Source organism: Pseudoalteromonas rhizosphaerae, from assembly GCF_902498845.1.
Classification (GTDB): Bacteria; Pseudomonadota; Gammaproteobacteria; order Enterobacterales; family Alteromonadaceae; genus Pseudoalteromonas; species Pseudoalteromonas rhizosphaerae.
The window spans coordinates 115344-205115 of sequence record NZ_CABVLM010000011.1 but is presented as its reverse complement, the minus strand read 5'-3'; the positions used below and the strand labels follow the sequence as shown (position 1 = coordinate 205115).

General features: G+C 40.5%; 73 protein-coding genes, 2 tRNA genes and 2 pseudogenes (1 of these 77 cut by a window edge). 53 read left to right on the top strand and 24 right to left on the bottom strand.

The features are described from left to right. Positions 1–47: 47 nt before the first annotated feature. The 4 genes from PSR9079_RS17165 to gntR all read left to right on the top strand — a co-directional run bounded on the left by PSR9079_RS17165 (position 48) and on the right by gntR (position 2847). A tRNA-Lys gene (locus PSR9079_RS17165) sits at positions 48–123 on the top strand. Between the two features lie 207 nt (positions 124–330). Continuing rightward, the gene (gene nadA / locus PSR9079_RS17160) at positions 331–1371 is read left to right on the top strand and encodes a quinolinate synthase NadA (RefSeq protein ID WP_149982565.1); all 1041 of its coding nucleotides are present in this window, start codon (positions 331–333) and stop codon (positions 1369–1371) included. A 149-nt stretch (positions 1372–1520) separates the two neighbouring features. Continuing rightward, a tRNA-Ser gene (locus tag PSR9079_RS17155) sits at positions 1521–1610 on the top strand. Positions 1611–1839: 229 nt separating this feature from the next. Next, complete coding sequence (gene gntR / locus PSR9079_RS17150) at positions 1840–2847, top strand: gluconate operon transcriptional repressor GntR (RefSeq protein WP_149982564.1); 1008 nt, start codon at positions 1840–1842, stop codon at positions 2845–2847. A 43-nt stretch (positions 2848–2890) separates the two neighbouring features. Here the strand turns inward: gntR and gntU are convergent, their stop codons facing one another. Then, positions 2891–4234 carry a gluconate transporter gene (gene gntU / locus PSR9079_RS17145; protein WP_149982563.1) on the bottom strand — a complete coding sequence of 448 codons (1344 nt, stop codon included), beginning with the start codon at positions 4232–4234 and terminating at the stop codon, positions 2891–2893. A 186-nt stretch (positions 4235–4420) separates the two neighbouring features. Between gntU and PSR9079_RS17140 the strand changes: the two genes are divergently transcribed. After that, positions 4421–4897, top strand: a complete 477-nt coding sequence (locus PSR9079_RS17140; RefSeq protein WP_149982572.1) for a gluconokinase — start codon at positions 4421–4423, stop codon at positions 4895–4897. Between the two features lie 82 nt (positions 4898–4979). On the opposite strand, the gene PSR9079_RS17135 is transcribed toward PSR9079_RS17140, so the two are convergent. Then, positions 4980–5375 carry a DUF2750 domain-containing protein gene (locus tag PSR9079_RS17135; protein ID WP_149982562.1) on the bottom strand — a complete coding sequence of 132 codons (396 nt, stop codon included), beginning with the start codon at positions 5373–5375 and terminating at the stop codon, positions 4980–4982. Positions 5376–5447: 72 nt separating this feature from the next. Continuing rightward, a complete protein-coding gene (locus tag PSR9079_RS17130; protein WP_149982561.1) occupies positions 5448–6029 on the bottom strand; it encodes a TetR/AcrR family transcriptional regulator in 582 nt (193 codons plus the stop codon). A gap of 145 nt (positions 6030–6174) precedes the next feature. Between PSR9079_RS17130 and PSR9079_RS17125 the strand changes: the two genes are divergently transcribed. From PSR9079_RS17125 to PSR9079_RS17080, 10 genes are all read left to right on the top strand, one after another. Beyond that, positions 6175–7218 (top strand): alkene reductase, encoded by a 1044-nt coding sequence (locus tag PSR9079_RS17125; protein ID WP_149982560.1) that lies wholly within the window; start codon positions 6175–6177, stop codon positions 7216–7218. A gap of 367 nt (positions 7219–7585) precedes the next feature. Next, positions 7586–9955: a TonB-dependent receptor domain-containing protein gene (locus PSR9079_RS17120; RefSeq protein ID WP_149982559.1), complete on the top strand. Its 2370-nt coding sequence runs from the start codon at positions 7586–7588 to the stop codon at positions 9953–9955. Between the two features lie 66 nt (positions 9956–10021). After that, positions 10022–11149 carry an alkaline phosphatase family protein gene (locus PSR9079_RS17115; protein WP_149982558.1) on the top strand — a complete coding sequence of 376 codons (1128 nt, stop codon included), beginning with the start codon at positions 10022–10024 and terminating at the stop codon, positions 11147–11149. Continuing rightward, positions 11146–12210, top strand: a complete 1065-nt coding sequence (locus PSR9079_RS17110) for an alkaline phosphatase D family protein (protein ID WP_149982557.1) — start codon at positions 11146–11148, stop codon at positions 12208–12210. Before PSR9079_RS17115 ends, PSR9079_RS17110 begins: the two co-directional genes overlap by 4 nt. A 167-nt stretch (positions 12211–12377) precedes the next feature. Then, entirely contained in the window at positions 12378–15686 is a 3309-nt protein-coding gene (gene recC / locus PSR9079_RS17105; RefSeq protein ID WP_149982556.1) for an exodeoxyribonuclease V subunit gamma, read from the top strand. After that, positions 15673–19293 carry an exodeoxyribonuclease V subunit beta gene (gene recB, locus PSR9079_RS17100; RefSeq protein WP_149982555.1) on the top strand — a complete coding sequence of 1207 codons (3621 nt, stop codon included), beginning with the start codon at positions 15673–15675 and terminating at the stop codon, positions 19291–19293. Before recC ends, recB begins: the two co-directional genes overlap by 14 nt. Further along, a complete protein-coding gene (gene recD, locus PSR9079_RS17095) occupies positions 19290–21263 on the top strand; it encodes an exodeoxyribonuclease V subunit alpha (RefSeq protein ID WP_149982554.1) in 1974 nt (657 codons plus the stop codon). Before recB ends, recD begins: the two co-directional genes overlap by 4 nt. A 135-nt stretch (positions 21264–21398) precedes the next feature. Then, positions 21399–22265, top strand: a complete 867-nt coding sequence (gene blaCARB, locus PSR9079_RS17090; RefSeq protein ID WP_149982553.1) for a CARB/PSE/RTG family carbenicillin-hydrolyzing class A beta-lactamase — start codon at positions 21399–21401, stop codon at positions 22263–22265. 164 nt (positions 22266–22429) lie between these two features. Continuing rightward, positions 22430–23293 carry a PhzF family phenazine biosynthesis protein gene (locus tag PSR9079_RS17085; protein WP_149982552.1) on the top strand — a complete coding sequence of 288 codons (864 nt, stop codon included), beginning with the start codon at positions 22430–22432 and terminating at the stop codon, positions 23291–23293. A 115-nt stretch (positions 23294–23408) separates the two neighbouring features. Continuing rightward, positions 23409–23813 (top strand): MAPEG family protein, encoded by a 405-nt coding sequence (locus PSR9079_RS17080; protein ID WP_149982551.1) that lies wholly within the window; start codon positions 23409–23411, stop codon positions 23811–23813. 25 nt (positions 23814–23838) lie between these two features. On the opposite strand, the gene PSR9079_RS17075 is transcribed toward PSR9079_RS17080, so the two are convergent. Both PSR9079_RS17075 and PSR9079_RS17070 read right to left on the bottom strand, forming a co-directional pair. Further along, positions 23839–25038 (bottom strand): Nramp family divalent metal transporter, encoded by a 1200-nt coding sequence (locus PSR9079_RS17075; protein ID WP_149982550.1) that lies wholly within the window; start codon positions 25036–25038, stop codon positions 23839–23841. Between the two features lie 401 nt (positions 25039–25439). Further along, complete coding sequence (locus PSR9079_RS17070; RefSeq protein WP_149982549.1) at positions 25440–26702, bottom strand: valine--pyruvate transaminase; 1263 nt, start codon at positions 26700–26702, stop codon at positions 25440–25442. Between the two features lie 234 nt (positions 26703–26936). Here PSR9079_RS17070 and PSR9079_RS17065 point away from each other — a divergent pair, with 234 nt between their 5' ends. The 4 genes from PSR9079_RS17065 to PSR9079_RS17050 all read left to right on the top strand — a co-directional run bounded on the left by PSR9079_RS17065 (position 26937) and on the right by PSR9079_RS17050 (position 33235). After that, a complete protein-coding gene (locus PSR9079_RS17065) occupies positions 26937–27950 on the top strand; it encodes an endonuclease/exonuclease/phosphatase family protein (RefSeq protein ID WP_149982548.1) in 1014 nt (337 codons plus the stop codon). Between the two features lie 355 nt (positions 27951–28305). Continuing rightward, on the top strand, positions 28306–29310 hold the full coding sequence (locus PSR9079_RS17060; RefSeq protein ID WP_149982547.1) for an HlyD family secretion protein: 1005 nt from the start codon (positions 28306–28308) through the stop codon (positions 29308–29310). Then, a complete protein-coding gene (rbbA, locus tag PSR9079_RS17055; RefSeq protein WP_149982546.1) occupies positions 29310–32111 on the top strand; it encodes a ribosome-associated ATPase/putative transporter RbbA in 2802 nt (933 codons plus the stop codon). The genes PSR9079_RS17060 and rbbA overlap by 1 nt, the downstream gene beginning before the upstream one ends. Before the next feature lie 2 nt (positions 32112–32113). Then, a complete protein-coding gene (locus PSR9079_RS17050; protein WP_149982545.1) occupies positions 32114–33235 on the top strand; it encodes an ABC transporter permease in 1122 nt (373 codons plus the stop codon). Between the two features lie 133 nt (positions 33236–33368). Here PSR9079_RS17050 and PSR9079_RS17045 read toward each other — a convergent pair whose 3' ends face one another. Beyond that, the gene (locus PSR9079_RS17045; protein ID WP_149982544.1) at positions 33369–34535 is read right to left on the bottom strand and encodes a DUF3103 family protein; all 1167 of its coding nucleotides are present in this window, start codon (positions 34533–34535) and stop codon (positions 33369–33371) included. 279 nt (positions 34536–34814) lie between these two features. Here PSR9079_RS17045 and PSR9079_RS17040 point away from each other — a divergent pair, with 279 nt between their 5' ends. Further along, a complete protein-coding gene (locus PSR9079_RS17040; RefSeq protein WP_149982543.1) occupies positions 34815–35234 on the top strand; it encodes an MAPEG family protein in 420 nt (139 codons plus the stop codon). A 47-nt stretch (positions 35235–35281) separates the two neighbouring features. On the opposite strand, the pseudogene PSR9079_RS24045 reads toward PSR9079_RS17040, so the two are convergent. After that, positions 35282–35512: pseudogene (locus PSR9079_RS24045) on the bottom strand (EamA family transporter); the annotation flags it as partial. Here PSR9079_RS24045 and PSR9079_RS24205 point away from each other — a divergent pair. Then, positions 35509–35726: pseudogene (locus tag PSR9079_RS24205) on the top strand (ClbS/DfsB family four-helix bundle protein); the annotation flags it as partial. The pseudogenes PSR9079_RS24045 and PSR9079_RS24205 sit on opposite strands and share 4 nt — an antisense overlap. 4 nt (positions 35727–35730) lie before the next feature. Here the strand turns inward: PSR9079_RS24205 and PSR9079_RS17030 are convergent. Then, positions 35731–36360 (bottom strand): trimeric intracellular cation channel family protein, encoded by a 630-nt coding sequence (locus PSR9079_RS17030; protein ID WP_149982542.1) that lies wholly within the window; start codon positions 36358–36360, stop codon positions 35731–35733. A gap of 387 nt (positions 36361–36747) precedes the next feature. On the opposite strand from PSR9079_RS17030, the gene PSR9079_RS17025 reads away from it, so the two are divergent. Beyond that, complete coding sequence (locus PSR9079_RS17025) at positions 36748–38634, top strand: M61 family metallopeptidase (RefSeq protein WP_218939786.1); 1887 nt, start codon at positions 36748–36750, stop codon at positions 38632–38634. 107 nt (positions 38635–38741) lie between these two features. Here PSR9079_RS17025 and PSR9079_RS17020 read toward each other — a convergent pair whose 3' ends face one another. Continuing rightward, positions 38742–40052, bottom strand: coding sequence for an amidohydrolase (locus tag PSR9079_RS17020; protein WP_149982541.1), 1311 nt, complete (start codon positions 40050–40052; stop codon positions 38742–38744). A 51-nt stretch (positions 40053–40103) separates the two neighbouring features. On the opposite strand from PSR9079_RS17020, the gene PSR9079_RS17015 reads away from it, so the two are divergent. From PSR9079_RS17015 to PSR9079_RS16995, 5 genes are all read left to right on the top strand, one after another. After that, positions 40104–40778, top strand: coding sequence for a Crp/Fnr family transcriptional regulator (locus PSR9079_RS17015; protein ID WP_149982540.1), 675 nt, complete (start codon positions 40104–40106; stop codon positions 40776–40778). A gap of 82 nt (positions 40779–40860) precedes the next feature. Beyond that, positions 40861–41280 carry a hypothetical protein gene (locus PSR9079_RS17010; RefSeq protein ID WP_149982539.1) on the top strand — a complete coding sequence of 140 codons (420 nt, stop codon included), beginning with the start codon at positions 40861–40863 and terminating at the stop codon, positions 41278–41280. An 89-nt stretch (positions 41281–41369) separates the two neighbouring features. Further along, positions 41370–41873, top strand: a complete 504-nt coding sequence (locus PSR9079_RS17005) for an Mpo1 family 2-hydroxy fatty acid dioxygenase (RefSeq protein ID WP_149982538.1) — start codon at positions 41370–41372, stop codon at positions 41871–41873. A gap of 19 nt (positions 41874–41892) precedes the next feature. Further along, positions 41893–42684, top strand: coding sequence for an SDR family oxidoreductase (locus PSR9079_RS17000; RefSeq protein WP_149982537.1), 792 nt, complete (start codon positions 41893–41895; stop codon positions 42682–42684). A 227-nt stretch (positions 42685–42911) separates the two neighbouring features. Further along, the gene (locus PSR9079_RS16995) at positions 42912–43367 is read left to right on the top strand and encodes a DUF4826 family protein (RefSeq protein ID WP_425468867.1); all 456 of its coding nucleotides are present in this window, start codon (positions 42912–42914) and stop codon (positions 43365–43367) included. Between the two features lie 192 nt (positions 43368–43559). Here PSR9079_RS16995 and PSR9079_RS16990 read toward each other — a convergent pair whose 3' ends face one another. The 8 genes from PSR9079_RS16990 to PSR9079_RS16955 all read right to left on the bottom strand — a co-directional run bounded on the left by PSR9079_RS16990 (position 43560) and on the right by PSR9079_RS16955 (position 52267). After that, on the bottom strand, positions 43560–44018 hold the full coding sequence (locus PSR9079_RS16990; protein ID WP_145233126.1) for a GNAT family N-acetyltransferase: 459 nt from the start codon (positions 44016–44018) through the stop codon (positions 43560–43562). 12 nt (positions 44019–44030) lie between these two features. Next, positions 44031–45176, bottom strand: a complete 1146-nt coding sequence (locus tag PSR9079_RS16985) for a ribosomal protein uL16 3-hydroxylase (RefSeq protein WP_149982536.1) — start codon at positions 45174–45176, stop codon at positions 44031–44033. 82 nt (positions 45177–45258) lie between these two features. Next, a complete protein-coding gene (purB, locus tag PSR9079_RS16980) occupies positions 45259–46629 on the bottom strand; it encodes an adenylosuccinate lyase (protein ID WP_145233128.1) in 1371 nt (456 codons plus the stop codon). 32 nt (positions 46630–46661) lie between these two features. Then, the gene (gene hflD / locus PSR9079_RS16975) at positions 46662–47264 is read right to left on the bottom strand and encodes a high frequency lysogenization protein HflD (protein ID WP_149982535.1); all 603 of its coding nucleotides are present in this window, start codon (positions 47262–47264) and stop codon (positions 46662–46664) included. Further along, entirely contained in the window at positions 47264–48364 is a 1101-nt protein-coding gene (gene mnmA / locus PSR9079_RS16970; RefSeq protein ID WP_149982534.1) for a tRNA 2-thiouridine(34) synthase MnmA, read from the bottom strand. Before mnmA ends, hflD begins: the two co-directional genes overlap by 1 nt. Positions 48365–48685: 321 nt before the next feature. Next, complete coding sequence (locus tag PSR9079_RS16965) at positions 48686–50533, bottom strand: ABC transporter ATP-binding protein (RefSeq protein ID WP_145233131.1); 1848 nt, start codon at positions 50531–50533, stop codon at positions 48686–48688. A 113-nt stretch (positions 50534–50646) separates the two neighbouring features. Further along, positions 50647–50958: an Mpo1-like protein gene (locus PSR9079_RS16960; protein WP_149982533.1), complete on the bottom strand. Its 312-nt coding sequence runs from the start codon at positions 50956–50958 to the stop codon at positions 50647–50649. Between the two features lie 19 nt (positions 50959–50977). Then, complete coding sequence (locus PSR9079_RS16955) at positions 50978–52267, bottom strand: anti-phage deoxyguanosine triphosphatase (RefSeq protein ID WP_149982532.1); 1290 nt, start codon at positions 52265–52267, stop codon at positions 50978–50980. A gap of 176 nt (positions 52268–52443) precedes the next feature. Between PSR9079_RS16955 and PSR9079_RS16950 the strand changes: the two genes are divergently transcribed. The 6 genes from PSR9079_RS16950 (at position 52444) to PSR9079_RS16925 (ending at position 57830) form a co-directional block, all read left to right on the top strand. Next, positions 52444–53250: a glucosaminidase domain-containing protein gene (locus PSR9079_RS16950; RefSeq protein ID WP_149982531.1), complete on the top strand. Its 807-nt coding sequence runs from the start codon at positions 52444–52446 to the stop codon at positions 53248–53250. After that, complete coding sequence (locus tag PSR9079_RS16945; protein WP_149982530.1) at positions 53243–53911, top strand: DUF2987 domain-containing protein; 669 nt, start codon at positions 53243–53245, stop codon at positions 53909–53911. Before PSR9079_RS16950 ends, PSR9079_RS16945 begins: the two co-directional genes overlap by 8 nt. A 157-nt stretch (positions 53912–54068) precedes the next feature. Further along, positions 54069–54545 carry a GreA/GreB family elongation factor gene (locus tag PSR9079_RS16940; protein WP_149982529.1) on the top strand — a complete coding sequence of 159 codons (477 nt, stop codon included), beginning with the start codon at positions 54069–54071 and terminating at the stop codon, positions 54543–54545. 257 nt (positions 54546–54802) lie between these two features. Beyond that, positions 54803–56197: a RimK family protein gene (locus PSR9079_RS16935; RefSeq protein WP_149982528.1), complete on the top strand. Its 1395-nt coding sequence runs from the start codon at positions 54803–54805 to the stop codon at positions 56195–56197. Further along, positions 56197–57303 carry a ribosomal protein S18-alanine N-acetyltransferase gene (rimI, locus tag PSR9079_RS16930; protein ID WP_149982527.1) on the top strand — a complete coding sequence of 369 codons (1107 nt, stop codon included), beginning with the start codon at positions 56197–56199 and terminating at the stop codon, positions 57301–57303. Before PSR9079_RS16935 ends, rimI begins: the two co-directional genes overlap by 1 nt. Positions 57304–57317: 14 nt before the next feature. Further along, a complete protein-coding gene (locus PSR9079_RS16925; protein WP_145233140.1) occupies positions 57318–57830 on the top strand; it encodes an MgtC/SapB family protein in 513 nt (170 codons plus the stop codon). A gap of 11 nt (positions 57831–57841) precedes the next feature. Here the strand turns inward: PSR9079_RS16925 and PSR9079_RS16920 are convergent, their stop codons facing one another. Continuing rightward, a complete protein-coding gene (locus PSR9079_RS16920; RefSeq protein WP_149982526.1) occupies positions 57842–59074 on the bottom strand; it encodes a sensor domain-containing phosphodiesterase in 1233 nt (410 codons plus the stop codon). Between the two features lie 357 nt (positions 59075–59431). On the opposite strand from PSR9079_RS16920, the gene PSR9079_RS16915 reads away from it, so the two are divergent. Next, positions 59432–60250 (top strand): substrate-binding periplasmic protein, encoded by an 819-nt coding sequence (locus PSR9079_RS16915; protein ID WP_149982525.1) that lies wholly within the window; start codon positions 59432–59434, stop codon positions 60248–60250. Between the two features lie 93 nt (positions 60251–60343). On the opposite strand, the gene PSR9079_RS16910 is transcribed toward PSR9079_RS16915, so the two are convergent. Then, positions 60344–61354 (bottom strand): GlxA family transcriptional regulator, encoded by a 1011-nt coding sequence (locus tag PSR9079_RS16910; protein ID WP_149982524.1) that lies wholly within the window; start codon positions 61352–61354, stop codon positions 60344–60346. Positions 61355–61480: 126 nt separating this feature from the next. Here PSR9079_RS16910 and PSR9079_RS16905 point away from each other — a divergent pair, with 126 nt between their 5' ends. From PSR9079_RS16905 to PSR9079_RS16870, 8 genes are all read left to right on the top strand, one after another. Beyond that, positions 61481–63388 carry a beta-ketoacyl synthase gene (locus PSR9079_RS16905; RefSeq protein WP_149982523.1) on the top strand — a complete coding sequence of 636 codons (1908 nt, stop codon included), beginning with the start codon at positions 61481–61483 and terminating at the stop codon, positions 63386–63388. Positions 63389–63573: 185 nt separating this feature from the next. Then, positions 63574–65376, top strand: coding sequence for a M14 family metallopeptidase (locus PSR9079_RS16900; protein WP_149982522.1), 1803 nt, complete (start codon positions 63574–63576; stop codon positions 65374–65376). A gap of 3 nt (positions 65377–65379) precedes the next feature. Continuing rightward, a complete protein-coding gene (locus PSR9079_RS16895) occupies positions 65380–66021 on the top strand; it encodes an MBL fold metallo-hydrolase (protein ID WP_145233146.1) in 642 nt (213 codons plus the stop codon). An 89-nt stretch (positions 66022–66110) separates the two neighbouring features. After that, the gene (locus PSR9079_RS16890; protein WP_016707271.1) at positions 66111–66569 is read left to right on the top strand and encodes an Lrp/AsnC family transcriptional regulator; all 459 of its coding nucleotides are present in this window, start codon (positions 66111–66113) and stop codon (positions 66567–66569) included. A 123-nt stretch (positions 66570–66692) separates the two neighbouring features. After that, entirely contained in the window at positions 66693–68249 is a 1557-nt protein-coding gene (locus PSR9079_RS16885) for a SulP family inorganic anion transporter (RefSeq protein ID WP_149982521.1), read from the top strand. 268 nt (positions 68250–68517) lie between these two features. Beyond that, entirely contained in the window at positions 68518–70131 is a 1614-nt protein-coding gene (locus PSR9079_RS16880; RefSeq protein WP_145233148.1) for an ABC-F family ATPase, read from the top strand. 222 nt (positions 70132–70353) lie between these two features. Beyond that, positions 70354–71865, top strand: coding sequence for a BCCT family transporter (locus PSR9079_RS16875; protein WP_246175591.1), 1512 nt, complete (start codon positions 70354–70356; stop codon positions 71863–71865). A 234-nt stretch (positions 71866–72099) separates the two neighbouring features. Continuing rightward, positions 72100–72483 (top strand): hypothetical protein, encoded by a 384-nt coding sequence (locus PSR9079_RS16870; RefSeq protein WP_149982520.1) that lies wholly within the window; start codon positions 72100–72102, stop codon positions 72481–72483. Here PSR9079_RS16870 and fghA read toward each other — a convergent pair. Together fghA and PSR9079_RS16860 are read right to left on the bottom strand one after the other, a co-directional pair. Continuing rightward, positions 72437–73279 (bottom strand): S-formylglutathione hydrolase, encoded by an 843-nt coding sequence (gene fghA / locus PSR9079_RS16865; protein ID WP_149982519.1) that lies wholly within the window; start codon positions 73277–73279, stop codon positions 72437–72439. The two genes, PSR9079_RS16870 and fghA, sit on opposite strands and share 47 nt — an antisense overlap. 59 nt (positions 73280–73338) lie before the next feature. Beyond that, positions 73339–74460, bottom strand: a complete 1122-nt coding sequence (locus PSR9079_RS16860) for an S-(hydroxymethyl)glutathione dehydrogenase/class III alcohol dehydrogenase (protein ID WP_145233151.1) — start codon at positions 74458–74460, stop codon at positions 73339–73341. A 117-nt stretch (positions 74461–74577) separates the two neighbouring features. Between PSR9079_RS16860 and PSR9079_RS16855 the strand changes: the two genes are divergently transcribed. The 5 genes from PSR9079_RS16855 to PSR9079_RS16835 all read left to right on the top strand — a co-directional run bounded on the left by PSR9079_RS16855 (position 74578) and on the right by PSR9079_RS16835 (position 79270). After that, positions 74578–75447, top strand: a complete 870-nt coding sequence (locus PSR9079_RS16855; RefSeq protein ID WP_179959209.1) for a LysR family transcriptional regulator — start codon at positions 74578–74580, stop codon at positions 75445–75447. Positions 75448–75584: 137 nt separating this feature from the next. Continuing rightward, positions 75585–76802, top strand: a complete 1218-nt coding sequence (locus PSR9079_RS16850; protein ID WP_145233153.1) for a lipoprotein-releasing ABC transporter permease subunit — start codon at positions 75585–75587, stop codon at positions 76800–76802. After that, a complete protein-coding gene (gene lolD / locus PSR9079_RS16845) occupies positions 76795–77493 on the top strand; it encodes a lipoprotein-releasing ABC transporter ATP-binding protein LolD (RefSeq protein WP_149982517.1) in 699 nt (232 codons plus the stop codon). Before PSR9079_RS16850 ends, lolD begins: the two co-directional genes overlap by 8 nt. Beyond that, on the top strand, positions 77483–78727 hold the full coding sequence (locus PSR9079_RS16840; RefSeq protein WP_149982516.1) for a lipoprotein-releasing ABC transporter permease subunit: 1245 nt from the start codon (positions 77483–77485) through the stop codon (positions 78725–78727). Before lolD ends, PSR9079_RS16840 begins: the two co-directional genes overlap by 11 nt. Before the next feature lie 9 nt (positions 78728–78736). Then, positions 78737–79270 (top strand): DUF924 family protein, encoded by a 534-nt coding sequence (locus tag PSR9079_RS16835; protein WP_149982515.1) that lies wholly within the window; start codon positions 78737–78739, stop codon positions 79268–79270. Here PSR9079_RS16835 and PSR9079_RS16830 read toward each other — a convergent pair. Next, the gene (locus PSR9079_RS16830) at positions 79267–80031 is read right to left on the bottom strand and encodes a spermidine synthase (RefSeq protein ID WP_149982514.1); all 765 of its coding nucleotides are present in this window, start codon (positions 80029–80031) and stop codon (positions 79267–79269) included. The two genes, PSR9079_RS16835 and PSR9079_RS16830, sit on opposite strands and share 4 nt — an antisense overlap. A gap of 135 nt (positions 80032–80166) precedes the next feature. Here PSR9079_RS16830 and PSR9079_RS16825 point away from each other — a divergent pair, with 135 nt between their 5' ends. From PSR9079_RS16825 to PSR9079_RS16805, 5 genes are all read left to right on the top strand, one after another. Next, positions 80167–80640: a YehS family protein gene (locus PSR9079_RS16825; RefSeq protein WP_145233406.1), complete on the top strand. Its 474-nt coding sequence runs from the start codon at positions 80167–80169 to the stop codon at positions 80638–80640. A gap of 334 nt (positions 80641–80974) precedes the next feature. Beyond that, complete coding sequence (gene gdhA / locus PSR9079_RS16820; RefSeq protein WP_149982513.1) at positions 80975–82327, top strand: NADP-specific glutamate dehydrogenase; 1353 nt, start codon at positions 80975–80977, stop codon at positions 82325–82327. Between the two features lie 206 nt (positions 82328–82533). After that, the gene (locus PSR9079_RS16815) at positions 82534–83931 is read left to right on the top strand and encodes a M28 family peptidase (RefSeq protein ID WP_149982512.1); all 1398 of its coding nucleotides are present in this window, start codon (positions 82534–82536) and stop codon (positions 83929–83931) included. 215 nt (positions 83932–84146) lie between these two features. Further along, positions 84147–84578: a hypothetical protein gene (locus PSR9079_RS16810; RefSeq protein WP_149982511.1), complete on the top strand. Its 432-nt coding sequence runs from the start codon at positions 84147–84149 to the stop codon at positions 84576–84578. Between the two features lie 14 nt (positions 84579–84592). Beyond that, entirely contained in the window at positions 84593–85063 is a 471-nt protein-coding gene (locus tag PSR9079_RS16805) for a hypothetical protein (protein WP_149982510.1), read from the top strand. A 147-nt stretch (positions 85064–85210) separates the two neighbouring features. On the opposite strand, the gene PSR9079_RS16800 is transcribed toward PSR9079_RS16805, so the two are convergent. Beyond that, positions 85211–86386, bottom strand: a complete 1176-nt coding sequence (locus PSR9079_RS16800) for a zinc-binding metallopeptidase family protein (protein ID WP_149982509.1) — start codon at positions 86384–86386, stop codon at positions 85211–85213. 128 nt (positions 86387–86514) lie between these two features. Then, the gene (locus tag PSR9079_RS16795) at positions 86515–87315 is read right to left on the bottom strand and encodes an SHOCT domain-containing protein (protein ID WP_149982508.1); all 801 of its coding nucleotides are present in this window, start codon (positions 87313–87315) and stop codon (positions 86515–86517) included. A 575-nt stretch (positions 87316–87890) separates the two neighbouring features. Between PSR9079_RS16795 and PSR9079_RS16790 the strand changes: the two genes are divergently transcribed. Beyond that, positions 87891–89772, top strand: the 5' portion of a protein-coding gene (locus tag PSR9079_RS16790; RefSeq protein ID WP_145233164.1) for a transglutaminase family protein. Its footprint extends 1430 nt past the window's final position; 1882 of the gene's 3312 nt are visible here — the first part of the coding sequence; the start codon lies at positions 87891–87893; the stop codon falls past the right edge of the window.

Genomic DNA, 89772 nt, shown 5'->3' with positions numbered 1-89772 from the left:
TGGTTATAATCGGCGGATTTACGCAGCGTGCTTAGGCACATCAGAGCGGGTCATTAGCTCAGTTGGTAGAGCAGTGGACTTTTAATCCATTGGTCGATGGTTCAAGTCCATCATGACCCACCATTCTGGTTTATTCAATTTCAGTTTACCTGACTCCCAGTTAGTAAATTCATATCGCTTCATATAAAAAGCAAAAAACACTTACATAATCATCGTCAAGCTAAATATAATTGCGTTAATCAAATTGCTTTGCTCACCATTACTGTTATTTAGTTTTATATTCTCGTATAATCCGCCCCATAATTGCACTGTAGATTAAGTGGTCGAGAAATGAATTTAGCTCAAACTATTATGCCTGAAGGTTATATCTTTCCTCCTAAACCAGCTCCATTGAATAATGATGAGCAGGCGCAATACAAAGCACGTATCAAACAATTATTGATTGATAAAAATGCCGTATTGGTTGCCCATTATTATACTGATCCTGAAATTCAAGCGCTTGCAGAAGAAACCGGTGGTTGTGTTGCTGATTCGCTAGAAATGGCTCGCTTTGGTGCTAAGCACGATGCCGACATGATTATCGTTGCTGGTGTACGTTTTATGGGTGAAACAGCAAAAATACTGACACCGAATAAAACCGTGGTTATGCCAACACTAGAAGCAACCTGTTCGCTTGATATTGGTTGCCCAATTGATGAGTTCTCTGCGTTTTGTGATCAGCACCCTGATCGTAAAGTAGTTGTATACGCAAATACATCAACTGCCGTTAAAGCTCGCGCTGATTGGATTGTTACCTCATCGTGTGCCCTTGAGATTGTTGAGCACCTAGATGAAATGGGTGAAAAAATCATTTGGGGCCCAGATAAACATTTAGGTGCATATATTCAAAAGAATACTGGCGCTGATATGATCATGTGGAATGGCGCATGTATCGTGCATGACGAATTTAAAACCAAAGCGTTAAAAGACATGAAAGCGCTGTACCCTGATGCTGGCGTTTTGGTTCATCCAGAATCACCAGCAGAGATTGTAGCGTTAGCTGATGCAGTAGGTTCAACCAGTCAATTGATCAAAGCGGCACAAACGATGAACAATCAAAAGTTTATTGTAGCTACAGATCGCGGTATTTTTTATAAAATGCAGCAGTTATGCCCAGATAAAGAATTTGTTGCCGCACCAACTGCTGGTGAAGGCGCAACATGCAAGAGTTGTGCGCACTGCCCGTGGATGGCAATGAACGGCCTCAAAGCGATTGAGGAAGCGTTATTAGATGCAACTGGCAAAGAAGTGTTTGTAGATATGGACCTTCGTGAAGGCGCACTCAAGTCGCTTAATCGTATGCTCGATTTCTCAGCGTCACTCCAACGCTAAACTAGGCTATAAAGATAAGGCCGCTGGTATTGCTATCAGCGGCCTTTTTTGTTTGTTTACTAGGCAGTTAACAGGCAAAAGGGAAAAACACCTTGCACCGCCGCGCGCTATTTCATACTATTACGCCGCGTTACCAAATGGTAACCTGCGGAGGGATGGCTGAGTGGCTGAAGGCGCACGCCTGGAAAGTGTGTTTAGGTTAATCCCTAACGAGGGTTCGAATCCCTCTTCCTCCGCCATTATTCAATATTAGGACGCCTCATGGCGTCCTTTTTTGTTTGTGGTATTCAGGCAATAAGTGGTCTTATACTTTATTAGTTTTTACTTTCCTTAATCCCTTTCAATACTACTTATTAATCTTATACGCATTTCTGGCATAGACTGGTGAATATTGGATAGATTGTTGAAGTGGCTAATTGCAACCGAAATTGTTATGTTACATGTAACATTAAAAATAAATTATCTGTAATGAAAAAAAGTAAACGTTCCTCTTTGCAGGATATAGCCGATGCTGTAGGTATGACTAAAATGACGGTAAGTCGTTATTTAAAAAGTCCTACGAAAGTATCTGAGGCTACGCGCAGTAAAATCAGTGCAGCGATTGATTTACTTGGTTATATACCTAATAAAGCCCCCGATTTATTGTCAAATGCGAAAAGCTTTTCTATTGGTGTGCTGGTTCCATCATTGACTAACCAAGTGTTTGCGCAAGTGATCCGAGGAATTGAAGAAATAACTGAACCGGCAGGTTATCAAACCATGCTCGCGCATTATGGTTATAGCCCAGAGATTGAAGAGAAAAGGGTGGAGTATTTATTGTCTTATCATGTCGATGGATTGATATTATCTGAGACAATTCACACCGAACGAACACGGCAAATGATAAAAATGGCAGGTATTCCAGTTGTTGAAATAATGGATATTAACCATCCACCCATTCAGTATTCAATTGGCTTTGATAATATTAAAGCGGCCTTTGATATGACCTGCGCTCTTATAGATAAAGGCTATAAACATATTGTTTATTTAGGTGCCAGGCTCGATATGAGAACCAAACTGAAACTGCAAGGTTATACCGCTGCGATGACTAAAAGGGGATTGACGCCACAAAGTATCATGACAGATAAACCATCGTCGTATAGTTTAGGTGCCAAGCTTATAGTGAAAACACTCAAGGATTACCCTGATACAGACTGTGTTTTTTGTACCAATGATGACTTGGCGATTGGTGCGATTTTCGAGTGTCAAAAAAGTAATATAGCAGTACCAGAGCAAATGGCTATTGTTGGCTTTCATGGTCACGATGTCGGTCAATCTATGGTGCCGCAACTTGCCAGTGTAATAACGCCACGTCAACGGATTGGTAATCTTGCTGGTGAAACGTTACTAAGTGCGATTGATAACAAGCTTGATATTATAGCTAAAGACCGGGTTTTTGATGTGGGTTATAAAATTAATTTAGGCGAAAGTGCTTAGTATTAAAAAATGCTCAAGCGAATATAGCTTGAGCATTTAGTCGCTATAGAAACAGCGAGATCAATATTGCGACTATCGCGCCACATGTACCAATAATTGTTTCCATCACGGTCCACGTTTTAAGAGTTTGCATTTCAGTTAGACCAAGATAGCGACTTGCCAGCCAAAACCCCGAGTCATTAACATGAGAAAGCACGATAGAGCCACCACCTATCGCAATCGTAATTGCAGCAAGTTGCGCGCCACTGAGCCCAAGAGGCGCTAACATTGGGGTAATTAAGCCACATGCTGTTAGCATAGCAACGGTTGCAGAACCTTGAATTACTCTAACTGCCGCGGATAAAATAAACGCTAAAATAACAATGGGTAAACCTGAACCTGCAAGATAATTACCCAATGCATCACCGACACCAGAATCAATTAATACTTGTTTGAACACACCACCAGCACCGGTTACAAGAATAATGACTCCCGCGGGTTGCAGCGCACTACCGCAGATCTCCATTATTCGGCTATTAGGCACACCTCGTCTGGCACCCAGAAGATAAAAAGCCATTAAGCAAGCGGTTAAAATGGCAGTAAAAGGATGACCAATAAATGCAAGCCAATGTGCGATGTTCGAGTCGTTTTGCACAAACCGACCACCTAGTGTGTTTAAGCTGATCATAAACAAAGGTAGGGCAATTAAACCAAGGGCAAGAGCGAAGCTAGGAGTGCCTTTACCTTCTCTTATTTCGTTCTCTGTTTGAGCATGAGCGGGCAGTTCAACATGAATAGATTTTGAGATAAACGCTCCCCAGATAGGGCCGCCAAGTAGCATCGCGGGAATACCTGCAAGTAAGCCAAACAAAATCATATAGCCATAGTCAGCCCCTAATTCAGAAGCCACTAAAATAGGGCCCGGCGCGGGAATTAAAAATGCTTGGCAAGATGCTATTCCTGCTAGTAAACCAATGCCAATTTTAATTACACTGCCGCCGCCTTTTCTGACCACCGCAAAAACAATCCCAATTAAAAGCACCACAGCAACATCAAAAAATAATGGTAAAGCACAAATGAAACCAGTAAAAGTCAGTGCCCAATTGGCATTTTTATCACCAAACCTGTGTAAAAGAGTATGTGCAATGCGATCCAGTGCACCCGTTTCTTCCATAACCTTGCCAAACATAGCACCTAAGGCAACCACTACAGCTACAAAGCCGAGTGTGCCAGCCATGCCTTTTTCAATTGTTTTTGTGATCATTTCAGGGCTCATACCTGAGCACAATCCTGCGATCATCGAGACTAATATCAAAGATACAACGGCATGAAGCCTTACTTTCATTACGAGAAAAAGTAATAAAAAGATAGAGCCTACTGCAGTTAAAATTAAAGATAAATCTGACATATACTTCCTACTAATACGATCTTAATCATTTTTCGGTTAATTTTGTTTAACTTCACATAATCAATTGTTACGGGTAACATACTACCTGTAACTTAAAATAATAAATACATTGAACAGCAATGAATTTAAAATTAAATAGAGGTTAATTAAGTGAGCCAAAAAAAAACTGGGCGTATATTTATTATTATGGGCGTATCAAGCACTGGCAAATCAAGTGTTGGCTCAGCATTAGCAAAAAAAATGAACGTTAAGTTTATTGATGGTGATGACCTGCATCCAAAAGCAAATATATTAAAAATGTCTGCTGGGGAGCCACTTAATGATAATGATAGAACGCCGTGGTTAGAAAGAATTCGTGATGCTGCTTTTAGTATTGAAAAGAAAAATGAAGTCGCAGTGATAGTATGCTCTTCCTTGAAGCAAAAATACCGTCAGCAAATATGTGATGGCAATGTGGGAATTACGTTTTTACACCTTCATGGTGAGTTTGAACTAGTGAAAAAAAGAATGCAGGATAGAACCGGCCACTTTATGCCAGTTGAATTGTTAAAAAGCCAATTTGATACGCTTGAAATGCCGGATGAAAACAATGTTATTACTATCGATATAGACCAACCATTTGCAGACGTAGTTGAAAGTTGTTTTAAAGCGACCTTGAAATAAACTATAAAGTGCTTCTTTCAGAGGATGTGTGAGTAATAAAAGTCGCAGGAAACCAAGTAACCTGCGACTGATACATATTCAATTAGTAACGCTTTTTAGGTGCTTTTAGTTGTGAATCAAATTCATCAGGAAATAAAATTGTGCCGTCGTCTTCTTCAGTTGGAAAAACGGCGATAAGTAAGTCATCTTGTTCAAGACCGGGTGTCCATCGGGTTGTCCAATCTTTCAATGGAATTGCTTTAGCTGTGCAATTTCCCCACTCACCGGTCGCCCATGCCTCGGCATAAATACGTTCAGGCCATACCGGTACACAATCATCATCTTCGTTGGCGAGCATAACACAGCCATCGTCGTCATTTAATATCCACACTTGTTTGAACTCTTGGACGGTCTCAAACATAAAAGCCAATCTTTTTTTGGCTCCTAAATTTAAGATTGTCTCGAATTTTTCAGATGCGGTTGCAGTTGCATTACTCATTAATAGACTCTCTCTAGAATGGCTTAGGTATAGTATATTGACTAATATGACAAAATGTCGATTAGTTAAAAATTAATTACACATTGCGTGGTATAAATCGTCGGCGAGTTGGCTTAGATCTTGTTCGCAGCGGTTAGTCAGTGCATAGGTTCTCAAGCCGTAAAGGCCCATTGCTAAAAAACGAGCTAGATGCTCAGCTGTGCGTGTGTTTGGGATTTCACCTGCTTTTATCGCGCGCTCAAATTGTTCGGCGAGGGCGTTTTCGTAGGCATTTAAATTTGTCATCAGTACGTGGCTGATCTGTGGATCTTGCCCTTCAACTTCACTAATACTTTTAGTCAGTAAACATACTTTCATCGCATCACCACTGATGCACTCGTTGACTATTGAGTCTAAGTATTGGCGTAGGCTTGGTAAAACGGGTTTATGTTGACAAAAAAGTGCCGTAAATTGCTGATTTCGATCAGCCTGGTATTGCTCAATAGCGGCTAAAAAAATACCTTTTTTATTACCAAATGCTGCATATAAAGATCCCGGATGAAGCGCTGTAACTTGCGTTAATTTTTGCATACTCGTTTTAGCATAACCGTGTTGCATAAAAGCCAGCATTGCTTGGCGAAGTACAAATTCACGGTCAAATTCGGCTATTCTCATAGGGCGCTCTGTTGCATTCTATTTGACTTATAAGGTGTATGTGGGGTTAGTTTACTTAATCTTGAACAAATATTCAAAAATAGACTTGAATGTTTTATTGTTCGCCCTTATCTTGAATGTACACTCAAGATAAGGATTGATAAGAATGACCACTGATCTACTGCAACCGTTTAAGCTTAATGACACGATTGAATTACAAAACCGTATACTTATGGCACCGCTAACGCGTTGTATGGCTGACGATAACTTAGTGCCAACCCAAGCGATGGTTGATTACTACGCACGCCGTGCTGAAGCCGGTTTAATAATTAGTGAAGCCACGATTATTCGCCCTGATGCGCAAGGTTACCCGAATACGCCAGGTTTATTTACCAGCGCACAAATTCAAGGCTGGAAAAAAGTAACCGATGCTGTGCATGAGCAGGGCGGTAAAATGTTTGCACAACTTTGGCATGTTGGTCGGGTTGCACATCCACACTTTTTTGATGGCGACGTTTTAGCCCCATCTGCGATTGGTGTTGAAGGCTCTGTACCACGTATGCGTGAGCTTACTTATATTACCCCAAAAGCAGCAACCACTGCCGATATTAAGTCATTAATTGCAGATTATGCAAAGGCTGCAGAGAATGCACTTGAAGCTGGGTTTGATGGCGTTGAGATCCATGGTGCGAATGGTTACTTAATCGATCAGTTTTTACATTATGCAGCCAATGAGCGTGATGATGAATACGGGCAAACTCCAGAGAATATGTCGCGTTTTGCACTTGAAGTTGTTGATGCGGTAATTAACGTCATCGGCGCAGATAAAACTGGGCTACGTTTATCTCCTGGTGCTTACTTTAATATGAGCGAAGATAGCCGCGATAAAGCGGTATTTGATTACCTCTTAAACGAGTTGAATAGCCGAGCACTCGCTTACTTACATGGCGGTATTTTTGACGATAGCATGCGCTTTGCAAGCCTTGCAGATAAAACGACGTCAGAATATTTACGTGCGGCTTATTCAGGTACTTTAGTGGGTGTTGGTAGCTATGATTTTGACACGGCTAAAGCTGCGATTAACGCCAATAAGTTTGATTTAATTGCTATTGGTCGCCCGTTTATTGCAAACCCAGATTACATCAGTAAAATCAAAAATGCTGAAGAAGTGGTTCCGTATAGTGATGAAATGCTGGCTGAACTAATTTAAACGTAATTTATTTTAGTCACTAAACCACCTACGCCCGTAGGTGGTTGCATTAACGCCATGCATGTTGATTGCAAACTCGTTTTAGGTATTTATTTGCGATTAGCAATATTGCTTTTTAATCGTTACTAATACTGTGAAAAATACTCTTTCGTATTGATTTAACTCCCTCTCTATTTCCTACAAATATTACCGCGATAGACTGTTATTTAAATTATAATATCTTTATATGTTAATTGGTTAAGCTGCATTGTTGCCATAAATAATCAATATTTTTGTCACTGTTACGTCAATTTTTTCGAGCTTTTTTGTCATATATTCCCTCCATACTTTGCCCGTATACAAAACAATAATTGCAAATGGGACAACAATGCGTACTTTTACTAAAAGATCGACTTTAAGCTTAGCAATCGCTTTAGCGTTTTCAACTAATAGCTTTGCAAATACCAATGAAATAGAAGAAGTCACGGTAGTGGCAAAACCAACGAGCTTTGCAAATAGTGTGATTGAGCAATCAATGATTGAACAGCAGAGTTCGGTATCAAGTGTATTATCGGTGATGGATAACCTACCGGGAATTAGTATTAACGAAGGTGATGCATTTGGTGGTGATGATTGGTCTACCACTATTACGATGCGCGGCTTTAGTATCGATGGTAATCAACAGCAGTTAGGTATGACGGTTGATGGTATTCCAAACGGCGGCTCTAATTATGGCGGTGGTGCAAAAGCTAATCGCTACCTAGACAGCGAAAACTTAGCCACAGTTGAAGTGGGCCAAGGTACCTCAGATATCGCCTCGGCATCACTTGAAGCGCTCGGTGGTACGTTTAATTTTGTAAGTAAAGATCCTAGCCTTGAGCGAGGAACTACATTTGCTTACACCAATGGTGACCATGATGCGACTCGTTATTATTTTAAGCATGAAACTGGCACTCTCTTTGATAACACGCAAGCTTATGTGAGTTATTCACAAACCAATACTAGCCGCTGGATAGGTGATGGCAGTAATGGCGGTAAAGATAATCAACATGCTGAGGCTAAATTTGTATCTAACTTTAATGCGCTGACTGTAACAGGGCGTTTATCGTATGATGATGTAAGTGAGACTAACTATAACAGTGTGAGCTTGCAGCAATTTGCGCAAACACCAAATTGGGATCAACTAACTTGGAATTGGACTGGCGTGCCACACTTTGACCAAATGTTTGCAGAAGGTTGGGGTACATTGCGTGAAAATGCGTTAGGTTACGTAAAGTTTGAATATGCAATCTCACCTTCATCATTATTAACAATCAGCCCTTATTACCATAAAAACTCAGGGCGTGGTGATTGGATCCCACCTTATTTAACATCACCTGTCGACAAAGACGGTAATCCAACAACCGAAGGCGGCACAAATGCTGGCTCATATGGTTTTGCAGATAGCCAAGGTAAGCCATTAACGCCTAACGCAAATTGTACGGATACACTCAGTTGGCCATGGGATTCAGGCACAGGGTTGAATCCGGCGTGTTACCCAGATTCGGCAATACCGGTAATGTCATATCGCCATACACACTATGACAAGGACCGTTTAGGTTTAACCGCCGATTATAAATTAACCTTAGGGATGCACGATATTGAAGCAGGTATTTGGCTTGAGCAAACTGATCGTGACGAATCTCGTGATTGGCATAAAGTTATTGACGCTCGCGTGTATCATCACTTTGATAGCACCCCATACTGGACGCAATATAAAAATACTTTTGAAACAGATACCTTTAAGTGGTACGTACAAGATTCTATCAGCCTAGGCGATTTTACAGTTAATCTTGGCGCTAAACAGTATTTAGTTGAATTACAAAAATACGATCATTTTGCAGATCTACGCTCTGATAAAATAAACAGTGATTCAGATGTGTTATTTAGTGCAGGTGCTTTGTACCAGCTAACTAGCAGTACTGAGTTATTTGCCAGTTTTAGTGAAAATTTCTCAGCAATTAAAGATGGTGTGCTGGAGCGTGATAGTTCTACACTCACAGAAATTGAACCAGAAACAGCTGAAAATATCGACTTTGGTGTACGTTATAAAGCAGACCGCTTGAGCCTAACTGCGACCGCTTATTCTATTGCCTTTGATAACCGTATCACCTTTATCGCACCTGGCAGTGATACCGGCGGGATTGATTATACGATAGGTACAAATGGCTCTTACATCAATGTAGGTGGTATTGACTCGCAAGGTATTGAACTATCAGCAAGTTATATGCTTACAAATGAATGGAATATTTATACTTCATATACTAATAACAGCTCTGAATACGCATCGCACGATCCAAGTGCCTACGATGCCGATGGTGTTATCCTCAAAGATGAAGACGGAAAAGCGCTACCGCCAAGCTTTAAAAAAGGCGATGACGTAATCGATTCACCAAGCGATATGTTTGTGCTTTCGACCGATTATTACAGTGGCGACTTCCGCTTTGGTATATCCGCTAAATATACCGGTGAACGCTTAGGTGCATTTTTAGATGAGCAAACTCGTACACGTAATAAAGTTGATGGTTATACCGTGCTTGATATCAATGCCGGTTATGCTGCAGACGTCAATGCCGGCCCATTTAAATCAATCGATATTGCCTTTGCTGTCACTAACGTAACAGATAAACAGTATTTAGCGGGTGGGACAGGTAATGGCAGCACTTATTTTATTGGTGCACCACGAACTGCAGCACTTACATTTACTGCTAATTTTTAAGCCCTAATTATAAAAATAATAACCAAAACCCATCCTTGTTGATGGGTTTTTATTGATAGGAATACTATGAAAGCAATAGCTAAACTGGCCGTAATAGGCTGTACATTAATGGTAAGTCATATTGTCAAAGCCAGTGATAATGTCGTGCTTGTGACGCTTGATGGTGTGCGCTGGCAAGAGGTATTTAACGGCGCCGATCAAAAATTGTTAGCAAATCCCGATTTTGTTAAACAGCCAGAGCAATTGAAACAACAGTTTTGGCGCGATGACAAACACGCCCGACAAGCTCAGTTAATGCCATTTATTAGCAATACGATTGCTCAACACGGTGTGTTAATTGGCGATAGAGAGAATGGTTCAACAATGTCGGTGAGTAACCCGTGGTATTTTTCATACCCAGGCTACAGTGAGATCTTAACTGGCAGTGTTGATGAGGCAATTAACAGTAATGATAAAACGCCAAATCCAAATAAAACTATTTTAGAGCGATTAGAGCAACGCGCTGACTATAAAAATAAAACCGCCTTATTTGGTAGTTGGGATGTATTTCCGTTTATTGTTAATACCAAACGCAGCGACGTATATGTAAATGCGGGTTTTATGCCAATTGAGGCAGACTTATTTGCCGATGCGCCACTATTAAATGCTTTACAACAGGAGATCCCAAGTCCTTGGCATAATGTGCGTTTAGACAGTTTTACATATCGTTTTGCCAAAGCTTATATGCTGGCAAAAAAGCCTAAGTTATTAGTGATCAGCTTAGGTGAAACCGATGATTTTGCCCATGATGGTCATTACGATCACTATTTGCAGTCGGCTAAACAAAGTGACGCTTTTATCAAAGATTTATGGCAAACCATTCAGACTACACCTGGCTATAAAAATAACACAACGCTTATTATCACCACGGATCATGGCCGTGGCAGTAACGCTAATGATTGGCAGCATCATAGTTCAAAACAAGCAATGGCAAAATCGGAGCAAGGTCGTAAAGCTTTTCCTGAGGGAATTATTGGCTCTGAGCATATTTGGTTAGCTGCAATTGGCCCAGATATTAAACCGCAAGGTTTATTAAAAACAACAACAGAGCTCAAACAAGCACAAGTTGCGGCAACGATTTTAACCGTACTTGGCGAAAACCCTAAGCAGCTTAATCCCGCTATGGCGGATGCAATTGATGAGATTTTAAAATGAAGCATTTAATTAAAGCGGCCGCATTGGTAAGCATTGTTGCGAGTTTTTCAGTATTAAGTACACCGCAAAAACTAACGCCGCAAAAAATACTGTTTGGCTCATGTGGGCATCAAGATAAAGATATTCCGATTTTTGACGCGATCAATAAAGAGCAGGCAGATTTGTTTATCTTTTTGGGTGATAACATCTACGGCGACACCAACGATATGCGCGTACTTGCCGATAAATATCAGCGCTTAGGCGCTAAGCCTGGCTTTAAAACGTTAAAAGCACAGACTCCCCTTATTGCCATGTGGGATGATCATGATTTTGGCCAAAATGATGCAGGTAAAGAGTACCCACATAAAGAACAGTCTCGGGAAATTATGCTCGACTTTTGGCAAGAGCCAACGGGTTCAGTGCGTCGCACACGTGCTGATGGGATTTATACCTCGTATATGTATGGCGAAGGTGAGCACACGATACAAGTGATCATGCCTGATCTGCGTTGGAACCGCGATGCACTTAACCACGTTAGTGAAACACAATACAAGACTGAGCGTAAAGCGAATAATCAAGGGCCTTATAGCCCAAGTAAAGTAAAAGGCGCATCGATGTTAGGTGAAGCGCAGTGGCAATGGCTTGCACAAGAGCTTAAAAAGCCTGCTGCAATTAAACTGATTGCTTCGAGCTTACAGTTACTGCCTGACTTTACCGGCTGGGAGTCGTGGGCTAATTTTCCGGAGGATAGAAACCGTTTATTTGCGTTAATTAAAAAACACAAAGTAAACGGCGTGGTAATTATCAGTGGTGACACACATTGGGGTGAGATATCAAGGTATGAACAAAACCTTGATTATCCACTGATTGAAATGACCAGCTCAGGCCTTACTGAAAAATGGAAAAACGTCAGTCCTAATAAACACCGCGTGGGGAAGTTCACACATGACGTTAATTACGGTGATTTAAGCATTGATTGGCAACAAACAGATCCAGCTATTTCACTCCAGCTAAAAGGCATTGATGGCGATGTGATCATGCAAAGCCAATTTAGCTTATCAAGTATTAGCCCATATAAATAATGACTCCCTCAGAAAATAAAACGCACAGTAGCTATACTGTGCGTATAAAAAGTGAGTTAATTATTGTGCTAACTCGCTGATTTATTAATGCCAATTAGCGACAATGGCTACCCCTATAATTGAAAATATCTTACACTGTTTTTATCTCAAGCAAGAACAGTGTCGCAATGCTCAATATTATTCAATCTAACCGTATGGAAGCCCTGCAAGCGCAGTTTCATCAGCTTTTAAAAGTAAACCCATTAAGCAGCCTGTTTGATAAAGAAGTGGTGTTGGTGCAATCTCCGGGTATGTCGCAGTGGCTAAAAATTGGTTTAAGTGAAAGTTTGGGGGTGGCAGCACAGGTAGATTTTCCATTGCCATCGAGCTTCATTTGGCAGTTATACCAGCAGCTATTACCGAATGTACCCAAAGAGTCGGCGTTTAATAAACCTAATCTTGCTTGGAAGTTATTTGCTATTTTACCAAACTGCATTGATGAACCGTTATATTTACCCCTTAAAACCTACTTAGCAGGTGACACTGACGGTCAAAAAACCTTTGCTTTATGTGAAAAAATAGCCGATGTATATGACCAATATTTAATGTACCGTCCGCACTGGATAGCCACATGGGACAGCGGCACTGATAAATTAGATGATGTAGATATTAGTATCGCGCCGTGGCAGCCTGATCTGTGGAGAAAAATAGTAGCGCATAGTCAAGTGCTTGGGCAAAGTCAGTTTCATCGCGCCAATATGCAAGGGCAGTTATTAGCCGCGCTTGATAAAATGGACAGTAGCTTATTACCAAAGCGGATCAGTTTATTTGGTATTTCAGCCATTGCCAGTTCGCAACTTGATGTGTTTGATGCATTAAGTAAAAAAACTGAGGTGTTTTTATTCTTTTTTAATCCCAGCGAACATTATTGGGGGGATTTAATTGATGAAAAAACGGCAGCTAAAATAACGGCTAAATACGCCAAAATGCCATTGCTGGAAGCGCAGCAAAAAAAGCAAAGTGAGCCAGAGCAAGACTACTATTTTATTGGTAATCCGTTGTTATCATCGTGGGGTAAATTAGGCCGTGATTACTTTGAACAACTGGTACAGCGTGACGCAAGCTGGATTGATGGCTTTATTGATGTGTTTGACGACAGTTTACTTGGTCAAATTCAAAGCGAAATTTACCAGTTAGCGTTTAAAGGTGAATCCCTTACTGACAATAAAGAATGGTTTATAAACGATGAAGGTAAGCTTGCAATAAGCGCTACCGATACCAGCATTGCTCTAAGTGATTGCCATACTCCACTTAGAGAAGTTGAGCGTTTGCACGATTACTTACTTAATTTATTTAATCAAAACCCCGCACTCACCCCAAAAGATATTATAGTAATGATGCCGGATGTTGGCACTTATAGCCCTTACATCGAAGCGGTATTTGGTGGTGCGCAGGGTAACCGTTTTATTCCCTATGCGTTAGCCGATCTAGCCATTGAGCAAGAAAAACCGGTACTGAGTTCGTTTGCAAGCTTAGCTGATCTGCCGTTTTCGCGCTTTGGTGTGTCAGATATCCTTGATTTACTGCAAGTGACGCAAATAGCTGAAAAGTTTAGTGTTGAAGCGCACGAATATGAGCAAATTCAATATTGGCTTGAGCGTGTTGGCGTCAAGTGGGGAATAAACGCCGAGCATAAGCATAGCTTTGATTTACCCGCGATAGAATTAAATACCTGGCAACATGGCTTAAACCGCTTATTGTTAGGTATTGCCCAACGTGATGAACAATGCCCGTTTAATGGCATATATAGCGCTGATGAAGTGGAAGGGATGGCACTTGATACACTCAATAAATTAGTGCATTTTATTGATGTATTGCAACACTTTAAACACAGGCTCACTCCAGACGACACGCTAACTAATAAAACCCTTATCCTGAGTGAACTATTAACGGCTATTTACGAGAGCGAAAGCGACGATAGCTGGGATTTACTGGTACTGCAAAAGGTGCTGGAAGAGCTGCAAAAGCACCATGATAATGGCGATTACACGCAAGTAGTGTCACAGCGTATTGTGAGTTATTTAATTAAACAAGGCATTCAAGAAAAAGGTGTAGGGCAACGCTTTTTAGTCGGCCAAGTGAACTTTTGTACGCTAATGCCAATGCGTGCTGTGCCATTTAAAGTGGTGTGTATGTTAGGGCTTAACGATGCCGATTACCCACGAACGGTGCAGCCGATTGGTTTTGATTTAGTGCCTTATTCGAAAAAGCAAAAAGGTGACCGATCGCGCAAATTAGATGACCGTTACTTATTTTTAGAAGCGCTGCTCAGTGCCCGTGATAACTTATACATGAGTTATATTGGCCGTTCATGTTTTGATAATCAACCGCGTATGCCATCAACCTTAGTGAGTGAATTACTAGAATACATTGGCCGCAGTTTCAAATTTGCTGAGCCAAGTGAGCAAACCTTGCCTGAGTGTTTGATCAATAAACAGCATTTACAGCCTTTTAATAGCCTAAATTATCAGGCAGATACCACTAATACGCTGCAATCCAATCACAGTTATAATCCAATTTGGTTACCCGCTCAGGCGATAATCCCAGAGCCACTGACGGCGCTTGAGGTCAGCGCACCTGAACATCTTGAGCTGGATATGTTTATCCGCAGCGTATGCAATGCACAAGAGAGTTTTTATCAGCAAAGTTTAGGGTTGCGTTTAGCACAATTTAACGAAGTAGCTAAAGATGAAGAGCCATTTAGTTTAGACGCACTGCAGCGTTATTTTTATCTCGACGAAATACTCGAAGCGGCTATTTTTGAGCAGCCCCTTAGTCGTGAGCAAATACTGCAACGAGGCGAGTTACCGCAGGCGCATGTTGGAGATTTGATCTTTGAGAAAATGCAGCACCGGGTTGATGCACTGGCAGGGCAAGTTAAAGAGCACATCAAGGGCGGCAAAAATGAACCGATTGAAGTTGCGCTAACACTTCACAGTGATAACAACAGTACTGAGCTTGAAGGCTGGTTAAATCATCTTTATCAGCACAAACAAGTGTTTTATCGCAGTGCCAGTATCAAGGCAAAAGATCTCATCAAGGGCTTTATATATCACCTTGTTGCGCAGTGCGTGGATCAACATGTAGAAACTGTATTACTTGGGCTTGATAAACAAATCACTTTTGCAGCTTTGGATAAAGCAGATGCCCAAGCACTGTTGCAAGATTGGTTTACTTTATATAACGCACTACTTAAAGAACCAGTGGCGTTTTTTCCTGTGAGTGGCTATGAGTACGTAAAAAGTGGTGGCGATATTGGCAAAGCAATGAGCAAATTTAGCCCACAATATATTGGCCGAGGCGAGGGCGAGAACCCCTATATTCGCTTAACAACGCAATCGTTGAATGAGTGCCAAGAGGAATTTATACGCTGGAGCGATATGCTACTTGCGCCGTTATTTGCACATGCAAAGGAGAGTGACCATGCAAGCGCTTAATCCACTTACCATGCCGCTTATTGGGCAAAGTCTCATTGAAGCCAGTGCAGGCACCGGTAAAACTTATACTATTACAGGTTTATATTTACGTTATTTACTCGGCATGCAAATCGCGCAACAACACTCATCGCCCGTAAATACTCCGCTTAGTGTTGAACAAATATTAGTCGTTACGTTTACCGATGCCGCCACCCAAGAAATTAAAAACCGTGTGCGCACTCGTATTATAGCCGCACGTGATGCACTGCTTGGCCAAGCAACAGAGGATGAGCTGATCAATGCTGTGATCGCCACAATCGATGATAAACACCGTGCATTTGATTTACTCGATGCCGCCGCTAAATCCATGGATGAAGCAGCAATATTCACCATTCATGGTTTTTGCCAACGAATGTTAAAACAGCATGCGTTTGAGTCTGGTGTGGCGTTTAATTTGGAGTTTATTTTAGATCAACGGGAGATCTTGCTTGAAACCATTAAAGATTTTTGGCGAGTGTTTGTATATCCACTCAATAAAGAAAAAACCGATGCAATTTTAGAGGTATTTGCTGCCCCTGAAGCGTTATTTAGTAAAGTGGCGAACATACTTAATAAAGGCAATGCGCTGGTTAACCCGCAAATAAAACTAGATGATGTGTGGCAAGCACGCGAGCTATATCTTGGTAAAGTCGCGAGCTTTAAAAAAGCCTGCCTTGATAGCGAATTTATTGCAGCTGTAAAAAGCTCTGGCTTAAGTGGTGCCAAAACACCTGCACGTAAAGGTAGCCTTGCAGCGCTTGAGGCATTTTGTAAAGGTGATGAGCTGTTTTTTGAGTTTGGTACAAACAAGTACTCTTATGAAATATGGAGTACTGAAAACCTCAGTGACGAAGCTAATTATAAAAAAAATCAGCCTTTGTTTAGTCATGTAATGCTTAGCCAGTTTGATGAAATGGCGAAGCTTGTTAACACCGTTAATCAAGGCTTGGCAATTGCTATTGTGCAACATGCGGCAAGTTGGGTTAAACAAGCCATTGTAAAACGCAAGCAAGAGCAAAGCGTTATAACTCCTGATGATTTATTAACTAATTTGCACAGTGCACTCAATACAGAGCAAGGCGCAGCACTGGCAGAAAAAATAGCGCAGTTGTTCCCGGTAGCGATGATTGATGAGTTTCAAGATACTGATCCCATTCAGTACGGTATTTTTAGTAAAATTTATAGCCAAGAAAACACCACGCTTGCCATGATAGGCGACCCTAAACAAGCTATTTACGGTTTTAGGGGCGCGGATATTTTTACGTACATTGGTGCTAAACACGAAGTGGCAAAGGAGCAGCAATTTACCCTTGGTACTAACTTTCGTTCCAGTAGCGATGTGGTTGCAAGCGTCAATGCACTGTTTAGTAAACACGATAACAGCTTTATTTATAACGATGCGATCCCGTTTAATCGCGTGGCGGCACAAGGTAAAAAAGCCGATAAATCGTTTTTAATTGATGGCCAACCTGCCACCGCCTTTGAGTTTTGTGTGTTTGCAGATAGCGCCGCAGATGAAAAAAATAAACCAACTAATAAAGGCATTGGCCAGCAACATTTAGCTAGCTATTTTGCCAATAAAATAGTGACCTTACTTGAGCAAGCACAGCAAGGGCGTGCGTGTATTGCGAATAAGCCAGTCACGGCGGCAGATATTTGTATTTTGGTGCGTGATCGGGTTGAAGCGCAAATTATGAAAAAAGCCCTCAGTGATGCCAAAATTGCGAGCGTGTACTTATCCCGTGAGAGTGTATTTAGCCAAGAGCTGAGCCATCATTTACTTAATTTTTTATCGGCTTTACATGGCCAATACAACGAATCACTGTTGCGCGGCGTGTTAGCTGGGCCACTATTTTGCTTAAGTTATAATGACATTTATGCCTTGGCTGATGATGAAGCACAGTGGCAAGAGCATCTTAACTTTTTTGTTTACCTGAGCTCTATTTGGTACAAACAAGGTGCTATGGCAATGCTTGAGCACTTACTCAGTCACAATCAATTAAGCGCGAAATGGCAAGGGTTGGGTTACAACGTTGAACGTTGGCTGACCGATTTTCGTCATTTAGGCGAGATCCTACAGCAAAAACAAATCGAGCTAGAGGGTACTTTACGGTTATTACGTTGGTTTGCGCAGCAAGTAAGTCAACAAGATGGTGAAACCGTGCAAGTACGCCTTGAGAGTGATGCCAATTTGGTAAAAATAGTCACTATGCATGCTTCAAAAGGGCTTGAATATCCGCTGGTATTTATGCCATTTGCCAGCGGGTATCGTGAAACGAAAGATGCGTTGTATCATCAAGATGGCCAGCTGATTTACGATCTCAGTAAAAATGACGATGCGTTACAAAAAGCGGAGCAAGAACGCCTAGCTGAAGATTTACGGTTATTGTATGTTGCACTCACTCGCGCCGTTCATTACTGCGCAATTGGTATGTATAACCTAGGCCAAGGACAAAGTAGTCGGTTGGCAATTCAAAGTAGCTCCTTAGGGCATGTATTATTTGCAGGACTTGATATCACCAGTAGTTTAGTGTGGCGCACGCATTTACAAGAGTTTTGTGCTGACAAACCAGCCATGAGCTATCAACAGTTTACTAGCGAAGAGTTATCTCAGCAGGGTGCATTATCACTGCAATCAAGCCAAACACAAAGTCACAGTGTGAGTGTTAATAAGGTTAAAGTTAAAATTGAACGTGATTGGCGCACCACCAGTTTTAGTGCGCTGAGTTTTAAAAGTCATAGCGAGCATTTAGAACCTGGGCGCAGCGACGAAGATCATCAAAAAGATGAGTTTGCCACGCAACAAGACGATATTCGCTCACCTTATAGCTTTCCCAAGGGGGCAAAACCGGGTAGTTGTTTACACGAGATTTTTGAGCAACTGGATTTCACCAGCCCAGAGCAGCACCCCACAAACCATGAGCAAAACCTAAGCGTGGTAGTTGAGCGTAGCTTGAACAAATACCACATTAGTGACCAATGGCAAGAAACAACTGAGCAATGGGTGCTTGCCGCGTTAAACTGCGCATTGAATGAAAACGGTTTAAGTTTAAGTAAATTAACGCCACGGGATTGTTTGGTTGAAATGGAGTTTAATCTGCCAATTACCAGTTTAACGGCAAAAGGCTTGAATGAAACATTGATTAAGCACTTTGGTTTTAATCAAAGTAGGCTCGATTTTTATGATGTAAAAGGCTTATTAAAAGGGTTTGTCGATTTAATATTTTGTCATAACGAGCAGTATTTTATTTTGGATTATAAGTCTAACTTTTTAGGCAACCAGCCAACTGATTATGAGCAAGAGCATTTAGAGCAAGCTATGAGTAGCCACCAGTACCATTTACAGTATCTAATTTACACCGTGGCATTGCATCGGTTATTAAAACAACGGATCAACAATTATAGCATTGAGCAGCATTTAGGTGGCGTATATTACACCTTTTTACGTGGTATGGCAGATGGAAAAGGTGTGTACTTTAAAAAGTTGACCGCCGAGCAAGTTATTATTTTAGATGGGCTTTTTAGTCAAGGCAGTGTTGCCCAAAGCATAGATGAGGCAACCGAAAATAGCCAAGGAGCAATGCTATGAGCGTGTTAGATACCAATACAGCCATTGCAACAGCAGCGACGAACGACGTACAAATAGTGCCATTATTTGATTACCTACTTAGCGAAAACCGGCTACGAATGGTTGATATAAAACTGGCAGAATTACTGTGTAGCAGTGAGCAAACTCAACAACCAAACGACGTTTATTCACTGGTTTTATTACTCTGTTTATCGCAGCAAAGTCAGCACAGCTGTTTAGATTTAGCGCAGATAGATTGGCGTAATCCGTTTAATTTACGCCAAAGTGATTTTACCAAACTAGCGGGCATAATTCCTGACACACTCAGCCCTTTTAGCGACACATTTACCACCGCAGAGGCAATTAATTGCTTGCAAAACCATCCTAGTGTCGGGGAGACTAAACCGTTACAGTTACTTGAACAACGACTTTATTTTGCACGTCTAAGCGGTTATGAGCAAACACTGGCATCAAGATTGTTGTTAATGAGTGAGCGTAAGCTCGATATTGATAGCGATAAGTTAACTCAGTTACTTTGTGACTATTTCCCCGAACAAGATGCACCAGAGCAAGGGCTCGATTGGCAAAAGGTCGCCTGTGCGATGGCAGCAACCAAAGGCTTTAGCGTTATTACCGGTGGACCAGGTACAGGTAAAACCACGACCGTGACTAAGCTACTAGCAATTTTACAATCGCTTTATCAAAATGCCCCACTGAGTATTAAGTTGGTGGCACCGACAGGCAAAGCCGCTGCGCGATTAAGTGAATCAATCCTTGGGGCAAAACAACAGTTAAAAGATAAAATAAGCGCTGCTATTACGCCGCTGATCCCAGAAAGCGCGCAAACGATTCACCGGTTACTGGGGGTAAAACCGTTTACTAATAAGTTTAGGCATAACCGCAGTAATCCATTGCATTTAGATGTATTGATCATTGATGAAGCGTCGATGGTTGATTTATCGCTGATGGCTAAACTAATTGAGGCCTTACCAGAGCATGCGCGACTTATATTACTCGGTGACAAAGACCAGCTTGCCTCGGTTGATACCGGCAGTGTAATGAGCGATTTATGCCAAGGTTTAGTGCTTGGTCAAACGCCAAGTTATTCAGAGGCGCGTTGCGCTGAACTAAACAGCTTATGCTTTAATAACCAGCGCAAATTAGTCGCAGGTAATAGTCAATTCAAACTGGCCGACTGTATCGCGTTTTTACAGCACAGTTACCGTTTCACAGCCGACAGCGGCATAGGTCAATTAGCATTAGCGGTTAATACCAATAACAGCGGCAAGCTCAATTATGTAGAGCAAGAGCTGAGCAGCGGCCAATTTAAAGACGTTATTTTAGACTATGACATTGTAAGTAAACCGATTGATAAACTAGTACAAAGCGCCGCCAGTAAATACGCTCAGTATCTTAATTTAATTAAACAACACGCGAGCGTACAAGACATACATAAAGCTTTTGCCAGTTACCAGTTGTTAGCTGCAGTACGCGAAGGCGATTACGGCGTTCATAGTTTAAATAAACGCATTGAAACGCAATTAAGCCAGCAAGGATTGATTAATGTAAACTCAAATCAGCGGCATTATTTGGGCATGCCGATTATGATTGCGCAAAACGATTATCAGCTAAAACTATTTAATGGAGATATTGGGATTTTAATGCACGACGACAGTGCCCAGCTCAAAGCCATATTTATTGACGAGCAGGGCAATCAACGGGCATTTTCACCAGCCAGACTACCAGCCCATGACACTGTTTATGTAATGACTATTCATAAATCACAAGGCTCCGAGTTTGCCTATACGGCTATGGTACTGCCACCACAAAACCAAGCAACTGCCGGCATCAACCGCCAGTTAGTCTACACCGGCATTACCCGCGCTAAAAACACTTTCGAGCTGGTGGCTGATAAAAAAGTGTTGTTAATGGCAATGAATAAATCAGTCAGCAGGGCATCAGGATTGTATGAGAGGTTGGTGGAGCTTTGAAAGGGAAAGCTTTAAGTTTTAAGCTGCTTGATCTGACCCCGTTAAATTTATCATGTAGGTCAAGCTTTAGCTTTTTTGTTGTCACAGATGCTTTTATATAAAATGCTGGTTAATCAGAATCATGGGGTTAAATAGATGAATTCTTTATTGGTTATTTTGCTTTTAATACCATTTGTGGCATTTTCACATAGCCCAAAATTTCAACAAGTGGAGCAAGAAGCTAGGTTAATAGAAGTGACGCTTTCGGGCCGGATAGGGGTAACGGTTCTTGATACTAAAAATGGAGAATACTGGGATTACAAAGGTGATGAACGCTTCCCTTTGACAAGTACTTTTAAAACAATTGCTTGTGCAAAGTTATTGTATGACTCTGAGCAAGGGGATATTAATCTTAATAGTACAGTCAAAATTAAAAAGACAGATCTTGTGACGTATTCTCCGGTTATAGAAAAGTATGTAGGACAAGCAATAACCCTCGATGATGTGTGCTCTGCAACCATGAAAACAAGTGATAATACCGCGGCAAACATCATCATAAATGCAGTAGGGGGCACAGAAAGCATAACTGATTTTGTAAGGCACACAGGGGATGAAAAAACTCGCTTAGACCGTTTTGAGCCCGAGTTAAATGAAGGAATACCAGGAGACTTAAGGGATACAACGACTCCTAAATCAATAGCAAACATTTTAAATGAGCTATTATTCGGCTCAACACTTTCTCCAATGAGCCAAGAAAAGTTAAAAGCATGGATGGTCAATAACCAAGTAACGGGTAACTTGTTGCGCTCAGTGTTGCCTGAAGGTTGGAACATAGCCGATCGTTCCGGGGCTGGTGGCTTTGGTGCTCGAAGCATTACAGCTGTAGTATGGAGTGAACATCAATCACCGATCATAATTAGCATCTACATAGCGCAAACTGAGGTCTCAATGAAAGAACGCAATGAGGTGATCGCTAAACTAGGGAACTCCATTTTTAAAGTTTATACATCGCAGTCTCGTTGATAAAGCTAACGTTGAGGTCTTTCATGGATAAAGAGTAAGGTCTGATGCTCCTGCCAGAACAGCTAAACCATTGAATCAAAATAGCAACTCGGCTATGGTTGATGGACTAAAAGATAAATAAAACGAGTCACTTTTAAGGCTCGTTATAGAGGGAGTAGGTACAGGTGGATATTGAAGTTGTTTTGGTAAGCGCGTTTACAGTAAATGGCAAAGGTGGCAACCCTGCTGGTGTTGTGTTTAATGCTGACAATCTCTCAGATGCTGAAAAATTAAAAATTGCTCAAGTTGTCGGGTATTCAGAAACGGCTTTTGTTGCTAGTGATAATGAAGCTGATTTTGAGGTGTCTTTTTTTACTACAACAGCAGAAGTTGATTTTTGTGGCCATGCTACGTTAGCTACTTTTTCTACTATGTTCCAAGAAGGTATGCTTACTGCGGGCACTTATGTTCAGCGCACCAAGGCTGGCATGTTATCAGTGAGTATTGAACCAAATGGTAAGGTTGTCATGGTGCAGCAATTACCTGAAAAAATAGCTGGTTTTTCATATCAAGAAATTGCCCATGTGATAGGTATTGAAAGTAATATACTTGAAAGCACAAACTTACCTATTGAAGCTATTTCAACAGGACTAGCCGATGTCATTATTGCTGTTCCTCATGGCTATTTAGATGCAATAGAGCCAAACGATGAACGTATCGCTGATTTTTGCAAACAGCATAACCTTGTTGGCTTTCATGTTTTTGAGCTTTGTGAAGTGCAAAGTAAACATACAGCCAGCTGCCGTAACTTTGCTCCTTTGTTTGGTATTTCTGAAGAGTCAGCAACAGGAAGCTCTTGTGGGGCTTTAGCATGTTACCTTACCGAGCACCTTACTGAGTTAGGAAGTGAATATGTTTTTGAACAAGGTAGGGCTATGAATTGCCATTCAATAATTACAGCATCAGTTGAGTCTAACAATTCAATAATAAACAGCGTAAAGGTGGGTGGTTTTGCCAATAGTATAGGCTCAGTAATAGTTGCCGTATAACAGCTACTCTCTTAAGCCTAGTAATTGACAATAGCGTACAATTGACTGTTTTTATTCTATGTTGAAGAAGCTTGTTTTAGCGAAGGTTAGATTACTTTAAAGGACTCAGTGTGAAATGAATACTATATTTTTGCCCATGTTCGCACACGTGATTTTGTGTGTTGTGCTATATGGTTTGCTCACTATTGCCAGAGCCCCAAGTGTATGGGGGCTTGGTAAAAGAGCGGATGGCTCTAATCCATTTCAATCTATACAGCCAAAACTCAGCGCTAATTTGAGCAACCAATTCGAGTGGCCGGTATTTTTTCATCTGGTTTGTGTGCTTTTAATTTCTACTGATTCAACAATTAGTTCAGCTTATTATTTGCTGGCTTGGGTCTTTATCGCTGGGCGAGTGTTGCACAGTGGCGTTCAAATATTCACTTCAAACATCAGGCTGCGAGGAAGTGTTTTTACAATTAACTTCATCGCAGTACTCGCAATGTGGGTGATGTATTTCATTGAAAAAATGAGCAGTTAACAAGGTGGAAAGACTCGCAAACGTATCAAAAAATCAAACTAAACAGCTTGTAACCACTTAGGCCAAAAATAAGCACTAACACCGGTAAAGTAACTAAGTTTACCAGCAGTGAGTTGGTGTATTTGCCCATTACTGTTTTTTGGTTAACCAGCCACACTAGGTAGGTGGTTACAATAGGCAGTAATAAGCCATTAGCGGCTTGGGCAAAAATTATCACGGCAACAGGGTCTAAACCCAGAGACGCCACGGCTGCACCAAATAATAAAATAACAATGGCGACACTTTTAAAGCGGGTGTTATCCATTTTATTTGACCAACCTAACATGCCACATACTGCATACGCACCGGCAAGGGGGGCTGTAATTGCGCTGGTTAAACCTGCTGCAAATAAGCCAATAGCAAAAAAGTAATGGGCAGCATCGCCAAGTAATGGCTCAAGTTGTACCGCCATGTTGGCAGCGCTAATTTGCCCTGCATCTGTGCCATAAAATGCCACTGACGCGGTTGATAAAATAGCCAGCGTGATCACGCCACCTAAGGTGATAGACACACCCGTATCTACATTAGTTTGCTTAATGACTTTTTGCTTATCACTTTTACTGTCGTGCCTTGCAGCTAAAACACCTGAGTGTAAAAATAAGTTATACGGCACTATGGTGGTGCCCACTAATGCCAGTACCGTGGTAATTGAACCCTCTGGCATACTAGGAATAAACCCTGCTAACACATCACTCAGCGAGGGAGCAGCCATAACTAACGTAGAGATAAACACTAGGCTCATTAAAATCACTAATAAAATAAGCGCATTTTCAACGACTTTGTGTTTACCGCTGTAAAGTAACACCGCACTTAAAAATGCAATGAGTGGCGTCCAAAGCTGGGCATTAACATGAGGAAATATTTCAATTAATCCCATACTGGCACCGCTAAGGTTGCCAGCTTCATAGGCGGCACTGCCTACTCCAATGGCGCTGATCACTAAAAATATAGCGAGCGATTTAAATAGGGGCGTTTCAATGTGGGCTCTTAGCGCTTGCGCTAAATCTTGCCCGGTGGCTACGCCAAGGCGCGCCGCCATAGATTGTAATAATATGGTGGCAATTACTGAAAGCAGTAATGTCCATATTAGTGCAAAACCAAAGTTTGCACCTGCCACGCTGGCAGTCGTAATAGTCCCTGGTCCAATGAAGGCAGCGGTGACGAGTAGTCCTGGTCCTAATCGCATAATTGACCTTAATAGTACTTTTGTATATTGCTATTTAAAGTTACATCTAACGTTTTATAACGCGATGCCTGTATTATTGCTGCCACTTATATTAAGTGCCTTGCAGCGATAGCCGCCCCTTGGCAAACCCTTTTTTGATGATAATCATATGTTAAAAAAGGTCGCGTAGCATACCAACTTATATATAAATTTAAAGGGGGTGTGGCGCGTTTGCACAAAATTAATACAATCAACAAATAAAAGTAATAACCGCTTACCTCAGTTTAGGGCTTATTTAACGGCTTAGAGGATGACTGAATAACCTTAAATTGTTCACAGGTTTATGCCAATAACTATAGGCACTATAAACGCTTTGCACGCACTGTATTCACGCAAAGGGTTTGAATGCCCTAAATATCAATTCATGCCATCACGGCTTTAATGGCCTCTAAGCCTTTTCGCAAAGTGCTGGCATCGGTTGCATAATTAATGCGAATACACTGGTGTTTGTGTGCCCAAGCATCATCAATACCAATAAAAAAATTATGCCCGGGAATAATATAAACATCCTGCTCTTTAAGCTTTTGGTAAAGTTGTTCGCTGGTTATTTTTGCCTCTTTAAACCACAGCCACATAAAAAATGCGCCTTCTACTTTGTGTAAGTAAACGGGGAGGTGGGCAAATATTTCATCAAACAAGTTCATTGCTGTTTGTGCTTTTTCTCGATAAAAAGGCAGCACTGAATTTTTACACAGCGGGAGGAGTTCATCTTCATTAATTAGGCGTGTTACTAAACTTGGGCCAAAACTGTTTGGCGATAAAACCATACTGCCATTTACACGGCCAATGGCTTTAATTATGTCATTGTTAGCCACTACAATACCGGTTCGCAAACCCGGTAGGCCAAGCTTTGAAAGTGACATGCATAAAATAATGTTTGAGTTCCAGGTTAAGTTTGCATCGGTATAAATACACCCAGGGAATGGGTCGCCGTAGGCGTTATCAATGATCAGTGGGATATTATATTGCTTAGCCAATAAATCGAGATGATGTACTTCTTCATCAGTAATGACATTGCCTGTAGGGTTAGTAGGGCGAGACACACACAGTGCGCTAATGCTGCTGTCGCTTGCTAATACTTGCTCAACAGCTTTAAAGTCAATGATATATTTAAATTGGTTTGAGCCACTTTCAGTATTTAAAATTTCGATATCGGGCTTTATTGCTACAAACATATCGTCAGTTAAGCCCTGATCTGCATAGCCGACATATTCAGGTGCCAGCGGAAATAAAACCTTTTTATGGCTACCATCAGGCATACTGCCAGCTAACAGATTAAATAACACAAAAAAATTGGCTTGGCTGCCATTACCAAGCGCTATATTATTTGCGGTTAAATCCCATGAGTATTCACTTTTTAGTTGCTTGGCCAGAGCTGCACGAAATGCATCATTACCCGCAGGGCCATCGTAAAGTCCAAATACGTTGGAAAGTGTATTATTAGCAACAAGCTTTTGTAACTCATTGATAAAAAAATCATTAACCACAGGCACTAAGGCCGGATTACCACCACCGAGCATAACAATATTTGGATTGTTACTGTTTTTAGCATCACCTAAATCTTCCATTAACTGAGTAATACCATTAGGTTGAGTAAATTTAGTGCCGAAGTTTGAGTAATCCATAATGACCGTGTGCCTTAAAAAATGATAAGTTAGTGTAAATTAACACTATGAATTTGATATTGAAAAATTTTCACCGCTTAGATTAATATAGCCATAACCCGCTATAATCGTTTTTCATATTTTAAGTAGGGCAGCCTTATCAGCAACCTTGAATCACACACTAAAACACTTTTAAACACCACAGCAGACGATTCGGTTATTACTGATACGATTCTTAAAATTGCCACTTTTAATTTGTTTAATTACCTTGAGCCGCCTAATGCCTATTATGAATTTGAACGCATATACACCGCAGAGCAGTGGGCTAAAAAGCAGCGTTGGCTTGTAAATTACTTAACCGAGCATCAGCCTGATATGATTGGCTTTCAAGAAGTATTTAGTATTGAGTCGCTTAAAGAATTAGTTAAAGAGCAAGGCTATGAGTACTTTGCCGTGGTAGATGAGCCTCAGGTAATCGACGACTTTATTTACAAACGACCTGTAGTAGCACTTGCTGCTAAATACCCAATCGTTGAAGTGGCAAGTGTTGAGCATGACCATGAGCTTGCTAAAACCCTTGGTTTAACTGATGATTTTACATTTAGCCGAAAGGTGCTTAGAGCTACAATAACTTTACCGCATATCGGCAACACGGATTGTTATGTGGTGCATTTTAAGTCTAAGCGCTCAATGATAGAGCTCGATGAGCAAAACAAAGACCTCACACCCGAAAAAAACATTATTGAGTTATTAAAAGCCGATATAGCAGGGAGTTGGGGCTCAACTATTCAGCGCGGCAGTGAAGCCACATTACTGATGATAGACATCATTGCGCGCCGCGAATCTACACACAACCCAATGGTTTTAATGGGCGATTTTAATAACGACCTAGCCGATGGCGTTTTAAGCCATTTACTAACAAATACACTGCGCTTTGCCCCCACGTTGGACAGTAAAACTTACCTTGCAAAATATTGCCTTAACGACGCATGGCAGTTATTTGCAAAGTCGCAATTAAATTTGGCTAATCAAAATAATCAAAATACAGTGGATTTAAAGCGAAAGCCTACCCATTATTTTGGCGCGAGCAGCTCAGTGCTTGACTATATTTTGTTATCTTGCGAGTTTGACTCAAGTTACGACGACAGCTTTTTTGAGGTGAGCCAGTACCATACTTACGACCGTCATTTAATTAACCCTGAATTTGAGCGTGATGATTTAAGCACCGATCATGGCGTGGTATTGATTAGCTTAGCATTAAGGTCGTAGCGGGTTTTGTTACTATAAATTGTAAGCTAATCTGCCGCTGACATAATTAATATTAAGGCGCTCAGTAGGTGCCTTGATGTTTTCCCTTTCTTTTATCCTGCTGTTTTAAAAAATCACTAATAATTAGTGCATTAACTCTAATTTATATTGATCCACATCATCTTTATTAACGGTGAGGGTGGTAGATTAGTGAAGCTGGATTTTTAAGTTCGTTTAAATCGCTTATTACAACTACCCTTGTTGTACTTACAAAGCAGGGTTGCTTTCATATAACAAATAGCGTGCTGTATCCTAAAAATTTTTACCTTGACTACCCCCACTTACATTACTTTTTTAATACATGGAGTTTTAGCATATGACAATTAAATCAACGTTCAAATCTTTGAGTAAGCTCGCTGTATTGGTCATTGTGGGGGGGGCTGGCTGGTATGCTTGGCAAACCTTGCAACCTACATCATTTGCTGAACAACTCCCTGACAGTGTTGCCTATGGAAATGGGCGAATTGAAGCGACCGAGTACGATATTGCTACAAAATTACCGGGCCGCTTAGTTGATGTTATGGTGCAAGAAGGCGATATGGTCAAAGCGGGTCAAACGTTAGCGGTTATTGATACTGATGATTTAAATGCACAGTTACGTGAAGCTGAGGCGGGGCTTCGTGTTGCTAATGAGTCTCGTAAATACGCATTAGCGATTGTAGAGCAGCATAAAAGTGAGCTTAATTTTGCACAAACTGAATTGCGCCGCTCTGCAAAATTATTAGAAAAAGGCCATATTTCAAAAGAAGTGGTTGATCAACAACGAACCACCTCTGCTATTGCGCAAGCTGCTTTAACCGCGGCAAACGTAAAAGTTGTGCAGTCGGATGCTGAAATAGAAGCAGCGCAGGCACGTATTGAGCGATTACAAAGCAACATAGCCGACAGCACGCTCACAGCACCAATCAATGGACGCATATTGTATCGATTAGCTGAGCCTGGCGAAGTGCTTGGCAGTGGTGGTAAGGTTTTATCGTTATTGGATTTAACCGATGTTTATATGAGTATATATTTACCAACCGCGCAAGCGGGCAAGGTAACAATAGGCTCTCAAGCGCGCATTGTTATTGATGCTGTTGCCGAGTATACATTGCCGGCTAAAGTGACGTTTGTGTCTGCACAGGCGCAATTTACCCCTAAATCGGTAGAAACCCGAAACGAGCGCGATAAACTGATGTTTAGAGTTAAGGTAAAGCTCGACTCGCAGTTATTAAAAGATCATATCAAACAAGTAAAAACAGGGGTGCCAGGGCTTGCTTATGTGTTGTTAGCACCTGAAAAAAATTGGCCTACGTCGTTACAGGTACGAGTACCTGAATAATGGATAACGCTAATAATAACACTGATAAAAACGCGCAACAGCCACCTCTTGAAAGTGTAGTTACGCTTACTAAGGTGAGTCATCGCTATGCTAATAATCGCGTGCTGGACAACATTAGCATTTCATTACCTGCCGGGAAAATGATTGGGTTTATAGGCCCTGATGGCGTAGGAAAATCAAGCTTATTGGCACTTATAGCGGGGGCAAGGGCGATTCAAGAGGGGGAGGTTGAGGTATTAAACGGCAATATGCGTAGTAGTAGTTTTCGTAATTCGGTGTCGCCACGCATTGCTTACATGCCTCAAGGGCTTGGCAAAAATGTGTACCCAACACTTTCTGTGTTTGAAAATATAGATTTTTTTGGTCGCCTTTTTTCTCAAAATAAAGCAGAGCGCAAACAACGAATTAATAACCTTTTAAAAAGTACAGGCTTAGAGGCATTTGCCGATCGCCCCGCAGAAAAGCTATCTGGCGGGATGAAACAAAAACTCGGTTTGTGCTGCGCATTGATCCATGACCCTCAATTATTGATTTTAGATGAGCCAACAACCGGAGTTGATCCGCTATCGCGTCGTCAATTTTGGCAATTAATAAACAGTATTCGCGCTGAAAATACACCGATGAGCGTACTGGTTGCGACCGCCTACATGGAAGAAGCCGATGATTTTGATTGGCTAGTCGCTATGGACGATGGGAAAATAATCGGTACGGGCAGCCCACAAAACCTAAAAATGCAAACTAATAAAGAATCGCTTGATGAAGCGTTTATAGCATTACTTCCTGAAGAAAAACGTCATGATCATCAGCGGTTAGTTGTGCCACCTCGTAAACAAGACTTAAACACAACCCAGTTCGCTATAGAAGCAAATGGATTATGTAAAACATTTGGTGATTTTACCGCTGTTAACAACGTGAGTTTAAGTATTGAACAAGGTGAAATTTTTGGCTTTTTAGGCTCAAATGGCTGTGGAAAAACTACCACAATGAAAATGCTTACCGGGTTACAACCCACAACCAGTGGCGAAGCAAAATTGTTTGGTGAAAAGGTCGATGCCAATAACATCGAAAGCCGCAAACGCGTTGGTTTTATGTCACAAGCATTTTCGCTTTATAACGAGCTTACAGTGAAGCAAAACTTGGTATTGCATGCTCGTTTATTTCACTTACCCGCAGAGAAAATAGAGCCGCGCGTTAAAGATTTAATTACTCGGTTTAACCTTAAAAAATACAGTGACGATTTTCCTACCGATTTGCCCCTAGGTATTCGCCAGCGTTTATCGCTTGCTGTTGCGGTAGTTCATAGCCCTGAAATGCTCATACTTGATGAGCCCACATCGGGTGTAGACCCCGTTGCAAGGGATGACTTTTGGCAGTTACTCATTGAGCTTTCGCGCGAACAAGGCGTGACTATTTTTATTTCGACTCACTTTATGGATGAAGCAGCACGTTGCGATAGAATTTCGTTAATGCATGCAGGTAAAATACTTGCCAGCGATACGCCAGCTGCACTGTGCCAAGCGCGTAATACCGACACACTAGAAGCTACCTTTATTGCATATTTAGAAGAAGCAGTAAATGCAGCCGGAGCAAGCTCGGCGATACAAGCATCGATAACTGATAAACCCAAAGCTTTGGCTACAGCGCCCGCTACTCGTAAGAATAACACTAACCCCGCATTTAGTTTGTTGCGGTTATTTGGTTATGCGCATCGCGAAACGCTAGAGTTATGGCGCGATCCTATTCGCCTAACGTTTGCTTTGCTGGGCTCGATAATTTTGCTGTTTATTTTAGGTTACGGCATTACATTTGATGTTGAAGATTTAAGCTTTGCGGTACTAGATCAAGACCAATCGCCCGAGAGCCGCAACTACATTCAAAATATGGCAGGTTCACGTTACTTTATTCAAAAAGCAGATATTAAAAGCCCGCAAGAACTTAATAAACGAATGCGCAGTGGTGAGTTAAGCGTGGCCGTTGAAATTCCACCTAACTTTGCTCAGCAATTTAAACGCGGCCGTAAACCTGAAATTGTAGTGTGGATTGATGGTTCTATGCCGTTTAGGGCAGAAACGATTAATGGTTATATGAGCGGCGTGTATTACAGCTATTTAACCAACTTATCTTTGCGCACTTATGCACAAGTACCAAACTTAGTGCCAGCTAATATTGAATCTCGCTATCGTTATAACCAAGATTTTAAAAGCATTGAGGCCATGGTGCCGGCGGTTATTCCACTGCTACTGGTATTTATTCCTGCAATATTGATGGCGCTTGGCGTAGTGCGGGAAAAAGAGTTGGGTTCAATCATAAACTTATATGTAACACCGGTTAACCGGCTGGAATTTATTATTGGCAAACAGCTGCCTTACATTTTAGTGAGTATGATCAGCTTTTTTGGCTTAGTCGCACTTGCTATTACCGTGTTTGGTGTGGCGCTAAAAGGCAGCTTTTGGGCGCTTAGTTTGGCTGCATTATTATACGTTACAGCGACTACGGGGGTGGGGCTGTTAATTTCGGCTTTTACAAAAACACAAATTTCAGCATTGGCAGCCACTACGGTGGTTGTGTTGATGATTGCCGTTAACTTTTGTGGGCTAATTGACCCTGTTTCTTCCTTGGAAGGGTTTGGTGCGATTATTGGCAAATTGTTTCCAACCACCTACTTTTTAGAGGCGTGTCGAGGGGTCTTTAATAAAGCGCTTAATTTTTCTGATTTATCAGCCCAGCTACTGCCTTTATTCGTTTTTATACCTGTGCTGACTCTGGCCAGTGTATTTTTACTTCCAAAGCAGGACAAATAGCCATGCAACGTCGCGGAAACATTGTTAATTTAGGTATTAAAGAGTTGCGTAGTTTATGGCGTGATAAGGTTTTACTGCTATTTGTTTTTTTTGCTTTTACTGGGCTGATTTATGTGGTGGCTTCAGCCACGTCGATAGAGTTAAATAATGCGCCGATTGCAGTTGTTGATCACGACCAATCGCAATTATCCAAGCGTATTATTAATGCCTTTTATGAGCCTTACTTTAAAACACCAGACAGTATTTCATTAAGCGATATTGACTCAGCTATGGATAATGGCCGTTATACTTTTGTGCTTAATATACCGCCTTATTTTGAGCGTGATGTACTTGCAGCTAAGCAACCTACGATTCAAGTAAATATAGATGCTACGCGTATGTCGCAAGCATTTATTGGTGATAACTATATTCAAACCATTATTAACGGCGAGGTAAATGAGTTTGTGCAAGGTTATCGAACCGTTTATTCACTGCCAATAAAGCAATCGGCGCACATTATGTTTAATCCAAACATGACAAGCGTATGGTTTGGTAGCGTGATGGAATTAATGAACGTGATCACGATGATTTCGATTATTTTAACTGGCGCCGCGGTGATCCGTGAACGTGAACACGGCACATTAGAGCATTTATTAGTGATGCCATTAAGCCCCTTTGAAATAGTGATGGCGAAAATTTGGGCCAATGGGTTAGTGATTTTATTACTGACTACGTTTTCATTATTTATTGTGATCGAAGGTTTGTTACAAGTGCCTATTCATGGCTCGCCAGGCTTATTTTTATTTGGCGTTGCTATTCATTTATTTGCGACCACATCGCTGGGTATATTGTTAGGAACGCAGGCGCGCACCATGCCGCAACTCGGGTTACTGATGATCTTAATTTTATTACCATTACAAATGCTCTCTGGTGGTGTTACGCCGCATGAAAGTATGCCTGAGGTGGTGCAAAATATAATGTTATTGGCGCCAACAACGCATTTTGTAAAATTTGCTCAAGCAATTTTATACCGAGGAGCAGGGTGGGATGTAGTTTGGCCTTACTTTTTAGCGTTAGTTGTTATTGGCAGTGTGTTTTTTACTGTTGCATTAATGCGCTTTCGTAAATCAGTAGCGCAAGGTTAGGGTATTAAAATATAACGCGTGTTTTCAAAAAAGTGGCTGTTTAAGATAAAGCCACCCGTTAACGTTAAAGCGCTAATGGGTGGCTAGTGAAGAAGATACCATCCGCAATAATAATTAAGCGAATGGGGATGACTTAGTTTAGTCTTGGGTTAATTTCTAAAGGAGACAGCGTAATGGTCGCACTACTGCTTGCTCCTTTATATTCTTGATAGTCTTTGTTTTCAAACAGCGTGTAAAAAACATCAACATAATCGTCATTATTAGTAAACCATTCATCCGGCATTGCTTTTAGTAGTTCATTGGTCAGCTTAGGGATAATGGCATAACCTTGCGCTTGTAAATCAGGAATGCTCGCCATTACTTGCTCTGATATTTCTAATAATTTTATTGCTAGAGTTCTATAGTTGGTGTTGTCATCTTGTTCCATTAAGAGTAAATCGACCGCTTGCCAACGATAACGCTGCCAATGAATTAAAACCTGATTAGGGCTGTAATCGGTTTTGTCATGATCTAAATAAGGTAAATCAACGATATCTAATATTGGTTCATCTCGGGTGGGGTCGATACCCGTTACAATGGCATAAATTTCAGCACCACCTGAGATCCAAGGTTCTTTGTCATCTTCTAAGCGTATTTTTTTCAATACACTGGTTTGCAGGGGTTGTTCATTGCTTAACTGGTTTTGTGGACTAACCGTGGTTTTACTGAATTTGTTAGCAGATAAAATTCCTCTCATTACTGCAATACCCGCATCTTGTACTTTTTGTTGATCTAATTCGACAATAAATACAGGTTGGGTCGGCATTTGATCAACACTAAGATAGTGAATGTCACCAAACTGATCGAACGCTTCAATCTCGCTCCATTGCGAATCGTCACCAGCAGGTGCAAATGCAAATAAAGGGCGTTCGCCTTGCTGCCAAGCGCTAAGCATTTCATCGCTAGCCAAACGCACTTGTAACAAACTACCGGTGTTTTGTGGTAAACCTTTAAGCTGTTGTAATGCGCTGTTTGCTAAACGAGTATTTTGTTGTGTGTGCATGCCTAAAGACGGTAGCTGATCCGCATTCAAAACCAGTTTATATTGGCTTAGCGTTTGTTTAAGATCAGCGTTTAATACACTGTAATTAAGCGCTATTTGTTTTGCGAAATTGCGTTTAATGGTGGTTACGTCTTTGTATTGCGCCAACTTAGACAAGTTTTCACCTTTTTCGATTTCATATTGAGCTGAAAAAGCGGGCGCTGATACACAGTTCAACAGAGCTAAGGTTGCCAAGCATTTGGTTATTTTATTCATCATATTTATTTTACCGTTCCGTTATCAGTAACGCTATAAAACAATACTTAGAATAAATAATCAAACAAAATTTATAAAGTAAGTAATTAGTATTGTTTTTGTGGTTGCGCTTAGGCTGCAAAAAATACCAAGCCGCTGTTATAGAGTAAGTTTTATATAAAGAATGAATCTATTACAAAAAATCATTTTACTAAAAAGTAATTTCTATATATATCAGTGGCTTATATGTGGCTTGATAGTTGCTATAACTACTACTCTAATAACAACACAAAGGATTAAGCAATGACCGATATAGGGCATTCAGCGTTTATAGCATTTTATTTATATTTAATTATGGTGTTAGTACAGTGGGCAGTGGCGACGTTTAGTAAAGCCAAACAGCCTGGGGCTGTGCCAGGAAAAATTGATAAAGACCTATCTCATGAGAGTTTTATATTTAGAGCGCATCGCACCTTTCATAACACATTAGAAAACAGCGCGTTATTTATAGGAACGGTTTTATTTGCCTTTGTGATTAATTACCACAGTTCGGTTTTTGCAATCTGTATTTGGGTTTACGTCATTGCACGTTTAATTCATATGGTACTGTATTACGCAATTGCCACAGAGAAAAACCCCAGCCCGCGTAGCTACTTCTTTTTGATTGGCGTAATTGCGAATCTAGTTATGCTGGTGATGCTAGGGCTAAGATTAGCCAACTAATAAAACCTGATAAAGCGAAAAGCGTTATTTGCTTTTCGCTTTTACATTTAGTTATCTACTACAGGTTTTTTTGTGCGGGTAACCCAAAAGCAAATTAACGACCCAATAGTCACGAGTACAACACCTTGTAAAAAATAGTCAGCTAAAGCAACGGATAAGTTAATAGAGGCAAACACAGTGGAGAAAATAGGGGTAAAATAAGACAAGGTGCCTAAAAGTATCATATTTCCACCTATAAATGGCTGACTTCACAAAGCAAATCCTGACCCAATAACAAGAGTATCGAGACTGGAAATACGATGATCTACTTATGGAGCTTGAATTTAAGGCAAACGATATACTCTTGCTTATTTCAGCTTAAATAACTATGAATTTTATGCTGTAACCTGGTACGAAAAATGGACATTGGGATGTAAGATTCAGTTTAATACGTCATCATCGATGAAAAAGGTACGTACAAAAGTTCGGCGTTTTAATCGGAACTTCACATAGCAAACTATTGTTTTCTAACCGACCTTTTTCTAAATATATTTGGTTGCCATCCCCAGTGTAGGGAACCGAGCCGTAAAAATACGGTAATAAAGAGTGCGCCTAAAATACACCAAACATAAGGTACTTCTAATAGAAACAGTGTGGCATAAGTTAAGCCACCAGATAGACACGCGGTGGAGTAGAGCTCTTCGCGCATGACAAGGGGGACTTCACGGCATATTACATCGCGCATTAGACCACCAAAGATGCCCGTGGTCATGCCCATAGTAATAGCCACAATCATCGTAGTGCCTTCGATTAAGGACTTTTCAATGCCAACAATATTAAAAATTGCCATGCCCAAAGCATCGACCAGCAACATGTAATAGTTTGATACGTGAGGTAAATGACGAATAAATATTACGGCGATAAATATGGCGCTGTATGTTGCGTATAAATAATCCGGTTCGGCTATCCAAAATACTGGGTGGTTTAATAATACGTCGCGCAGTGTGCCGCCGCCGAGCGCTGTCACTGACGCGACAACCACAACACCAAAACCTCCTATGTTTTTTTCATGGCCCATTAGAGTACCTGAGATGGCAAAAAACGCTACCCCGATCAAATTTAACAAATGAAAATAGTCAGATGCCATTGTGGTCTCCATACCATTACCAAAAAAGTAGCCTATTAGAATAGCGTACTGATGATTTATTTAGCCTGAACATAGGTATGGTGCATGATTAAGTTTTAAAACAGTGCTTGCAGCGCTCTTATATTCTCAGTACAAGAATGCAAATAAGCGCTGATACAGCTAAATTCGGCACTATAAATTGACTTAAAGCGCAAGTAAATTGAACGCATTAAATGGTTGTTCGTCCATAAATAATTGCTATTAGCTGTTGTTATAGTTATAACTGATGTTGGTTGTTTCAGAAGTTTCTGAAAGTAAAAGGGAGGTTATCGAGTGTTTTGCACTCAAATTACTAGGACAATACCCATCTAATGCGCGTGCTTTGCGCCTCTCTAATTGGAGAAGTAAGTGAATAAACATGTTTTTGCTGCTGCCCTCAGCTCTGTTATGGGCTTTACGCTTCCAGCGTTTGCTGATGTTCCAAACCCGATTGATACCCCATATTCCGGCACTATAAAAATAGCGGTTGATGCCACAGATCTAGCTCATCGTATTTTTAAAATAAACGAAACTATCCCTGTTAGTGCTGGTGAAATGACTTTGCTTTATCCACAATGGATACCTGGACATCACTCACCAGTTGGACCAATAAGTCAGTTGGCTGGATTGAAAATGTCAGCAAAAGGTAAAGTGATCGAATGGCAACGAGATCCTGGCAATGTATATGCTTTTAATCTTAAGGTTCCTAAAGGTGTACGTGAGTTGCATGTTGAATATCAATTCTTGTCACCACAAAGTTCAGAGCAAGGGCGCGTTATGATGACGCCAGAAATGCTCAATTTACAATGGGATACAGTAGCGCTTTACCCTGCTGGGCACTATAGCCGTAAAATTAAATTTCAACCGAGTGTAACGTTACCAAAAGGGTGGCAGTTTGCTACTGCACTTGAAAAATCTTCGCAAAAAGGCAATACAGTTACCTTTGAGGGAATTGATTTTGAAAACCTTGTAGACTCGCCAATGTTTGCCGGTAGCCACTATAAGTGTGTTGATTTAAACCCAAATGCAGATACTCCGGTGTTCTTAAATGTCTTTGCCGATAAAGAAAAAGATCTTGAGATCAGTGCTGAAGGGTTAACAGCACACCGTGAGCTTATTCAACAAATGTATGCGCTTTATGGTGCACATCACTTTGATCATTATGACTTTTTACTTGCCCTGACAGATAAGTTAGGCGGTATCGGCATGGAACATCATCGCTCAAGTGAAAATAGCGCGAAAGAAAATTATTTTACTGACTGGGATAAGTCATGGGTCGGTCGCGATTTATTAGCACACGAATTTAATCATTCATGGAATGGTAAATATCGTCGCCCTGACGCATTATGGACACCGACCTATAACCAAGTTAAAGAAGCTAATGGTTTATGGGTATATGAAGGGCAAACACAGTTTTGGGGGCAAGTCATTGCGGCTCGTTCTGGACTTTGGAGCCAAGAAAATGCGATGGATATGCTAGCTCGTTTAGGTGCAACCTACGACCAAGGCCGACCTGGCATGGCATGGCGTAATATTTTAGATACAACCAACGATCCAACTATCGCTCAGCGTTCATCTTTGCCTTATCGTAGTTATCAAATGAGCGAAGACTATTACTCTGGTGGAGAATTAATTTGGTTTGCGGTTGATGCAAAATTACGTGAATTGAGTAACAACAGTCATTCATTAGATGATTTTGCCCAGAACTTTTTTGGCGTAAACCCGGGTGATTGGAATGTGTTGACCTATAAATTTGATGATGTGATTAACACGCTTAATGGTATTGAAAAGTATCAATGGGATGACTTTATTAATTCGCGTTTAAAAGGCCATGTTAACTTATCTAAATCACTGGAAGACCAAGGTTGGAAATTGACCTATAACGATAAAGCCTCTGATGGCATTAAAGCAATTGAAAGCCGCTATAAATCAACTGATTTACTTTATTCTCTGGGCTTCTCGGTAAATAAAGAAGGCAAAATGCGTGACGTATTATGGGATAGCCCTGCATTTAATGCGGGTCTTGCGCCAAGTATGCAAATTGTTGCCGTTAATAATACTCAATTTAGTGCTGATGCACTCAAAGATGCAGTGACGGATGCTAAAGGCTCAAAAGCGCCAATTAAGCTCTTGGTGAAAAACTTTGATCAGTACAGTGAAATCCAGATCGATTATCATGATGGCCTTAAATATCCTCACCTTGAACGTATTGAAGGTAAGCCTGACTATTTATCACAGCTACTAACCGCACGATAAAATAAATCCGCGTAGGTTTATCAATACTTTTAAATATACCCACAGAGTGTGGGTATATTTATTTTATGCTAACCGATTATGATTTAGCATGTACGTTGGAGTTCTGGTTATTTTTTCATCGCAAAGTAATCCACAACTAACTGCGTCATCGCATTCACGCCTAATTGCAGTGCTTGCTCGTCAGCGAAAAACTGTGGTGAATGATTACTTGCTGCCGTTTTTGCATCTTGACCTTGTGGGGTAACACCTAAAAAGAAAAACAATCCAGGAGTTTCTAAAGCGTAATAGCTGAAATCTTCAGCGCCGGTGATCAAATCAGTGGTAATGATATTCTCAGCCCCAGCAACTTTAGTTAGTGTTGGCGTCATTTTTTGCGTGAGTTTTACATCGTTTACGGTGACAGGGTAGCCGTGGTCGATATGTACATCAGCTTTAGCACCACCGGATTCAGCGACCATTTCAGCTGTTTTCACTAAACGCTTTTTGATATCAGCGCGCATTGCTTGGTCAAAGGTGCGAATCGTGCCAATTAACTCGACACTATCCGGAATGATATTGGAACGTACGCCGCCATTAATAGCACCAAACGAAATAACTGACGGCGCTTTAGTAACATCAACTTGGCGAGATGAAATTGTTTGTGCGGCCATAATTATTTGTGATGATGCCACAATCGGATCAACACCATTCCATGGTCGTGAACCATGAGTTTGGCGGCCTTGTACATTGATTGTAAATGAATCTTCACTGGCCATAAGCGGGCCTTCACGGAAACCAATTTGGCCGGTGTTTAATGAACTGGTTACATGTAGACCAAACACGGCGTCAGGTTTTTCTTTAAATAAGCCTTCTTTTAGCATGAGTTCAGCACCGCCTTCTTCACCTTCTGGGGCACCTTCTTCAGCTGGTTGAAAGACAAATAATACATCACCCGCTAAGTCATCTTGAATTTTAGCCAAAGATTCAGCTACAGCCATTAGAATAGCGACATGGTTATCATGGCCGCAGGCGTGCATAACACCGACTTCATTACCACGGTAGGTTGAGGTCTGAGTTGAAGCAAACGGTAAATCAACTTGCTCAGTGACAGGCAAGGCGTCCATATCGGCACGCAGTGCCACCAAAGGGCCTTTTTTACCACCTTTGAGTTTAGCAACTACACCAGTATGGGCTATCCCAGTTTGTACTTCGAGCCCCAGTGCTTTTAAATGTTTAGTAATGTATTTAGCCGTTTCAAATTCGCGGTTACTAAGCTCTGGGTATTGGTGAAGATGGCGTCGCCAAGTGATCACTTTTTCACTTACACTGTGGTTAGCTTTTTTTAGATTCTTGTTGAGCTGTTGATCAGGAGCTGCTGCAAAACTTGGTGCAGATAACGTACTTAGCAATAAGCCGCTGTAAATAACTTTGTGTAACATAGTGATCCCTTTTATTATTTGATTATTAAAACTAATGTAGAGTAAAACGATATGAATGAACAGGACCGTGCGATAATTAACCAAGGAAATTGGTTTAGTAGCCGCTCGGAAGAATTTCAACACCAGCTATTGTTACATGCAAAAGTAATTAAACTCGATGCGGGTGAAGCATTATTTTTAAGAGGAGATGAAAATGCGGGTTTATACGCTGTTGTTAATGGAGTTATGCGAGTCAGTGGAGTAAATGGAGAAGGTAAAGAAGCGGTACTGAGTTTTATAGATCCCGCTATTTGGTTTGGTGAAGTTGCTTTATTTGATGGTGGTTTGCGTACCCACGATGTTTATGCACAAACACCCGCTCGATTGCTACATGTACCGCATCGGGCACTGATACAATTATTAACAATCACGCCTGTTTATTGGCATGATTTTGGTGTTTTACTTTCACAAAAAATGCGGCTGCTGTTCACTTCATTAGAAGATCATGCTTTATTAACTGCACAGCAGAAAGTCTGTAAACGGCTGGTTATGATGGCAACCATGTCGCTGCCCAGTAATACCGCTACTATTATGTTATCGCAGCAACAACTCGCAGATATGACCTATTTAACTCGTCAAACTATTAATCAAATCTTGCAGTTATTAAGTGAAAAAAATCTTATTTCCCTGCATTACCAGCGTATAGAAATTCTTGATAAACAACAGCTGGCTTTACTTGTACATTAGCTGCGTTATTATTTTTACCTGATATAAGTACATTGACCTTAAATTTGCTTTATAAAATAAAACTATCAATGGATTTGAAGCAATGAGCTCACTAATATTTAATAATCAGTACCGTACAGAACCTTATAACCCTCCTGTGCAAGCGAAAAGCATAAGCCATCCTAAAGCGGCAACCGAATTGCCAGAAACGGCAATAAATAGCCAAGCTAATACTGTTAGCAGCCCTAAAAACCCTTCATATGGAAAAGACTTTTTAGAAAAAGCAAATGAAGCGCTTATTTATCAACGATTAGGTGTTGATAAAGATAAAATAGCTGAACTTAAGGCCGCGATTGAAAAGCTGACAGAAAAAATACAAGAGCAGGGAGGGGGGAATGACGAATTAGCAAAACAAATGGAATCGTTACAAAAAATGCTTGGACAAGAATATCAAAAAGGCCGTGAGTTACAATCTAAAACCCCGGATCACGATAAAGGTAAAATCATAAGCGCATTTGTATAAGTGGATTTTACAAATGTCGGGTAGAAGACATTGTTACGTTGTGTTAACTGCTAAAGTAAATAATAAGATAATTATATAAAGTAAAGAAAATGAAAACGCTGCAACAACAACTGGGCAATTATGGCTTATATCACCGTTCAAAACGCAATGTACTCACACACTTTTTTGGTATTCCACTCATTGTATACGCTGTATTGTGTTTATTAGCGCGTATTTATTTACCAGTTGCTGATCATGTTATCAATGGCGCTCATGTTTTTGTGTTAGTTACTGTGATTTATTATTTACTGCTTAATGTCTCACTAGGTTTGATAATGGCTATTATTTTAGTAGTAATGAGTATAGCGGCTGCGCCAATTGCTTCACTTAGTTTTACTAGCTGGTTAGCTGTTAGTATAGGTGTTTTTATTTTTGGCTGGGTTTTACAGTTTATTGGGCATTATTTTGAAGGTAAAAAACCAGCTTTTGTTGATGACTTAATCGGGCTTATCATTGGGCCATTATTTGTGCTTGTTGAGGCGCTTTTTTTACTCGGACTATATAAACAACTTGAGCAACAGATCACAGACATTGCGGGTCCTACAAAGCCTTAATAATAATCATAGGTAGAGCATGAACTTTAATAATAAAACGGTGTGGATCACCGGGGCATCATCAGGTATTGGTAAAGAGTTAGCGATACAGTTAGCACACTTAGGCGCTAATATTATTTTATCAGCCAGAAGTGCAGATAAACTAAATCAACTTTGTAGCGAGTTACCGGCTGGACAACACAAAGTAATACCTCTTGATTTATCACAACCTGAACGGGTACTTGAGTATGTTACAAATAGTATGGCTACGATTGGTAACGTTGATATTTTAATTAATAATGGTGGCGTGTCGCAGCGTAGTTTGTTTTTAGAAAATGACTTTATTGTGTATCGTCAACTTATGGAAGTTAACTATTTTGGTTTGATTGCGCTAACTAAAGCGGTATTACCGAGTATGGTTAAAAATGGCGGCGGCTGTGTAGTATCAATCAGTAGTGTCGCAGGTAAAGTTGGCTCTAAATTCAGAACCGGTTACTCAGGCTCTAAATATGCAGTTGTTGGTTTTATGGATTGTTTGCGAGCTGAAGTGGCCGATAAAAACATTCATTGTTTGACTATCTGCCCAGGCTCTATAAAAACGGCTATTGCTCATAATTCACTTAATGAACATGGTATTGCGCAAAATAAGGCTGAATACTCCATTGAAAATGGTATGGATGTAACGGCTGCTGTGAAGCAAATGGTCAGTGCAATAGCTAAACGTAAAGATGAAGTGGTGGTTGGCGAGGGGATCAGTGGCTGGGCTCCGACTATAAAACGTTTCTTTCCTAGTTTTTTTAATCGTATGACAGCGAAAAAGAATTATCGTTAAACAAACGATGAATAATACCGTGCTGGTATGCATTAACAACGGCTTTATAGTTTATAAATTAGCTATAAATTGATTTTATTGCTGTATTAGTAAACAGTTGTGCGTAGAACGATGGGTTAGAGTGTAGAAAAAACAGGCGATCGTTTATGATCTCGCTGGAATTTGTCTTTTATACTTGCACCGATAATTATATGCCCTTAAAGTAACTAAAATTATGTAAACGAGTGATGAATACTGTGGAACAAAAACAACTTAAAGAATTAACACCAGAAGAACAAGAACAAGCAAAGCAGCAAAGTATTGCATGGCAACGTGAGTGTTTTCAAAATGCACAAAAGCATTTAGCAGAAAAGGGCGTAATGCCAAAAACTTTGCTAGAAAAAGAAAGCCGCTTTATCGCTCCATTATGTGCCCTATGGAAGTTTAAAGGCCAAGACGGTAAAAGTTATTGGGTTATCACCGGTCGCTTACCAACTGATCATGCGTTAGCATCAGTTGCCGAAAATGCGCGTGATGCGCTGCGATATTTTTCTCTGCATTGGCAGTTAAAAGCAGACCAAATTATGCAAACCGGTGGACACGATAAAACTCAAGTTGATTTTGCTAACCTACTAATTAATCGTGCGCATGGTATTTATGAAATATATGAAAAGGAACAGCTGTGGGCAAACGAAGTTAATTAACCTGAAAGCTTATTCATAATTTTAACTTAAAGATTTTAATATAAAGATTTTAATATAAAGAACAGCTTTAAAATTTAAAAAAGCGAACGTGTTATGAGGAGTTACACATTAGTACGTTCGCTTTTTTTATGCCGATTGCATTAAATTGGTGGTTTTTAACTCGCTAGCATGGCCATTTTTAATAAATTTTTATCAATGCACCAGTGTAAATGGTTTCGTATTGAATTTATTAATGGGGCATTGCATACGAAGCCGTGGAATACCTGCTTCCATAAACACACAACCTTGTTGTTCAAAGCCATTACGTTTAAATCGTTCTACCTCATTTAAAATACAATTAATGCTGACGCAATCACAACCCTGCTGTTGTGCAAGCTCAACGATATAATTCAGCAATGAACGATAGACGGAGCGATTACGGTGCTCTGGCAACACCGCAATACGGCCAATAAGGCCATCGCTACATAATCGGCCTGTTGCAACTGGGCCTTGGCTGTCATCTGTTACCAGTATATGATGAGCATATCTATCTAGATTATCAAACTCGATATGTTTGGGAATATGTAGTTCACATACAAATACCCGCTCTCTGATCTGTTGTAGTAACTCCTTACCTATATCCCATTCTACCTTGTTGATATGATAGCCCATACAAACACACTCCTAGCAAAACCAAATCCCCTCATTAATTAGTGTAGTAAAGGTTTGTATGAAAACTAAACTATTTTTTGAACTATTTAGTTGCTCTGCTGTCACCATAGTATGGTCAGTGAGTAATTTAACCGCAGTTAAGTCACTAACAGGGAGCGGGTAGTTTTCACCATTTATGCTGAGAAGTATTTCATTTTCAAAAACTTGATACAATGCACGGGTGCCACCGAGGCGCTCAAAAATCACATCATCATCATTCAATAGCTCAGCTATTTGTTCACTATCAAATAAATCTTCTGGTGGCATTAAATCCATTTCATGCTTAGGTTGACTAAGTGTATTACCTAACCAAGATTTAAGTAATGCATCGTCATTTAGGGCCGCTTGCATTAATAGTTTAATGTTTTCGACTTCGCAAGCTTGGATCTCACCTTTAGAATCGCGCAGTGTTATTGCAGGGTCTTGATAACGGCTATTTCCCGCTTCTTTATCAATAATGTGATCAGCAAAGTTTGATAATAGATCGCGTTGATTTGGTGCACGAAATCCGATCGAGTAGTTTAATGCGTTTTCTACAGCATAACCTTCATGTGGACAGCCCGGCGGGATGTATAAAATATCGCCTGGTTCTAGGATGCAATCAATCACGGCTGGAAATTGTTCAACTTGTAATAAACTTTTATTTTGTGCAAATTGTTTTAGTTTATTATCTGGCATACCGACACGCCAATGACGCTTGCCTTCACCTTGAATAATAAATACGTCGTATTGATCTAAATGCGGACCGACTCCACCCCCAGGCGTTGAAAAGCTGATCATTAGGTCATCAATACGCCAATTAGGAATAAACCGAAATGGTTCCAGCAGCTGCGCAGCATTAGGATGCCAATGATCGACTGCTTGTACGAGTAGGGTAGAATGTTGCTCGGTTAGTAATTCAAAATCTTCAAATGGGCCATGATGCGCTTGCCAGTCATTATCATGATTAGTGATAATACGCGATTCAATGCTCTCTTCCATGGCAAGACCGGCAAGCTCATTAGCATCAAGCGGGTCGGCAAAGTCTGTAAACCCTTGCTTGATCAAGAGCGGTTTTTTTTGCCAATACTGTGTTAGAAAGTCTTGCTCGGATAAGTCGTTAATCGTTAATTGATACATGCTGCCCCCATTAAAATGAAAAAAGCGAAAGGCAAGAGCCTTTCGCTTTATAGTGTATATAAAATAAGTTGTCGCAGAAAGCTTAAACTAGGTTGTCGATAAACTCGACAGCACGACCAATATAGTTAGCCGGTGTTAGTTTTTTCATTTCTACTTTTGCTTCTTCCGGTAACTCTAAACCATCGATGAAGTCAGCCATGATCTCTTGATTTACACGTTTACCACGGGTTAAATCTTTTAGCTTTTCGTATGGTTTTTCGATACCGTATTTACGCATTACCGTCTGAATTGGCTCTGCTAGCAGTTCCCAGTTCTGATCTAACTCGTCAAGTAAACGTTGCTCGTTTACTTCTAACTTGCTTACACCTTTTAGGGTTGATTGGTATGCAATTAGCGCATAACCCATACCAACACCTAAGTTACGCAGTACTGTTGAGTCAGTAAGGTCACGTTGCCAGCGAGATACCGGCAGCTTTTGCGCTAGATGAGCGAAAATAGCATTTGCTAGGCCTAAGTTACCTTCTGAGTTTTCAAAATCAATCGGGTTAACTTTATGTGGCATAGTTGATGAACCAATTTCACCCGCAATGGTTTTTTGTTTAAAGTGATTTAGCGCTATATAGCCCCATGCATCACGGTCAAAATCTAATAAGATAGTGTTAAAGCGAGCAATCGCATCAAATAACTCGGCAATGTAGTCGTGCGGTTCAATTTGCGTTGTAAATGGGTTGAATGTTAACCCTAGGCTAGTTACAAATTGCTCAGCATGATTGTGCCAATCGTAATCAGGGTAGGCACTGAGGTGAGCATTGTAGTTACCTACTGCACCGTTGATTTTACCTAGCATTTCAACTTGTGCAATTTGGTCACGTTGACGCTTTAAACGCATATATACGTTGGCAAATTCTTTGCCCATAGTGGAAGGTGTTGCAGGTTGACCGTGTGTACGTGTCATCATTGGTACTGCTTTGTACTCAATGGCTTTTTCTTTAATTGCATTAAGTAGTTGATCACAGTAAGGAAGTAATACTTCGTTACGTGCTTCAGTGAGCATTAAACCGTGAGACAGGTTATTGATGTCTTCTGATGTACATGCAAAGTGAATAAATTCATTAATTGCATGTAACTCGGCGTTGTCAGCTACTTTTTCTTTTAATAAGTATTCAACGGCTTTAACATCGTGGTTTGTAGTACGCTCGATATCTTTTACACGTTGCGCATCGGCTTCGCTGAAGTTATCAACAATCGCGTTAAGTAAAGCATTGGCTTCGTCGCTAAATGCCGGTACTTCTTTGATCGCATCAGCTGCTGCAAGGGCTTGTAACCAACGAACTTCGACTGTTACACGGTATTTTATCAAGCCAAATTCGCTGAAAATACTGCGTAGTTCAGTGGTTTTGCTGCCGTAGCGACCATCCACCGGAGAGATAGCTGTTAACGCTGAAAGCTCCATAATAACTCCTAAATTTTAGTTTTGAACGATAATTAAATATGGTTTTTAGCAATGGCGATAATTCTTCTTTTCGCAAAGAAAAAGTGACGGCGTTTACCGCCCATTTGTCGCCATAATACTGCACTGCGAATACCTGCTAATAATAATGCACGTATTTTGTGTTGTACTAATTGCTGTTTTAGTAAGTCAGGCTTGCCATAAACCTGAATTCGGTGCCCTAGGGGGCTAAGCACCTTTGAATAAATATCGGCAAGAGCCGTAATAACAGTGTCATCAGTAATAGCAAAGTGATCAAGACGTCGCTTGATATCATCAATGCTTTTACCAAGCTCTGCTAAGCTACTTGCTTTTGCGCTCAGTGCACGCTCAAGTTGCATTAAACCGCCAACGTATTTGACGATTTCAACATCTTTCTTTTCACCTGCACTGAGTTGATCAAGTAAGATTTTATAACCATCTCTTAGATTCTCAGTGCCTTGATACACATCACTGGGTGAATCAGGGGAGGTTTGTACAATACTGGTTAATAGTTTTTCTAATTCGTAATCGTTGCTACTGCCGTACTGCGCTATTTTTTGAACTTGTTTAGCAACTTGGCACATGGCTGCTAATGCCATGACTTGGTGTTCATTCATTATTTGATCACCGAATCAATAATACCGCCACCTAAACATATTTCGTTGGCATAAAATACCGCAGATTGTCCTGGGGTTACTGCTTTTTGTGGTTCATCAAATAATACTCGGGCAAAACCATCATCGCCAACGAGCAGCGTACAGTTTAGGTCTTCTTGACGATAGCGAGTTTTTACCGTGCAGCGGGTGGTACCTTTTGGCCCAACACGATCAACCCAGTGTAATTGGTTGGCATTTAGTCCATTGCTGTAAAGACGCGGATGGTTTTTACCTTGACCAACAATCAATACGTTGCGTTCTAAGTCTTTATCTACTACATACCATGGTTCGCCAGAGCCTTCTTTCATGCCACCAATTAGCAAACCTTTACGTTGACCGAGAGTGTGATACATCAAGCCTTCGTGCTCACCAACGTTGTTACCGTCTGTGTCTTCAATAACACCCGGTTGTGCAGGTAAGAATTTTTGTAGGAAGTCTTTAAACTTACGCTCACCGATAAAGCAAATACCGGTACTGTCTTTTTTATCGTGGGTAATTAAGTCTTGTTCTTCAGCAATGCGGCGCACTTCAGGTTTGGCAATATCACCAACTGGGAACAGCGTTTGTGCAATATGTTCATGACTTAATGTGTATAAAAAGTAGCTTTGATCTTTGTTATCATCAAGACCACGACACATAACGTATTTATCATCGCGTAATTCACGGCGTACATAATGGCCCGTGGCTATAAAGTCAGCGCCAAGCGCCGTTGCTGCAAATTCTAAAAAAGCTTTGAATTTGATTTCTTTATTACACATGATGTCAGGATTTGGCGTACGGCCTGCTTTATATTCAGCAAGAAAGTACTCAAATACGTTATCCCAATATTCTGCGGCAAAATTAACTGTGTGTAGTTCAATCCCCAGCTTGTCACAGACTGCTTGCGCGTCTTTTAAATCGTCGGCAGCAGCGCAATATTCATCATTATCATCTTCTTCCCAGTTTTTCATAAACAGGCCTTCAACTTGATAGCCTTGTTGTTTTAATAAATAAGCTGATACAGAAGAATCAACACCGCCGGACATGCCAACGATGACTTTAATGTGACTATTTTCGCTCATGGATAATTTCGCTTATACAGGTTGCTGTCATTTACACTACTAGAGCTTATGCGAACAAAACAGGGTGATAAAAGCAACCTTGATTGACTACATAGGCTATGAAAGGCCGCGATTATAGCATGTAAATCGACGGCCAAGCCACCCAAAATATGAGTTTTGTCGTGGGGTTAAGTGTGTATAAAAATCTTTGCGTAATTGAGCATTAAGGATATACGGGGGGTTAAGGCTATAAGTTTAGCTTCTAAGCTTGATATGGCTGAGTTTAAGTTGCAAAGGCTCTTTCAGCGATAGTGAAACTTAAACTCATGTATATGTAAGTTGTTATTCTACACCAATAAACCCGCCGGTTTGGTGTGTCCACAACGCGGCATAAATACCATTTTGTGCCAGCAGTTCTTCATGGCTACCTAGCTCTACAATGCCGCCCTCATCAAGTACGATGAGCCGATCCATTTGTGCAATAGTGGATAGTCGATGCGCGATGGCAATGACGGTTTTACCGGTCATTAAATCATCAAGACTAGCTTGAATAGCCGCTTCAACTTCAGAATCGAGCGCGCTGGTGGCTTCATCTAAAATTAATATCGGGGCGTTTTTCAGCAGCACCCGAGCAATGGCGATACGTTGGCGTTGACCTCCAGAGAGTTTTACGCCGCGCTCACCCACTTGGGCTGCAAAACCTTTGTTGCCTTTGCTATCTTCAAGGTCATCAATAAACTCTAGCGCTTTGGCTTGTTTAGCCGCTTTCATCATTTCTTCATCGCTGGCATCTGGGCGGCCATAAAGGATATTTTCTTTGACTGTCCGATGCAGTAAAGAAGTATCTTGGGTAACCATCGCAATGTACTTACGCAGGCTTTCTTGACTCACTTTTGAGATATCTTGGCCGTCGATGTTGATACTACCGCTATCAATATCGTAAAAACGTAGCAACAAATTAACGAGTGTTGACTTACCAGCGCCAGAGCGACCAACAAGACCTATTTTCTCTCCGGCCTTGATGTTGAGATTTAAGCCATTGATAACAGCGCCTCGATTCGTTTCGTTTGCGGCTTTACCGTAGTTAAAATGCACATTATTAAAGTCAATTGCACCTGTGGTTACACTTAATGTGCTGGCATCAGGCAGATCATCGACTTCAATTGGGTTTGATAACGTTTTCATACCATCAGCGACAGTGCCGATGTTTTCAAACAAGCCACTAATTTCCCACATGATCCACTGTGCCATGCCATTTAAACGCAGTGCTAAGCTTACCGCAATTGCAATTGCGCCGGCACTAATGGCGCTCAGAGTCCATAAATACAAAGATAATGCCGCAACACTAAATACTAAAAAGTAGTTAAGCGTTTGAATGGCAAAATTTAAACTGGTAACTAAGCGCATTTGCTTATACACAGGTTGTAAAAATACATCCATGCTGTCTTTTGCGTACTGCTCTTCACGTTGGGTATATGAGAACAATTTAATAGTCGAAATATTAGTGTAACTGTCAACTATTCGGCCGGTCATCTCAGAGCGAGCGTCTGCTTGCGAGCTAGCCACTTTTTTGAGCTTAGGTACATAGTACATTTGGATCAAAATATACAGAGCTAACCATACAAGCAAAGGAAGCATTAAGCGCCAATCGGCTTCGGCTACTAAAAACACCATAGCGCCAAAATAAACCACGATATACATTAATACATCAAGTAGTTTCATCACGGTTTCACGCACCGCGAGGGATGTTTGCATTACTTTGGTGGCGATGCGCCCTGCAAATTCATTTTGGTAAAAGCTCACACTTTGGCGAAGCAAATAGCGATGTGCTAACCAACGAATTGACATCGGGTAATTACCTAACAAGGCTTGGTGCAATATCGCAGAATGAAAAAACACCACGATAGGTAGGACAACAAGTAGCACTATCGCCATTTTTATGAGTTCAGATTTTTGCTCAACAAATAATGTTTCAGGGGTGTAGATACTTAGCCAATCAACAAGCTGGCCCATATAGCTAAACAGTGATACTTCTAAAATCGCGAGCAATGCTGCGCTTAGCGACATAAAAAATAGCGAGACTTCCATACCTTTAGTGTAGTGACGACAAAATGCAAATAGCGTCGCAGGAGGCTGGGTAGGCTTTTGTTCGGGAAACGGCTTGATCATCCGCTCAAATAATCGATACATTTTAATATCTTGAATAGCAAAAATGGCGTTAACTATATCACTGAAAAGCGACAAAAACAGGTTTGCATAATGATCTTTTTGCTTGTTTGTCGGTTATTACAAAACAACAGTGACTACCATTTTATTTTGCCAATCAGCATATCTTTAAACATCACCCAGTCTGCCCATAAGCTATAAAATGGGTATTTGAAGGTAGCAGGGCGGTTTTTCTCAAAGAAGAAATGACCAACCCAGGCAAAACCATAACCAATAATGGGTAGCAACCACAACAGCATAAATTGTTGGCTATACAGCACATACAAAACGATTATAAGCACCAAGGAGCTACCAAAAAAATGTAACCGTTTGCAGGTAATATTTTTATGTTCTTGTAAGTAGTATGGGTAAAACTTTTTAAAGCTAGTAAATTCTGGTGTACTTTTCATATCACATATCTTGTTAATGCTAGCTATTACTTGAAAAAAGGCGTTGGTGTGTTTTAAACGCATACTCGTCAGTCATGCCACTTAAATAATCACAAATTACTCTGTGTGTATTACCATTTTGTTGTTGTGCTAGGCGAAACACATTTGCTGTGGTTTCAGGTAAAAGTCGTAATGGTTCGCAGGCAAATGCTTCAAATAATTCAATAATTAATTTTTGTCCTTTAAACTCAATTTGCTGCATATGTGAAGCACGAATGAGTCGTTGATAAATAAATGACTTTAAAGTCTCAAGTAAATGCTGATAACAGTGTGGTAGTTCAACGGTGTAATTTAAAATTGGATTTTCAAACTCAAGTTCTGTGTGCACAATGGATGATTGAGTAATAAATAAGTTTACTAATTCCCCAATCACATCTTTACGTTGTGCTTCGCTACCTAAAAATAGCCGCTCGGTTAAGTTACTGTCGCCAAGCCACTCACATTGCACAAGCTCAAGTGCGGGTAAGGCATGATTTTGCCACTCTTTTAGGGTGATTTGCTCTGTTGCAATTGCGTCTTCAAGGTCATGTACTGCATAAGCAATATCGTCGGCAAGTTCCATAATTGCTGCATCAAGGGATTTAAAACTGGTTTTAGATCTAAACTCATCGACGGCCTTAAAATCGCCTAAGCGTTGTTTATCAGCGTCAGATAAAGGCGCTACAATCCAGTCAAAGGTCGCTTTATCATCCTTGTATAAACCCTTTGCTGGGCGCCAGTCGTCAGCTTTTATAAATGCACGTTGCGGATCATGATGTGGGATGGTGTGCCATAAGTCATCAATAAAAGCCGGGTATTTTATAAAGCCAAGCAAAGTACGGCGGGTTAAGTTCATACCATGACCATCACTGTATGGTTCGAGTCTTGAAACAATGCGCAGTGTTTGTGCATTGCCTTCAAAACCACCATGTTCACGCATCATGTAGTTAAGGGCAATTTCACCGCCATGGCCATAAGGAGGATGGCCTATATCATGCGCCAAACAAAGCGTCTCAAGCAAACTAGGGTCGGGAAAATGTGTGAAGTCAGGGTGTTGTTTCTCTAAATGACGAAGTAAACCACTGCCAATTTGCGATACCTCTAAAGAATGAGTTAATCGTGTACGATGAAAATCATTTAGGCCAATTCCCATTATCTGAGTTTTAGCTTGCAAACGTCTAAATGCAGCTGCATGGATTATCCGGGAGCGGTCTACTTGCCACGCTGAGCGATTGTCATTAGGGCGAAACTTGTTTTGATTTATTATGCGGCTTTGCCAGTCTAATTCCATTAATGAGTATCCGGTAACTTTTTTAGCGTTTCTATGCGCTTAATTGTAGCTGATTTTTTTAGATTATAAATCCTTCCAATGGGTATATTCGCCTTTATTGAAGGGCTTAGGTATAATGAATGGTCAGATGCGTGTGGATATACCATGCATAAATGTTAGTTTCTTTGAGAGAATACATGCTTAAGTATCTTTTTCGTTTAATCGTTAGCCTATTTTTTATTTGGGCATTGAGTTACCCATTTATAGAAAAATCGGATCCAGTTATTGAGGACGAAACAACCTCAATCAAGCCACCAGTCAAAAAGAAAGAAAAGCCATTACATAATGTTAAACTTCCTGACTTTGATGGTTTTAGTGATGTAAAAGAAAAAAAACATGCTTTTTTTAACTTTATTCGGCCGCATGTTGAGGCTGAAAATAAAAAAATTCTGCAGCAGCGGGCAACGTTGGAGATTGCATTGATGATGATGCAATACGATGAGCCATTAAGTCGCACGCAAACCAAGCAAGTTAAAACGATTTTAAATAGCTATAAATTACCAGAAACGATTGATAGTTTGTCTTTGCGTAAGGCATTAAGCCGAGTTGATATTATTCCTAAAGAGTTAGCGCTGATGCAAGCGGCCAACGAATCAGCATGGGGGACGTCTCGATTTGCTCGAATAGGTTTAAACTTTTTTGGTCAGTGGTGTTATAGCAAGGGCTGCGGTATGGTGCCTAATCGTCGTAATACCGGTGCAGATCATGAGGTGGCGGCATTTAAATCTGTGCGCGCAGCCGTGACTTCTTATTTTAAGAATATTAATACTCATGCTGCCTATAAACATTTACGTAGTATCCGCGCCGATTTACGTTTACAAGAAAAGCCAATTTCAGCGACTAAACTAAGCTACGGATTAACCTCATACTCTGAGCGTGGTGAGGCGTATATCGAAGAATTAAATCAAATGATCAACCAAAATAGAGCCTACTTTGATGAATAACCCAGTACGTAGTATCAGTCATATTATGGCAGCTGCCGCTGTACTAATAGCAACATTTACTGTGCAAGCAAAAGAGTTTGTGGTCTCCTATGATGGCTTTTATGATCGTTTAAAAGTCGTCAATAAAGGTGATTTTCAATTTGCTCAGGTCAATTTTTATATCACCGACATTGCTAGTAATGATGAATGTTTAATTAAAACCGGGCGCATTATTACTGAGCGAGAGGAGTTTCCACTTAATTATACTGAGCAGGCTCAGCTTTTACTTCCTTTTGATAAACAACTTGATACAAATAAAGCTGTGGTGGTTATCGAGCCTCAGAACGAAAATCACGATTGCCAGTTAAAACTGCAAATTGAAGCGCGTGAGTTTAATAATAGTAATTTGAATAAACACCAGTTGTATCAGCTTAATAATGAGTTTGATGAATTATTATCGGATCTGTCGGGTTTTTTTGTTAGCAAACTGATGAGCTTTTTATTGCCTGAACAACAAGGTGTAGTGCTGACTTTTGCAGATCCAGTCACTATTGCCGATCCTGCTTTTGATTGCCAAGGGGCAATTTGTCATGTCAGAGTTACTGAGCAGTGGGAAGACGATAAAACAGCATTTGCTGTGTCAGTGCCATTACTAAAAGTAACGCCATGGATTGCTAAGTAGTAAAAAACAGTTCAGCAAGCGTTGTTAACAGCAGCGCTTGATTTATGTTATTACTAATCAATGCCTATGAATAACCTTGTTTTTAGGCAATTAAGTTACACGCAGCCCAAAGCACGTTAAAATACAGTCATTATAGATTTAAAATAATTCCTTAGATATGAATAAAACCCATGTGATTGAATGCCTGCGTTTTGCTTTAGAAGCGCAACTTACTACCGCGCAGGCTGCTGCAAAGACAGCCCATGACACCGCCACTCATGAAGAAAACATTGCTGAAAATAAATACGATACATTAGGCCTAGAAGCTGCCTATTTGGCACAAGGGCAAGCACAGCGTGTGAATGACTGCCATTTGAGTATTATCGAGTTTGAAAAGGCATTTAAAATCGCTGTATCAAGTAAAGTTACCATTGGTTCGCTGGTCTGTATCTGCGATGAAGACGAAAATCTAAAATGGTATTTTTTAGGACCACTTTCTGGTGGTTTAAGCATTAAAATAAAAGACACCACAGTGTATGTTCTCACACCACTGTCGCCATTAGGTCAATTACTGATGGATAAGCAACAAGGTGATGAGTTTAGTTTTACAATAGCAAATAAATCCACGTTATTAGAAATTGTTTCAATAAGTTAGTGGTGCTGAAAGGCGCTTTAACCAGCTTTATTAGACCTTACTGTGGTTGATTAAATTTACTTATCTTAACGCTAAAAATTACTCGTTGGTAAGGTAGCGAAAAACCCTTTATAAATCACCTGTAGATTAAGCAGTAGCTGAATCTAAAGCACCCATCCTGTTAAGTACACCAGTAGCACAACAATGACTTAGCAGTATGGGTGTTTCTATTTACATTCACTCTTATATTTGTATTTTGACTTATTTTAGGAAAAGTCGTGTTTAAAACCTTGATTGTGGTTGATAACAACGAGCAGGCACTTGCTCATTCATTCGAAAACGTAATTACCTTCAACACTTACTTACGAGATTACCCAAAGCATAATGAGCCAAAAACGCGCATTATTAATCTATGCGACTCAAGCCAATACTTGAGTAAAGGCTATTATTGCTCATTACTTGCTGAGGCACGTAAACATCAGGTATTACCAAGTGTAAAAACGATTAATGCGCTACGTAGTGGCCAAACTTTAATGCTTAATGTTGGTCATCTTGATGATGCCTTATATTTTGGGCACGCAGTAAATGAATTACAAAACAAAGCGGCAAAAATGGTATTTAAACAATATCCAGCGCCTATTTTATTTGTAGATGAAGCTGGGCTGTTACAGCAAGGTTCATTGGCGTCGCTTAATGCTCAGCAGCATCAAGACTTTGTTGCTAAATTAACTGAGTTTACGCAAACACAGTGGCGTATAAGCAGTACGCAAAAACGTTACCGCTGGGATATGGCTATTTTAGTTGATCACAATGAAAAAGTACCACCAAGCGATAAAGATGCTATAGCCCGTTTTATTAAAGCGGCAGCTAAACATGGTATCTATGCTCAAGCGCTAAGCTTTGACGAAATAGATAATATCGCTCAGTTTGATGCGCTATTTATTCGCCAAACAACTGCAATTGACCACCCAACTTATCGTCTGGCAAGTAAGGCGCAGAGCCTAGGATTAGTGGTGATTGATGATGCTGAGTCTATTTTACGCTGTTGTAATAAAGTGTATTTGCATGATGCGTTTAATTATCAAAAAGTACCGAGCTTAAAAACCGTAGTAGTAGCTGATCAAAGTGATGAAACCATCAGTCAGCTTGAAGAGGCATTTACTTATCCATTAGTGCTTAAAATGCCGGAAGGGTCGTTTTCAAAAGGTGTCTACAAAGTAACTGATCGCAATGAGCTGGCAGCAAAATTGGCTGAGCTATTTGAATTTAGCGCTTTAGTTCTAGCCCAAGAATATATGTACACAGAATACGATTGGCGAGTAGGGGTACTAAATGGTCGTGCTATCTATGCATGTCGTTATTTAATGGCTCGCAATCATTGGCAAATTTATAATCATGATGCAAAACGGTTTTTCTCTGGTGGTTTTGAAACACTGCCTACTTTTGAGTTGCCAAAAGCAGTTTTAGATGCGGCATTAAAAGCATGTAAAACTGTCGGTAAAGGACTCTATGGTGTGGATGTTAAAGAACACCAAGGCCGTGCATATGTGCTTGAAGTAAACGATAACCCAAGTATTGACCATAAAGTAGAAGATGGTTACTTAGGTGATGAACTTTATATGATCATTATGGAAGAATTTAAACAACGCCTCGAAGCACGAGGCCGGAGTTAATGACCGAGCATAGTGTGGCAGTTCGCGCTGCCACAGACAGCGATTTAAAAGCGTTACTTGAGATAGAGCAGCAAAGTTTTAATCAAGATAGATTGAGTGCGCGTAGCTTGAAGCGCTGGATTGCAGCCAAACATGGTATTTTAATGGTTGCAGAGTTAGATCAACAGATACTCGGCTATGGCTTAGTGTGGTGTCATAAAGGCACTCGTTTAGCACGTTTATATTCGCTAGCAGTTGCACCAAATGCACAAGGCAAAGGCATTGCTCAGCAGCTTTTGAAAGCACTAGAAAGAGCAACGGCTGAACGCGGGCGGTTATTTATGCGTCTTGAAGTGGCGGTAAATAATAAAGCTGCAATCGCACTTTATGAAAAGCTTGGCTATCGGGTATTTGGGCAATACAGTGACTATTATGATGATCATAGCGATGCCTTGCGGATGCAAAAAAACATTCGTAAAACTAATGAGCTTGAGTTTTCGCGTGTAACGCCTTGGTATCAGCAAACAACCGAATTTACTTGCGGGCCAGCGGCATTATTAATGGCAATGTCATCAATAAAAAAAGCGATTATTTCACAAGTGAATGAGCTTGATATTTGGCGTGAAGCAACCACTATTTTTATGACCTCTGGTCATGGTGGTTGTCATCCATTAGGACTTGCTTTAGCTGCCAATAAACGCGGTTTTACAGCCGATGTGATTATTAATACACGTGATACATTGTTTGTTGATGGCGTAAGAAGTGATAAGAAGAAAGCAATTTTACACACGGTTCATAATCAATTTGTGGTTGAGGCAATTAATCACAAACTAGATGTGAAGTATCAAGACTTAACCCTTGAGCACATAGAGCGCTGGTTAGCAGCCAAAATGGCCGTGGTGCTATTGATCAGTACGTATCGCTTTGATGGTAAAAAGTCACCGCATTGGGTGTGTGTAACGCATTTAGATGAGCATTGTCTATATGTTCATGACCCTTTTTGTGAAAGCGATAAACAGCTGGCGATTGATTGTCAACACGTACCAATCGCTAAGAGTGACTTTTTAAAAATGGCCAGTTTCGGTAGTTCTCGTTTGAGTACGGCACTGGCTATACACATGCAGTAATTTTAGGATTTTGAGTGACTTTTTTTGAATTAGTAGATATCGCCCCCTATTCGTGGTCGGCAATAGGCAGTGCTGCATTTTGTGGCGCTTTGATTGGTATGGAACGCCAGTTACGAGGCAAACCAGTAGGAATAAGAACCTCAGTACTGATTATATTAGGTACTTATTTGTTCTTAGCCACGGCGTTTATGCTCCATGGTGATGTGATTGACCACTCGCGCGTGGTTGGTCAAATTATTACTGGCATCGGCTTTTTAGGTGCTGGAGTGATGCTCGCTAAAGATGGTGCTGTGGTTGGGGTAACATCGGCGGCAACTATCTGGGTTTTGGCATCTATTGGTGTAGTGATTGCAACCGATAATTTATTGGCAGCTATTAAACTATCCATTTTAGTGGTGGGTATTTTATATGGTGTAGATGTCCTTGAAGCTAAGTTTAAAAGCTTAAGTAAAGGTGTACACGCTAAAGTTAAAAGTTATCACAAACGATACTATCGAAAAGAAATTAACGAGTCAGAACGCCACTAAGAGTGGCATTTTTATGTTGATAAAGTCATGCTTTGATAGCTCAATGCATCTTCAATAGGAGCAGGGCGGCCAATAAAGTAACCTTGCACATTATCAACATTTAATTTTCTTAATGCGTTAAGCTCTGCTTGCGTTTCAATGCCTTCGGCAACAATCGTACAGTCTATTGCTTTAGCAAAGCCACACAGTGCCTTGGCCAGTAAAAACTTCCGATTGTCTTTATTTATATTTTGCGTAAGGCTGATATCTAATTTAATAATGTCGGCTTCTAGTTCTAAAATATGTTGAAACGACGAAAAGCCAGCACCTACATCATCAATAGCCAAACGTAGCCCTTTTTTTCGCAGTGGCGCTAATGCAGCTCGCATTACTGTATAGTCTGATATTGGTGAATGTTCAGTTATTTCTAATACCAACCTTGAACAATCGGCTCCTTGCAGAGTATATTCAAGTGCACCCGAGAGTATATGGGATGGTGAACAATTAATGGCGATATAAGTGGTATCATTAAATTGCGCAATATAGGCGAGGCTGTTTTTTATTGCCAGCATTTCCAGAGATTCACCTAGGCCCACATCTGTTGCCTCTTTAAACCAGAGATCAGGTGTTTTATAAGGTTTGGTAAAAAAGCGTGACAGTGATTCAAAGCCCGCAATTTTATTACTAAATAGATTAAAAATAGGCTGAAAATAAATACTTATATTGTTGCTTGCAATAACCTCCTCAATTGCTAATTTGGTTTGCCTATGCAATGCAGTGTTATGCAGGTTTTTTTCAATTAATCCAGTTGCAATTTCAGAGATCATCTTTAAAAAAGACAAGTCCCGCTCGTTTAAGCTTTCATCATGATGCGATTTGTAACAACAAAATGTACCATATAATTTACCATTTGAAAGATTGATAGGCACACCAATATAAGCGCCTATGTTTAACTTGTCGGTTACTGGCATTATTTGAGTAATTGGATTTGTTTTTGAATTGGTAATAATAGGGCTAAGCTGTTTCTCACTGATTTTATGGCAATATGTTTCATTAATAGGATTGGAATTGCCCACTTTAACCGTTTTATTTGCTGATGGATTATCGACAACTTTGAAAACGCGCTCATCGTTAATAAACTCTGAAATAAAAGCAACATCCATATTTAAATGTTTGCGCACCAATCCCAGCAAATTTGTCAATTTAGCATCGATTGTTGAATTATCTTTTTGATCCAAAAGCACATCGCTAAAATTTGCCGTCATGGCGCCTCCATGTAATTTTTAGCACTTTTAATGCTATTACTATAATTTATATAGATATAAACGTCTAATTAGCGTTTGATTTTATTTGCTGCTTAGTTCGGTTTTCTCTATCTATGATCGAGGGACTAGCTCGTTTAAAGATTTACAGTCCAGCGCGATTAAATCGGTTGTTAGTGGCCTAGCAAGTCCGGCATCTAGATGGTCCTTGTCGTACGCTTATCGTAATAATAAGAGTAAGCCTATGCTTTTGTTATTTTAGCGTTTGAGTAGGTATACTAATTGGGGAAGTTAAGATTTGTAAAAAATATTAATCTGACTACGCTAATAACCAGTGATTATTTATTTAGGTGTTGTTTAATGGAATCGAGTTGGCAAATAATACAGTGGAATGGGCCGAAAAGAATTGCATTACTGCTGTTTGCTTTCTTTTTTACAATACCGGTAGTGGCCAAACCAAGCTATCGTGTTGTGATATTAGTCGATGATAGTTATCCCCCATATTCTTACCTTAAAGACGGTGAGTTAGTGGGCTTATATGTTGATGTAGTTCGTCAAGCTGCCGATTTGGTCAGTGAAAAATATATTATAGAGTTGCAACCAGTACCTTGGAAGCGTGGTGTTGACGCACTTAGACGAGGAGAGGACTTTGCCTTACTACCTCCTTATAAAAATGTGCAAGGGCGCAGTTTTATTTGGCCTTACTCAGAGCCGCTGCATGAAGAAGTAATACAAGCTTTTTGTAATCCAAACTCAAGCTTACTCAAGATTGAAAACACAGAATATCCATTAAAGCCGATTAATGTTGGTATCAATGCAGGGTATCTCTTATTCGATCAAGCATTGAACACTGCCCTGGAGCAAAACAAAATAAAAATATGGGAAAACAAAGATACATTATCAAATATTTTGAAGCTGGCTAAAAATAGAATCGACTGTTATATCAATGACAAGTGGGCCATCTTATCAGGTATTAAAGCACTTAAGCAAAGCCATCCATTTGTTGATTTGAGTCAACTTCAGCAAGACAGAATTATTTTCAAGCGAACTGCTCACATTGGTTATTTGAAAGCGCCATCAGAAAAATTTCCATTTAAGGATGACTTTATTAAAGAAATGGACGCAGCATTAAAGTTAGTATTTGAAAGGCGTACTCAAATCGACAGCGATGGTAAATGATGCGCGTTAAACGTCGATATTCATGTTTAACCCGCACTGTATATTTTGCTATCTAAAAGGTTTAACTGTTTAAAAATAACACCCCGCAACTTATTAACCAAATAACTTTCTTCTAACCACTTTTCGATACTCGCTAGGCGTTTGCGAGAGCACTTTCTTAAACACGCGGGTTAAATGACCTTGATCATTGTAACCCACCTCTAAAGCAACCTCCTGAATTGATAAGTTAGATGATGCAAGTAGCTCTTTGGCTGTTTGTACGCGTAATTGCTGCCAATATTCAATGGGGCTTTGGTTGGTCGCAATGCGAAAACGGCGGGTAAAAGAGCGGTAACTCAAACTAAATAGTTGAGCGACCTCTGTTAAACTTTGTTCTGTGGTTAAGTTGTTTTTTAACCAAAATTGAATTTGCGCGATGAGTTCATCTGGATGCCGATCAACGGCGCCTTCAAGGTAGCGCTGGTCTTCGTAAGGTTTCCTAATTTCGTGAGAAAAGTTGCGCTCAACATGCTGAGCGGCGGCCTGTCCGTAGTATTGGCTAATAATATGCACGATCACATCTGCTAAGGCATTTAGACTTGCCACACTGTATAAGCGCTCAGATTGAGTGATAAAAAAATCAGGCTTGAGCAGCACTTGTGGGTAGTCGCGTTTAAATTGTTCTGCATAATGCCAATGAGTGGTAGCGGGGTGACCATTTAATAACTTAGCTTCAGCGACTAAGCAATTGCCAGTACCCACGCCAATGATTGAGCTACCCGTTTGCCAGCTGCTGGCAAGCCACTGAACTAACCCAGAGTTTGCTCTGACAACAGGGCGAGGATTGCGCCAAATACCGGGCACAATAATCAAGTCACTGTAAGGTGCTGTGCCGTAAGTGTGATCCGGTAATATTGCTAAGCCGCTGCGATTTTTGATAGGTTCGCTGTCCTCAGCGATTAAATTAATCGTTAATGGCCGAAAAGTTCCGCTGTTTATATGCCCTTTGGCGTACGCCTCACCGGCTCTGAGCATTTCAATTGGCAAGGTGACACTGGTGATCAATAAGTGCTGGTATACCAAAATACTTATTTGCAAAGGGCTAAGTACCAAGTTGTTGTCCATTTAATTGCTCCGACCAGTTTGATTTGGCCTCATAGGCTCATTATTTGGCTATTTAAGCACAATGTTGATAATTAAATCCATCTAAACTGCAAGCTTCTCCTATAACACGTTTTCTCAAGGTAAATTATGACAGCATTACCCGTTATTATCGGCATGGGTGGAATTAACGCCGCAGGCCGTACTTCTTTTCATCAAGGTTATCGTCGTATCGTGTTAAATAACTTAGATACTCAAGCCCGCCAAGAAACATTTTTAGGCCTCGCCACGTTAATGAATTTAGTGAGTCTTGTGAATGGGCAACTGCAAGATTTACAAGGCAATACTGTTGAGCAAAGCGACATAGAAGCACGCTTTGGTGAGCAAATTATTGCCGGTACGTTAATTCGTAAAATTGAAAAAGAGCATTTTGATGTCGATGCAACACCGTGGCAGCAAAAAATGACGTTAACCGCGTCAGATGAAAGCGCTATTGTGTTTGAAACACGTCGTAAAGATTTACCTTCGCCGGTCCCTACAAGTTGGCAAGTAGAAGAGCTTGAAAATAAAAAAGTAAAAGTAACCATTGCGGCTCAGTTTGATATTAAACATGATTCTACTCGCGATAATCCGATTAAATCGGCTGGGCAACTACCAACAGGGTTTGATCCGTCTATTATGTACAACAGTCGCTACCAGCCACGTGGTTTACAAGCCACTATATTTGCTGCTACTGACGCGATTAAATCAACCGGACTCGATTGGCAACACATTATGAATAGTGTTGAGCCTGATAAAATTGGCACTTATTCAGCGTCGGTTATTGGTCAAATGGATGACAAGGGCTTAGGTGGTTTAGTAAAAGCGCGCCAGCAAGGTGATCGCGTCAGCACCAAGCAGTTAGCGCTTGGCTTAAATACAATGTCGACCGATTTTATTAATGCCTATGTGACGGGCAATGTAGGCACTACGTTTTCAACTTCAGGCGCGTGTGCAACATTTTTATATAACTTGCGCGCTGCAGTAAACGATATACAAGCAGGGCGTACACGTGTTGCTATTGTGGCAAGTGTGGAATGCGCAATTACCCCTGAAGTTGTTGAAGGCTTTGGTAATATGAGTGCGCTGGCGAATATTGAAGGTTTACGCCGCTTGGATAACTTAAGCAATGATGATGAGCCTGATTATCGTAAAAGTAGCCGCCCATTTGGCGAAAATTGTGGCTTTACTTTAGGTGAAGGCGCACAAGTAGCGATTCTAATGGATGATGCGTTAGCACTGGAGTTGGGGGCAGACATTCTAGGCTGCGTGCCTGATGTATTTGTAAATGCTGATGGCGTTAAAAAATCAATTACATCACCGGGACCGGGTAATTATATAACCATGGCGAAGTCGGCGGCATTAGCCACGAGCTTATTAGGTAAAGAAGCATTACAACAACGTAGCTTTATTTTAGCGCATGGTTCAAGCACACCGCAAAACCGCGTAACAGAGTCATTAATTTATCATAAGGTGGCACAAACGTTTGCCATTGATAATTGGAAAGTAGCAGCACCAAAAGCGTATGTAGGGCACACAATTGCGCCAGCTAGTGGCGACCAATTAGCGATGGCGCTGGGTGTATTTGCACATAATATTATGCCGGGTATTACCACCATAGATAAAGTGGCCAAGGATGTGCATAACCAGTATTTAGATATTCGTACTGAGCATTATCAATGCGAAGACATGGATATTGCTTTTATTAATTCAAAAGGCTTTGGCGGAAATAATGCCACAGCCACTGTTTTGTCACCCATGGTGACCATGAAAATGTTAGCAAAACGCCATGGTAGTGCGGTGATGGATGCATATGCATTGAGCAATCAAACCGTTACAGCTGCTCAGACTAATTATCAGCAACAAGCTGACTTAGGACAATATGAGCTAATCTATCGCTTTGGTGATGGCATGATTGATGAAGATGAAATTGTCATTTCTGATACCGACATGCATATTCCCGGTTTTGATAAAGCCATTGCATTTAGTAAAACGAATCCTTATCAAGATATGTTTTAAGCACATTATTCTTGAGTGGCAAGGCGCTTTTATAGCGCCTTTTTTAATGCGTGAATATTAGCCCTATAAAGTTTTTAAATTGTCATTGGCTGCATTTTTTTGTTGAATCACCGCAGTTTACGCGATCTGTCATTTATCCTTGTTATAATTTCAAGCTATTAAAGAGGCCAACGTTTGAGAGTCCTATGATCGCCAGTTTATTATTGTTAAGTGCCAGTGTTACATTAGATAGCCATTTACCTCCATTGTTGCCATGGCAAGGTCAAAGTTTGGCACTGATACAACAAAAAGGCCCATTAACCACTGATTTCGAACTAAGCGAAGGGCTAAAGTCACCAAATTATCAGCAAACTATGGCCTTTGTAGATCGTCTTGTTGCAGCAAACCCTACCCAATTCCAAGTGCAAACTATTGCACATAGTGCCAGTGGCCGTGCGATCAACATGATGGTAGCAAGCGAAGATGGCGCATTTACACCTTCGCAGTTAATGCAAAACGCCAAGCCGACTATTTTTATTCAAGCGGGAATTCATGCCGGCGAAATTGACGGTAAAGATGCGATGTTTATGTTGCTACGCGATATTGCAACCGGTAAACGTCGAGATATTTTAAGCCAAGTGAACATCTTATTTATTCCTATTTTAAATGTTGATGGCCATGAGCGTAGTAGTCAGTTTAATCGCATAAACCAGCGTGGGCCAGTTGAAATGGGCTTTAGAACCAATGCTAATAATTTAAATTTAAATCGTGATTTCACCAAACTAGATACGCCGGAAGTACGTGGTGTATTAAAGGTGATCAAGCAGTTTAACCCAGATTTATATATCGATGTGCATGTGACTGACGGTGCAGATTATCAATACGATGTAACTTACGGGTACAACCCCGTATTTGCCAGTGAATCGCCAAGTGTGTCAGATGCGCTCAATAATTATTTTAAACCTATCATCGAGACAAAACTACAAGAGCAAGGCCATATACCTGGGCCGCTGGTATTTGTAATGGATAAGCGCGAGTTTAAAAAAGGCTTAGCGGGCTGGGTTGCCACGCCTCGTTATTCGAATGGTTGGGGGGATTTAAGATCGTTACCCACAATTCTTGTCGAAAATCATTCATTAAAACCGTATAAACAACGTGTACTTGGCACCTATGTATTTTTAGATGGGGCTATTTCAGCATTGGCGCAACATCATCAACAATTAACCGAAGCGGTTGAAAAAGAACGTGCTTTTGTGCCAAGCCAGCTTATTGTTGAACGCGGTTATGCAAAAGAGCCAAACACTATCGCATTTGCAGGGATCAAATATTCGCGCAGTAAAAGCGCCTTGAGTGGCCAGATGGAAGTAAAGTATTTAGGCGAAAAACAGCACTATGATGCGTTGCCCATTTACTGGCAGAAGGACGCAAAAACCGTGATCACCGTGCCAAGTACATTTTATATTCCACCAGCTTATCCACACATTGTCGAAAAACTCAAATTACATGGTATTACAGTAGAAAACGTGAGCAGTGATGAGCTGGTAACTAATTTAAAAGTCGCGGTAGTAACAAAGCATGAATTTGATAAAGCGCCGTTTGAAGGACGCTTTCGAGTAAACGCAGATTTTGATTTTGTCGATGTACCAGAAAAGTCTTTGACCGGTTGGTCTAAAGTTGAAACTGCTCAACCTTTCGGTGAGTTAGTTGCCCATCTTTTACACCCCAAAGCACCGGATTCATTTTTTGCATGGGGTGAGTTTAATACGATTTTTCAACGTACTGAGTACATGGAAAACTATGCATTAGCGCCGTATGCTCGCCATATGCTCAAAGATAAACCGGCACTTGCACTTGAGTTTGATAAAAAAATTCGTGAGGATGCCGCTTTTGCTAAAGATGCACAAGCCCGATTAAACTGGCTCTATGAGCATACGCCATTTTATGATCAAGCTTATTTAAAGTATCCTGTGCTGATGACATTTGACACTAAACCGCAAATAAAGAATTAACATATGGAAATAATTACCGTACCGGTGACCGCTTTTGCACAAAATTGCCGAGTGGTTATTTGTAAACAAACACGCCACGCAGCGGTTATCGACCCAGGTGGCGACGCTGATAAAATCATTACTGAGCTTGCCAAGCATCAGTTAAGCTTGCAGTGTATTTTACTCACCCATGGTCATCTTGATCATGTCGGTGCGGCAAAAGTACTTGCTGAGCATTTTTCTGTTGATATTGTCGGGCCACAAAAAGACGAATTGTTTTGGTTTGATGCATTACCTATGCAAGCGCAAATGTTTGGCTTTGCACCAATTGCGCCTTTTCATCCTCAGCATTGGTTAAGTCATGGTGATACGTTTACATTGGGTCAATTGCGATTTGACATTCGTCATTGTCCGGGCCACACGCCTGGGCATATTGTATTTTATGAAGCAACACATCAGTTAGTGATAGTGGGTGATGTTATTTTTAAAGGCTCAGTAGGGCGTACAGATTTCCCTAAAGGGGATGCCCAGCAGTTACTTGACTCGATTAAAAATCAAATTTTGACACTGCCTGATGAAACGCGAATTCTATCTGGGCATGGACCTGACACTAAAGTGCTGACTGAGCGCATATCGAATCCATTTATAAGTGGTAAATTTGGTTAGTTGCGCATAATAAATGCATAAAAGTACAAGACTCAACCTACAAACCAATGTATAATTTAACCAATTTAGTAAAATAAATAAGAAATAAAATGTCTCTAAATCATGTTGACCGCCAAATTTTGGCACTGTTACAGCAAGATGCAAGTCTTTCGACCGCTGATATTGCTGATAAAGTCGGTTTATCTCAATCACCTTGTTGGCGTCGTATTGCTAAGCTTGAGCAAGATGGTTACATCAAAGGCAAAGTTGCCTTATTGGATGAGAAAAAGCTCGGCTTTGATATGCTAGTGTACGCTCATGTTCGTTTATCAAATCATGGCCGTACAAATTTAGCTGAGTTTGAACGACTTATCCTAAGTTATGATGAAGTAACAGAATGTTACAGTATGGCTGGCACTATGGACTTTATGTTGCGGATCATTTCTAAAGGCATTGAAGGCTATGAACAGTTTGTTCGTGATAATTTATTGAATCTTGAATTTGTTCAAGAAGTTCACTCAAACGTCACTATGACTTGTGTCAAACGCAGTACATCGCTGCCACTTTAATCGTATCTAATCATGCTAGCGCTATAAAGGCGTTAGCTTGTTCCTTTTACTGCAATTGTTAACCTTAGCTTAATTTGTTAGAATTCAGCGCTTTTTTGATCCCACACCCCGAAGAGGAATTCAATGTTTAACTTATTAAGCAAGGCGCCGAGCTCTGCTAAAAACGATATCTTATCAGGTATAACGGTTGCCCTAGCGCTCGTTCCTGAAGCTGTTGCATTTGCGTTTGTTGCAAATGTAGAGCCTTTAGTTGGTTTATATGCAGCATTTATTGTTGGCTTGATCACCGCTATTTTTGGCGGCCGCCCAGGTATGATCTCCGGTGCAACCGGTGCACTTGCCGTTGTTATGGTAAGTTTAGTGCTAGATCATGGGGTTGAGTATCTCTTTGCGACTGTATTACTGATGGGGATACTGCAAATACTAGCAGGGGTGTTTAAGCTCGGTAAGTTTATTCGTATGGTTCCGCATCCGGTGATGCTCGGGTTTGTAAATGGTTTAGCGATTGTTATCTTCTTAGCGCAACTAGGGCAATTTAAGGTGTCCGATGGTCAAGGTGGCATGCAGTGGATGACCGGCACGCCGATGATGATCATGCTAGGATTAGTCGCCTTAACGATGGCTATTATTCACTTTTTGCCAAAGTTGACTACAGCTGTGCCATCAACATTAGTCGCTATTGTTACTGTAACCGCCATTGTTATCGGATTTGATTTAGAAGCGCGTACAGTACTTGATTTCTTAAAAGATATGACCGGTGACAGTGCGGCAACTATTGCTGGTGGTTTACCACAATTTCACATTCCAATGGTGCCATTTACCTTTGAAACACTGAAAATTATTTTACCTTATGCACTTATTTTAGCGGCAATTGGTTTGATTGAATCATTATTAACCCTTAGCCTAATTGATGAAATCACAGAAACCCGTGGTCACAGCAATAAAGAATGCATTGGTCAAGGCGCTGCAAACGTTACCTGTGGTTTCTTTGGTGCGATGGGGGGCTGCGCGATGATTGGTCAATCAATGATCAACATTAACTCAGGTGGTCGTTCGCGTTTATCTGGTATTACAGCAGCATTAATGCTCCTAGCATTCATTATTTTTGCCGCCAGTTTGATTGAAATGGTGCCGCTGGCAGCATTGGTTGGCGTGATGTTTATGGTGGTATTAGGCACCTTTGAATGGGCGAGTTTCAAAATGATGAAACGCGTCCCAAAATCAGATGCTTTTGTCATTGTATTAGTATCGGGTGTAACGGTGATAACTGACTTAGCAATTGCAGTATGTGTGGGTGTGATTGTGTCAGCCTTAGTATTTGCATGGCAACATGCTAAACATATTTTTACTACAAACTTCATTGATGAAGAAGGTTCTAAAGTCTACGAACTACACGGCCCATTATTTTTTGGCTCAGTGAAAAAGTTCGCGGAGTTGTTTGATGTTAAAAATGACCCTAAAGACGTTATCATCGAATTTAAATACAGCCGAGTGGCAGATCACAGTGCCATTGAGGCAATTGATACTTTAGCTGATAAGTACACCAAGGCAGGTAAGCAGTTGCATTTACGCCACTTGAGCCCAGACTGTACACAGTTATTACATAAAGCGCGCGACTTAGTCGAAGTTAATGTAATAGAAGATCCAACTTATAAAGTTGCTTCAGACAAGCTTGCTTAAACGAGACGTTTGATAAAAAAGCGAAGGCAGTGCCTTCGCTTTTTTGTTGCTATCGAACAAATCATTGGCTGAAACCGCAGATGACGTTAAAATTTATTTAAGTCACATAAAAACCAGTGCTCGGTGAGTCAATTATTGAGACTAAGCTCGACTAGTGCAGCTAGTGCCTGTATAATTCGCGGCCTCTTTATACCGTCTTATTGCCTGTATTAACTTTTCCTTATTCAGCGAACAGTGTACTTGTCAGTATTTGCTTAGGAAATTCATTTTGATCTCTACCGCTAATATCACCATGCAGTTTGGTGCCGAACCCTTGTTCGAAAATATCTCCGCTAAATTTAGTAACGGTAATCGTTATGGCTTAATTGGCGCCAATGGATGCGGTAAGTCAACCTTCATGAAAATCCTCAATGGCTCATTAGTGCCAACATCAGGTAACGTATCAATTGGCCCAGGACTGAAAGTCGGTAACTTAAGCCAAGATCAGTTTGCATTTGAGCAATACTCAGTGGTTGATACTGTGATCATGGGTGACGTTGCATTATGGAAAATAAAGCAAGAACGTGAACGTATTTATTCACTGCCAGAAATGAGTGAAGAAGATGGTATGAAAGTCGCTGAGCTTGAAAGCGTTTTTGCTGAAATGGATGGTTACAGTGCAGAAAGCCGCGCGGGTGATATTTTATTAAAAGCGGGTATTGAAGAAGAATTTCATTTTGGTCTAATGTCACAAGTAGCCCCTGGCTGGAAGCTGCGCGTCTTACTTGCGCAAGCCTTGTTTGCTAACCCTGATATTTTATTACTGGATGAGCCAACCAATAACTTGGATATTCATACCATTAGCTGGTTAGAGCACGAACTTAACCAGCGTAAATGTACCATGATCATTATTTCTCATGACCGCTATTTTCTTAATGCGGTATGTACTCATATGGCTGATATTGACTACGGTGAGCTGCGTATTTACCCAGGTAACTACGAAAAATACATTGAAGCATCAACACTTATTCGTGATCAATTACTTGCTGGTAATGCTAAAAAGCAATCTGAAATTGAAGAGTTACAAGATTTCGTTAACCGCTTTGGTGCTAATGCGTCAAAAGCAAAACAAGCGAGTTCACGTGCTAAACGCATGGATAAAATCAGCTTAGATGAAGTGAAGTCGTCAAGCCGAATGGCGCCGTCATTGTATTTTGATGAAGGTAAAAAGATGCACCGCCAAGCATTGATCTTAGAAGACTTTGGCCATGGTTTTGACGGTGAAGTATTGTTTGAAGGCGGCGAGCTGATTTTAGAAGCGGGTTCAAAACTTGCGATTATTGGTGAAAACGGTGTTGGTAAATCAACCTTTATTCGCTGTTTAGTGGGTGAACTTGAAGCTAATCACGGTGTTGTAAAATGGTCAGAAAATGCATCGATTGGCTATTGTCCGCAAGATAGTAGTAAAGACTTTGATAACGATTTAACCTTGTTTGATTGGATGTCACAGTGGCGTACAGCCAAGCATAACGATTTAATGGTGCGTGGCATGTTAGGTCGGTTATTGTTTACTGCGGATGATGCGAATAAAAAAGCTAAAAACTGCTCAGGTGGTGAGAAAAATCGCCTATTGTTTGGCAAATTAATGATGCAAGACGTAAATGTTTTGGTGATGGACGAACCGACAAACCACATGGATATGGAAGCCATTGAAGCGCTTAATAATGCATTAAAAGGCTTTGAAGGTACGCTGATTTTTGTCAGCCATGACCGTGAGTTTGTTTCATCATTGGCAACTCGTATTATTGATATTCGTGACAAAGAAGTGGTTAATTTCCACGGCACCTTTAACGAATTTATGGCAAGCCAACAAGAGCAAGCGAAGCTTTTGGCTGCAAAGTAAAGTTTATTGATCTCAGTTTTATTAAATGCATGATCATGCAAGCGAGTTCAAGAGCTCTGTAAATCAATATAATTGGTATTAAGTATCAGAAAACCGGCTGCGGCCGGTTTTTTTATGTCTAAATTATGTAAAATTAAAAAGTTGCTTTGGTGTAGCTTTAAAGCGTCGTAACGTTAGCGCTGATAAAACCGATTTAATTAGTATAATTTTTAAGGTATCTATGTGGTAATTAAAGCTCGTATTACTAAATTAGTGTCGAATCTTGAAAAACTAGCGCTCACCTTGTGTGTGCTATTTGTTAGCGGGGCTCTATTATTTCCTGATATGCTCACCGCGCATATTCAACCACTGATCATTAATGCATTATCAGTGTTGGGTGGACCATTTTTTCTGTTAGTTAATTTTTTATTGATAAGCGTTATTGTGCTGGCTATTAGCCCACTCGGACAACGTAAAATAGGTGGAGAGCATACATCTGTCGAGTTTTCAACTTTTGGTTGGTTGTCAATGTTATTTGCTGCAGGAATGGGATCGGGTTTAATTTTTTGGGGCGTAGCAGAGCCTGCCATGCACGTATTGCAACCGCCATTAAAGCAAAGTCTTTACCCTGATAGACAAGGTGCTGCATTGGCTATTACGTTAGTAAACTGGGGCGCTCATGCATGGGCACTCTACGCAGTATTTGGCTTAGTCTTAGGTGGTTTGAGCCATAACAGTGGCAAAGCGGGAGATATAAGTGCTCCGGTGTTGAGTGTAACAACTTCATTTTTAAGTCGCGCAGGGCAGCTAAAGTGTAAATACGTGATCCAGTTAGTGGCCATTTTAGCTATTTTTTTTGGTGTAGTTGGCACGATTGCAAATTCAACATTATTACTACGAAAAGGGATTGAGCTTGAGCTTGGCATTAACTCGCCTTGGTTAGTTGGTTTGATTATTATTATGTTATTAGCGCTGTTGTTTAGCTTATCTGCGCGCTTAGGATTAAAAAAGGGTATTCAAACACTCAGTCAATTTAATGTTTTTTTAGCATTTGGAGTACTTATTTGGCTCATCATGATGGTACCACTACAACCGATTATAGATGTGGCGATCAGTGGCGTTAAATTTTATAGCCACTTATTAGTGACGGGGACATGGCAATTATCAAGTCAACTAAATGATCCTGCTTGGGCTAATAGTTGGACGTATAATTATTATTTTTGGTGGCTAGCGTGGGGACCTTTTGTTGGGGTTTTTTTAGCTAAAATAAGTCAAGGTCGGCCAGTTTGGCAATACATTGTTGGCGTAGTAATTGTGCCAACTTTCGTCACTTTAATTTGGTTTAGTGTTTTTTCGGGATCTGCTATTGCTTGGGATAGCGGCCATAGTAGTGGCATTATGGCCGCTATTAAAACTGATTATACACAAGGCTTATTTGTATTTTTTAAGCAGTTAGGTTGGCAAGGAGGTGTGCTTATTTGGTCGAGCTTATTATTATTACTGATCTTTGTTGCTACTTCGGCAGATTCTGCAATTTTAGTGATCCGTAATTTAGCGGGGACAAAAAGCAGTCATCGATTTAGTTTGTATGTGTGGTCTTTTACTTTAGCTCTAAGTAGCTGGGTATTGTTATTACAAAATAATGAATTACTTAACCGAAGTATTGCAATTATTGGTGCAGTGCCATTTTTGTTTATTTTTATTTTGCAGCTGATAGGATTTGTAAAAGAGTTTATGAAGGAGTTACAAGTGTAGTTAAACCTATTACTGTTGCTATGCTCGAGCTAGTTTATAGTTTATAGTTTAAACGTTTAATTACTTTATTGTCATTCACTTACAGTTTTTTACAGTGTTTTATACTCGTTCGTTTATAGTGAGTATTACAGATACAACCACTAAGCAATATTAATGCTATTAAAAACTGGCTCATTCGAGGTAGTTAAATAATAACTTACGCATTTAAGCAATGGGATATAAAGGATTAAATTTATGTTCAAGAACTTTATTACTGTTTTACTTGTCAGCCAATTACTAAGCGCATGCACTGTAGCGGGTGTATTAGTTGATGGAGTTATTTATTCAAAAGCGGATACAAATTATGATGCTGATTTAGCGCAGGCCCCCGCACATGTATCGCCTCAAGATAATACTTACTTTAGTCATGAACAGACTTTGTCATTTGCGGACTTAGGCATCGAAGTAGATCGTTTTTTAGTGGGGTTAGTGCAAGATAGCTCAGAGCCTACTCTGGTCTGCAAAAGAATAACTAAATCAATACAACAATGTGAGGAAGTAACGACTGACAACCTCACAGTAGAGAATACAATTAACGCTGAAGATACACTTGATGAAATGATAAGTGTTCGTCGATAAAGCTGCTGATAAAAAAGTAGCTATGATCGTAGCCTGCGTGCATATTCAACGTTAGCGGGTAATTAACTTGCTTTGCCACTGCAGTTAGGTTGTCTGGTTTTAGTTGCTCGACTAAAAAATTATCGGCATCACCTTGGTCAATACGCATTGGTAAAAATTCGTTACTGTGTGCCTTTTTCATTAGTTCACAGCTATCGTAATTGGCCCATTGTGATTGATCATCTCCTAAGTACTGACTAAACGCTTTTTGCCCCCAAGGACAGTCAATAGGGTTGGTGATTGGGCTAAAAGCAGAAACACTGGTGTAACTTTTTGGATTGCGCAATGCAATCATCAACGCACCGTGCCCCCCCATAGAATGCCCGCTAATCGCTTTTTTATCAGTCACGGGAAAGTGCTGTTCAATTAGCGAAGGCAATTCATTTACCACATAGTCATACATATTATAGTGCGTGTTATAGGGGGCTTGGGTGGCGTTTAAATAAAACCCCGCGCCTTGGCCAAAATCATAACTGTCTTGGTCTGGCACAGTGTTGCCACGAGGACTGGTATCAGGTGCAACGATAGCAATACCAAGCGCTGCCGCTTTTTTAAATGCACCTGCTTTTTGCATAAAATTTTCATCCGTACAGGTTAAGCCTGATAACCAATACAGCACCGGTACTTTATTAGTTTGGCTGGCACCGGGTGGCAAGAAAATAGCAAACCGCATTGGGCAATGGGTGCTTGTAGATGTATGGCTGTATTGCTTGTGCCAGCCACCGCTAACTTTTGTGGCGCTTAAATTATCTAACATGGATTCCTCGCTAAAATACCACATAGCTTACACCCTATGTGGTATCTGTATTTTTAATATTAGTAGTGGATCACAGTACGAATACTTTTGCCTTCATGCATTAAATCAAACGCGTCGTTTATGTCTTCAAGACCCATGGTATGAGTGATAAAGTCATTTAATGCAAATTCGCCAGCCATGTAACGTTCAACAATCTCAGGTAGTTGTGAACGACCTTTAACCCCACCAAATGCGCTACCACGCCAGACGCGGCCAGTGACTAGCTGGAATGGGCGAGTTGAAATTTCTTGTCCTGCACCAGCAACACCAATGATCACCGATTCCCCCCAACCTTTATGACAACATTCAAGGGCTGAGCGCATGACATCAACATTACCTATACACTCAAATGAGAAATCAACGCCACCATCGGTCATCTCGACAATAACTTCTTGAATAGGCTTATCGAAATCTTTTGGATTGATCAAGTCTGTGGCACCTAATTTAGTGGCTAAATCAAACTTAGATGTGTTGATATCAATACCGATAATACGCGAGGCACCAGCCATTTTAGCGCCGATAATTGCTGATAAACCAATACCACCTAAACCAAAGATAGCAACGGTATCGCCTGCTTGAACTTTTGCAGTGTTTGTGACCGCGCCCATACCAGTTGTAACACCACAGCCCAGTAAGCAAATTTCTTCAAGTGATGCTGCTTTGTTTACTTTAGCCAGTGAGATCTCTGGCAGTACCGTATATTCAGAAAAGGTTGATGTGCCCATGTAGTGATAAATTGGTTGGCCATCTTTGAAAAAGCGAGTCGTGCCGTCTGGCATTAAGCCTTTACCTTGCGTTTCACGTACAGCGGAACACAAGTTTGTTTTGCCTGAAGTACACATTTTACATACACCGCATTCTGCAGTATATAAAGGAATAACATGATCGCCCACAGCAACACTGGTTACGCCTTCGCCGATAGCATAAACAACACCAGCGCCTTCATGCCCTAAAATGGCTGGGAAAATCCCTTCAGGATCGGCACCTGATAATGTAAATGCATCGGTGTGACATACGCCAGTAGCAGTAATTTTTACCATTACTTCGCCTTTTTTAGGCATCATTACATCCACTTCTTCTACAGATAGTGGTTGATTTGGACCCCAAGCAATTGCGGCTTTTGATTTTATAAATTCAGACATAGTAACTCTCTTGCTGGTTAAATACGAACATGACTTGAAAACAATAACGCTATTTTATTTGTTTCTCAAACAATGTTAATCTTCATTTTAATAAAACACTTTTACAGTATGGTAATAATGAGTCGTTGGTTAGGCATAGACGAATTTATCGCAGTCGGTGAAGAAGGCAGCTTTACCCGCGCTGCAACCACATTAGGGGTATCCGTTGCACACATAAGCCGCCATGTAACGCAATTAGAGCAGCGCTTAAATACCCAATTATTAACGCGTACTACCCGTAAAGTTGTACTGACTAAAGAAGGCGAAGTCTTTTTACATCAAACAAAACATTTACAGCATGCAATGGACGACGCCACCGCGTTATTAGCACAACAGCAAAATGCTCCTAAAGGTAAAATTAAACTCACAGCTCCGGTTATGTATGGCGAAAGCTTCGTGATGCCAGCAGTGCATACTTTTATGCAACTGCACCCTGATGTAGAAGTGGTGATGGCGCTGAGCAATGAACAAGAAAATTTACTTGAGGGCGGCTTTGACTTAGCTATTCGCCTTGGTCATTTAAAAGACTCTAGCTTAAAAGCACGACGCTTAAGTGCACGTCATTTTGTAATTTGCTGCTCAAAAGCCTATTTAGCACGTTTTGGCGAACCTCACACATTAGCTGAATTACAGCACCATCAATGCTTAGTCGGCAACAGCAGTTATTGGCGGGTGTGCGAGCAAGGGCGTGATAAACATATCAAAATTGCGGGGCGGTTACAGTGTAATAGTGGCTGGGCGTTAGCTGATGCAGCTAAAAAGGGTCTTGGTATCATACAAGTGCCAAACTATTACATTGAGAGTGATTTAGCCACGGGTGATTTAGTGCCTATTTTAACCAATAATCAGCCAAAACCAGAAGGTGTATGGGGAGTGTATCCTCCGCGACAATTTGTTGCGACCAATGTCAGAGCATTACTCGATCACCTTATTAAATCTCTAAACTAAAAGTTTAAATAAAGCGGCTTAATTTTGATACAGCAGTTGATTTGTCGTGAATTTTTACACTTTTGCGCATACCCAATGGCGCTTTATTTATGCTAGTATGAGCGCTGAATTGGCATTAAATGTGACCATAAATAATTATGTTTCAACCTGTTAGCCTGTTTATCGGGCTGAGATACAGTCGCTCCTCGAAAGGGAACGCATTTATCTCTTTTATTTCGTTTTTCTCCATTGCCGGTATCGCCATTGGTTTAATGGCATTATTTACTGTCAGCTCAGTGATGAATGGTTTTGAAAATAACCTTAAAACCAATATGTTGGGCCTCATTCCTCATGTTGAAATTGCGTCTGATGGACAAACTCAAGCACAAATGATCCAGCTGCAAGATACCATTGTTGCGTCCAAATTTGTGAAAAGAGCGAGTTTGTATCGCCATGGTGAAGCCATTTTACAAACCAATCGCGATTTACATGGTGTGCTATTGCAAGGTTTGTACGACGATAACGCATCGCTTTATAAAATCAGCGATAAAGTTATTCAAGGCAACTGGCAAACAGTCATGACATCGCGCTATCACATTGCGGTTAGTCGTTATTTAACACGTAAACTGGGAATTGGTTTAGGTGATAAAGTGCGCGTGATCATGCCTAATGCGTCAACCTATACACCTTTAGGTCGCGTACCAAGCCAACGTTTGTTCACCGTTGCTGCCATTTATGAAACAGGTTCTGAAATTGATATGGGACTTGCTTTTACTAGCGGCGAATCGCTACAACGGGTATTAAAGTTGCCACAAACTAGTGCTCCTAATTTGAGTATTTCACTGAACGATCCTTTTCAACTAGATGCCTTTAGCGCTTCAGCTAGTGCAATTTTAAGTCAACATACAGTCACCGATTGGCGCCAGTCACAAGGTACTTTGTTTGCAGCAGTTGCAATGGAAAAACGCATTATGTCGATGCTGCTGGCGCTGATTGTATTAGTTGCGGTATTTAATATTGTCTCTGCGTTGACCATGATGGTGAGCGAAAAACAAAGTGAAGTGGCTATTTTACAAACGCTTGGCTTAACGCCGGCTCAAGTGCAGCAAGTATTTATGATCCAAGGTTTGTACAATGGTTTGATTGGCACCAGTATCGGTGCAGCCCTTGGCTTATTACTCAGTGCTTATATCAACGAAGTGCTGGCAGGCATAGGTTTAAACTTGTTAACAGGGATTGCCTTACCAGTAAAATTTGACGTAATGAGCTTATCGCTGATTGCCGTAGGCAGTATTACCATGAGCTTTTTAGCCACTTTATATCCGGCGCGTAAAGCTGCCAATGTTAGCCCAGCAGAGGTATTGCGCTATGAATGATTTAGTTATCCAATGTGAACAGTTAAGTAAAGTGTATCAAGATGGTGAAAATCACGTTGAGGTTTTAAAAGGGGTTGATTTAACCTTACAACAAGGTGAGATGCTGGCTATCGTTGGCAGCTCTGGTTCTGGTAAAAGTACTTTACTGCACATTTTGGGGACTTTGGATTCACAAAGTGCCGGTGTGGCAAAAATTAAAGGTCAACAAGTTGCTAAGCTATCACGTGCTGAGCAAGCAAAATTTCGTAATGAGCATTTAGGGTTTATTTATCAGTTCCATCATTTATTAATGGAGTTTAACGCGTTAGAAAATGTTGCGATGCCACTGTTGATCAAAGGTCTCAGCGCTAAAAAAGCCAATGCTAAAGCCCTCGTAATGCTCGATAAAGTAGGGCTATCGCACCGTAGTAGCCATAAACCATCAATGCTCTCTGGTGGAGAGCGTCAACGTGTGGCAATTGCGCGGGCATTGGTGAGCGAACCTGATTTAGTATTGGCCGATGAGCCAACAGGTAACTTAGACAAACAAAATGCGATTAAAATTTACGATTTGATCAAAGAGCTTAATAGCAGTTTGAATACCAGTTTTGTAGTGGTGACGCACGACTTAGAATTAGCCTATAAGCTGGGTAAAATTGCTTACCTTGATGATGGGAAATTGGCAATTAAAGAGGCCAGCCATGTTGCTTAGTGCCTATTTAAGTAAACGTTTTAGAGCAAGCTCCGGCAGCAGCGATGAAAAAAATGGCTTTGTTAGTTTTATTGCCAAAGCGTCAACCATTGGTATTTTACTCGGCGTTGCAGTGTTAATTGTTGCTTTGTCGGTGATCAATGGCTTTGAACAACAACTAGTACATCGCTTATTAAGCGTTGTGCCACAAGTTGAATATGTTGCGCCTAATCGTCCAATTGATAACTGGCCGGATAAAGTTCAAAAGCTCTCAGAGCAACGTGGCGTAACTGGTGCAGCACCTTTTATTAGTGTCAATGGCATGGCGCAATACAAAAGTGAACTAAAAGCGGTTGAAGTGCGAGGGGTTGATCCTGCTCTAGAAAGTGACGTATCGGCGGTTAATCAGTTTACTCATGGCAAGTTGGTCAGCCAAATAAGCGAAGACGAAATTATTTTAGGCCAACAAATTGTTAAACAGTTAGGTGTTAAGCAAGGAGAGTTAATTACCTTATTGATCCCGCAAGTTAACGAGGTAAGTACTGAGATTTTAGCACCCAAAAGGGTCACTTTAACCCTTGCGGGTATTATTGAAATGGGTGGCCCTATTGATAGTTCTGCTGCCTTCATCAATCTCAGTAAGGCGCAATCAGTACTTGGTTATGAACCACAGCAAGTAACAGGGCTTCGCTTAGCAGTAACCGATGTTTTTCAAGCGCACCAAATTGCGCTACGGGTTGGCCAAACAATTGATGATTATGTTTATATCTCTAGCTGGTTTAGAACCCAAGGTAGCTTATACCAAGATATACAAATGGTCAGAACCATTGTTTATATTGTGGTGTTTTTAATCATTGCGGTGGCAAGTTTTAATATTGTTTCGTCATTAGTGATGGAAGTACGTGAAAAACAGGCCAACATAGCGATATTAAAAACCATGGGCGCTAAAGACAGTACGATATTAGCGACCTTTATTTTACAAGGACTTAGCCAAGCATTTATTGGCGTGGTACTGGGCTCATTTATAGGTGTGATACTGGCGCTGAACATCAGTGAGCTTTTTACCCTACTGAGTCAGTTGTTAGGCTCAAACCCGCTGGAAGGGGTGTATTTTATTGAGTTTTTACCCAGTAAGCTGGTATGGCAAGATATTGTGATCACTGTTATTGTAACTTTTGTGTTGGCAGTATTAGCCACTATTTACCCTGCATGGCAGGCAACAACAGTGGATCCAGCCAAGGTGTTAGGCAACTAAGGGAAATTTATGTTTAGTTATCAAGTAGTAATTGATTATTGGTTTGATGAACTTGGTCCATCTGGTTGGTATAAAAAATCTGATGCTACAGATATTAAGATACGAGATACATTTAGTGATCTGTTGATAGCTATTACAAAAGGCGAGTATGCGTCTTGGCGAGTGACTGCCTTAGGTGCATTAGCTGAAGTGATTGTGCTTGATCAGTTTTCTCGTAATATTTACCGGGATACCCCTCACGCGTTTAGTCAAGATCCGCAAGCGTTAACATTGGCACAGTTGGCAATCGAAAAAGGCTTTGATCAATTATTACCTGTTGAGCAGCGGGTGTTTTTTTATATGCCGTTTATGCACAGCGAATCGAGCTTTATACACCAACAGGCGATGGTATTATTTAAAGGTTTGAGTAATGAAGATTATGAACTTGCCCATAAAAATATTATCGATCAGTTTGGTCGCTACCCACACCGAAATGCTATTTTAGGGCGTCAGTCCAGCGCCGAGGAAGTTGCGTTTTTAGCTCAACCAGGCTCGCAATTTTAATCAAGCTTAGGTATATAAAATAATTGTTTAATTTCAGCAGCTAAATCAGGCGAGCTAAAATCGTTGTGCAGTTTTATCTGTTCAATATTAATAGCATCAAGGCGTTGCTCACTGGCGATCAGCACAATATTTTTATATTGGTTAAATTCAATCACCACAATATGACTGAATAGACTTCGAAGTGTCGTTAGTAGAGCGATTAATTGTTGTTTATTTTTTGCAGTAAAGTTGATGCAGATCTTACCGTATGTGCTAAGTCGAGCATGACAGTCGCACAAAAATGCCTGTTTTTGTAAAAATGCTGGCTGCGATTTACCACTAAAAACATCAATTAAAATCACATCAAATTTGCGGCTACTTTGAGCAATAAATTGTTCAGCGCATTGCGCTACAATATGATTGTTGTCATTGAGGAAAAAATACTGCTTAGCTGCTTTAATTACATTCGGATTAATTTCGACAGTCGTTAATTCAAATCCGGCTTTATTAGTCACTGCTCGTTCAAAACAACCGCTGCCTAAACCTAAATTTAATATCTGTGAGGAGGGCTCGCTACAAAGCAAAAATAGCAGCATAGCTTGATTTACCGGATTACTTACTTGCTGCGGTTGTGACTTTTCCATTACACCTTGTAAAGTTAGCTCATCCCCGAGTGTAAGCCAACGATAATCAGCATTTTCAAAAATCTTTAGCGTGTCTTGCTTACTTTGGATCGTTGCTACTAGGTATGCATCGGTAGTAAATGGCGTTAAATCAATCATGCCGTTCCTTCATAATGGGGATGTTGAGCAAAACAAAAAATCAATAGGGTGACCTTGTTAACTCTGCTAAACTGTATGGCTACTCATAAGCCAGCAATACCTGCTTGGTTGTCTTATCTTACTCTGGAATTTACTTTGACTAATAATGATATTTTACGCCGCCTTCGCTATACCTTTAATTTAGCTGATACTACCATGATTGAAATTTTTGCTGCAGCAGATCATGACGTGACTCAACAACAAGTGATTGGTTGGCTAACCAGAGAAGGGGAAGAGGGTTACGTAGATCCAAGTGATACTGAGTTTGCCATTTTTTTAAATGGTTTTATTAATACAAAGCGCGGTAAGCGTGACGGTGAGCAACCAGCGCCAGAAAGTAAATTAAATAATAATATTATTTTAATGAAATTACGTATCGCATTAAATATGAAAACGGAAGACGTAATCGATGTCCTTGCCTTAACTGATTTTAGTTTGAGTAAGCATGAGTTAAGTGCATTTTCTCGAAAAGCCGATAACAAGCATTATCGTGTATGTAATGACCAAATATTACGTAACTTTTTAACTGGTTTACAGCTACAACTTCGTCCAGAGGCAAGCGGCGAATAATTTACGTGTTCATATCCGTATTTATATCGTACGGGTATGATTTTTAACCCCACTTTAAGCATCGGTGTTTTAAGCTGCTCTCTGCGTTAGTATTTAAATCTTTATTTATTCACATTTCATAAATTTATATTCTTTTTTAATGAGCGTTAATTGTTGCTCTTGCGTATCAACTCAAAAATAATTCACGTTATCGAACGTTAAATATATAGGTTTATCATGTTACAGTGTTAAAAATATTACAATTTTTAAGGCTCTTAACTAGATGACCCATAAACTTGATCACGTCTATTTTAACATCTGAGACAAGCATAACTTTTAACACGGAAGAATAATTATGAATTATATCCATGATACCATTGCACATTTAAAACAAACTAGCCCAGCACAATGCGAATTTTATCAAGCCGTTGAAGAAGTGCTTGAATCACTTGAACCTATTCTTGAAAACTCAGCCGACTATCAAAAAAATGCGATTATTCAACGTCTAGTCGAACCTGAACGTCAAATTATGTTTAGAGTCCCCTGGGTTGATGATGACGGTAACATTCATGTCAATAAAGGCTATCGAATTGAATTTAACTCAAGCTTAGGTCCATACAAAGGTGGTTTACGTTTCCATCCAAGTGTAAATGCCAGCATCATAAAATTTTTAGGGTTTGAGCAAATTTTTAAAAATGCGTTAACTGGCTTACCGATTGGTGGTGGTAAAGGCGGCGCAAACTTTGATCCTAAGGGCCGCTCTGACAGCGAAATAATGCGTTTTTGCCAATCATTTATCAACGAGCTGTATCGTCATATCGGCCCAACCACCGATGTACCTGCGGGTGATATTGGCGTTGGGGCACGCGAAATAGGCTATATGTTTGGTCAATATAAACGGTTGACCGGACGTTACGACGGTGCGTTTACCGGCAAAAGTTTATTGTGGGGTGGATCATTGGCTCGAAAAGAAGCGACAGGATATGGCGCTGTTTATTTTGCCAATTACATGTTGCAAGACAATGATGACTCACTTAAAGGTAAGCGCTGTTTAGTTTCTGGTGCCGGGAACGTGGCAATTTACGCGATGGAAAAACTTTATCAATTAGAGGCAAAACCTATCACTTGCAGTGATTCAAGCGGTACGCTGTATCATGAATCAGGTATTGATGTTGCACTTGTTAAAAAGCTTAAAGAAGGTGCGCGTGAAAGTTTAGCTGTCTATTTAGAAACCCACAGCGATGCGAAGTATATTGCTTGTGCAGATTACCCAAGTGATGGACATGCGGTATGGCGTTTTGTTGCTGATGCTGCTTTTCCCTGTGCGACGCAAAATGAGTTAACTGAAGCTGATGCGCGAACGTTAATAAGCAATGGCTGTATATTAGTTTGTGAAGGCGCAAATATGCCAAGTACTAAAGAAGCGGTCGATGTGTTGCTTGCTGCTAAAATAGCCTATGGCCCTGGCAAAGCAGCTAATGCGGGTGGTGTTGCGACGAGCCAATTAGAGATGGCGCAAAATGCCAGTATGCAAATGTGGACATTCGAAGAGGTCGATACTAAGCTGCAACAAATAATGAAAAATATCTTTGATACTGCAAGTAATACAGCCGCTGAATTTGATCAACCTGGTAATTTAGTGTTAGGTGCTAATATTGCTGCTTTTCGTCGTGTAGCAGATGCTATGATTGAGCAAGGTGTTGTTTAACAAACGATAGTCTTAATGTACATGAGCCCACTATATTGGTGGTGGGTTTTTTATTGACGTATATTTGTTCATATCGCGATTATTATCCCGTTTATCTAACCAATCAGTGATTGAACGAGTTAAACAGGTGTTGGTCTCAAAATTATTTGCAGCAGGTAACTGCTCACGTATTGTATATTTATCAAATAATAAAGAGCATCAACACTATGTCTGATCATAAAACCTATCAGCTATCGACCCTCAAGCCCGCAATTTTAATAACTACATTGTTTATTTCAACAAGCACCTTGGCCGCTGAGCTAAATTATCAAGATCAAACCAAGCTTCATGATATTGCCGCTGATGTTTCAGCAACACGTATTGGCAGTGATATCCAAACACTTGTTGATTTTGGCACTCGTCATACGTTATCAGATACGAAATCAAACACCCGAGGAATTGGTGCAGCTCGGCGTTGGATCAAGGCTGAGTTTGAGAAAATTTCTCAGCAATGCGGTGGCTGTTTAGAAGTAATAGAAGTTAAAGATACCATTTCTGGCGAAAAGCGTATTCCAAATCCTGTTGAAGTGGTGAATATTATTGCTATTCAGCGCGGTACTGATCAGCCAAACCGGATGGTGATGATGTCGGGCGATATTGATTCACGGGTCAGCGATGTAATGGATTTTACCAGCGACGCACCAGGGGCGAATGATAATGCATCGGGTGTTGCTGGGGTGATTGAATCAGCTCGCGTGTTATCTAAATATAAATTTAATGGCTCAATTGTTTATGCCGCGCTTTCAGGCGAAGAGCAAGGACTGTTTGGTGGTAAAATTTTAGCCGACTATGCACAAAAGCAAGGCTGGCAAGTACACGGTGTACTCAATAATGACATGATTGGTAATATTACTGGTATTAATGGCGTTACTGATAACACGACTGCACGTATTTTCTCTGAAGGTACGCGGGTTATCGAAACCAAAGAGCAAGCGCATAAACGCCGTTTTACCGGTGGCGAGGTCGATTCAGCTAGTCGTAATTTAGCCCGTTATATCGATACCATTGCCGATCGCTATATTCCCAATCTTGACACATTGCTAGTTTATCGACTCGATCGCTTTGGTCGAGGAGGGCATCATCGCCCGTTTAACGACATGGGTTATGCTGCTGTAAGAGTAATGGAAACGAACGAAAATTATAACCATCAACATCAAGACTTACGCACTGAGGATGGTATTGTTTATGGTGATACCATTGATGGCGTTGATTTTGATTATACCGCAAAATTAACAGCGCTTAATGCGGTAAGTTTAGCGTCAATGGCATGGGCACCTGCACCACCTAATAACGTTGAAATATCAGGTGCTGTGCAACCTAGTACGACCTTAAAATGGCAAAAAAATAATGATAAAACGACCACGGGGTACAGACTCTATTGGCGTTATACCAGTGAACCACAATGGCAATTTAGCCGCTATGTGGGTGATGTAAGTGAAGCGACTCTTAAAAATGTAGTCATTGATAATTATTATTTTGGGGTTGCTGCGGTTAATAAAGACGGTATTGAATCACCGGTGGTTTTCCCTGGCGATGTAGGTGCGTTTGAGCAAACACTAAAGTAATGTGTAGCGTCTGATATTCAAGCGTAATATAGTTGCGCTTGAATATCAGGCAAGACAATTTAGTAGCGGACTTCGCAATTGAACAGCAATAGTTGTATTTTATGTTGACCTTAGTTTATGAAAGTACACTTTTCATACAATAATTTCAGTGAATACTTGAAGTTAATGGCTTTTTCGTATTATGGTGGAGTTAAATGTGAATTAGTTGACAGTGTATGAACCTATTTTTGCTGATTGCAGGCAGCTTGAGTGCTTTAGCCGCACTCGCTCACCTTGGTTGTATTGTTTTTGGTGCGCCGTGGTATCGCTTTTTCGGTGCTGGTGAGCACATGGCAATGCTCGCAGAGCAGGGCAAGTTGACGCCTTCGCTGATCACTTTCTTCATCGCTTTTGTATTAAGCGTTTGGTCGTTATATGCTTTTTCTGCCGCGGGTTTGTTCAAACAGCTACCTTTCATACGCTTTGTGTTAGTTGTGGTAACTGCGATTTATTTGTTTCGCGGTATTGCAGGATTATATTTAATGACTAATCCGCTAGGACGCAGTGAGATGTTTTGGCTTTGCAGCTCGATCATTTGTTTACTGATTGGCGGCTTTCATTTTATAGGATTAAAACAACAATGGCTGGTTTTATCAGTTAAATATTAGCAAGGAAGGAAGCAATGTCTTTATTTGTATCGACGGATTTTAACCCCCCAGAAGCGCTGCAAACAACTGCGTTTTATTTTACCCCATTAAATGAGCAGGTAGTCGAGCTTGATTTTACTGCTGTAATGTCAAGTGTGCCGCAGCTAAAAGGTATATTCGCCACCAAGCCTGATTGGCCAAAAGCCGATATGACCCTTGAAGAGAATCGTCAAAGCTTAGCTCAACATGCCGCAGAGTTTAACGAAAAAAAAGCATTTGCTTATGCGATATTAAACTCGAAAAAAACACGCTGCCTAGGCTCAGTGTATATTGATCCTGGGGTGAACAATGAATTCGATAGTGAGATTACTTTTTGGCTACGTAATGATAGTCAGGAATTAAATAATACCTTACGGTTATGCATCTTACATTGGCTCGCTGAGCATTGGCCATTTGAACGAGTACGATTAATTTCAACTAGGTATCAGGCAAGCTTTAGTTTGTAATACCAAAAGTTTATAACGCAATACAGGTCATACTCATTAGCGGATGTGTTGTGTTAGCTGGCTGATAACGTACTGCGGTTTGTTATCTGTGTCAGTGCTGTTAATCCGGATAGAGCATTTGCCGAAATTACATTATCAAAGCTGTTGTTATGTGTTCTCAGCTGTTGTATTTAAATCAGGCATAAGGTTAAGTCTGTTATGGATCGCGTGATGAACAAACGAAAGCTTAGTGCGTACCGCCTGTGTTAAAACAAATGGATAAGCATCAGCTAAGCCCATGCTGCGATTTAACGAATTTAAAATAATCGAAAATTCCATCCAGCTATCCAACATTACTGAGATTGATGTTTGGCTATTAAAGTAATACGAGTTTTGCGGTAGCCTTAACTCATCAGTGTCCTCAACTTCAAATTCATTACCGAGTGTAGAACCGGTAATAGAGAAATTTTTTGCTGTCTCTAAAGTATCAATAATATGCATGTAGTGCGCCCAAGTTTCTGCCCAGTCTTCAAAAGGGTGCATGGTGGCGTATTCACTAATATAGTTTTCATGCCAATTAGCAGGAGCGCCATTTTTATAATGGGCATCAATCGCTTGTTGGTAATCTAAAGAATCATCGCCAAAATATTGTTTACATAAAGCATGTTTTTGCGGTGAATTTGCAATTAACTGGTCAAAATAATAATGCCCTAACTCATGACGAAAATGACCAAGCAAAGTGCGATAGCGCTCACCCATAGCATGCTTTGTTTGTGAGCGAGCGACATCATCAGCTTCAGCCAAATTAATTGTAATATGGCCGCAGTTATGGCCAGTAAAAACATTTTCTTGACCTGCTAATTTAGTCACGAAATGGTCATTAACACTGCGGTCGGTTATAAAATCAAAACTAAGGCCACCTTCGGCATCTTGGCTGAGGTTATTTAATGGTAAAGAAAGCGCTTTAAGTGTATACAATGCTCGGCGTTTTGCTGTTTCCATTTTGGTCCAAAGTGGAATGTGTTGATTAATACTTAGATCTGGGATTGTTTCATTAAACCGACATGCGAAACACAGCACTTCTTCTGTGTCTGGCGCTGGTACAAAACTGTCGATATCAACCATGCCATTGCATGCCTTATAGTGTGCATTGTTATCACATTTTTGATAGGGCACATCAGGGGCTGACGCTTTGTAATATAAGCCCGTTGTGTCATTAAATTCGTAGGGTTCTACAAGGTTAAAATTGTCATCAATACCAACAGTTTTGCCACAGGCAAGGCAGTGACTACTTTCAAAAAACAATATTTGATTATCTTTGCAGTTACATTTAAACGTTTTCATATTTTTTACCGTATCCGTTGATAAATACAATGACAAATTATTCAGTGAACAGACTTACATTAGCTATATTGCTAACAAATTATAAAGTTAGCAAATTATAAAATTAATAAGCCTGAGATTACTTGCCGTTAAATTCGTTGCAATAAATCTGATTTTTTCTCATTAAACTCAGCATCAGTGAGTGCGCCTAAATCACGTAATTGTGCTAATTTTTCAATAATGTCGAGGGTTTCATTCACTGAGTATTGCGAAGCATTAATAGCTGTCGACTCGCTACTCATCATTTTATCATTTGAGCCTGTCTCAGGGGGGGATTGCTGTTGTTTTGCAAAGTCTGTTGATTGGGCAAAGTTGGTATTGTGACTTGAATGTGTCTGAGTGAAGCTATCATCAGCAATCACTGGCAAACTATTTACGCTAATGTTTCCCCACTGGCTACTAAAGGTAAGCGATATATCGTTGCCTTGTTGCTGGCTTACTCCCCCGATCTGGTGATCGAGCGTATCATAGAGTGTGACCTGACCATTTTTTTCAATGGCTAAGCGATTAGGAAAAACAGCATAACGGGTGTTGTTTTGTGAACCGGTACTCGATGGATTACCTAAATTAACTGGCCACCACTGGTTGCTACCTAAAGTACCGGCAGGAATGACGGGGAAAACTTGGTTGTTTGCTAAAATAGTGGCAAGTTCGTTACATAAGTTATCAACGGTGTTTTTCAAGCCATTATTGAACATGTCTCCTACCATTGTCATTCCACCGCGCATCCATTGACCTGAGCCGCCAAGCTCTGGGCAATTAAACTGCGCCATTGAACCGCCGCCATTATTTACTGCAACTAACATATGTACTACTGCCTCATAACTTAAACCATAGCGGGCAGATATTCCTTTAACCAAGTTGTCACCAATGTTTGTTAATGTTTGCATAAATAGCGTCCTTAATATGAAGATAGGCGGGATGTGTATTACGTCATGATCTAACTGTGAACAATCTACCTTAAGCATTGATGCTAATAATAAATTAGCAAAATAAAATGCCAACATTGCTTGTTTAAAGACACTAAGCTTGCTAGTTTGGCTTTCAGGGCGATTAAAAATCAAACTACTATAACACTGTTAAGAAGCTTAATCGTGGTTTTATTGTGAACTATTTTTTAAGTTCGTTTTAGCGAAGCATTTAGCTGGTGTTGTGATTAATTGGGACTTTTTTCTATTTAATCGCTAGAAAAAACAGGCATGCTTTATTGGTGAATTACATAAAATAATAAGCGCTGTGTGATTTTTAATACTTAGCTTTGTGCTAATTTGGTGCGAATGTCGCACCAAATAATTCTTCACAGCGCTCGCTCTTTGATTCTAAACAGTCAATAGTGACCAATATATAGGCTAACAGCCTAATTTTATTATGTAATCTATATGGAATGTATATTGCTTAAATAGCAGGCAGGTAGTAGTAAGTTATACTTAAATGGCTATACAAAAAATTAAAGAGGGATTAATCGATGACAATTACTGTTGGTATAGCGCACCATACTCAATACAAGTACGACCGCCCAGTAAATATGGGGCCGCATATTTTCCGCTTACGTCCAGCACCGCATAGCCGAACTAAAATTAAAAGCTATTCATTAAAAATAGTGCCGGAAGATCATTACATCAATTGGCAGCAAGACCCTTTTGGTAATTATCAGGCAAGAGTGGTATTTAATAGCCCCACAACTGAGTTTAGTTTTACTGTTGATTTAGTGGCTGAAATGACGGTAATTAATCCGTTTGATTTCTTTTTAGAAGAATATGCTGAAGAGTTTCCATTTGAATACGATAAAGTCGCAAAGGCTGAGCTTAATCCCTATTTAAAAAAACGTAAGGCGAGTCCTAAGTTTTTAGAATTGATTGATTCGTTACGTCCGGAAAAACCAATCAGAAGTGTTGATTTTTTAGTTGCGGTCAATCAGTCAATTTATAATCTTGTTGGCTACGGCATTCGTTTAGAGCCTGGAGTTCAAACGGCGAACGAAACCATCACAAAAAAAACCGGTTCATGTCGAGATTCTGCGTGGTTGTTAGTACAACTGTTTCGTCATTTAGGTTTGGCTGCTCGTTTTGTATCTGGTTATTTAATTCAACTTACATCAGATCAAAAATCACTTGATGGCCCAAGTGGTCCTGATGAAGATTTTACTGATTTACACGCATGGACTGAAGTATATATTCCAGGCGCAGGTTGGATCGGGCTTGATCCTACCTCCGGCTTATTTGCTGGCGAAGGCCATATTCCGCTTGCGTGCACACCTGAACCTAGCTCAGCAGCACCTGTCTCTGGTGGCATAGATAAGTGCGAATCAGAATTTAGTTTTTATAACAAAGTAACGCGCGTACATGAAGACCCTCGCGTTACAAAGCCATATTCAGAAACACAATGGGCTGCAATAAACCGCTTGGGTCAGCAAGTTGATGATGTATATGTTAAGGAAGGTGTTCATTTAACAATGGGCGGTGAGCCGACGTTTATTTCTATTGATGATATGGAACATCCCCAATGGAACACAGAAGCCGACGGTAAAGAAAAACGAGTGTTAGCACAAAGCTTATTTATTGCGATGAACAAAGCATATACCAAAGGTGGCTTTACACATTATGGGCAAGGTAAATGGTATCCGGGAGAGTCACTGCCTCGCTGGCAATATGCATGTTATTGGCGAAAAGACGGTGAAGCTTTGTGGCAAGATGCCAGTTTATTAGCTGATCCCAATAAAGATTATAAATTAGACCACACAGATACCAAGCGTTTTACAGAACAGCTATGTGCAGAAATAGGCCTTGAAACCAAGGCTATCACTACAGCCTATGAAGATATTTTATATCATTTATGGCAAGAGGCATCGTTACCCAAAGAGGTGGGGCCTAAACAGCCTGAACTTCTTAGTGCAATGAGCCGTAAAGGCTTTTTAGCTAAAATGGAACAAGGTATTGAAAAGCCTGTTGGTTATGCATTGCCGCTGCAGTTTAATCAAGCGAAACATTGCTGGCAGTCATGCAAATGGGAATTTAAACGCGAATACTGTTTTTTATTACCAGGTGAATCACCCCTTGGTTATAGATTACCGCTTGATAGCCTTGAGTGGACAAGCAACATTATTGAGCGAGATCCGTTTGATATTCCAGATAACTTTACAAAAGCTAAAAAACTGCAAAAAGGCTTTATTGGTCAACAAATGATCAAAACCGCAATGGCATTGGAAGTAAGAGAAGGGCGGTTGTACATCTTTATGCCCCCAACGAGCCATTTTGAACATTATATGTCGCTATTAAATGCGATTGAAAGCACCGCAAAAGCCCTGCAAATCCCAGTTGTTATTGAAGGCTATAGCCCGCCTAAAGATA

Bases quoted from the DNA above. Each gene is read 5' to 3' on its own strand.
- nadA (WP_149982565.1), top strand. From the start codon at position 331: ATGAATTTAGCTCAAACTATTATGCCTGAAGGTTATATCTTTCCTCCT.
- gntR (WP_149982564.1), top strand. From the start codon at position 1,840: ATGAAAAAAAGTAAACGTTCCTCTTTGCAGGATATAGCCGATGCTGTA.
- gntU (WP_149982563.1), bottom strand. From the start codon at position 4,234: ATGTCAGATTTATCTTTAATTTTAACTGCAGTAGGCTCTATCTTTTTA.
- PSR9079_RS17140 (WP_149982572.1), top strand. From the start codon at position 4,421: ATGGGCGTATCAAGCACTGGCAAATCAAGTGTTGGCTCAGCATTAGCA.
- PSR9079_RS17135 (WP_149982562.1), bottom strand. From the start codon at position 5,375: ATGAGTAATGCAACTGCAACCGCATCTGAAAAATTCGAGACAATCTTA.
- PSR9079_RS17130 (WP_149982561.1), bottom strand. From the start codon at position 6,029: ATGAGAATAGCCGAATTTGACCGTGAATTTGTACTTCGCCAAGCAATG.
- PSR9079_RS17125 (WP_149982560.1), top strand. From the start codon at position 6,175: ATGACCACTGATCTACTGCAACCGTTTAAGCTTAATGACACGATTGAA.
- PSR9079_RS17120 (WP_149982559.1), top strand. From the start codon at position 7,586: ATGCGTACTTTTACTAAAAGATCGACTTTAAGCTTAGCAATCGCTTTA.
- PSR9079_RS17115 (WP_149982558.1), top strand. From the start codon at position 10,022: ATGAAAGCAATAGCTAAACTGGCCGTAATAGGCTGTACATTAATGGTA.
- PSR9079_RS17110 (WP_149982557.1), top strand. From the start codon at position 11,146: ATGAAGCATTTAATTAAAGCGGCCGCATTGGTAAGCATTGTTGCGAGT.
- recC (WP_149982556.1), top strand. From the start codon at position 12,378: ATGCTCAATATTATTCAATCTAACCGTATGGAAGCCCTGCAAGCGCAG.
- recB (WP_149982555.1), top strand. From the start codon at position 15,673: ATGCAAGCGCTTAATCCACTTACCATGCCGCTTATTGGGCAAAGTCTC.
- recD (WP_149982554.1), top strand. From the start codon at position 19,290: ATGAGCGTGTTAGATACCAATACAGCCATTGCAACAGCAGCGACGAAC.
- blaCARB (WP_149982553.1), top strand. From the start codon at position 21,399: ATGAATTCTTTATTGGTTATTTTGCTTTTAATACCATTTGTGGCATTT.
- PSR9079_RS17080 (WP_149982551.1), top strand. From the start codon at position 23,409: ATGAATACTATATTTTTGCCCATGTTCGCACACGTGATTTTGTGTGTT.
- PSR9079_RS17075 (WP_149982550.1), bottom strand. From the start codon at position 25,038: ATGCGATTAGGACCAGGACTACTCGTCACCGCTGCCTTCATTGGACCA.
- PSR9079_RS17070 (WP_149982549.1), bottom strand. From the start codon at position 26,702: ATGGATTACTCAAACTTCGGCACTAAATTTACTCAACCTAATGGTATT.
- PSR9079_RS17060 (WP_149982547.1), top strand. From the start codon at position 28,306: ATGACAATTAAATCAACGTTCAAATCTTTGAGTAAGCTCGCTGTATTG.
- rbbA (WP_149982546.1), top strand. From the start codon at position 29,310: ATGGATAACGCTAATAATAACACTGATAAAAACGCGCAACAGCCACCT.
- PSR9079_RS17050 (WP_149982545.1), top strand. From the start codon at position 32,114: ATGCAACGTCGCGGAAACATTGTTAATTTAGGTATTAAAGAGTTGCGT.
- PSR9079_RS17045 (WP_149982544.1), bottom strand. From the start codon at position 34,535: ATGATGAATAAAATAACCAAATGCTTGGCAACCTTAGCTCTGTTGAAC.
- PSR9079_RS17040 (WP_149982543.1), top strand. From the start codon at position 34,815: ATGACCGATATAGGGCATTCAGCGTTTATAGCATTTTATTTATATTTA.
- PSR9079_RS17030 (WP_149982542.1), bottom strand. From the start codon at position 36,360: ATGGCATCTGACTATTTTCATTTGTTAAATTTGATCGGGGTAGCGTTT.
- PSR9079_RS17020 (WP_149982541.1), bottom strand. From the start codon at position 40,052: ATGTTACACAAAGTTATTTACAGCGGCTTATTGCTAAGTACGTTATCT.
- PSR9079_RS17015 (WP_149982540.1), top strand. From the start codon at position 40,104: ATGAATGAACAGGACCGTGCGATAATTAACCAAGGAAATTGGTTTAGT.
- PSR9079_RS17010 (WP_149982539.1), top strand. From the start codon at position 40,861: ATGAGCTCACTAATATTTAATAATCAGTACCGTACAGAACCTTATAAC.
- PSR9079_RS17005 (WP_149982538.1), top strand. From the start codon at position 41,370: ATGAAAACGCTGCAACAACAACTGGGCAATTATGGCTTATATCACCGT.
- PSR9079_RS17000 (WP_149982537.1), top strand. From the start codon at position 41,893: ATGAACTTTAATAATAAAACGGTGTGGATCACCGGGGCATCATCAGGT.
- PSR9079_RS16995 (WP_425468867.1), top strand. From the start codon at position 42,912: ATGAATACTGTGGAACAAAAACAACTTAAAGAATTAACACCAGAAGAA.
- PSR9079_RS16990 (WP_145233126.1), bottom strand. From the start codon at position 44,018: ATGGGCTATCATATCAACAAGGTAGAATGGGATATAGGTAAGGAGTTA.
- PSR9079_RS16985 (WP_149982536.1), bottom strand. From the start codon at position 45,176: ATGTATCAATTAACGATTAACGACTTATCCGAGCAAGACTTTCTAACA.
- purB (WP_145233128.1), bottom strand. From the start codon at position 46,629: ATGGAGCTTTCAGCGTTAACAGCTATCTCTCCGGTGGATGGTCGCTAC.
- hflD (WP_149982535.1), bottom strand. From the start codon at position 47,264: ATGAATGAACACCAAGTCATGGCATTAGCAGCCATGTGCCAAGTTGCT.
- mnmA (WP_149982534.1), bottom strand. From the start codon at position 48,364: ATGAGCGAAAATAGTCACATTAAAGTCATCGTTGGCATGTCCGGCGGT.
- PSR9079_RS16965 (WP_145233131.1), bottom strand. From the start codon at position 50,533: ATGTATCGATTATTTGAGCGGATGATCAAGCCGTTTCCCGAACAAAAG.
- PSR9079_RS16960 (WP_149982533.1), bottom strand. From the start codon at position 50,958: ATGAAAAGTACACCAGAATTTACTAGCTTTAAAAAGTTTTACCCATAC.
- PSR9079_RS16955 (WP_149982532.1), bottom strand. From the start codon at position 52,267: ATGGAATTAGACTGGCAAAGCCGCATAATAAATCAAAACAAGTTTCGC.
- PSR9079_RS16950 (WP_149982531.1), top strand. From the start codon at position 52,444: ATGCTTAAGTATCTTTTTCGTTTAATCGTTAGCCTATTTTTTATTTGG.
- PSR9079_RS16945 (WP_149982530.1), top strand. From the start codon at position 53,243: ATGAATAACCCAGTACGTAGTATCAGTCATATTATGGCAGCTGCCGCT.
- PSR9079_RS16940 (WP_149982529.1), top strand. From the start codon at position 54,069: ATGAATAAAACCCATGTGATTGAATGCCTGCGTTTTGCTTTAGAAGCG.
- rimI (WP_149982527.1), top strand. From the start codon at position 56,197: ATGACCGAGCATAGTGTGGCAGTTCGCGCTGCCACAGACAGCGATTTA.
- PSR9079_RS16920 (WP_149982526.1), bottom strand. From the start codon at position 59,074: ATGACGGCAAATTTTAGCGATGTGCTTTTGGATCAAAAAGATAATTCA.
- PSR9079_RS16915 (WP_149982525.1), top strand. From the start codon at position 59,432: ATGGAATCGAGTTGGCAAATAATACAGTGGAATGGGCCGAAAAGAATT.
- PSR9079_RS16910 (WP_149982524.1), bottom strand. From the start codon at position 61,354: ATGGACAACAACTTGGTACTTAGCCCTTTGCAAATAAGTATTTTGGTA.
- PSR9079_RS16905 (WP_149982523.1), top strand. From the start codon at position 61,481: ATGACAGCATTACCCGTTATTATCGGCATGGGTGGAATTAACGCCGCA.
- PSR9079_RS16900 (WP_149982522.1), top strand. From the start codon at position 63,574: ATGATCGCCAGTTTATTATTGTTAAGTGCCAGTGTTACATTAGATAGC.
- PSR9079_RS16895 (WP_145233146.1), top strand. From the start codon at position 65,380: ATGGAAATAATTACCGTACCGGTGACCGCTTTTGCACAAAATTGCCGA.
- PSR9079_RS16890 (WP_016707271.1), top strand. From the start codon at position 66,111: ATGTCTCTAAATCATGTTGACCGCCAAATTTTGGCACTGTTACAGCAA.
- PSR9079_RS16885 (WP_149982521.1), top strand. From the start codon at position 66,693: ATGTTTAACTTATTAAGCAAGGCGCCGAGCTCTGCTAAAAACGATATC.
- PSR9079_RS16870 (WP_149982520.1), top strand. From the start codon at position 72,100: ATGTTCAAGAACTTTATTACTGTTTTACTTGTCAGCCAATTACTAAGC.
- fghA (WP_149982519.1), bottom strand. From the start codon at position 73,279: ATGTTAGATAATTTAAGCGCCACAAAAGTTAGCGGTGGCTGGCACAAG.
- PSR9079_RS16860 (WP_145233151.1), bottom strand. From the start codon at position 74,460: ATGTCTGAATTTATAAAATCAAAAGCCGCAATTGCTTGGGGTCCAAAT.
- PSR9079_RS16855 (WP_179959209.1), top strand. From the start codon at position 74,578: ATGAGTCGTTGGTTAGGCATAGACGAATTTATCGCAGTCGGTGAAGAA.
- PSR9079_RS16850 (WP_145233153.1), top strand. From the start codon at position 75,585: ATGTTTCAACCTGTTAGCCTGTTTATCGGGCTGAGATACAGTCGCTCC.
- lolD (WP_149982517.1), top strand. From the start codon at position 76,795: ATGAATGATTTAGTTATCCAATGTGAACAGTTAAGTAAAGTGTATCAA.
- PSR9079_RS16840 (WP_149982516.1), top strand. From the start codon at position 77,483: ATGTTGCTTAGTGCCTATTTAAGTAAACGTTTTAGAGCAAGCTCCGGC.
- PSR9079_RS16835 (WP_149982515.1), top strand. From the start codon at position 78,737: ATGTTTAGTTATCAAGTAGTAATTGATTATTGGTTTGATGAACTTGGT.
- PSR9079_RS16830 (WP_149982514.1), bottom strand. From the start codon at position 80,031: ATGATTGATTTAACGCCATTTACTACCGATGCATACCTAGTAGCAACG.
- gdhA (WP_149982513.1), top strand. From the start codon at position 80,975: ATGAATTATATCCATGATACCATTGCACATTTAAAACAAACTAGCCCA.
- PSR9079_RS16815 (WP_149982512.1), top strand. From the start codon at position 82,534: ATGTCTGATCATAAAACCTATCAGCTATCGACCCTCAAGCCCGCAATT.
- PSR9079_RS16810 (WP_149982511.1), top strand. From the start codon at position 84,147: ATGAACCTATTTTTGCTGATTGCAGGCAGCTTGAGTGCTTTAGCCGCA.
- PSR9079_RS16805 (WP_149982510.1), top strand. From the start codon at position 84,593: ATGTCTTTATTTGTATCGACGGATTTTAACCCCCCAGAAGCGCTGCAA.
- PSR9079_RS16800 (WP_149982509.1), bottom strand. From the start codon at position 86,386: ATGAAAACGTTTAAATGTAACTGCAAAGATAATCAAATATTGTTTTTT.
- PSR9079_RS16795 (WP_149982508.1), bottom strand. From the start codon at position 87,315: ATGCAAACATTAACAAACATTGGTGACAACTTGGTTAAAGGAATATCT.